This window comes from Marseilla massiliensis, from assembly GCF_016899955.1.
GTDB lineage: Bacteria > Bacteroidota > Bacteroidia > Bacteroidales > Bacteroidaceae > Prevotella > Prevotella intestinigallinarum.
On sequence record NZ_JACJJL010000003.1, the window covers coordinates 173,014 to 257,387 of the forward strand.

Genomic DNA, 84,374 nt, shown 5'->3' on the forward strand with positions numbered 1-84,374 from the left:
CTATCAGATAAAGCCCGGCGACGGCTTGCTGTTGAATTAGCCGAGTTGCGGCGGCGTGCGCCATGGGTGGCCGGCCCTGCGTCATGATGTCGGCCCGATGGTTTCGGTTGCTGTTGCTTCGCGGCGTTTTCCGGCGGTGCACCGCATGATGGTTTCTCATGCAGAGACCGTTGTGGTGCGTCGCCGTTTTTAGCTGTAAGGCCCGTCGTGCCAGCCCGTGCGTGTCGCCGCCGCCGGCCCATGGGTGCAATCCACAGCCTTGTCGTGCCTCATTATGCCCTTGTGGCAGCCAGCCTTCACAATTTGGCCGTATATACAAATGCGTCGCCGAACAGGCCTGCCAAGTCGACAGGGTTGCGGAACAGGCCGAACACGCTGCTGCCGCTGCCGCTCATCGAGGCATATACTGCGCCGAGCTCGTATAGCTTTTGCTTAATGAGGCCAATTTCCGGATGCAGGGCAAACACCCCCTCTTCAAAATCGTTTGAGAGCCTCGAGCGCCACGTTTCTATCGGTTGCATCACTATTTCCCTGCATTTCACTTCTGTCTGCCTGGGCTTTATGCGCGAAAAAGCCTCTTTCGTTGATATTGGTATGTGCGGACAGACAATGCCTATGGTCAGTCCTTCCAGGCTGAGGTCTATCGGCTCGAGCTTTTCGCCTATGCCTTCGGCGTATGCCGGCACCCCCATCAGGAAAAACGGGCAGTCGGCCCCGAGCCTTGTGGCATAGTCTTTCATTTCAGTGTCGCCCATGCCGAGGGCAAACATCCTGTCGAGCAGTTTTATCATGAATGCGCAATCGCTCGACCCGCCTCCCATGCCTGCCTGCGTAGGGATGCCTTTGTAAAGGTGGGTGTGTATGCGCGGCAGGTCGTAACGCTCTTTTATCAGGTTGTAGGCTCTCACCACCAGGTTGTCTTGTTCGTTGCCTTCGATGTTTATGTTAGTCACTTTTATGTCGCAGTCGGTGGCCGACGGGAACCCCTCGTCCATCGTTTGCACTTCCAGCGCGTCTTTCAGCGGGATGGGGTAGAATACGGTTTCCAGGTCATGGTAGCCGTCTGCACGCCGTCTGACGATGTTTAACCCCAGGTTGATTTTTGCTATCGGGAAATCTATCATGCTGCAAACTTACAAAAAAAAAGTGAAACCTGATAATGCTCCATGCCAATATTGTGGTTTGTGTGCATTGGTTTTCCACACCGGTATGCAGTGTTTCCAATGCCCGCCCGCCGCTTTGCGCTTTTGCCCGCCGCGAGTTTCCGGCTGTCGCGGTTGTTGTCATGTTTGTTTACATCGCGGTCATGGTGCGCTGCTATGGCCCGTTTCGTGTTGCCAAACGGCCAGTGTAGCATGGCGTCGGGGCCTGTTTTGCGTTGCCAAACGGCCTGTTTCGCGCGGTGGCTTGCCTCGGCTTTGCAACCATTTGGCCATTAGGAAGTTCGCTAAATTGGGCTTCGCGGAATCAATTGTTTACACAATGCTTGCTTGGGCTTGCCTGTGATGGTTTTTTATTTCGTAAATATTCACCACTTTTTGAAACTACATGTAGATATAATGATTTTATTTGTATATTTGCAAAAGATATGTTGCGCCCGTGTATATTAAAGCGAGCTCGCATTACTCACGTTTTCATTATCTTTGCAAAATCCGGGCGTCAGAATCGAGGATGTGCCATATTGCAAGGCAGTGATTGCATGCTTACGGTTTGTCGGCGGGCGCACACACTTGAAACCATAGGGTAAAGAATGCTGGTTATGGGCAATGCAGGCAATAATAGAAACAGAAACACATCGCGCAAAAAGGCGCAAAAGCCAAGCCGCCGGGCTGATTGGCTTTTGCGATTCAGTGCATTTCTTCGCTCCAAAATCGGCTTGGCGTTGTCTGTATTGTCAATTGCCGTTTTGGTGTTTGCCAACATCTTCCTTGACTCCCGCACAATGGTTTCAGTGCCTTCTTATGCTTTTTGGTTTGTCTGCCTCGCGTTTGGCATTGCGGCCTTGTTTCGGGCGTGGTTTAAAAACACTGTCGGCAATGGCTTATGGATTCTGCATCTGTTTCTCGGGGTATTGGCGGGGGTGTTGTTTTTCAGCTTTGTCTGGCTCGCGTTCCTCGGGATCAACTATGCATGGCGAAGCCCTCAAAGCCATGTTTACAAAGCCGTGGTCGTTGATATCTATATGAAGCGTGCGGGGCGAAGCGTGCAGCATATCCTGTTGTTGCGTTTTGTAGGAAATGACGTCACATATCCCTTAACCGCAACCGGCAGCGAATCCCAAACGGTAATGGTTGGCGACACTTGCAACCTGGAAATAACCAGAGGCTACTTAGGCTATTACATCATCAACGGCCATGAGTGGCAGGGGCGATATTTGGAGCCGATGGACAGTCTGCCCGATTTAAGGCATTTAATAGAATATTAACCAACATACAGCACCACAAATATGGACAATAAACTGAAACGCCTGGTAGAGCTTTGGCATGATGCAGACAACCATCACAGCATAATAGATCTGCTGGAGAAAATGCCAGAGCAAGAGCGTGATTTCGAAACAGTCAGCTTGCTTGCCCGTGCATACAACAATGTGGAACAATACCAGATGGCCTACCATCTGCTTAAGTCGGTGGCCGACGAGGGGCAGCACGATGAGAGATGGCATTTCCGTATAGGTTACGCCCTCTTCTACATGGACAGGTACGCCGAGGCATTGGAGCATTTCAAGGTGGCCGACAGGATGAGGCCCGGCGAAGGCGATACGTTGTATTTTATCAGGTTTTGCAACATACATCTGCCGCTTAGGAAGCGGGCCGACGATTTCTGGCAGTGGCTTTCTGCCAACGAAGAGCAGCTGGCTGGCATCGCCGAAAAACGTGATGCCGGAGCGGTGGCGGAAAAGGTAGACTTCATAGCATGTGGAACGCGTTTGCTGGGCGACGATGTTCTTTTCAATATCGGAGGCGACCATGAGTTCAGTTTCTCCGTGAGTGGCGCCCACGAGTTGTTTCATGTTTACCCTTATGTCATATCGCGTATGCCCGACAGCCTGAAGAACAAATGGCGGGTTGAGCCTTTCATCCAATCTGCAGGCAGCTCTTTTTCGCTGCGCATGGGTGGTAAGGAGGTGTATATGGACGATGTATGGGTTGCGGCCGATTATGACAAAGACGGCAATTGTTTCACCATATCATTCTATAATGATAGCCTTGTGGCGTTGGAGGCGGAACAGCGCATGGGCATGTTCATGCTGATGCTGGACTATATGCTCGGCGAAGGCGTCGTCTGTCTGTATATAAATGATGTGAAGCTGGCGCAGGGCATGGCCGATGGCATGGTGAGGCTGACCGAGCTGCGCCGGCTCATGGCAGAAACCGTTGAGGCGGGTGGGCGCAAGTTTGTGGAAAGTCCGGCCGATTCTTATGCCACATACATGCGAACGCCGGAACAGAGCAATGAATTGCGGTTCGACGTGACGGTTGGATCCACCTGCTTCATGCCTTTGGTTTCAGAGTATTATTCAGGCTCTACGGGCATATTCGACCGCTTGAACGGTTTCGGGGCACATGCAGCCTTCATCGCATTTCCTGCTGGAACGGATGGCGGCGACGATTCGGCCAATGAGGCTCTCAGCTTCCGCCACGACCTTGAAGACATGATAGAAAACGACGTGCTTGCCCCCGAGGGGCTGGGGCGTGTGATAGGCGGAGCCATGGGGCGCGACTATTGTTACATCGACTTGATTGTCTTCGATGTGGAAGCCTGCTTTGACAAACTTAAGGCTGTGCTCAGTCGGTATCCAGGACGCAAGTTCTACCTTTCCGATTTTCGCAAGAATGGGGAAATATACAGTTTGTCGGAGCCGGAGGAAGGCAGCGGCAACGATGGCCACGATGCTGGGCAAGCCGACGCAGCCAGCGGTCCGGCTGACGGCGCAGCCACCGGCAGACAGGCGGCAACAGCGCCCGACAAGGGTTACACCGGTGAAGAAGCCGAGGCCGTAAGAAAGCACATCGAGCGCTTTCTGGGCAAGTATGACAGTGTGTTCCTGGGGGCGCGCACCGACAGGCTCACGGTAGACATCTGCATCATCCCACCGACCGATGACAACAGTTGCTACACATTGGTGACCATGGGCATGGGGGCGCATGTCATGAATGTGCCCGACAATCTGGCCGACGAGCACCTCGAGAGGGCCGAATTGGCAATATCGTTGCCGGCAGACTGGAAACTTGATGCCGAGTCGCTTGCCGACAACGCCTGGTATTGGCCTGTCCGTATGCTCAAAGACACCGTGCGCTTCCTGCTGACCAACAATGCGTGGATAGGCTGGGGCCATACGCTGAGCTTTGACGATGGCCCTTTTGCCGCCAATACCAAGTTGGCTGCGGCCTTGGTGATACGCTTGCAGGGAGTGGGCGAGGGAGGTGGCAGCTGCAGGTTGCCGTCGGGCTCGCTGGTCAATTTCTATCAGCTGATACCTGTTTACCCTGAGGAATTAGACTATAAAGCCAAGCATGGGGCCGGAAAACTGTTGGAAGAGCTGGCCGGGTTGAGTTATCTCGTAAATCCGAATCGGGTCAATGTCTTTAACCTGCTTGGCTTGACAGACACCGCTCCTGTGACAGAAGATGCCTGGGAGGCTGTGGCCAATCCGCAAGATGGCATAAGGGCAGAAGTAGTGGAGCACATAACCCGATATTTCGGTGACCCCGTCGAATGCTTCAGCGAAGTGTCCGAACCCGACATCCCGTTGCATGTCGTGGTGGTAAAGCCCCGAAAGAAACATGACTATTACACGCTGCTGACCCTTGGCATGAGCGATTACGCATTGGGCAACACGCATGGAAGCGATGGCGAGCCTTGCCGTCAGGAACTGCTGATAAACCTGCCGCCCGACTGGGACATGAACCGCGGCGACTGGAGCGACGAGAGCCGCTACTGGCCGGTGAGGCTGTTGCTGGCTTGCGCGCGCCAGGCCATCAGGCAGCGCACGCCGTATGAATGGGGCGAGGTCAATGACCAAACACGCAGTTTCTGTGAAGGCACCAAGCTCTGTGCCGCCATCTGTCTGTCGCCAGGCGTATTCGGTGAGGAGTCTTTTATGAGGGAGCTGAATGCCGGCGGCGAGGTGGAATTCATGCAGGTGATTCCGCTGTATGCAGAAGAGTCGGCACTGGCCGCCAAGGAAGGCGTTGACCGTATGCTTGACTGTTTTCCCGACGAACTGCTCGAAGTAATCAATCCACTTAGGGCGAATGCCGTTGCCGACGCAGAGACGGTGGGCTACGACCCGTCGGAAATAGACAATGCCGACAAGCACAAGAGCATTGCTGCCGACAACAGTCTAGACATTGAGCCATTGGCCGCCTTCAACCATATCGCCATCTACCTGCGCTGGTGCATAGAGCGCGGGCTAATGAGCCGTCCGTTTCTTTTCAAGCACAACGATGTGGCCGACGCCGTAAGGCAGGGCCACAGCCCCGACTTGAGGATGTTGCTGCGCGACGACCCCGATTTCGGCGGCAGACTTACATCGTTGAGCCTTGATCACAAGGGAACCCGCTTCACCGAATGGTACAATTTTGAAAACCGTTCAACCCCATACGAGTACATAGACGACATCAAGGCATACGCCGACGGCTTGATAGAGGCTGAAGGGAATGGCGGAGCCGCTGCCTCGGAGTTTTCTTACCTGCTGTTGCCATGGTCTGAAAGGTATTATCAAGACATGGCAAAAGTAATTGACAGGCGTTTTGAAGAGTGGACAGCCCATCGTGGCGGCGATGGCGACAGCTTGCATGAAGGCCTCGTGCCGACGATTGAGATAAAGCCCTTGCTCAACGACTGGGCCGAAGCCGACATGTGCATGGCCAGCGACAGAATTGTTGTCGAAGGCATGAAGGTGGGGTATTGCTACCGTGAGCGGCCGTTGCTGTCTGACCGTGGTTGGAACAGCGGATGGGTGTTCTTCGCAAATGACAACGAAGACGATGACGAGGGCAAGTTGAGGTATTATCCGCTAAACACTGTTTGCAACTACGACCCTGACATAATCGGGCTGCTGGGAAGCCAATACGGCAAGGTGTTCTATCGTGATGAAACAGGCCGTTTCGTGGAAGACGCAGGCGACGATGCCGATGGCGGCGACCAGGGTGGTGCAAAACCGTTGGAGACAGATGCGGAACAGATGGCCGGAGACACCGTGGCGGAATCGATATTGTTTGAGGGCAAGGCCATGCTTTCTGTGCCCGGTTGGAGCCGGGAGGACTTCTTGCGTGGGTTGAGCGACAAGGGGCACATTGTAGAGCCGTGCACCGGCGACGGCGATGCCACCCACATGTTTACTGTGGATGGCATCCGTGTGGCTGTGTCGGTGTCGCATTGTCCTATTCCACAAGACGAGGCTGTTGGCATGGCCCGGCGCAATGATGAATGGCCGTTGGCGGTTGAGATGGCCAAAAGCCATGTGGCCCACGCAGTAATATCTGTTTATGGCAATGAAGAATCATTGTTGGAGTGTGGCCGGCTGTACGCCGGGCTGATGGACGTCTGTTGCCATTTGCCCAACGTGTCAGCCATTTGCCCAAACGGCGTTGCCTACGAGCCGCAACAGTATTCGGCCCTTGCCGGGGCAGTAGATGGCGATGAGCTCCCTGTTCAATGCTGGATTTGGGTAGGCACATACAAAGGCGAGGCCGGGACCTGCGCCTACACCTTGGGCATGGGTGCCTTTGGCAAAGACGAGATGGAGGTGCTTGATTCGCATCTGTCATCATCGGAAGTGCGTGATTTTCTTGTGAACATGGCGTCGTATGTGATTGAATGTGATGTAGAATTGCATGATGGCGAGACCATCGGTCGAACGAAGAACGAACAGATGACCGTGAGCAGGAGCACTGGAGTGGCGTTGCCCGACAGAATGACAATAAAGTTTGGCTACGAGAAATCGGACGATGGCATGTCGGACGCAGTTGATTCGGAAGACATTCTTATGGACGACGCTGCCCGCCATCTGGAAACTCTGCATGAAAAGAACCTGCCGGTAGAGGAAATTACGGCTTACAACCATTTGGCCATATACCTGAGATAGTGTGTTGAGAACGACCTGATGAGTGAGGCGTTTACGCGGGAATACGGCGCGATGATAAACAGCGTGAAACAAGAATTGGCGTTTGCAGATTTGCGCCCGTTTGTTCGCGACGAACTCGGGGGCTGCCTTACTGTTTCACTCTTCAATGAAGAGGGCATGGCTTTTGCAAGGTATTATTACGGGGATGTGTTTGCCCCGCATTTCCCGTCGGACATAGACGACTATGCACTGGCATATTTCGGCCTTGCACGTTACCACTCCAATGAGTTCAAGGACGAGGCATACCTTTTCATTCCTTTCTATGACGACTATTACCAGGACATGGCTTCAACCATTGAGAGGCATTTCGAGCACTGGCAGAATCAAGACTATGATGAGCATACCGTCGAGCCTTCGCCTTTGGCAAAGGCATTGATGGCATATTTGGACTGCCCGTGCCTATACTTTCCATCGTTTAAAGATGACGACCCAATTGCATCGGCATACGGTTATGAGCGACGGTTGGGCGTGCGCGAGGGATACATTCCTGTGCTTGTTGCCGTTGATGAAAAGCTGTTGGATGCACTGATATCAAACTCCGGGGCTGCGAAAGCCGGTGCTGATCGATATGAGTTCGACATTGAAAGCATAAGGCGTTACCGAGAGAAGGTGCTGTCGATGACTCCCGGCGATGGCAAGGCTTTGTTTTCAGGGCTGGCGGCCGAAAGCGGCCCATTGGAGCCCGAAGCAGGCAATATGGTTGACGGCGACGAGAATGGCCTGGGCTTTGCCATAGACGGGCAAGGTCGTCCGCCATATTGGAATGATGATACGCAGATGACTTACCCTGTGATTCTGGCCATGATACCCGTAAGAAACCCATGGGAGATATTTGCATACATTCCGTTTGGCGGGTTTGGCGGTTGTGCATCGGAAGCGAGTGTGATGGCTGTAGCCAAGTATTGGTATGATTGCCACGGCGCAGTGGCTTCGGTGGTAAGCCACGATAAACTTGAGTTTGATGTGCCGGTGCCAGTGTCGGACGATGATGCATTGGTGTTGGCCGGTGAACAACTGGGCTTTTGCAGCTCGTTGTTGCAGGACGGATGGACAGAGGTGACATTGGCGGACGCATTGCGCAAATTGAGGAAATGGCGATTCCGGTGGCATGAATGAGTGTTTTTGCCATAGGCATTTGTGGCGGGAATGTCAGTGACGCCTGTTGCAATCATACGTAGTGTAAAGCATTATGCAATAAGAATGAGCCCCCGACAGCCTGATAAAGGCTGCCGGGGGCACTGGTTAATGTGGGTAGGCAAAGCGCCGGGCACTCATTTTGCCATTGTCATTGCATGTTACTTGCCACGCAGTGCGGCCAGTGAGTCTTTCAGAGCGGCAATCTTTTCTTCACTGTCTTTTTGCTTCTTGCGCTCCATGGCAACGACTGCCTCGGGGGCATTGGCCACAAACTTCTCGTTGGAAAGCTTTTTCTTGATGCCGGCCAGGAAGCCCTCAAGGTGCTTGAGCTGTGCTTCTTGCTTTGCAATCTCGGCCTCAACGTCAATCATGTTGCCCAGAGGCACGGCAAACTCGTCGGTGCCCACCATGAAGGTTGCGGCTGTTGCGTCTTTCTCGTTTACCACGTCTATCGCACCAACGTTTGCCATCTTGGCTATGATGCAGTTGTAAGCTGCATACTTGTTGCTCCCTACAGCCTGGAGGTTGAGCTCATCTTTGGTAGGTATGTTTTTCTTGTTCCTTACCGTGCGTATGCCGCTGACAATGAGTTTCACGCTTTCTATGTCGGCAAGCAGCTTGGCGTCGGCTTCCGTCATCGGGCTTACCTCAAGTTTGTCACGCATAATCGACTCGCCGTCCTTGCGCTCGTATATGTGTTGCCACAATTCTTCGGTGATGAAAGGCATGAATGGGTGCAGCATTTTCAGCAGCGTCTCAAAGAACTTAAGCGTTGCGTCGAGTGTGGCAGAGTCTATCGGCTGTCCGTAAGCAGGCTTGATCATCTCAAGGTACCAACTGGAGAATTCATCCCAGAACAAACGGTAGACGGCCATCAATGCCTCGGATATGCGGTATTTGTTGAACAGGTCGTCAACCTCAGCGTTGGTCTGGCGGAGTTTGGCGGCAAACCAATTCACTGCAATAGCGTTGGCTTCGGGCTGTTCGCCCTCGCACACCTCCCATCCCTTGACGAGGCGGAAAGCGTTCCATATCTTGTTGTTGAAGTTGCGGCCCTGCTCGCACAGTGTCTCGTCAAACAGTATGTCATTGCCTGCAGGTGCCGAAAGCATCATGCCCATGCGCACTCCGTCGGCCCCGTATTTGTCGATAAGCATTATCGGGTCGGGGGAGTTTCCAAGGCTCTTCGACATCTTGCGGCCCAACTTGTCTCTCACAATGCCGGTGAAATACACATGCTTGAACGGCAGCTTGCCACGGTATTCGTATCCGGCCATGATCATCCTGGCCACCCAGAAGAATATGATGTCGGGGGCGGTGACCAGGTCGCTGGTGGGATAATAGTAGTTTATCTCTTCATTGTCGGGGTTGTTGATGCCGTCGAACACCGATATCGGCCATAGCCACGACGAGAACCAGGTGTCGAGGCAGTCGTCGTCCTGCACTAAGTCGGCCGGTGTCAGCGACGGGTTCTTTTGCTTTGCCATCGCAAGGGCCTTTTCCGCATTTTCCGCAACAACAAAATCTCGCTTGCCTTCGCTGTCGGTGAAATAGTATGCGGGTATGCGGTGGCCCCACCATAGCTGTCGGCTGATGCACCAGTCTTTGATGTTCTCTAACCAATGGCGGTAGATGTTCTTGTATTTCGGAGGATAGAACTGGATTTCATCGCTCATGACCGGCTCCAGCGAAAGGTCGGCAAAGTGCTTCATCGAGAGGAACCATTGGGTTGAAAGCTTTGGTTCTATAGGCACATTGGTGCGTTCGGAGAAGCCCACCTTGTTGTTGTAGTCTTCCACCTTCTCCATAAGGCCGGCTTCGGTCAGGTCTTTGGCAATCTGTTTGCGCACATCCATGCGGTCCATGCCCACGTAAAGGCCGGCAGCTTCGCTTATTGTCCCGTTGTCGTTGAATATGTCTATTGTGTCGAGATGGTGCTTCAACCCTAATGCGTGGTCGTTGATGTCGTGCGCAGGCGTCACCTTAAGGCATCCCGTACCGAAGTTGATGTCAACGTATTCATCTTCAATGACAGGTATCTCACGCCCTACCAGAGGCACGATGACGTGCTTGCCCTTGAGCCATTGGTTCTTCGGGTCGTCGGGGTTTATGCACATGGCGGTGTCACCCATGATGGTTTCCGGGCGTGTCGTTGCCACAATGGCGTAACGGCCGGGCTCTTCTACCACCATGTAGCGCAGGTAGTAAAGCTTGGAATGCTCATCCTTATATATCACTTCCTCGTCGGAGAGTGCTGTCTGGGCCTTGGGATCCCAGTTGACCATGCGCACTCCACGGTAGATGAGGCCCTTGTTGTACAGGTCGCAGAACACTTTGATAACGCCTTCAGAGCGTTTGTCGTCCATAGTGAATGCCGTTCTGTCCCAGTCGCAGCTCGCGCCAAGCTTCCTTAATTGTTTCAATATGATGCCGCCATGCTCATTCGTCCAATCCCAGGCATGCTTAAGAAACTCGTCACGAGTAAGGTCTGATTTCTTCAGGCCTTGCTCGGCCAGCTTGTTTACGACCTTGGCCTCTGTCGCAATCGACGCATGGTCGGTGCCAGGAACCCAGCAGGCATTTTTCCCTTCCATCCTGGCGCGCCTCACCAAAATGTCCTGTATGGTGTTGTTCAGCATGTGGCCCATGTGCAAAACGCCCGTAACGTTAGGTGGGGGGATGACAATGGTATACGGTTCGCGACCATCTGGCTTGCTACTGAACATCTTGTTGTCCATCCAATACTTGTACCATCTGGCCTCAACGGCTTGTGGTTCGTATTTGCTTGCTAATTCCATATCTGTATGTTTTATAAATTTCAGAATAAAAACGATGCAAAAGTAATAATTTTCCATGGATTTTTAGTACTTTTGCACATTAAATATTTGCTATGCATACAAAAGAGGAGAAGATGAACGCCTTTGGGCGTCTGCTTGACGTATTGGACACGCTGCGCGTTGAATGCCCTTGGGACAGAAAGCAAACAAACCAAAGTCTCAGGCCCAATACAATAGAAGAGGTGTACGAGTTGTGCGATGCCTTGCTCAACGAAGATGAGCCTAACATCTGTAAAGAGTTGGGCGACGTCTTGCTTCATGTGTGCTTTTATGCCAAGATTGCCGATGAGAAGGGTCAGTTTGATGTGGCTGATGTATGTAACAGGCTTGCCGACAAGTTGATTTTCCGCCATCCGCATGTCTATCACCCTTCGCAGGTTGGAGCGCCCGAACCAAAACCGTTGCCCTACGGTGAGGACGCAACAGGGCAAAAGCAGGAGTCTGCTGTGTCTACGGCGCAGCAGGTGATTGAAAACTGGGAGCAGATAAAGCTTAAGGAAAAGAACGGCAACAAGAGGGTTCTGTCCGGAATACCCGCTGCACTGCCATCGCTGATAAAGGCATATCGCATACAAGAGAAGACACGAAACGTCGGCTTTGATTGGGAAGACAAAGGTGATGTGTGGTCAAAGGTGCGCGAAGAGCTTGGCGAACTGGAGGCAGAATTGCGTAAGGAAGACAAGGCGCGGTCTATGGAAGAGCTCGGAGACTTTATCTTCAGCGTAATCAACGCGGCGCGTTTGTATCATCTCAACCCAGATACAGCCCTTGAGAATGCAAACAAGAAGTTTATCCGGCGCTTCGAATACATCGAGGATCATTCAATAAAATCAGGCAAGCCATTGACTGAGATGACCATTGCCGAGATGGATGATTTGTGGAATGAGGCAAAGAAAAACGAGAAAAAACAATAGCAAAAATTTGTTCTGGGCTTATGAGAGTATCTGTTGTGGTTAAATGCATGTTCGCTTTGGCGCTGCTGTCAGGGTGTCGGGGCGAGAAAAAAAAGAATCTGGTCATTAACCAGATTCCCAAGGCTGCAGTGAAGGTCGACTCAACCGTATATGGCGTATGCGGCTTGGGAACGGCCATGAATACTCTCGAACTGATAACAGACAATGGCGATACTGTCTCTTGCCAGTTGTCGGCAGCCGACAGCAAAGGAAATGTCGTCGGAGGATTGTCTGTCGGTGACAGGATGGCTGTTGTCGGTGTGACTGACAAAGATGAAGGTTTTGTGGCAAGCAAGGTTATAAATATCACGTCTTTGCTCGGCAAATGGGCGAACATACGTGAGTCTTTTGAGATTTGTGATGGCGGACTTGTCAAAAGCAGCGTTAAGGAACAGACACCACGCACGGAATGGAAGATATTGAATGGCAAGCTGTTGTTGTCAAAGGACACGTTTGAAATATCATTCATCGGGCCCGATTCGCTTCACTTGAAGCGCGCCGGCGTGGTTTACGGATACAGGCGATTGCCCGTGGGAACACTTCGATAGAACAGATAAGTCAAATGTATGTTGCCGTTTAGAGTTCACATATTGGGATGTGGCAGTGCTTTGCCGACATTGCGCCATCATGCATCTTCGCAAGTGGTTGAAATAAGAGACAAGCTGTTTCTGGTAGATTGCGGCGAGGGATGCCAGATGCAGTTGAGGCGTTCCAGGCTTGGATTTACCAAAATCAACAACATCTTCATATCGCATCTGCATGGTGACCATTGCTTCGGATTGATAGGCCTGATATCCACCTTGGGCATGTTGGGCCGTACGGCACCGCTAAATGTCTATGCGCCATCTGATTTCGAATCCATGCTTTATGCACAGATTAACACGTTTTGTGGCGGATTGGGTTACGAGGTAAGGTTTGTCCCGTTGGATACGGAGGTAAAAAAGATAATATACGACGACAGAAGCCTAAGCGTTGAGACGATACCATTGAACCACCGTGTGCCTTGCTGTGGCTTTTTGTTCAAGGAAAAGCCAACGCTGCCACATATCAGAAGAGACATGATTGACTATTACGGCATACCCGAAAGTCAGATTAACAACATAAAGAACGGTATGGACTGGGTGATGGAAGACGGCGACGTCATTCCGAACTCAAGGTTGGTAACCCCTGCAGATCCTGTCAGGAGCTATGCCTACTGCAGTGACACAAAGTATATGCCGCAGTTGAGCCAGGTATTGCGAGGCGTCACCACACTTTACCATGAGAGCACTTATGGAGAGGACAACAAGAAAAATGCCGAGAAGTATTACCATTCCACAGCGTCGCAGGCCGCCACGGTGGCCCGGGATGCCAATGTCGGCCAGCTGATTCTGGGGCATTTCTCAGCACGTTATAATGACGAAAGCATATTGCTGGAAGAGGCGAAAAGTATCTTTGCCAATGCCTTTTTGGCAAAAGAAATGGCCATATTCAACGTATGAATTGCCATAATATTGTGTTTTCCCGAAATAAATTTTGTAGTTTGCAAGGAAAATATTATATTTGCAAACAAAAGGCAGAGATTTATGAAAAGATATATATTGGCAATGGCATTCATCATCATGTGCGCTGTGACATGTCCGCTTACGGTCGCAGCGTGGGATTATGATCCAGACATTCAAGAGCAGATGGATGCCGACAACATAAACATTACTGTGAATGGTATGACTTTGAATGTTGCCGGGGCCAGTGGGCAGGTGCTCGAAGTCGTTTCGCTTACAGGCAGAAAAGTGGCATCAGTAAAGATAGAAAGCCAATCGCAACGTGTTGAACTTAATATTCCTAAAGGTTGTTATATCTTGAAGATAGGGAAGGTCGTACGGAAAGTGTCACTTCGTTGATACTGACATGCATAATTGCCTTTCTCTTTTCCGCGTGCAGCGACAGGCCCGAGAATACTAATAAAGATATTACCATCGAGGCGTTTTCAGGTTTGAGGACGCCTGTTTTTTCTTTGCGTAATAGTGAAATAAGGCATCAGGTGGAGAGTATGTGCTACTCCTTTAAGCCTGAATTTGCCGGAGACAGGTTTGCGAACAACTATTATTTGGCCGGAGGAGATTATCTGTGGATAGATCGCAGCGGCGTGGATGGTTGTGCAGACACCCTGCTGTCGGTGTTAAGGACAGTCGCAGATGTAGGCTTTGACGAGCGTTCCTTTTTCGTAGACGCCATAGAGTCGGACCTCGAAAAGGTACGCAACCTCGAGTTTGACGATTCTGTCAATATCATTAGCCATGTGTTCGCCCGTTTGGAATACAACCTCACCCGAGCATGCATGAGGTATTATATAGGCATGCGTTATGGTTTTGTCAACCCGACCTACCTTTTCAACCATCTTGATACGCTCGACGATTCGTCGGACTCTGCCACTCCCCGGTTCGAGAAGTTGTTTGACATAGACATCGAACACCCGGGTAAAAAAGACGTAGAGCATGTGTTGAACAGTATTAGGGGGCATGAGCTTGGAATGCTGTTTGACAAGATTGAACCCGATTCTTATTTGTATTCACAGCTCAAAAAGCAACTCGCCTTGGCCTCGGGCAGCGCCCGTAACACAGTGATTTGCAACATGGAACGTTGCAGGTGGCGCATGGCCGATGGCTTGCAGGATGTGAACAAAAGAGTGATAGTCAACATACCGGCATTCCATCTCTACGCATACGGTGACGGCAAGGCCATCGACATGCGAATAGGTTGCGGTACGCGCAAGACCAAGACGCCCCTTCTGTCGAGTTGCATTAACCGTATGGATGTCAATCCGGTGTGGAACATACCGATGAGCATTATCCGTAAGGATATAGCACCGCGCGCAACCGACACCGCTTACTTTGCCAGAAACAGGTATTATGTGGTAGAGCGGAAGACGGGCGAGCGGGTGGCGCAGAGTGATGTCACCACGTCAATGCTCGAGAGTGGCGACTACCGTGTCGTGCAGGAGGGTGGCGAAGGCAATTCGCTGGGCAGAATCATCTTCAGGTTTCCGAACGATTTCTCGGTGTTTCTGCACGACACATCGAGCAAAGGGGTGTTCACGCGCAACATCCGCAGCGTTTCCCATGGTTGCGTGAGGGTTCAGGAGCCATTTGCGCTGGCCGAGTTCTTGCTTGGCGACGTCGACGAATGGCAGCTTGACAAGTTGCGTATATCAATGGGGATTCCGCCGACAACCTTGCGGGGACAGCGTTATGTAGACGATAGCGACGGCGAAGCACCCTCGCTTGTAAGGTCGCTTAAGGTAGAGCCGTGCGTTCCGTTGTACATCGTTTACTACACAATGTTTGCTGATACCGACGGGCGCTTGTGTACATACAATGACATCTATGGGTTTGATGATGTGATTTTCAACAACATTAAACCTTTGGTTGTCCCGGGCGTCAAAAAATAAAGCAAGTGGGAACAATTGATGAGAAGCAGATCGTCAGGCTATTGTCAGCGCCCGAAACACAACGTAAGGGCTTTGAAATAGTTGTGCGCCAATACAGCGAGCAGTTGTATTGGCAGGTCAGGCGTATTGTTTTGACCCACGAAGATGCCAATGACGTGATGCAGAACACATTTGTCAAGGCCTGGAGTCACCTCGATTCGTTCCGCAACGACTCAAAGCTCTCAACGTGGCTTTACAGGATAGCAATAAACGAAAGCCTGGATTTCATGCGCAGGAAGAAAAACATGGATGCGGTAAGTGCCGACGATGCCGATACGGGAGTTGCCAACATGCTGCTTGCCGACAAGTATTTTGATGGCGATCAGACCCAGGCCATGTTGCAACAAGCCATTGCTCAGTTGCCCGACGTGCAGCGTACTGTTTTCAATCTCCGTTACTTTGAAAACATGAAATACAGCGAGATAAGCAAGATTCTGTCTACTTCCGAAGGGGCACTGAAGGCCTCATACCATATCGCAGTGAAGAAAATAACCGACTATTTTAAATTGCATGATTAAACCATCAGTGCCTTTATGCGTCAAACACATAAAGGATAAATCATGATGGAGAGAGAAGAATATATCAGAAGTAGGGCAGGCAAAGAGAACCCGTTCCGTGTTCCCGAAGGCTATTTCGAAGGATTGGCCTCGCAGGTGATGGCCAATTTGCCCGATCGCGATGCAGCTCCGGTGCGTACAGCACGGACTTACAGGCTGCGGTTGCGGGCTTGGATATGTACGGCTGCTTGTGTTTGCATCGGTATGTTTGGCGCTGTTATGTATTTTGCCGATAGTGGCAATGTTGGCGTAAGCGCGCCAGACAGCAGCGTGGCCGCCGATGCTCAGTCGGCCAGCTATGATAGTTATGATGAGGCTGTGGCCGATTACATGATGATTGACAACGCCGACATCTATGCGTATCTCACAGATTCCTCTTTTGAGTAAAGGCCATGTAAGGCCATCACATTCTATTTTATGGTTAAAGATATTTAGTAATTATGATTAGCAAGCGTAGTATATTCATATTGTTGATGGCATTTGTGGTTGCCATGCAGACACATGCGCAAGATAAGCGCCCCAAATTCTCACCCGAGAAGTTCAAGGCCGACATGGAGCAGTTTATCGTCAAGGAGGCTTGCCTGACGCCCGAGGAGTCGGCAAAGTTCTTTCCTGTCTACGACGAGATGCAGAAGAAGCAGCGCGCCGTGTTCAGCAGGATGCGCCGGATGGGGCGTGTTAAGCCGACTGACGAGGAGGGATGCCGAGAGGCAATAGAAAAGCGCGACCGCCTGGAGCTCGACTTAAAGCAAATTCAACAGACGTATCACAATAAAATGATGACCATAATACCGGCCAGCAAGCTGTTTGATGTCATTAAGGCCGAAGACAAGTTTCACAGAAGAATGATGAACAGATACAATCGTCCTCAGCGTCAGAACAAGCATAAAGACAACTAACGTTTGTTCTTTCGTCGCATAGCGAGGGCATGGTTTCATTAAAGTGTAATTATATTTTTGTAATGGCATAGCCACGGCGCCGTGGCTATGCCATTGTTTTTTTGCCTTTGTAATTATGTGGTTCCGGCGTTGCCGCCAATTGCGCTTGCATTGTAAGCGGGTCGGGGCCAGCCTGATGCCGTACGCTAATGGCCCGGTTGTCGACGGTGCTTGGGCAGGCGTGCCACCGGCACGGGCGGCAACCATAGGCTCGGCCCTGCCCACTGCCAACCTGGCGTGGCCGCCATGCCCAGCCGGTAAGCCCAGCCTGCATGGTCATGACAATCTGCACCGAAAGTATGTCTCAGCCGTGCAATCGGGCAACGAGGTCTCCTTTCACTTTATGCCCCTTTTGTTCAACGCCTCCGAATACCTGGCCGCATTCTTCAAGTGCTCTTCATACGTTTTGGCAAAGTTGTGCGTTCCCGAGAAATCCTCCTTGGCGCACATATACAGGTAGTCGTGGTCAACGTGGTTGAGCACGGCGTCTATGCCGGCTATCGAAGCCACCTTGATTGGCCCGGGGGGCAGTCCGGTATTTTTGTACGTGTTATACGGGCTGTCGATATACAGCAATTTGTGGTAAATGCGGCGCAAACCAAAGTCTTTCCATGCAAATTTGATGGTCGGGTCGGCTTGAAGGGGCATGCCCGCCTTTATGCGGTTGTAATACATGCCGGCAATCATGGGCTTCTCGGCGTTGTTGGCTGTCTCCTCGTCGATGATGCTTGCCATCGTGGCCACCTGCACGGCATTCATCCCCATGGCCTCGGCCTTCTGCCTGCGCTCTTCGTTCCAGAAGTCGCGGTGCTCCTTTTTCATGCGTTCCATAAACTTGTCCATGCTCACATTCCAGTATATGCTGTATGTGTTGGGTATGAACAGCGCAACTACAGTCGTTGTGTCGTAACCGTATTTGGCGCAGAAAGCCGAGTCTTTGAGTGATTTTGCTATCGTGGCACTGTCAATCATCAGCTTGCCAGACAGCAGCTTGGCCAGCCGTTCGGTTGTGCGTGCCTCGGGTATCGTGAGGCTTATTGGCGACTGAACGCCGTTCTTAATGTGCCTGAACACCATGAAAGCCCCTTCGCCGGGGTTTATTGCGTAGCGTCCGGTGTGTATGTTTTGTCCGTATTCGCTGTGGCGGGCCAGAGTCCTGAAGCCGGTTAGCGAATGATAGTTGGCCACGTCGGCCAGCTTGGCAAACACGGAGTCTTGTGTGTCATCATCATCGATATAAACGTATTGCACCGTTTCTTTGTTCGAGAAATCGGAAAAGAAGTAATAGTATAGCGCGCCTATTATCAATAATATGCACGCAAAGGCGGTATAAAGGTAAAGCCTTGATTTCTTTGATTTCATGTGTCTGAAGATTGATTAACGCGGCAAAGATACACCATTTTTCAAAATCGAGGAAATGTTTTGCGGTTTTTTTGCTGCCACTGCTGCCCAATATTTCCATTGCCGGCCGTGCTGTTGCACAGCGTAATAGGGCGAGTCGCGATGTGGCGGATGCTGCAAGCGCTCCTTGTCATGCTAATTTATTTGGCACAAGGTAGCCGGTTAAGCTAAAAAAGCCCATGCTATTGAGTTTTTATTTATATATGATTGCCGTTAAGTTGTTTTTTTTCGTAATTTTGCATTGACGAAACGATGATGGAGTGATGAAACTACGATTTAGTCTAAAATATCTCACAGAATGGGGTGAGAGCCTGTTTGTCGTCATAGAGTATGTCTGTTCAGACGGGCGTTCGCGTCGGAGCGAAGTCCGCATGGACACTGCCGACGGGTGCCTCTGGGCGGTAGAGACGTCTGCCATTGACTCGCGTCGCCATCCGGTCACCATGTTCAAGTATGCATATCAGTTGCGCAACAACAATGGCGATGTGCTTAGGGAGGAGTGGAATCTGATTCCGCGCATCATACCTTACCACGCATCAAACGATTACGTGATGCTTGACTCGTGGCGTGACATACCGCTGCAGCAACATCTATACACAAGCGCATATCTTGCCACTGTGCATGGAAGCATGGGCGAGAGGTTTGTGCCGCTCGACGTGGCATTGTTCCGCAAGACCATATTGTTTTCGGTGTCGGCCCCACAGTTGTCGAAAGGCCAGGCCGTGGCCTTGTGCGGCAGCCACCCCGTGCTTGGCAATTGGAGCACATCGCGCTATCTCAAGATGCAGTATTCGGGACAAACGATGTGGATGCTGCCCGTAAACGCCATTGGCATAGACAGGCAGCTCGAATACAAGTTTGTGGTTGTCAACGAAGAGACCGGCGATTTCGTGGCTTGGGAAGAAGGCAACAACAGGACTTTGGACAGCAGCCGGAGTGCCGACGGGCAAGTAACCGTGTGCGACGGCGGACTGCTCAGGGTGTGCGAGTCTATGTGGCGGGTGGCCGGCGTGGCTGTTCCCGTATTCTCGTTGCGCAGTGCCCACTCTTACGGCATAGGCGACTTTGGCGACCTGAAGCTGCTGGTAGACTGGGCCGTGGCAACGGGCATGAAGGCTATACGCACATTGCCCGTAAACGATACGGGGGCTTTCACGGGCCAGATGGCCGTTTGCCCCTACGACATAATGTCTGTAAATGCGCTCAATCCGGAATATGTTGACATCGATGCCCTGGGCGATTTGCCTGACAGGGCGGCCATGGTCACGTTTCACAAGCAGCGCATGGAGCTCAATGCCATGCGCGAGTGCAACCACCAGGCAGTGTGGCGCGTCAAGTCTTCGTTTCTTCGCATGTACTACAACGAGTTTGGCAGCGCGATAACCGGTTCCGACGGATATCGTGAGTTTGTGGATGCCAACCACCATTGGTTGGCCGACTATGCTGCTTATTGCCTGCTCTGTGAGGCCAATTCTTCTACCGACTGCAGCCGGTGGCCCGGGTTTGGTGAATACGACAAGAAGGCCGTCGACAGTTTCTGTGCCGAAAGGTGCAGCGAAGCCCGGTATATTTTCTTCGTACAGTATCTGCTCCACCGCCAGCTGAAGGCCGCATCAGACTATGCGCGGGCCAACGGTGTGTTCCTGATGTGCGACATACCCATAGGCGTGGCGCGCAACAGCGTCGAGACATGGGTGCATCCCGGGCTGTTCAACCTCGACTCGCAGGCCGGGGCCATGCCCGACGCCGAATGGCCCAACGGGCAGAACTGGGGCTTCCCCACGTTCAACTGGCAGGCAATGATGGCCGACGGATGCCGATGGTGGCGCGACCGCCTGGCCCGCATGTCGGCATATTTCGATGCCTTCAGCCTTGACCATGTGCTTGGCTTTTTCCGCATCTGGGAGATTCCCGCAGGCTCATTGTCGGGCCGCCTGGGCCATTTCTCGCCGTCGTTGCCATTTACGGCCGATGAGATAGAGCGCTTCGGACTGCGGTTCCGCAAGGTGTTGTTTACCAAGCCATTTGTCAACGACAAGGTGCTCGACCGTCTTTTCGGGCTGCATGCGCAGTATGTGCGCGACAACTTCCTCGTCGGCCGAGGGTACAACATATACGACTTGAGGCCGGAATACGACACCCAGGCCAAGGTGGCCAGGGCTTTTGAAGGCAAGTCCGACGAAAACAGCCTGTGGATTCGCGACGGGTTGATGCGCCTGCTCGAGGATGTGCTCTTTGTGGAAGACGCCCACCGCCAAGGCTGCTACCATCCCCGGATATATGCCTACCGCGAACCCGTGTTCGAGGCCCTCGGCGATGACGACCGCGAGTCGTTCATGAGATTGTATGGCAATTATTTTGTGCAGCGCCATAATGCGTTCTGGGGATGGCGCGGCATGAAGGTGCTCGCCGCCATAACGGGCGGAACCGCCATGCTGGCTTGCGCCGAGACACTCGGGGCCATCCCCGACTGCGTCGGGCCGGTGCTCGACTCACTGCGCATCCTCGACCTCGAGATTCAGTCGATGCCTAAGCAGGCCGGCATCGAGTTTGCCCATCTCAACGCCAACAAATACCGTGGTGTGGCAACGTTTTCAACCCACGACATGGCCCCGATGAGGCTGTGGTGGGAAGAAAACCCCGAGCGCACGCAGAGATATTATGCAACCATGTTGCAAAAAGACGGTCGTGCGCCGCTCAAGATGCCGGCATTCATAGCCGAGGAGGTAATAGCCCGCCATCTGTATTGCCCGTCGATGATGTGCATCATGGCCCTGCAAGACTGGCTGGCTGTCGACGCCGGGCTTCACAACCCTGACACAAGGGCAGAGCGGATAAATGTGCCCGGTAGCGCGTTTTGCGGTTGGTCATACCGCATGCACATCGACATAGAGCGGTTGGTGGGCGATGTGAAATTTAATGAAAAACTGAAATTGATGATAACACGAAGCAGACGATGAAAGAGTATCAGACATATATATTCGACCTTGACGGCACATTGCTGTCTACCTTGGCCGACCTGGCCGCCAGCACAAACCATGCGCTAAGGCTCAACGGCATGCCCGAGCACAGCCTTGACGACGTGCGCCGGTTTGTGGGCAACGGCGTGAGGGTGCTCATGGAGCGGGCTGTGCCCGGAGGGGCTGCCAACCCTAAGTTTGAAAAGGCTCTGGCCGATTTCCGGGCCCACTACATGGTTCACTCTCTTGATACCACCATGCCATACCCCGGAGTGCCCGACATGCTTGCAGAACTGAAGCGCAGGGGCAAGCGCATGGCGGTGGTAAGCAATAAGTTTTATGCAGCCACACAGGAACTGTGCCGCCATTTCTTCGGCGACAGCATCGAGGTGGCCATAGGCGAGCGTGAGGGAATACGCAAGAAGCCCGCCCCCGACACTGTAGAAGAGGCCCTCAGGCAACTGGGAGTGGGCAAGCATGGGGCTGTTTATGTCGGCGACAGCGATGTCGATGTGGCCACGGCTGCCAACAGCGGCTTGCCCTGCATCAGTGTGCTGTGGGGATTTCGCGACAGGGATTTCCTGGTGGCCCATGGTGCCGACACGTTTGTGGCCGAGCCGTCCGAGCTGTTGGATTATTGACTCTGTGGCGTTCTTGCTGCTGCCTGTGCCATTTTGTTGCGCATCTGGCCTGTGTTTTCGCGTGTCGGGTGGGGGCGTTCTGTAGCAGCGGTTGCAGGCGTCAAAGGCCAATCATCAGCAAGCCCGACCGCATTTGCCTGCCGGTGATTGTAACAATTGTATCATGTCTTTTCATTATAGTGGCCATCGGGCGTATCTTCTTGTGCTCCAGGGCGTTGCGGCCGTGGCCGTTTGACTTTGCAAAATAGCCCGTATTGTCACACAAAACAGCCTGTTTTGCAAAGCCATACGGCCTGTTTTTAAGCCCTGTATGGCAAGTATACCAAAATTATTGCGGCGAAATGTCATGATTTATAGACAGTTTTTAGTATCTTTGTCTGTAAATAAGCAGCATTCGCGATGTGGCTGCAATATTGCATGGCCACCGTCGGCATTATCCGTGCATCATCGAGTTATTGCAGCTGTAGGCTTGAGCATTGATGTCACATGCCATGCTGGGTGATAGTCTTTTGCTCATGTAGTCCGTTGGTCTCAATGTTAATTCGGTTGTGTAGATGTGCAGATTGGCTGCCGCCGTTGTCGGATGCGTTGCTGACTGCGCCGAGACAAAGCGGCCGGCAATATGCCGACAAACATGCCGAAAGCACATTTAAGCCCGGAATATCCAAAAAATCACATCCCCGGACTGCTGATGAGCTGTTGATGGTTATTGTAACATAGCATAAATGTAATGGGAGAACCCTCTCTGAGAGTACCTAGTACGGCGAATTGAATGATGATGGAACATTGGAAATAGACATGGACTTAATTTCCAAAAGATTATCTGTGGCCACATTTGAGCATGATGAATGTCTTAAATGCAAGATTCTGCCAGTATGTATGGGACCGTGTAGTCAAAAGATATTGGAAAACAACGGGAATTGTACAAAAGGCATCTGCTCTTTAGGAAGTATAGATACGAAACTCAGTGACTATCTGTTTATTGATTTTTTTGTGAAGTCGATGGTAAAAGAATGCAATGGTTTTGATGATTAGGATTGTAGTGGTGTTGATGTGCTGCCTTGCTGCCCCGGGAGCTGCGGCACAGGTGGATGCTGTCTTCGGAAAGGTAACCGATGGGCAGGACAATGGAATAGACATGGCTACGATAGCATTACTCGACAGTGGTAATAATGTCATCGCCGTATGTACAAGTGATTCTGCCGGATGTTTTTCTGTTGCTACAACTCCTTTGCCTACATCTTTATTGGTTTCATGCATAGGTTACAAGCCCTGCAAATGGATGATTGACAAGGCAAGACAGCAAGTGTTTGTCAATATTCGGTTGGAGGCCGACACCACATTGCTGGCCGGTGTGGTTGTTACGTCAGGTAAACCGATAGTAAGAAGGGAAATAGACCGCTTGACACTTGATGCGGAAAGGCTTAGTCCAACGGCAAGAAACTTTCTTGATATACTTAAGCATGCTCCGGGCGTAATAGTTCATGAAGATGCCATAAGCATGTTGAACAAAGGAAAACTTGTATTCCTGATGGATGGGCGGGAGCTGAAGATGGATATGAAGACACTGATGATGTATTTAGGTTCGCTCAACTCTGACAACCTGAAGGCGATAGAGGTGATGACGGCTCCACCGTCAAAATATTCAGCCGAGGATGACGCAGGTGTAATAAACTTCGTTACAAAGAAGATGAAAAGTGACTATTGGGGAGGTTCGCTTGCCAATTGCATTTCCATAAAAGAGCGTGTATAGGACGAGGCCAGTTTTAATTTGCAATACAAGCACGGCAAGTTTGAATCGTATGTAAGTGTGGGGGCGGGGCTTGGCACGGTGCAGACAGACAAGTCAAGCCGGGTTGTTTATCCTGCCGAGACATGGTTGTCAGACATCCGAAAGTTGAAGTCTAATGACTATGTAATAGTCACCGCCGGCATTGACTATGCGCTGTCTGGACATTCGTCGTTAGGAGCCATGCTGTCGTACAATAACATGCAACCGTCTTCCGACCAAATTTCAGTCACAAGCATCTTTGCCAATGGAGGTGATGGAGGGAAAGGCCATTATGAGACATTCACCGATTTCGACTGCAATTACAATCGGTATAATGCCAACCTGCGTTACAGTAGGCATGACATTGGCCGTGGCGGAAGTCTTGAAGTGAATGCCGACTTCCTGGACTATCATATCAGCGACAAAGTGAATCTGCATACAACACACGACGAAACGCTGGGCTTTCTGCGGCGTAACAGCCCCGACATCACTATTTGGCAGTTGAAAGCAGACATGGAATTCACATTTGGTAAGGCTCTGTTTTCATATGGGGCGGCCTGTTCCAAGTCAAATACAGACAACAGGACCGACTACGAGCACATGACCAACGGATGCAAACTTGACGACCATTTCCGGTATGGAGAAAGCATATTTGCAGCTTACGCTGACTTAAGGGGTAAGCTGAACGATAAAACGGAGGCAAAGGTTGGCATTCGTTGTGAATACGGTGTGTTGGACGGAAAGTCGATAAAGATGAGCCAACAGAGCGTAAAGCATCAGTTTGACTTGTTTCCCACCTTATATATAAAGTACAGATGCAATGACGACAACACACTTTCCCTAAGCGTGACAAGCAGAATAAACCGCCCTAACTATGTAGACCTTAATCCCTTTACTACTTATGTAGATGCGCATACCATTCAAACCGGCAACCCCAATTTACAGCCAATGAAGTCATACATGGCAGAACTTGGGTTTACACATAAAGCATTTTCAATATCTGCGAGTGCCAAGCGAATCACGAGAGTGATGTCAACCTATACAGATATAGACGAAGTTGGCAAGATGACGAGGCATACCGTAGACAACGTAATGGACAAAAGTGTCTATAACTTGAATTTATCCTATTATTTTGATTGCTTGAAATGGTTGGACTTTTATGTAGACGGCAGCGTATATATGGTGTCTTCCTAGCCACTACCAGGGTTCGGGCTGGTAAATATGAACCATGTTTCAACTTTCATATATATGAACAACAACATATATTTTAACCGTAAGAAGACGTTTGTTTTAAATCTATGGGGACAATATCAAGGCAGGGAGAAAGATGTTGGCGGCTGCAGTTCATCAAGGTATCGGATGGATATGGAGGTGCGTTGCTTGTTGTATGGCAAGCGTTTGGCAATAGGGCTATCCTGCCAAAACATGATAGCCTCGCATACAGACTATCGGGTTGATGCAGAAACGTCTTCGTATCTGTTTGACTGGAGTCCCTTTCGGGTGTTGAACTTGTCGGTATCCTATCGCTTTGGTAAGCGCATAAACATGAAGCACAACAAATTTGGCATCAATACGGAAAGGTTATAATGGAAAACGGGGGCTGAATTTGCATTTTGCAAACAGAATGATTGGATGTGGCTGCTGCATCGTGTTCGTTCGTCAATCTCCATGCCAAATCATCGCTTTGCCGCAATTTTGTTGTGATGGCACGGCTGTTACTACCAAGTAATGCCGCACTGTAAACAGCTCCTGCACGGTAGGCCCATGTCACATTCTATTTGATTCGCATAACTCAAGAACAGTCGTTTGCCTGCTGAATGCTTGTTTAGATAAGTATTAATTTAACCCGCACGCTTCAATCCCCACCGCGAAGATTGTTTGCCGTTTCGCCTCGGCGTAGCCTGATACGCCTTCGGCCAAAGCGGCAAACAATCTGCACGGCAATGGTAATTGAGTGTGTTGTGAGGCTAATTGCGGTCTGTTGTTGAAGTGCAATAGGCGTGTTGGAGTCGGTCTGTCACCCGTTTTTTAGTAACATACAACCTTGGGCGATGCCTCAAAGCACCACCTTGCATCCTTGATTCGGCTTAGCAGATAAGTTTTTTCGCCAAGTACAAGCCCGGCGTTAGCGTCACATCATGGTGTGCCGGTCCAGATATGATTGAACCTCATCCTTGTAACTGTCTGATATTGGAATGTAAGCATCACCGAACACGAGGCGGAACCTGTCGACGGCTTGCACCATGTTCATGTGCACTATGTACGATCTGTGGGTGCGCATGAATTCGGGTTTGGGCAGGTTGTCCTCCAGATTCTTCATGTTCATGAGCGACATCAGCTTGTTGCCATCCTTCAGGTATATGCGCACATAGTCCTTCAGGCCCTCTATGTACATTATGTCATCGAGGTTGACGCGAATGAGCTTGTAGTCGCTTTTTACAAATATGAAGCGGTCTTGCTTATATGCCTCTTGCCTTGTCTTGGTGGCAAACCAGTCGAACGCTTTCTTTGCTGCCGAAAGGAACGTGTCGTAGCTAACAGGCTTCATGAGGTAGTCCATGGCGTTTACCTTGTAGCCCTCGACAGCATATTGGCTGAATGCCGTCACGAAGATGATGCGCGTCTCTTGCGGCAGAATCTTGGCAAACTCAATGCCGCTTAGTTCCGGCATCTGGATGTCGAGGAAAATGAGGTCGACGGGATTCTCCCTCAAGTCCCTTATTGCCGTGCTCGCGCTGTTGTATGCGCCCGTGAGCTTTAAGAACGGGGTCTTGTTTACATAAGAGGATAGCAGTTCAACAGCCAAAGGCTCGTCGTCAATTATTGCACATTTTAGTATCATATATAGTAATTTTAGATGAATATTCCTTTCCTGTGTGGTCTACGCCTTTCTTCCATTCATACATGTTGGGGTAGATAAGGTCGAGCCTGCGCGCTACCTGGCTTAGTCCTATGCCGTGACCGCTTCTGTCCTTGTCTCCCTTGGGGAAGTTTGAGTTTACTATGTCGCATGTTATGTAATGGTCGGTGGCCTTGATTTGTATTCTGATGTAGCTTTTCTCCGTTGTGCTTACCCCGTGCTTGAATGCATTTTCTATCAAAGATATGAATATCAACGGGGCTATCATGATGTTGCAGGGGTCGGGTATGTCGGCTGTAAACTGAAGGTCGACATTCGAAGAAAGCCTTATTTTCATTAGGTTGGTGTAGTTCATGAGAAACTGCACCTCGCTTTTCAAGTCGACATACTTCTGCTGGTTGTCGTAGAGTATGTGCCTTAGCAGCTTGCTCAGCTCCAGTATGGCTTCCTTGGCTTTGTCTGGTGCCAGTTCGGTAAGGGCGTATATGTTGTTTAGTGTGTTCAGAAGGAAGTGCGGATTCACTTGCGACCGCAGGTTCTTAAGCTCGGCGTTGACCCTTGCCGACTCAGCTTCACGCCGCGCATTTTCCGACTCCTGCCATCGCATGGCCAGCTGTATCGTGGTGGCAATGGCGGCAGATATGGCCAGGTTGAACATATCCCTGAACAAGAAAAACACATACATTATGGGGCTTGGTGGCCGTTGTGGCGGCCTGTTGTCGAACATGGCATGGGTCTGGCCCATCCATAAATGAAGCGCAATCCCCATGGCCAGTATCATTGCTATGTTGGCCAGCCAGTATATTTGCTTGTTTTCGGTGGCAAAATATTTGGGCGTCAGCCAGAGGTAATTGACGTAGAAGACTATCATCAGCGACATTGGCACGGCGCTCATAAACAAAAACTGATGCCACGATGTGCCGGCACCGTGGTTCATGAACATCAGCGGCGATATGAACATTACTGTCCATACCGCTGCGTGAATGCATATTTTGTGTTTGTTATTCATACCTAAGAGCCTCTATTGGGTCTAGCTGTGCGGCTTTCTTCGCCGGATACCAGCCGAAGAACACGCCGGTAAACGTGCACACAGCGAAACTCATGATGATTGTCCACAGCTGGATGGCGATGGGCCAATGGGCAAACGCCTTTATCGAGAACGACGCTCCGATGCCCAGTGCCACGCCTATTAGCCCTCCGCTAACGCTTAGCAAGACGGCCTCGATAAGAAACTGGTTCAGTATGTCGATGCCCCTTGCTCCCACACTCATGCGCAGGCCAATCTCCCTTGTGCGTTCCGTTACGCTGACATACATGATGTTCATTATGCCTATGCCTCCCACAACCAGCGAGATGCCTGCCACGCAGCCCAGGAGAATGGTAAGCATGTCGGTCGTTGAGTTCATCATCGATGCCAGTTCTTCCTGTGACCGTATGGTGAAGTCGTCCTCGTCGGCTTCTGTTGTCTCGGTTGCGTCTTTGAGCTTATGCGTGCGCCTCAGGATGTTGCATATCTCCTCGGTGGCCTTGTCGGTGACTCCCTCGGTCACGGCTGAGCACTGTATTCCGTTGAGATAGGTCTGCGCAAGTATTCGTTTCATTACCGACGTGTACGGGGCAAGCACAAGGTCGTCTTGGTCCATGCCCATTGAGTTGTATCCTTTCTTCTTGAGCACTCCTATAACCCGGAACGGGATGGAGTTGAAACGCACCACTTTGCCTATGGGGTCGCTGCCGTCGGGGAACAGGTTGTCGACAACCGTTTGCCCCAATATGCATACTTTGGCACTTGTCTTGATTTCGGCATCGGTGAAAATCTCGCCGTCGGCCACGTCAATCTGGCGTATCTCAAGGTAGTCTTGGTTGACACCGTATATGGTCGAGGGCGTGTTTTCGTTGCCATAGATAAACTGTCCACTGCTTGACACCATTGGGCTGATGGCCTTTATGTACTGGCATTCGTCCTTGATGGCCTCATAGTCGGACATCTTGAGCGTTTCCATTGACGACGCTTCCTGCCTTACGCCCCCCCGCATGTCGGCACCCGGGCTTATCATTATCATGTTTGAGCCCATCTCTGCGATGTTTGCCTGTATGCTTTGCTTCGTGCCCTGGCCGACAGCAAGCATGGTTATCACCGACGCAATGCCGATGATTATGCCCAATGCCGTCAGGAATGAGCGCGTCTTGTTTGCTGCTATAGCTCGCAAGGCTATCTTGAAAAGGTTGGTGTAGTTCATTGTTCATTCGTCTGTGTTGGCCGGCAGGGCCGATAGTCCTTCGGCTGCCGACATTATGTTTTTGTTGTACTCGTCGCTGATTACATGCCCGTCGCGCAACATTATGTTGCGGCTTGAGTAGTTGGCAATGTCAGGGTTGTGGGTGACAAATATTATTGTCCGCCCCTGTGCATGCAGTTTTTGGAACAAAACCAGTATTTCGAACGATGTCCTGGTGTCGAGGTTGCCGGTAGCTTCGTCAGCCAGTATCACTGCAGGGTTGTTTACCAGTGCCCTTGCTATGGCCACACGCTGCATCTGTCCGCCCGACATCTGGTTGGAACGGTGGTAAAGCCTGTCGCCAAGACCTACTGCCTGCAGGGCGGCGATGGCTCTCTCGCGTCGCTCTTTGGCGCTGATGCCGGTGTTGTACATCAGTGGCAGTTCAACGTTCTCAACGCTCGTGGTCTTCGGAAGCAGGTTGTAGTTCTGGAAAATGAATCCTATCTTGCGGTTGCGGAGCACTGCGCGCTGTGGCTTTGACATCTTGCGGACAGACACGCCGTCGAGATAGTATTCTCCCTTTGTCGGTGTGTCGAGGCATCCGAGCTGGTTGAGCAGCGTCGACTTGCCCGAACCTGATTTGCCCATTATTGTGACAAACTCGCCTTCGTATATCTTAAACGATACGCCACGCAGTGCATGGACGGTCTCATCGCCAACGAGGAACTCGCGCTTTACGTCCTGCAATTCTATTACGACCTTCTTATTATCGTCAGCCATGGTTACTTCTTCTTGTCGTTCTTACGTGGTCCGGGGGCAAACGGCGACTGTTCCTGCTGTGGCTCAGCCGGGGTTTCGTCGGCGGTCTCGTTGATTACCGTAATCACATCCACACCGTTGGCTATGCCGCTGATTATTTCCGTGTGGGTGCCGTCAGACATTCCTGTCTGCACCGAGTGGGCTTTCAGGGTGTTGCCTTCCAGAGTCCACACCTTGTTTTTGCCGCTGCAGTCGGCCAGGGTGTATTTTCCGACAGTCTCTTTGGTTGGGTTGAAGCGCAGCGCTTTGCTCGGAACGCTCAGCACCCCCTGTTTTTCGGCTGTGTATACAGTGACATTTGCCGTTAGACCGGGTTTCAGCTTAAGGTCGGCATTGGGCGCGCTTATCACAACTTCGTAGGTGACAACGTTGTTCGTTGTGGTGGCTTCCTGTCTCACTTGCGTAACTTTGCCGTTGAAAGTGTCGTTAGGGTAGGCGTCGACGGTAAACGTTGCGCGCGCTCCTTCTTTCACGTCGCCAATGTCGGCTTCGTCTACATCAGCCACAACCCTCATGTCGGTGAGGTCTTGTGCGATGGTGAACAGCTCGGGGGTGCTGTAGCTTGCGGCCACCGTCTGGCCCTCTTCAACTTCCTTTGAGAGCACAATCCCGTCTATCGGCGATGTGATTGTGGCGTAGCCCAAGTCTGTTTCGGCCTTCTTCACCGTCTCTTTTGCCGTCGCCACGCTCTCTTTGGCCTGTACGAAGCTGAGCCGTGCGTTTTCATATTCATCGGCGCTGACCAGTCCTTTGTCATATAAAGCCTTGTATCTGTTGTAGTTTGATGTTTCGTAAGTGAGCTGGCTTTGTGCGCTCGACAGGTTGGCTTTGGCCGTGTTGAGCGAACTGATTAGGTTGGTCTTGTCCAATTCGGCAATCACCTGGCCCTTCTTGACCACCGTGTTGTAGTCTACGAATATTTTGCTTATTATTCCCGAAACCTGCGTTCCGACCGTTACCGAAGTCACCGGTTCGATGGTACCGGTGGCGGTCACGCTGTTTTGTATGTTAGCCGGCTCAACCTTGGCCGTTGCGAAAGTTATCTGACGCTCTTTTTTATTGCCTGACAAGAGCCAGATCACTATTGCCAACAGGATTATAACGCCTGCCCATATCCATATTTTGCTAATTTTCTTCATATATCTGTTCCTTATATGCTTAATGGTTCACCTTTGTAGAATTTAAGTAGTTGGCGGTCAAGTATAGTCATATACTTGCTTTCGAGCATGTCCTGCGTGGCGTTCATCAGGTTGGCCTTGCCGGTCATCAGTTCGACAATGTTCTTTAGCCCGAGGTTAAACTGCTCGCTGAGGAGTTCGTAGCTGGCCTGTTCGCTCTCTACACTGGCCTTGGCTGCCTTGAACTTCTGCTGGTTGGTATATGCGTCGACCCAAAAGCCTTCGATGGTGCTGTAGAGTTGCTTCTGCTTGTCCTTCAGGTCGAGCAGACTTTGCTCCCGTTGCAGCTTGGCTTTGTTAACAGCCGTCTTGGCGCTTCGGTTGTCGAGGATGGGAACGCTGAGCGTTGCTCCTACCGAGGCATCAAAGTTTGTCTGTATCTGCTTGCCCCATTTGTTTGAGTTCATTGACGTGCTGCTTGTGCCAACACTGCCAGACAGGCTGATGCTAGGAAGCCTGTCGGCCTTTGCCACGGCAATGTTCAGTTCGCTGCTTTGTATCGCCAGCTGGCTGTTTTTTATTTCCGGGCGAGTTGACAGGGCTGCCTCGTAGACAGAAGTGAGCGACGGTATCTCTTCAAGTGCATCGGCATCTGAAGCGGCAGGTATGTAGATGTCAAACTCTTCGCTGTCTGTTAGTTCTAGCAGTTGCTTTAACTGTAGTTTGTACTTTGCAATGTTGCTTTTGGCTTCCACTATGTTATAATTGTCTTGAGCAGTTTGTGATGTCAGCTGAGCGAGGTCGGCTTTCGACATTTTCCCCAGTTTTACCATTTCCCGGCCTTTGCTCTCATTTTTCAGGCTGGCTTCATAGCTCATCCTGTTGGCTTCGACGGCCTCATTCAGATAAAGTATCTGTACATACAGTTGTGCGATTTGTTCTTGGATACTGTTGGCTGTTTCAGCCAGGCTAAGTTCCGATTGTTGTGCAGCAAGCTTGTTCAGCTTCAGGTTGTTGCGGTTTTTGTTTCCGTTCCATACCGTCCAGTTGGCGTTGATGCCGTAGCTGCCGTTGTAGTATGTTTTGTTGACACTTGTGGCGACGGTACCGTTTGTGACAGTGCTTACGCCAGAGTTTACCCATGGTCTGTAGCCGACGGCATGGTTTGTAGAGAAGTTCAGCGTCGGCATTAGTTCCGACTTGGCTTGTTTAACATCTTCTTCAGCAGAGCGCTTCGACAGCTCCGATTGCTGTAGCGAGATGTTGTTGGCAATGGCGTAGTCGATGCACTCTTGCAATGTCCACTTTTTGGGTGGCCCGGCCATAGAGTAATCGGCGGCCATGACAACTGCCATGACAAACAAGATTCCTTTTTTCATATCCTTTTTCCATGTTATTTTGCGGTGCAAAAGTATGAATTATATCTCGGAGGTGAAAAAAAGATATATGTTTGTAGGCGGTTAGTAGAAATAAGCACCCGAATCTTCGATAAGATTCGGGTGCTTAACACTTATTAGAACTGATGCAGCCGGGCAATGTATTTGCCCAGTATGTCGAACTCAATGTTTACAACAGACCCTGGCTTTATGTCGCAGAAATTGGTGTGCTCAAGCGTATAAGGTATTATGGCAACCTGGAATGTGTTTGCGCCAGGGTTGCACACTGTCAGCGATACACCGTTTACTGTTACGCTGCCTTTGTCGACTGTAAAATAACCTTTGCGGGCCATCTCAGCGTTCTCGGGATACTCGAACGTGAAGTAGGTGCTGCCGTCGGCGTCTTCCATTGCGGTGCATACGGCGGTCTCGTCGACGTGGCCTTGCACGATGTGGCCGTCAAGGCGTCCGTTCATGAGCATTGAGCGCTCAACATTTACCTTGTCGCCGACTTTGAGCAGCCCGAGGTTGCTGCGCTCGAGCGTCTCTTTCATTGCCGTGACGGTATAAATGTCGCCGTCTATCTTGACTACTGTAAGGCATACGCCATTGTGAGCCACGCTTTGGTCAATCTTCAACTCATCCGTGAAGGAGCATTTCAGGGAGAAGTCTATATTCTCGCGATCCTTCTCGATTGCCACTATTGTCGCAAATTCTTCTATGATTCCGGAAAACATATAATTGATTGTGGTTATGGATGCAATAAAAATGGTCGTACCGATGATGTGATGAAAACTCCTATAACATAAGATTTGAGAGCTCTCCGCTTTTGTAATCCACCGGCATTTCTGCTACCCTGATGGGTATGTGGCCCGCCATTGGCAAGAGAAGTCATCTCGGTTTTCAATTTAATTTGATGAGTATCCCAATCTAACCGATACGACCTGTTGGATTCTCCTTTTCTTTGTGCAAAGATATGAAATTATTCTCATACTTTCATGCTTTAGGGCTGATTTTGTTTGTTAACGTTTGTAAAGGGCGTCAGGCGGCGTTGCCTTAATGCTGTGGCTTGATTGCGGCGACGGCCATCAGGTGTGTGGGCCGGCCCGTAGGCCTGGCTTTTCGCTGCGGCATTGCCTGAGTCTGTAAGGCCCTGTGTGCCAGGTGGTTTACGATATGGCTCGTTTCGCGTCGCAATATGGGCCGTTTTGCCGTGTGATATGGCATGTTTGGCAATGCAGAACCATAGTTGTCTTTCAGCGATGTGGTATGGGGCTTATCATTCAGGACTGTGCATTGTCTTGTTGCAAAGCTGTTTGTCGGCGGCAGATTGCCATGTCGTGCTGAGCCGGTATGGCTGCATTGGGCAGGATAGGGTGGGGGGTCGCTACTTTGTCTTCGTGATTCTTTTTCCATCTTTTGCATTTACAAGATGTCGGTTGCGGTTGGGATGCCCTTATTTGTTCAAGCTTCTGTTTGCCATAGCCGTGCTGGCGGCATATCCATAGGTGAGGGGCATCATTTCCCGGTTTAGGGCTGTAGCCGGCATTTGCGTCTGTGTTGCCCGGTCGAACGTTTGGAACTGGTGGGTCGGAGGTTTGGCTTAAACGTACAACGGGCGGAGCAATGCATGCTCCACCCGTTGTCTTTGTTATATGATGTCGATTAGGTGTGGTAAAGGAATTTATTCACCCTTCTCCATCTTCTCTTTCAGCTGTGCCAGCACATCGATATCGCCGAGTGTGGTAGCAGCGGGCTGGTTGTCTATCTTTATCGAATCCTCTTTGTCTTTCTTTACGCGGGCCTTCTTTGCAGCCTTCTTCTCCTCACGCTGTGCATCCTCGAATGTGCGGCTGTGAGACAAGATTATGCGCTTGCTGTCCTTGTTGAACTCGATAACCTTGAACGGAAGTTCCTCGCCGAGTGCAGCCTGTGTGCCGTCTTCCTTTACGAGGTGCTTCGGAGTTGCGAAGCCTTCAACACCCTTCTCGAGAGATATCACGTCACCCTTCTCGAGTGTCTCGATGATCTTGCCCTGGTGTATGCTGCCCACAGTGTATATTGTTTCAAACACATCCCATGGGTTGTCTTCCAGCTGTTTGTGGCCGAGGCTCAGGCGACGGTTCTCTTTGTCTATCTCAAGAACTACGACGTCGATGTCTGCACCAACCTGGGTGAACTCTGACGGATGCTTAACCTTCTTTGTCCAAGACAGGTCGCTGATGTGAATCAGGCCGTCAACACCTTCCTCAAGCTCAACAAATACGCCGAAGTTTGTGAAGTTGCGCACCTTTGCGGTGTGCTTGCTGCCGATAGGATACTTAACCTCGATGGTTTCCCATGGGTCTTCCTTGAGCTGCTTGATGCCAAGGCTCATCTTGCGCTCGTCGCGGTCGAGGGTCAGGATGACTGCCTCAACCTCGTCGCCTACCTTCAGGAACTCCTGGGCAGAGCGCAGGTGCTGGCTCCAAGACATCTCGGATACGTGGATAAGACCCTCTACACCGGGCTGTATCTCAACGAATGCACCGTAGTCGGCGATGACAACAACCTTGCCTTTCACGTGGTCGCCCACCTTCAGGTTCGGGTCGAGAGCATCCCATGGGTGCGGAGTGAGCTGCTTCAGACCGAGTGCTATGCGCTTCTTCTCGTCGTCGAAGTCAAGGATAACGACGTTGATTTTCTGGTCGAGCTCAACCACCTTGTGGGGATCGTCAACGCGGCCCCAAGACAGGTCTGTGATGTGGATGAGTCCGTCTACGCCACCAAGGTCGACGAATACGCCGTAGGTGGTGATGTTCTTGACAGTTCCCTCGAGGATCTGACCCTTCTCCAGCTTAGAGATAATCTCCTTCTTCTGGGCCTCAAGCTCTGCTTCGATGAGGGCCTTGTGGGAAACTACGACGTTGCGGAACTCCTGGTTGATTTTCACAACCTTGAATTCCATGGTCTTGCCAACGAACTGATCGTAGTCGCGTATGGGGTGAACGTCAATCTGGCTTCCAGGCAAGAATGCCTCGATACCGAACACGTCAACAATCATGCCACCCTTAGTGCGGCACTTGATGTAACCCTGAATGACTTCTTGATTGTCGAGTGCAGCGTTGACACGCTCCCAGCTCTTGCTCAGGCGGGCCTTCTTATGTGAAAGAATCAGCTGGCCTTTCTTGTCCTCCTGGTTCTCTACATACACTTCAACCTTGTCGCCTACCTTGAGATCAGGGTTGTAGCGGAATTCACTTGCGGGGATAATGCCGTCGCTCTTATAGCCGATGTTGACTATGACCTCTTTCTTGTCGATAGAGATAACGGTTCCCTCAACAACTTGGTGCTCGCTTACTTTGTTAAGTGTTTCATCGTAAGCCTTGTCAAGTTCTTCTTTGCTGACGTTGACATGTGCGCCATTTTCAAACTCCTCCCAATCGAAGTTGTCTAATGGCTTGACGTTTTTTGTTAAATCTGACATGTTAATATAAAAGTGGTAAATTAATAAAGTTAGACTTTATGTGAATTATTTTAAAATCGGATGCAAAGGTAATCTTTATTTATGAAACGTCATGATGCTTTGCCATTTACATTCCGCCGAATTATGTTTTTTTAAGGTTTGGGGGCCTCAATGGCCGGGTTTGGTCATTTCGTTTTGTCGGTTTGCTTCTTTTTCTTCTTTATATTGAATAGGTCTTTGAACCCGTCGAAGTCTTTCTTCATTATGATTCCAATTCCTTGAGTGTTGAGGCTGGACTTCGTAAAATACCTGTCGTTGGTCTGGTTGTATACCTTTATCGACAAGTTGCCGTTGGGTTTGAGCAGGTATCTTATGTCAAAGTCGCCGATGAAGCTGGTGTTTGCCGTGTTGGAATTGTCCCTGTAGCCGAACTGTCCGTTTATAAGCAGCCTGTTGTCAAGCAGTCTTCCGCTTAGCAAACCTTCGTATTCAGCGTTGTTCCAGCCTTCGTCGCCCGTAGATATGTTTGCCCCGAAGTTCCAGTTGTTGCTTTTTATTACAGAGTTGAGCACATTGTTTATTTGAGTCGAGATTGTTCCTGACAGCAGGCTTTGCATGGCCAGCGTAGTCTGGCTTTGCTGCCCTTCGTTTTGTTCGGCGGCATTGTTTTCCCGCTGTGGGTAGAAGCGTCCTATGCCAAGGAGGTAAATCACCTGCTGGTTCATTTCCTCTTCGCTGTTGATGATGCTTTTTATCATTTGCTTTTCGTCGCTGCTCACAGTCGGCATGTCGAGGTCGAACGTTATTACGGGGCGTTGCGGCTGTCCGCCGATGTTCATCTGGCAGTTGACACGGATGGTGTTGTTGGTGAAACTGTTGCCAACGTTGAGGTCGGACAGTGACACTCCGTTGACGGTATGCTCTGCCTGCAGGTTCAAGTCGGCGTGATAGGGGTTGCCTCTGAACGTGATGCTGCTGCCTTCGTTGAAGACAAAGTTCTTCTTAATTATGTCTTGGATGGTTATCCCGTATGTTCCATGCAGCACGGTATAAGTGCCGAACATGTTGAAACTGCCCTTGTTGTAGTATGACGCACGCAGGGTGCCGCTGCCGTTGAGGGTGATGTAGTCGTTGGTGCGGCTGTCCATGAGCAGCTTTATGGTCACGTCGGGAGTGCAGTTGAGCAAGAAGTTGAGGTGTGTGTCTGTGGGCGTGTCTTCCTCTTCTGCCGGTTGCGCCTCGTTGTCCTGCCCATTGTTGCCTTCGGCTTTGCCAGAGTCGTTCCATTTTATGAACCCTTGGTCGGCCACGGCGTCGGGGTTTGACACATTATAAGAGAATGTTGAGTTTTCCTTAGGGGTAATGTTGATGTCGATGTTCACCTCTCCTTTTCTGCCGTGTATGCCCACGTCGCCCGAGGCAAACACCGTTCCGCAGAACGTGTTGTCGCCAAATTCGCGGAAATCGTAGGCAAGCAGGTTGTCGGCCTTTACTCCGAGGTCGTATGACAAGTCTTTCAAGTACTTGTGGTGTAGCGCCCCGCTTACTATGCCTTTTTGGTTGTGGATGTCAAATATGGGGGCGTCGAGGAACCGGATTTCATTCGGTTCAAAAGCAATGGTGTCGTTGCGCAGGTAATACTTGCAATTGGTGGGAATCACGGTTGCCTCTCCGTTGACGGCAAGTTTACCCACGAGGTTGATTTGTTTCAGCGGGCCGATAACCCTCACGCTGCCTTGCGCCTGTCCGCTCACGTTGCCCAAGAAACTCTCTGTGAACGATTCCACAAAGTCGATGTGTGTGCCTGCGGCGCTTATGCCGAGGTCGATGTAGTTTCTTGACGGCGATACATAGCCATTGATATACGTCATTGCGTCAGGGCCGTCGTTGGCAATGGCGTTTATGTCTATTTGCTTTTCTTGGTTGTTCCAGTCGACCATGGCGTTGAGCACACCCATACGACCTTCCTCAAACTTGAAGTTGTCGACTGCGATGGTGCCTTTGGCTGCCGGGTTGCCGAACAGTCCCATTACGTAAGCGCGCCCGCTGGCCTGTCCGCTGAACTCTACGGCGTGGAAATTGACAAGGTCGAGCACATAGCCAATGTCGATGCCGCTCAGGTCGACGGCCAGTGAGTCTTGCGCGTTAGGCGTGGCCTTGCCGTTGATGATTATGTGCTGGCCGCCGTGCTTGATGGCGAAGCCGGCCACCTCGATGTTGTTTTTGGAGTAAGTGATGCTCGACGGGAGCACGTTCCACACCACGTCGTTGATGTTTATGTGTGAAGGCTGAACGTTGATTGCTGCGATTTGTTTGCCGTCCTGCGCACGGTAGAACTGTGAGACGGCATTGAACCTGCCGCTGAACTTGTCGGTTGCTGTGTCGTTCCAGGTAAACGATGTGGCCAGGTTGTTGTTGATGGCCCTGCCTTCCAGTTGCATTGCCATTTTCCCGCCCTTTCCCGAGAGCCGGGTAACGCCTACGTTGCACACCAGAGTGTCGTTTTGCGACTTGATGACAATGGCCCCGTCTGAGTACCCAGTGTCGTTGTAGCTGAACGAGCCGACGTTGCAATCAAGTGAAATGTCTCTTTTCTCATCGTCCACTTTGGCGTGCAGGTTTATGGGTTTGTTGATGTGCAGCGGTATGCCAAGCAGCTTTTCCATCCACACTGTGCTCCATACCTCGGCCCTGATGAGGAAGTCGTTGGCTGCGGTGTGCTTAGTCTTTGGTAGCCCCGGCAGCGTTGGCAGTTTCTCGCCAATGAAGTTTGTGAAGCTTTGCGCCAAGGTGCTGTATTCAAACTTGCCTGTAAGGTTGGCCCGGCCGAAGTCGCTGTCCAATGCCAGGTAGTGGGTGTCGGCATTGAATCCGGACGTCACGCTGGCCCGTTGCATGGCGAAGGTGTCGGTTGGTGACACCATTTTCAGTCCGTTTACCACAATGTTGCCTTTCGCGTCGTTTAGTCCGCTTGCCTTGAAGTCTGCGTTCACGCCTGCCATGAAGCTCGATTCGCCCCATTTGTCGGTCATGTTTAGGGCTTTGGGGCACAGCCTGTTTATTGTGGCAGATATTTTTATGTCGGTCTGCCCGGCTGTTTTGTCAAGATAGCCTTCGACGGCCAGGTTCGCATTGTCGTCGTCGATGCTCAGCAGCCCCGACAGCTTCTTTCCTACGGATGTTCCGTCTACAGATATCTTGCTGTATTCGTAGCCGTTATAGTCAAGTTTGTCTATCGTTCCTTTAATCGACAACGAAGGTGCCGCCTTGTCCTTAATGCTGCCCCTGAGGTCTACGTGAGCCGACACGTCGCCCAGTTTTTCGTTGCCGGTGGCCTGCTTTAGGTCAAACCCGTCGGTAGCTATGCTCCCTTTGACGTTTCTGTCTCTTGACATGGCGAAGAACATGTCGGCGTGGCCGGCGGCTGTCTGCATTTGGCATGTCGTGGTCAACTCGTTGTTCCTTGTGGCCGCGGCAACGCCCCTGAAGCTGATGTCACCAAGGCGGGCGGCAGGCTTTATTATCGATGAGTCTTTTATTCCGGCTATGCCCATCATGGTGGCCACGACCTCTTGCGACACTTCCAGTTCTTTTATGGCCGCGTTCCAGAGCGGGCGGGCTTCCCAATTCCTTATCCACCCGTTGGCGTTCAGCACAATGCTTCCGCCTGTCGACTTGAGCAATATGTGCGGAACGCGCAGATTGGTGCTTGTGCCGTGGAAGTTTGTGCTCAACGAAATTGACTCGTCGAGTTTCTTCAGCTGCGGAACAAAGCATGCAAAGTCGGCCGGGGTCACTTGCGACTCAACTATGCTTCCCGCATATTGCAGGGTGGCCATTTGGGGCTTTCCGTCTACGGTGCGGTAAGTGGCGGTCAGCGAGTCCATACCGAAGTTGGTGCGGGGCAGCTCGACGTGAACGTCGCTAAGCAGGCAACGGCTTTTCCCGGCTGCCAGCTTTAGCGAGAGCCTGTTCACTTTCAGGCCCGACTGTTCCTTAAGGGCAATTCGCTTTACGTTCACGTTAAGGCTGTCTTCGTTGAGGGCCTTGAGTATGATATGGGCGCTTATGTCGGTAACCCTCAGGTGGTTAGCGTTGAATTTGCCGGGTGTCGGGGCAATGTCATACCTGTCGTAAGCCACGCTGCTGTGCCGCATGATGAACGAGTTGACCCTTAGGTCGAGGCTGCTGTGCCGGGTTGTGTCCTTTGATGCGAGCGAGTCGAGGGCAAACTGGTAGTTGGGCTTGGCCCCGGCCGACGCTTTGTATAATTTCAGGTGGGTGCCGAAGGCCTGGGCCGACGATATGGATATGCGGCCTTCGGCCAGCGGGGCAATGTCGACCTTGGCTGTCAGTCGGGCTGCCTTCAGCATTTCTTTGCCACGCTGGTCAAGTATGAGCACGTCGTCGATTATAATTCGGTTGAACAATCCGAGGTCTACCCGGCCGACAGAAACGCGAGTGCCGAGCTTGTCGGAAATGGCTTGCGCCACCTGTGAGCCGAGGAACGACTGAACCCCAGACAGCTGCAGGAGCACAATTGTTGAAAAGTACAGGCCTATCAGGGCCCATACCACAAAGCGTACTATGTGTTTAAATGCTTTCAACCAATATATTCCCGTAAATAGGATGACAATGTTTGCGTTATCGCTAATTAGACACAAAGGTACACATAATTATTATATTACAAGTGATTTTGCGATGTTTTTTGGTTTTTTACGTGCTTTTGGCTTGTGTGGCGCTTGCTCCGTTAGGCATTGAGGTGGCGTAGGGCAGCATTGGGCATGACCGGGCCATTGACGTATTGGCCGTGTGCCAAATGACGTTTTTTACCATTTGTTCTTTTAGTTTATATAACACGCAATAATAGTTTGGATGACAGTGTGTTACAACGGCGTTGGCGTTTGTTTGTGAAACGGGTCGTTTTACGATGCAAAACAGCCCGTATTGCGTTGCAAAATGTGCCGTATGGCAGTGTGAAACGGCCTGTTTGGCGCAACAGCCCTGTTTTTGTGGCGGCATGCTCCCGTGGCGGCCTTGTGCAGCCGGCCCGCAGTCGGTAGGCGCGCAGTGCCTTTCAGGCCCATCGGCCTGTGCTCCGTTGGCAGCGTGTGGCAACGATTGCTTGCACTCGCCTCGGGCCCGGTATGCTGCCTCCGTCGGCATCTGTTTGCGCTTCCCGGAGGAACATTTGTGTGTCTATGAGGTTAAAAACACGTTAAACCTGTCAATTTTTCTTTATCTCGATTCAAGAATTTGGATAAAGATTGCTACCTTTGTAGCGTTTATATTAGAACTTCATGACATTGGTAATTGTACTGTTATTGCTTCTGGGCTGTCTGCTGATAGCCACGTCTCACTTGACAAAAGTGAACAAAGCTGCCATTGCCGTGTTTGTAGGAACGGTGGGGTGGGTGCTATACATTTGCTATGGCACCGACTTTGTCATGAGCCAGCATCCTCACGAGTACATGGAGTTCCTCGCAGGCGAAAGCCCTTCGAGCAAGGCTGTGAAGCATTTCATCTGCGACAACATCTTCCTTAAGTATGTGGGCAAGGCAGCTGCGATAGTGCTTTTCCTGCTCGCAACGATGTCAATCATTGAAATATTGAACAACAACGGCTGCTTTGACTTCGTGAGCGAGTGGATACGCACCCGGAACAGCAAGCGGTTGCTGTGGAGCATAACGCTGGCCACATTCATCATCTCTGCCAACCTCGACAACCTGACCACCACGACCATGATGCTTACGATAATGCACAACATCGTCCAGAGCCGGAGGCAGCGCATGGTGATAGGTTGCGCAATTGTGCTGGCGGCCAACGCCGGAGGGTGCTTCACCGTCATCGGCGACCCGGCGGGCATAATCCTGTGGGACAACGGCGCCGTGACGGCCACCAATTTCTCGGCGTTCCTTGCTCTGCCGGCCGTAGTGGCGTGGGTGGTGCCCACGCTCATGCTGGGCAGGAGCCTGCCCGAGAGGCTCGATGCAGAGTGGCCTGCAGCCCCGTATAGGGGCGACGACACCAACCTGAACCGTTGGCAGCGCATCGTGATGCTGATTGTCGGGATAGGCGGGCTGTGGTTCATCCCGACCTTCCACAACATAACCAAGCTCAGTCCTTTCCTCGGGGCGCTGTGCGTTTTGTCGGTGCTTTGGGTGGTGAACGAGATATTCAACCACAAGCTCATGAACGCCGACCAAATGATTCTGCGCAAGGTGCCGCGCACATTGCAGTATGGCAGCATACAGCTCATGCTGTTTGTCATGGGCGTGATGCTGGCCATGGGAGCTGTGCAGGAGACCGGCATACTGGGCATGGCGTCGGAATGGATAGACTACAACATACACAACATTTGGGCTCTTGGGGCATTTGCCGGCTTGCTCAGCGGAATATTTGACGCTTTCACCGTGATGATGACAGGGCTGTCGATGTATCCTATAGTCGAGACTTGGCAGTTGAACATGTGGGTCGACGCCGACTACATGGCCAATTTCGTGCAGAACGGAGCTTTCTGGAAGGTGCTGGCATTCTCTACCGCCGTGGGGGGCTGCCTGCTCTGCTTCACAAACCCCAGCGGCCTGGCGCTGATGAAGATGGAGCGAATGCGCGTGGGGTGGTACTTGAAAAACTGCACAGGGAGCGTGTTTGTGGGGTGGCTGCTCGGCCTTGCCGTGTTGTGGTTGGAATATTACTTGATATATTGAGAGATTATAACGAAAATTTAAGGTATAAAGATTATGGGTAAAATAAAGACAATTGGTGTGCTCACCTCTGGCGGTGATGCCCCGGGAATGAATGCGGCTATACGTGCCGTGACGCGTGCCGGCATCTGCAACGGCTTCAACATCAAGGGAATCTACCGCGGATTCGACGGACTGATCAACGACGAAGTGAAGCCTTTCACGACTGAAAACGTGAGCGGAATCATCATGCAGGGCGGTACGATACTGAAGACCGCGCGCAGCAAGGAGTTCATGACGCCCGAAGGGCGCCAGAAGGCTTACGAGACGCTGGTGAAGGAAGAGATAGACGCCCTTGTTGTCATAGGCGGCAACGGGTCTCTGACCGGAGCCCGCGACTTTGCATCGGAGTTTGATTTCTGCTGCATCGGCCTGCCGGGAACGATAGACAACGACCTCTACGGCACAGATTCAACCATAGGATATGACACGACAATGAACACAATCGTGGAGTGTGTCGACCGCATACGCGACACGGCGCAGAGCCACGAGCGCATTTTCTTTGTCGAGGTAATGGGGCGCGACGCCGGTTTCCTCGCCCAGAACAGTGCAATTGCTTCGGGTGCCGAGGCAGCCATAATACCAGAAGACTCAACAGACGTCGACCAGTTGGCGCGTTTCATGGAGCGTGGCATAAGGAAATCGAAGAAGAGCTGCATTGTGATTGTGTCGGAAAGCCCGAAGTGTGGAGCCTTGTATTACGCCGAGCGTGTGCGCAACGAGTTCCCCAACTACGATGTGCGTGTGTCAATCCTCGGGCACTTGCAGCGCGGAGGAAGACCTTCGGCGCACGACAGGATATTGGCAAGCCGTACGGGTGTGGGAGCCATCGAGGCCATAATGCAGGGGCAGCGGAACGTGATGATTGGTGTGCGCAACAACGAAGTGGTTTACGTACCGTTCAGCGACGCCATCAGAACCGACAAACCGCTCGACATGAAACTGATAAAAGTGCTTGACGAACTTAGTATCTAAAGAGCCTAAGAAATGTTATATATTTCTGTATTTTAGATATATTAAGGAAGAAAACGCCAAAACAGGATTCGGTTTCTGACAAATTTGTTACCTTTGCAGTATATAATTAAACGGAGAAACTTAAAATAATAAACGATTATGGCACAAATTATAGGGCGCATCTCGCAGGTAATCGGGCCGGTTATCGATGTCTATTTCGATACCAACGGCCAGGATGCTGAAAAGGTGTTGCCGAAGATTCATGAGGCATTGACCATCACCAGGCCAGACAAACGCACTCTGGTCGTTGAGGTTCAGCAGCATATCGGTGAGGACACCGTTAGATGTGTGGCTATGGACAACACTGATGGCTTGCAGAGAGGGCTTGAAGCCGTTCCCACAGGGGCGCCTATCAGGATGCCGGCCGGCGAACAGATCAAGGGGCGTATGATGAACGTAATCGGCCAGCCCATCGACGGCATGGCTCCGTTGAGCATGGAAGGGTCTTATCCCATCCACCGTGAGCCGCCTAAGTTCGAGGATTTGTCGACGCACAAGGAGATGCTTGCCACGGGCATAAAGGTGATCGACCTGCTCGAACCCTACATGAAGGGTGGCAAGATTGGCTTGTTCGGAGGTGCCGGCGTGGGCAAGACGGTGCTCATCATGGAGCTTATCAACAACATTGCCAAGGGCCATAGCGGCTATTCTGTGTTTGCCGGTGTGGGCGAGCGTACGCGTGAGGGCAATGACCTTATCCGCGATATGATTGAGTCGGGTGTTATCCGCTATGGCGACAAGTTCAGGAAAGCCATGGAGGAGGGCAAGTGGGATTTGTCACTTGTCGACCCTGAAGAACTGAAGAAGTCGCAGGCTACCCTTGTTTACGGGCAGATGAATGAGCCGCCCGGAGCACGTTCGTCGGTTGCGCTGTCGGGATTGACCGTTGCCGAGGAGTTCCGTGACCACGGAGGCAAGGACGGCGAGGCTGCAGACATAATGTTCTTCATCGACAATATCTTCCGTTTCACACAGGCAGGATCTGAGGTTTCGGCATTGCTGGGCCGTATGCCTTCGGCCGTGGGATACCAGCCTACACTTGCAAGTGAGATGGGTGCCATGCAGGAACGAATCACGTCGACAAAGAAGGGGTCTATCACTTCGGTGCAGGCTGTATACGTCCCGGCCGACGACCTTACCGACCCGGCTCCGGCAACAACGTTCACTCACCTTGACGCAACAACGGAGTTGAGCCGCAAGATTGCCGAGCTTGGCATTTATCCGGCCGTCGACCCGCTGGGAAGTACATCGCGAATACTCGACCCGCTCATTGTCGGCAAGGAGCATTATGAATGCGCCCAGCGCGTGAAGGAGATTCTCCAGAGGTATAAGGAGTTGCAGGATATCATTGCAATCCTTGGCATGGACGAGCTCTCCGACGAAGACAAGCAGACCGTTAACCGTGCGCGTAGGGTTCAGCGATTCCTGTCGCAACCGTTTGCCGTTGCCGAACAGTTCACTGGCCTTCCCGGTGTCATGGTTTCGATCGAAGATACCATAAAGGGCTTTAATGCCATACTCGATGGCGAGGTCGACGACCTGCCGGAGCAGGCTTTCCTCAATGTCGGCACAATAGATGATGCCATAGCCAAAGGAAAGCGGCTCATGGAAGCTGCAAAAGGAAATTAACGTAGTGGAGGTGACATGAGTTTGAAACTTAAGATTGTTTCTCCCGAGCGGATTGAATATAGTGGCGAGGTTACAAGCGTGCTTGTCCCTGGAACAATGGGTAGCTTCGAGATACTCAATGACCATGCACCTATAATTTCATCACTGCAGCCCGGGGTTGTGGAATATGCCACTGCCGACGGCAAAGTGCAGCTTACCATTAAGGGAGGTTTCGTTGAGGTGCAGAAAAACGAGGTGAGTCTTTGTGTGGAAATCAATTGACACAGGTTATATGGACAGGAAGTTGATAGAACAAATAGGCCGTAAATACAACAAGTTCTGTTTGTGGGTAATAGCTGGGGCGACATTGATAGCTTTGTTGGCAATCAACATCTGCAATGCAAACCAGTTTGTCAACCCGTTGGCTATCAGCGTTCTCTATGCCTTGGCCTCAAGCGTTGCCTATGGGTTTGGCTGGAGGTCGGTGGCTGGAACGTCTCCGGCTACGCTTAGCAAGTTCTACTTGGTGGCATCTGCCTTACGCATGTTGCTGGCGTTGATGGTCGCCGTGGTGTTCTGTGTCGTAAGCCGTGACAGGGAGTCCATTATCAACTTCATCATAGTTTTCGCTGCATTCTACGTAGTGATGTTGATTTTTGACGGGGTGTTTTTCGCCCGTCTGGAAAGAAAATTAAATCAAAAGATTTGAGTTTATGAGGTATTTCAGACATTTGCTTTGCGTCGTTGCTTTCATGTTTGCCTGCATATCGGCAAATGCGGTAGGGCATGGCACAGACGAAAACGGAAGCATTGATTTGCAAGGCATTCTGTTCGGGCATATCCAGGATTCGTATGAATGGCACATAACCACGGTAAATGGGCATCCGGTTGTTTTGCATCTGCCTGTCATAGTGAAGAGTTCCACCGGGTGGCATGTGTTTTCCAGTGGTGAGTTTTCCGAGGAGGCCGATGCCGCAGGCAACCGTCCGGGCCCCTATGGGCTATACATTTCGGGGAGCGAAGCCAATGCAAACAAGATTTGTGAGAAGGTGGACGGAGCTGAAGTCAGGCCTTTCGACATCTCAATCACAAAGACTGTGGCGGTGTTGTTCATCGATGCCATTTTGCTCCTGCTGTGCGTGCTCATCCCGGCCAGGTGGTGCAAGAGGCATCGTCCGGAGGATCCCGCGCCCAAAGGTTTTACCGGTCTGATGACAATGTTTATAATGTATATATATGACGAAGTAATCAAGGCGTCCTTGGGCAAGGAGGCCGACAAGTACGCGCCGTATCTGCTGACTTGCTTCTTCTTCATATTCATAGCCAATATTATGGGAGTCGTTCCGTTCCCACCGGGTGGTGGCAACCTGACGGGCAACATTACGTGTACCTTCTTTTTGGCTTTGTGTACGTTCATCATTACAAATGTTACCGGTACAAAGGCTTATTGGAAAGACATCTTCTGGCCGGAAGTGCCCACGTGGCTAAAGGTTCCTGTGCCGCTCATGCCTTTCATTGAGTTTTTCAGCATATTCACAAAGCCGTTGGCGCTGATGATTCGACTCTTTGCAAACATGATGGCGGGTCACGCAATAGCATTGTCGTTGTCATGCATCATCTTCATCATGTTTGGCATCAATGCTGTGGCAGGAGCTTCAATGACAGTTGTGAGTGTGCTCATGAGCGTGTTCATGATGCTGCTGGAGGTGTTGGTGTGTTTCATCCAGGCCTTGGTGTTCACCATGCTCAGTGCCGTGTTCTTCTCATTGGCCCACGTCCACGGCCATGCCGTTAAGGAATAAGATAGTAATTTAAACAGAATAATAAAACAACATTAAAATTTAAGATTATGATTTCATTATTATTGGCAGCAGATGCTGTAGCAAAATTAGGTGCCGCCGTTGGCGGAGGTTTGGCTGCAATCGGTGCAGGCATTGGTATTGGTAAGATTGGCGGACAGGCCATGGATGCCATGGCGCGCCAGCCGGAGAAGATGGGCGATCTGCGTTCGTCAATGATTATCGCTGCTGCCCTTGTCGAGGGTGTGGCTTTCTTTGCTGTCATCATAGCTCTGCTTGCTCTGTTTGTATAGCCAATACGGAGATTGTTTTTAAGCAATAGAAATCAGAACAGCTTATGTCATTGATAACACCTGATTTTGGTTTGTTGTTCTGGATGGCTGTTGTCTTCCTGATTGTGCTGGGCATCCTGTGGAGATTCGGGTTCCCGGTCATAGTGAAGATGGTGAACGACCGTAAGGACTATATCGACGATAGCCTGCGGAAAGCTCACGAAGCCAACGAGCGGCTGGCCAATATCAAAATCGAAAGTGAATCCATTCTGCAGGAAGCAAGGGAGAAGCAGGCCCTGATATTGAAGGAGGCTGCTACCACCCGCGATGCCATTGTGGAAAAGGCACAAGACAAAGCTCGCGAAGAAAGCAACCGGCTTATAGCTGAAGCCAAGGCAGAAATCGAGGCTCAGAAGCAGGCTGCAATAAGCGACATACGTGCCCAGGTGGCCGAGCTGTCTGTCAAAGTGGCCGAGAAAATACTCCGCAAGGAGCTCGGCGACAGCGGCAAGCAAATGGATTTGATTGACAGATTGCTGGATGAAGTTTCTTCTTCTGATAAAAAACAATAAGTTATGGATATAGGAGTAATATCGGTAAGGTATGCGCGTGCCCTGCTTAAAGGGAGCTGCGACGCAAAAATCGAAGACAAGGTATACCTTGAGATGCAGCTCTTGGCAAAGAGTTACATTGAGGTGCCACGGTTGAGGTTTACTATAGACAATCCGATGATCTCTAAAGCCAATAAGGAGTCGCTTCTTGTTGCAGCTGTCGGCGGTGCCCCATGTGAGCTGACAAAGGCATTTTTCCGCCTTGTCTTGAAGGAGGACCGCGAGAGCGTCATTCAATTCATGGCTAATTCGTATATCACTCTATATAGGAAACAGAAGAACATCATCCGTGGTAAGCTTACCACTGCGGCTGCGGTGTCGCCCGTTACGGAGCGTCGCCTGCAGCAGATGGTGGAGGATAAGACTAATGGAACTGTGGAGTTTGAGACAGAGGTGAATCCAGATATCATCGGGGGCTTTGTGCTTGAGTACGATACCTTCCGTATGGATGCAAGCGTTAAGACGAAGCTGAAGTCTATACTGTCACAGCTTAAAATGTGATTATTTTGCAAGGCGGGGGCAAATGTCTGCCGTGTCATGTCTTCACTACTGCGTGATAAGGGTTGGCTTGTTCCTTGCAATGCGTTAAGTGTAAAATGATTATGTCAGATAAAATAAAACCAAGTGAAGTGTCCCAAGTGCTCCTCGAACAGCTGGAGGGCATCAGTGGCGGCGAGCAGTTTGATGAGGTCGGTTCTGTGCTTCAGGTCAGCGATGGCGTAGCCAGAATCTACGGTCTCCGTAATGCTGAAGCCAGTGAGCTGCTGGAATTCGAGAATGGCACCATGGGCATTGTGATGAACCTGGAGGAAGACAACGTTGGTTGTGTGCTTTTGGGTACCACTTCGGGGATTAAGGAAGGCATGATTGTTAAGCGTACAAAGCGAATAGCGTCGATACGCGTTAACGACAATATGCTCGGCCGTGTCATCAACCCGCTGGGTGAGGCCATAGACGGCAAGGGCAGCATCGACCTTACCGGTGCTTTTGAGATGCCATTGGACAGAAAAGCCCCAGGAGTGATATACCGTCAGCCGGTGAAAGAGCCGCTTCAGACAGGTTTGAAGGCTGTCGACTCGATGATTCCTATCGGCCGTGGGCAGCGCGAGCTTATCATTGGCGACCGCCAGACCGGCAAGACAGCCATCGCTGTTGATACAATCATCAACCAGAAGAGCTTTTACGAGGCTGGAAAACCAGTTTATTGCATTTATGTGGCCATAGGCCAGAAGGCATCGACTGTTGCCGCTCTCGTACAGAATCTTAAGGAGCATGGTGCTCTTCCATACACCATAGTGGTTTCTGCCACGGCAGCCGATCCGGCTGCCATGCAGTATTACGCACCTTTTGCAGGTGCTGCCATCGGTGAATATTTCCGCGACAGAGGCTATTCGGCATTGGTAGTATACGACGACCTGTCAAAGCAGGCTGTGGCATATCGTGAGGTTTCATTGATTCTGCGCCGTCCGTCAGGGCGCGAGGCATATCCCGGCGACGTGTTCTATCTGCACAGCCGTCTGCTGGAGCGTGCCGCGCGAATCAACGACCAGCAAGAAGTTGCCGAGCAGATGAACGACCTGCCTGAGTGCATGAAGGGCCATGTGCGTGGTGGAGGTTCGCTTACTGCCCTTCCAATCATCGAGACACAGGCCGGTGACGTGTCTGCTTACATACCGACGAATGTGATATCCATCACAGACGGACAGATTTACCTTGAGACCGACTTGTTCAACCAAGGCTTCCGTCCCGCCATCAACGTTGGTATATCAGTGTCTCGTGTAGGTGGTTCCGCACAAATCAAGAGTATGAAGAAAGTGGCCGGTACGTTGAAGATTGACCAGGCCCAGTACCGTGAGCTCGAGAGTTTCTCTAAGTTCTCAAGCGACATGGACGCCGTTACGGCTATGACCCTTGACCGTGGGCGCAAGAACAACCAGTTGCTCATTCAGCCCCAGTACAGCCCGATGCCTGTAGGTGAGCAGGTGGCAATACTGTATTGCGGTACACACGGACTGATGCACGATGTTCCGGTAGAGAAAGTGCGTGAGTGCCAGGATGCTTTCCTTGACAAGTTGCGCTCAACCCACCCCGAGGTCATTGAAACATTGGGTAGCGGAAAGATCGACGACAGCATGACCGCAGTCATCGAGTCTGTCATGGCAGACATTGCAGGACAGTATAAAAATCAGTAGCCTATGCCTTCACTGAAAGAGATTAAGACCCGGATTGCTTCAGTCAACAGCACGCGCAAGATAACAAGTGCCATGAAGATGGTTGCTTCGTCTAAGTTGCATCATGCGCAGGTGATGATTGAGAACATGCTACCCTACGAGACTCTGTTGGAGCATATACTCAAGACATTCCTTGCCTCAGAGGCTGATGCCAACAGTGTGTTTACCGTGGAGCGTAAAGTCAAGCGGGTGGCTCTTGTGGTATACTCGTCGAACAGCAGCCTGTGTGGTGGCTTCAATGCCAATGTAATCAAGCTGATGCAGCAGGTTGTTGACGAGTATAGGCATTTAGGTTTGGACAATATAGTGGTCTATCCCATAGGGCGTAAGGTAGCGGAAAAGAGTGTCAAGCTTGGCCTGAAGACTGAGGGCGACTATTCGCTGCTTGCCGACAAGCCCAACGTGAAAGACTGCATCAAATTGTCACAAGAACTCGGAAAGAGGTTTGTTGACGGCGATATTGACAAGGTGGAATTGATTTATCACCATTTCAAGAGTGCCGGTTCACAAATACTTACCCGCAAGACATATCTTCCGATAGACCTGTCTACAGAGTTGAACCGTGATCATGAGCGCGATTTGTCATCTAATGTAGTGACAAAAAAGGCACAGGAGTATTTGCGCAAGAAAGGCAATGCTTCAGGAAGTTCTGTTTCAGAGCAAGCCAAACCGCTCAATGATAACTTCATCGTAGAGCCGGACATGGATACCATATTGACAGAATTGATTCCGAAGCTGGCTCATCTGATGCTTTATACAGCTTTGTTAGACAGCAATGCCAGTGAGCATGCAGCACGAATGGTGGCCATGCAGACGGCGACAGACAATGCTGACGAGTTGCTTCGCGAACTCAATCTGCAATATAACAAGAGCAGACAGCAAGCAATTACAAACGAATTGCTGGACATCGTCGGGGGAACGGTTAACAATTAGCATAAAAAGGGAGTCTCAAGAGAGATTCCCTTTTTGCTTTTCTATAATCCTGTGCTATTGTTTCTGAGGCCAGCCTTTTGTTTTCTTCATGTGACCATAGAATGCAAGAGCTGATTTGCCGTAGCAGGATGAATAGTCTATTTCCATGTTTATGTATTTTTATTATCATATAATCAGCAAGGGGTAACAATCGGGGCAAAATCGCTCATTATCTTGCAAAGCATTTGTTTCGACAGTTGCGTTATGCTCATGAATCTCTCACTGCCTTATCGGGACTTCTTGCTTTGCATTTAGTCTCTTTGTTGCCAGATGCGCTTTCGGTGAAGCCTACTGTCTGTCTTTGCGTCGACAAGACTTTATTGTTCTATGGCTGAGCTCTGCTGTTTCGTAAAATGTGGGTGTGCCATTGTTGTTATTGCGCATGAATTGTATGGTAAGAATATGTTACAATGTCTATTGTTGGGTTGGTTCAGGACTGTTTTAGCCTTCGATTTGGGCGTTTTGAGCCAACGAAACAGCTCGTTTGATGGGCCGGAACGATAGTTCTTGAAACCCAGTGGGCCTGCTGCCATAATTATTTGGCACACCGATAGTTATGTCTTCGAACCCGAATGGTGAAAAATTTTGATATTATCATGTTGGGTATGGTGCATTGCCATTGAATCGTCTTGTTGCGTTCAGCCTGCCTTTCTCAATGCCGTTTGTTAGTTTGTGGGCAATTTTCTCAATTGCCAATGGATATTACCGACATTTGGTAGTCGGTAATTGGTTTTGTAGCGTCATCGTAGCACTTATCAAAGACTGGTTGATTGTCTAATTGCCGTGGCAGGATGGCATGTTTGCCTTTGCATTGTCTGTATGCTTTGATATTGCGATTATAATCAAAATGGCGCGCGCATCACTGCGAACGCCACTGTTGTTTATAATAGAAATTTGGATTATAAAAGGTATGCAAATATATATTTAAAGGGTATTCATATAAATTCATCCGCCTAATGTCGGCGCTTCATTCCTATCGCAAATTTTCAGTGGGTTCGCAGTGGGCATGATTGCGCAGCATGGCTGTGAGACAACTTATTGGCATTTTCCATCCAATAAGACTCATGTGTCATTTTCAATGACAATCGATAAAGTTACTGTCTCTTGCGGAGAGAAGAGCATACATGCCAACACTCGCAGTTTAGAATAAATTGATGAGTACATTTCTTGCTGATTATCAGTTACAAAGATAGGCAATATTTTATAAATGGCAAAACATTTGTTGATTGTTTTGATAAAATCAATCATTAAAAACCAAACAATCATATTTAAAATATAGTGACACATATTGGTCATTATGCCGCATAGGCTTTAATTGTCCATTAATGTGAGATCATTTTATCTCTTGTGTGTGATTCTGAGTTACAATATGTTAAGTATAAATTATTGGGGTATCATGTTTTGGTTTCATCAATGTCATACATGTTTATTCTGCGTGGATTTGTTGCATTGCTCTTCTCTCCGCAAGAGAAATTCTTAGTGCTAGCTGATGATTATTGCCATTTAGCACATCTGTGATGAAACACAATATCTAATGATAATTCATTGATATGGGCACCTTTTAAGGCTTTTATGCTGAGTGTTGTGATGGCAATCTCGTAGTGTTTCTGATGCGAAACACCTCTTCTCGTTTTGTAAAATGCCTCTGTGGTGCTGAGTAAACCATCTCGGCCGATGTGTTTTGTTGTTCATTTGTCGTTTTTTGTTGAGTGCTATGCTATTTTCCTTTAGGCAGGCCAGTTGTCTGCTATGCAGAATAGTCGGGTCTTTTTTCATGTTTTTTGTCGACACTGCCAAACTGTTTGGCTATGTGGTTGCCTCTTTATGCTTAAAGTGAACATAAAATTTTGTAATGTGCCCGAATTAGAGTAACTTTGCGCAAATGAACGAAGATATATTAGGACAACTAAATGACAGCCAGCGCGAAGCTGCCGTGTATTGTGATGGTGCCGAGCTTGTGATAGCCGGCGCCGGTTCGGGCAAGACTCGTGTTCTGACATATAAGATAGCATATCTGTTGCAATCAGGATATCGGCCTTGGAACATTTTGGCTCTGACTTTTACAAACAAGGCTGCAACAGAGATGAAAGAACGAATCAGCAATCTTGTTGGCCATGACAAGGCGCGGTTGCTCAGCATGGGCACGTTTCACTCGATATTCTCAAGGATATTGCGTACTGAAGTGTCGCATATTGGTTATGACCATAATTTCACGATTTATGACCAAGGCGACTCGAGGTCGTTAATAAAGACGATAATCAAGGAGATGGGGCTTGACGAGAAGCAATATAACAGCTCTTCGGTAGCCGACCGGATAAGCCTGGCCAAAAACAATCTCCTTACTGCGCATGATTACTCTTCCAGCATACACGTGCGGGAGGATGTAGAGCGTAAGGTACCTGCCGTGAAAGACGTGTACATGCGCTATGCTGAGCGTTGCCGCCAAGCCAATGCCATGGATTTTGACGACCTGCTGCTTAATACGTATTTGCTGTTTGCCCGGCATGAGGATGTGAGGCAGAAGTATGTGGATCGTTTCAGGTATGTGCTTGTAGATGAGTATCAAGACACCAACTATGCACAGCAAGCCATAGTAATGCAACTCACGCGTGACCATCAGCGTATATGTGCCGTTGGCGACGATGCGCAGAGCATTTATGGGTTCAGGGGGGCCAACATTGACAATATTCTCAACTTCACTAAGGCTTACGATAACGCTAAGCTTTTCAAACTTGAGCAGAACTATCGTTCCACTCAGATGATTGTCCAGGCTGCCAACAGCCTGATCAGGCACAATGCAAGGCAGATTCCCAAGAATGTGTTCAGTGACAACGAGAGAGGTGAGAAGGTGGTGTTCAAGCAGGCTTACAGTGACCGTGAGGAGGCGGCCATTGTTTGCAAGGAAATCAAGCGGATAAAGAGCAGAGAAAAATGTGGATTCGGCGATTTTGCCATTTTGTACCGTACTAATTCGCAAAGCCGGAGCATTGAGGAAGAGTTTCGCAAGAGTAATGTGCCTTACAGGGTATTCGGTGGCTTGAGTTTCTATCAGCGCAAGGAGATTAAGGACATCATTGCATATTTTAGGCTTGTGGCCAACCCGAACGACGAAGAGGCTTTCAGGCGTATAATTAATTACCCTTCACGTGGCATTGGCGACACTACTCTGTCTAAGATTGCCACAACAGCCAACAAGCATGCTTTGAGCCTGTGGACCGTTGCGTCGCAACCGCTTGTGTTTGGGCTGGAGGCCAATCGAGGCACCTATGCCAAGCTTGAGGCTTTCTGCTCGATGATAAGCGCTTGGCAGGCTGTTATGCAGTCGGTCGACGCTTATCAGCTTGGGCAGGATATAATAAAGGGGAGCGGCATCAGCAAGGAGATATACGAGAAGCGTGAACCCGAAGATCTGGCACGGCAAGAGAATGTGTATGAGTTTCTTGCCGGCCTGCAAGACTTTGTGGAAAGCAGGAGGGAGGAAGGTGACGGGGAGCATGTTTATCTTTCAGACTTCTTGCAGGAGGTTGCTTTGCTCACCGATTTGGACAGCGACAGTGATGGCGACGACAAGGAGCGCGTTGCGCTTATGACAATACACAGTGCCAAGGGATTGGAATTTCCCAATGTATTCATTGTTGGGTTGGAAGAGAATATCTTCCCTTCGCCAATGAGTTGCTCAAGCCTTAGGGAGCTGGAGGAGGAACGCCGCTTGCTATATGTTGCCATGACACGTGCCGAAAAACGCTGTTTCCTCACTTGTGCACAGAACAGGTTCAGGTATGGCAGGGTAGAGTATGGCACTCCATCACGATTCTTGCAGGACATAAGCCCTGAATATCTGAAGAAAGATGAGATTTCAACGCCTGCTTCTCCTGCGTATTACAGGGGTGGTGGACAGGCAGATGGTGGTTATGGCTCTAAACCGAAATGGATGCAGAATCCACGCCCGGTGGCTTCACAGTTTAAGGCAGACCCGAAGCCTCGTGCTGTGCCTCCACGGCGTGAGGAAAATGCACCTTCGCCATTTTCGGAAGAGTTTGAGAAGAGGCTCAAAGTGGCTAAGTTGAGGTTGAAACCTGTTACAAAGGCAGAGATAGACGAACTGACCGCTCCGACGGTTTCTGAAGATGTCGGCATCAGCGTTGGCAATGTCATCGAGCACCAACGCTTTGGCATTGGCACTGTGATACAGTTGGAAGGACGCGGTGAGAATCTTAAGGCAACCGTACAATTCACAAACTCTGGCACCAAGCAGTTGCTTTTAAAATTTGCAAGGTATAAGATAGTGAAATAATCGATAATCATAAAGCATCATCTTCCGGGCGTTCCGGAAGATGATGCTTTATTTTTGGCAAATGCTTCTTTTTCCTGAGATAAGCCGCTTTCTTTAGTTCGTACTCTTCTCTGTGCCGTTCAAGAAAGTTGTCTGCCATGTTTCTATTTCGTTGTTCTGTTGTATATCACGCTGATTGTTATCGGGTCATGTGGATTAGCCGAACCGCCAACAAGCCTTGCGCTCTTCAACGACATCTCGTTTGACACGTTTGTTATAGAGGCTGAGGTGCTCCCAGACGAACTCGTTGTGCTTATTGACACAGGCACCAGCACAACTTTGTTCCAATTTTCAGTGGTTCCATTGTTCTGTTTTGCCTGATACATCCTGCTTATCAGGTTTGATATGTTGTTGAATGTATAAGTATTCTGGCTGCTGTTGTATGTTCCGATATACGAAGTGCTGTTGTTCGGAACGTTCTTATTCTCAAAGAAACTGTACAAACTGTCCTTGGGAAGCATCAGTACATACTCAGGTTCGCCAAAAGCGTCGTCTGATGTCTGGTTCATGCAACTGAATACTATGCGCGCCCCGCTTATGGTGTCGTTCTCATGATTGTACTTTATCTCATCGACAGGCAACGTCACTTCAGTGAAAATGCCTGCCGGAGCTTTGATGTGTGTGCATGTATTGTCTGATGCAAGCTCTCTCAAGCGTTGCCGGTCATTGTCTATGTGGGTGGTTTGCATCACCTCTTCTGTACCCGAGAGAAGCGTGCTGCCTTGATAGATTGAGTCGCCACTCATGTATTTGTAGTGGAACACAAGCTCTGTGAGGTAGACTTCCGACATCACTCCGAGCCCGTCGGTTGTCTTGATGTAGAATCCCGGGCAAACATTGTGGATGAAGTTATAAGAGTTTCTGAAATTTTCAGGATCCTCATAATACTTCTGCATGATGTATGTTCCGTAATTCTTATAGGCTTTACCCGATTTGTCACGATACGTTTCGTTAAGTGGTATGGTTACAGACTCCATGTTCGTTTTGTCTGTAATCAGGTTTCTTAGGCTGTCGCTGAGGTTTAGGTCAAGCGTCGTATACATCTTGTTCTTCCTGATCGCGTTTGCGTCGGTTCTCAGCATGCCTGCTGCCTCTGGATCGAAATTAGAGTAATACATTGTTCCCTCTTCTGCGGGCCTTTCCATTTCCAATGCTGTCAACTTCATGGAGTTTAGAGAATCGCCGATGGAAGAGTAAAAGTAAATCTGCAACCTGCAAGAGTCGGCTATCACATTACCGTCTTCCGTGCTCATTATGCTGTCTTTCTCCGGAAGGAAAGGGGTACCATCTAATGACTCCAAAATGGCAAATTGGGTGGTATAGTGGCTCGTCACATACGTCCCAGTCTCCGGGTCTTTAATGCGCCCAAGGTAGCTGTATTGGTTTCTGGATAACACAGAGTCTGCCAAAATAGACCGTGTTGAGACAAAAAACGTGTCTGTCAATATTTCAAAGTGGTCTGCTTCGTTTGTAAGTGAGTTGCCCAATGTGTCTGTTGTATCATCACATGACAGGAAAGCCAGTGTTGACATGGCTATCCCAAACAGGAACTTTGCTTTCATCTTGGTCTTCTTTCTAGATGATATTAACCCTAATAGCTGTATCGTTTTTGTGTATTTGGCTTGTTAATCCTGACAGATTCTTTCGTAGAATGCCTCATATTGGTCGGCAAACTGCTCGCCGGGGTAGTCAAGAAGGGGCACATTGCAACTTTTTGCATAGTCGACCAAACCCGGATAAACAGTTTCGCTGGCCTGTATTATGCCGTCCGAATAGTCGATGGCAAGCTTGCCCAGTTCTTCAAAACCAAAGTTGTCATCATACTTTTCCAGCAAATTGGCTTTGGCATCCCTGAACTCCAGGCACTTCTTGAAGTTCTGTCCGAGATCCTTCTTCAGTGCCTTCGAAAAGAGAGAAGTGACTATCTTGGCATTAGCAAAAGACGGCTCTTCTTTGTAAGCTGTCTTTACATAGAATGGCACAACAGCCCCCATCCATCCTTGGCAATGAATGATTTCTGGCACCCAGCGCAGTTTTTTCACTGTCTCGAGCACCCCGCGAGCAAAGAATATGGCTCTTTCACCATTGTCAGGATAATCTTCCCCCGTTTCATCGACATCCATTTGACGCTTTGTGAAATAGTCGTCATTGTCTATGAAGTAGACTTGTATGCGTGACGATTGTATGGAGGCGACTTTAATTATCAGCGGATGATCTGTGTCATTGATAATAAGATTCATTCCCGAAAGGCGGATTACCTCGTGCAACTGCCCCCGGCGCTCATTGATGTTTCCCCATTTGGGCATGAACGTCCGTATTTCATGGCCTTTCTCTTGTATGGCCTGTGGCAGCTCTCTTCCCATTAGCGAAAGCTCACTGTCAGGTACGTAAGGTGATATCTCCTGGTTTATGAATAATATTTTTCTTGCCATTGTTCATCTGTTTATCAACTGCAAAGATACAAAATTTATTTGATATTTGAGTATTAGGCAATGCCTTTTATGAAAAAAAGGCTTTTCTTGGCTATATTTTCCATGTATTCTTTTTTAGTTTGCCAAAAAAGTTGTTATTTTGCAGCGAATTTGTAGTATAGCGTTTAAAACGTTGTTAGAAATGAAAATTTTTCATAAGAATGTGGATTTGCAAAACGAACTATTCGCAGTTCGCAAGCTAGGCAAGACCGTTGGCCTTGTTCCAACAATGGGGGCTCTCCATGAAGGTCATGCTTCGCTGGTGAGACGGTGTGTTTCGGAGAATGACGTTACAGTTGTCTCTGTGTTTGTTAATCCTACACAGTTTAACGACAAGAACGATTTGCAGAGCTATCCCCGCGATTTGGATGCGGATTGCAAGTTGTTGGAGTCATGCGGGGCCGATATTGTTTTTGCCCCTTCGGTTGAAGAAATGTATCCCCAGCCCGATACGCGTCATTTTGAATTCCCGCCTATAACGACGGTGATGGAAGGTGCCCATCGTCCCGGTCACTTCAATGGCGTGTGCCAGGTGGTAAGCCGTTTGTTTTATATCGTGCGCCCCCAAAGGGCATATTTCGGTGAGAAAGACTGGCAGCAAATAGCTGTTGTCAAGGCGATGGTGAAAAGCCTCGGCCTGGATGTGGCGATTGTTGAGTGTCCGATTGTGCGTGATGCCGACGGTTTGGCCCGTTCAAGCCGCAATTCGTTGCTTTCAGCAGATGAGCGTTCGATTGCCCCGGAGATATTTAAGCAATTGAAACAGAGCATAGAGTATTCCAAGGGCCATACGGTGGATGAGACCCACAAATATGTAGTGGATGGCATAAATTCTGTCGACGGGTTGGATGTCGAGTATTTTTCGATTGTCAACGGAGACACCCTCCAAGACGTAAGTTCGTGGGATGACGCTCCTCACGTTGTTGGTTGCATTACCGTTTATTGCGGAAAGCGCCCTGTAAGGCTTATCGATCACATAAAATATAAATAGAGATGATGATAGAGGTTCTTAAGTCCAAGTTGCATTGCGTTACAGTTACCGAGGCCAATCTCAACTATATGGGGAGCATCACCATTGATGAAGACCTCATGGATGCTGCCGGCATGATAGCGGGAGAGAAGGTCCAGATTGTCGATAACAATAACGGTGAGCGGTTTGAGACATATATTATTAAAGGAGAGCGTGGTTCGGGGGCTATTTGCCTCAACGGTGCAGCTGCGCGCAAAGTCCAGGTTGGTGATGTTTGCATAATAATATCATACGCCCTGATGGATTTTGAGGAGGCGAAGTCGTATAAGCCCACGATAGTGTTTCCAAAAGAAGGTAACAGGCTTTAGCTGCCGGTGGCCTGTACGGAAAATCCCGATTGCACGACAATGCCTGCAATCGGGATTTTCGTTTGGGTAAGATAGTCAACTTATTCGATGGCTACCAATACGTCGCCTTCCATGACGCTTTGGCCGGGCTGCACCAATATGGCGCTAACTTTTCCGCCCTTCTCGGCGTCAAGGTTGTTGGCCATCTTCATGGCTTCGAGCACGACAACAGTGTCGCCTGCCTTGATTTCATCGCCCACAGCGACCTTAATCTCAGTGATGACGCCTGGCAATGGGGCTTTTACGGCATTCTGGTAATTTGCCTTAACTGCGCCGCCGCCGGCCTCCTCCTGGCTTGCAGTTGCTTGTGCAGCCACAGGTGCGACCTTTACCTTGGGCTTTTCGGGCTTGGCTTCTTCCTCCATTTCCACCTTGTACGTTTCGCCGTTGACGATGACAGTAGCCACGTTGCCTTCTATGGCATCAATGTTCACCTCGTATTTATTCCCGTTGATAGTATATTTGTATTCTTTCATGTCTTATGGCTTATGGTTTTGGCTGGCCGGTCATGGTAAGAGCATGGCCGTTCCATTCCGTGAAATGTTCAATAATCGTTATTTTTCCAGACTCTTGGTCGTGCACGTTGTTGCCCATGAACTCGTGCAACGCCAAAGAGATGGCAGCAAAAACCTCTTTGTCCTGTTTCATATCTACAATGTTTTGGCCACAGAATCCGGTCTGTTTCAGCACAGGTCTTTTCCTCGTGCACGACCGAGTCCTGTGGCCCGTTATGCTTTTTTACATTGGTATGTTGCCATGTTTCTTGGCAGGCAGGCTCTCGCGCTTGGTTGAAAGCTGTGCGAGGGCTCGGCAGATGCGGAAGCGGGTGTTGCGCGGCTCTATCACGTCGTCGATGTAGCCATACTTGGCAGCCTGGTATGGGTTGGCAAACATCTCGGTGTATTCCTCCTCTTTCTCTGCGAGGAAGGCCTGAACGTCTTCACCGGCGGCTTTCTTGTCCTTTGCCTCCTTGGCGCACAGTACGGCTACTGCGCCAGATGCGCCCATCACGGCAATTTCTGCTGACGGCCAAGCGTAGTTGATGTCTGCGCGCAGTTGCTTGCATCCCATCACGATGTGGCTGCCGCCATAGCTCTTGCGCAGGGTGACAGTAATCTTTGGAACGGTAGCCTCGCCGTAAGCATAGAGCAACTTTGCACCATGAAGTATGACGGCGTTGTACTCCTGGCCGGTGCCGGGCAGGAATCCGGGAACGTCGACGAGCGAAACGATTGGGATGTTGAATGCGTCGCAGAATCTCACGAAGCGCGCACCCTTGCGGCTGGCGTTGACGTCGAGCACGCCTGCATAGCATGACGGCTGGTTGGCAACGATGCCCACGCTTTGCCCGTTGAAGCGTGCAAAGCCCACGATGATGTTCTTGGCAAACTTTGGCTGTACCTCGAAGAATTCGCCGTCGTCGACAATTGCGCTGATAACCTTGTACATGTTGTATGCCTCGTTGGGGTTCTCGGGGATGATTTCGTTGAGCGAGTCTTCCAGTCGGTCGATGGGGTCTTCACACTTTTTGCGTGGTGCCACCTCCATGTTGTTCGACGGTATGTAGCTAAGCAGTGTGCGTATCATCTGCATGGCCTCTTCCTCGGTGGCAGCCGTGAAGTGGGTCACGCCGCTCTTTGTCGAGTGCACGCTTGCTCCTCCGAGGTGCTCCTGGTCGATGTCCTCGCCTGTTACGGTCTTTACAACCTTCGGGCCAGTAAGGAACATGTATGACGTGTTCTCCATCATAAGCGTGAAGTCGGTGAGGGCAGGCGAGTACACTGCGCCGCCGGCGCAAGGCCCGAAGATTCCGCTGATCTGCGGTATCACACCCGAAGCCAGGATGTTGCGCTCGAATATCTCGGCGTAACCTGCCAATGCGCAGATGCCTTCCTGGATGCGCGCTCCACCGGAGTCGTTGATTCCGATGACGGGGGCGCCCATCTTCATGGCCATGTCCATGATCTTGCATATCTTCTGTGCCATGGTTTCAGACAGAGAACCGCCATTGACAGTGAAGTCTTGTGCGAATACAAACACGAGCCTTCCGTCTATTGTTCCCGAGCCTGTAACCACACCGTCGCCCAGATACTGCTTCTTCTCCATTCCAAAGTTGGTGCAACGGTGGAGCTTGAACATGTCGTACTCTTCGAAGCTGCCTTCGTCCAGCAGCATATCAATGCGTTCACGGGCTGTGTACTTGCCACGGGCGTGCTGTTTCTCGATGGCTTTCTCGCCGCCACCCATGCGTGCTTTCTCGCGATTCTCGATAAGCTGCTTTATCTTCTCCAATTGTTTGCTCATTGCTCTCTATGTTTTAATGTTCACAAAGTTCGGTCAGGATTCCCACTGTTGACTTCGGGTGCAGGAACGCAATGTTAAGGTTCTCCGCTCCCTTGCGCGGCTCTTTGTCGATGAGGCGTATGCCTTTTTCATCACATTCAGCCAGCGCATTAGCCACGCCGTCTTCGATGCAGAATGCTACGTGGTGTACTCCGTGGTTGCCTTTGTCAAGCCATTTTTGTATGGTGCTGTCGGGTGACGTTGGCTCCAGCAGCTCAAGCTTCACCTCGCCGCATTTCAAGAATGCGGTCTTCACTTTCTGATCTGCCACTTCTTCGATGTTGTAGCATTTCAGACCCAATACATTTTCAAAGTAAGGCAGAGACTCCTCGATGCTTTGGACGGCTATGCCTAAATGTTCAATGTGTGAGATTTTCATTATGCTGTAATTTTGTTAGGGTTTAGTCTTCTTTTCTTTATACCATTGCAAAGATAGTTAATATAATCAAGATTGTAAAATTATAAATTAAAAAGATTGTTAAGGGAAGTGGCTGTTTTCGGGTGTTGTGTGTGCTGTGGTGCCGTGTGCTCTCAAATGCAATGGCCACATGTCAATTGGCTTTGCCCTTGCCGTGGCATTTGTGGCATTGCGGGCAGCTGTTCGGATGGTCGGAAAAGCTTTGTCGGGTGTAAGGTTTTGTTGTCGTTTCCGGATTTTTCCGCAATCCGCTGACGTACAGCCCGTTGGCGGCCAATGTCGTTTGGTGGCCTAAAACGGCCCTTGCGGGCGGTCCAAACGGGCCGTTCCGCGTTGCAACGGCGCCCGTTTTGCAATGCAGAGTCAGGGGCGTTGCTTGGCGTGAGGGGTTTGTAAATGATTTTGCCCGAAGGTGCCAGGGATTTCATGTCGCCTGTCGTCCGGCCATTTGCTGTGGCTCATGGTCAGTGGCACAGGCTGCATGACGGCTTGGCACCGTACTGGCAGCGTGGGCGGCAGGCCAGGGCAAACTGATGCTTGTGTGTTAACGATATTATGATGCTGCCATTGTCAGAACTCAAATATTACCCTTCCGTTAATTTGACGCCCTGTTAGGTAGTTGGGTACGGCATACTGCTGGTTTGTGACGTCAGTCACCCAATAGTAAGAGTTGACGTTGCTTATCCCGAAAAGGTTAAGGCAATCGACGCCGAGCCAGATGTTTTTGAATATGCTGTGCTTCTTTCTGTCGTCGTTGTCGTAGGCGCGATAGCTCAGGCCAACGTCTACGCGCTTGTATGCCGGTGCCCTGAAGTTTTGGTACTCCAGGCCCTTGTGCGGCGCTCCGAATGGCAATCCGTCGGCGAAGGCCAGGCTGAGGGTCATCTTCCAGCGCTCTGTTCCGGGGAAGTAATCAGTGAAATGCAGGTTTATAGCATACCTTTGGTCGGTTGGCATTGGCACCTGCTTGCCGTTGATCTTTTGCTTTGTGCTCATCAGTGAGAAGGTAACCCACGAGTCTGTGCCCGGCACAAACTCGCCGTAAAGCTTCAGGTCGAGCCCGGCCGCATATCCGCTGCCCATGTTTTCGCCGTAATACGTCACCTTGACGTTGTTCACGTTATAGGGTATTATGTTTGACAGTGCCTTGTAATATGCCTCTGCCGTAAACTTATACGGGCGTTCCTTGATTTTGAACCTATAGTCGAATGCTGCCACGAAATGCAGCGAGCGCTGGCTTTTTATCCTGTTGTTGAGCGTGACCACGGTCACCCCGTTGACCTTTGTCGTGTCTCTTAGCTCTTTGAAGAACGGGGCTTGGTAATAGAGGCCGGTGGCAAGGCGGAATGTCATGTTGTTGTTGAAAGCGGGGATAATGGCCAGCGATGCCCTTGGCGACACAATTGTTTCGCTGTTGAACGACCAGTTGCTGAACCGTATGCCGTAGTTGAGCGTGTAGAACGTTGAGTTTTCCTCGCCGCTTGTAAATTTGTATGTGTCTTGTATGTAACCCTCTATTCGGTGGCTGTTTAGCGTGTTGCGCGAGTTGAGCGTGTAAATCAGGTCGAGCCTGTCGCCGGTGTGCGGTATGGAATAGCCGCTTGAGTCTCTCATTTCATATTCGCGTGAGTTCTCTTCGACATGCTCTATCTTGTAGGTCAGGCCTCCTTCTATCGTGTGGCGTTTTGTTTTGTGGTTCAACATGAGCTTGAAGCTCTCGACGTTGGCTGTCAGGTAGTTGCGTGCATGCTCCATGTAGGTGCCTACACCAAGGTTTTCGCTCGTTTCGGTGTCGTCGAGCCAGTATTGCCCTTGTATGTCGTAGGTCTCCTGTTCCTTCGTGCGGAAGGCCGAAGCAATCAGTGACAGTTTGGTGTTGGCTCCAAACTGGCGCGATATAGTCAGTGCCCCGAAGAGTGTCCTGAACACGTCTTTCTCTTGACCGTCGAAGTAGACCCTGAACGATTTCACGTCTTCCATCGTGCCAAACGACGTCTCGCGGTCGGTCGGTACAAAGTTATAGTGGTTGTCAGATATGTTTCCTATGAAGTCGATGCTCCACCGTTGGTTTGGCCTGAAGCAGATATAGGTCTGGTAGTCAAGGAAGTTGGGCTTGTATTCGCCGTTGGTCTCAAGCGAGCCAAGCAGGTAACGGTTTGTCTTGTAGCGTATTCCGTGGCTCATCGAAAACTTCTTGGTGCCCACGCCTACATAGGCGCTTGCCCCGAGAAGCGAGACTGAGATGTTTGCCTCGAACTTCTTCGGTTGCTTGTACGTTATGTCCAATGCCGACGACATCTTGTCGCCATACTTTGCTTCGAACCCTCCTGTGGAGAAACCAATCGATTCCACCATGTCGGGGTTTATCACGCTCAGCCCTTCCTGCTGTCCGCTCCTTATGAGAAGCGGGCGGTAAACTTCCACATTATTTATATATACAGAGTTCTCGTCGAAGCTTCCTCCACGTACGTTGTATTGTGATGACAGCTCGTTGTGGGTCGAAACACCGGCCTGTTGCTGAATCAGGGCCTCCACGGCGTTGCCGCTTGCGGTGGCCAAGCCCTTCATGTCTTTTATGTCAAGGCGTTCGGTGCCTGTCGTCTGCCTTCGCTTCTCGGTGACGACAATCTCGCCCAGGGCGGCCATCGATGGCAAAACGATTTCTATCCTCTGCTTTCCGCGCGGGTTGCGGAACAGGCGCTTGCGCGCATTGTAGCCAATCATCGAGAACTTAACGACTACGCTGTCTGCCGAAGCCAGCGTTATGCTGAACTCGCCCTTTAGGTTGGTCATCGCGACCTTGCCTTGCTCCAGGCACGACACGGTGGCAAGTTCTATGGGGTTTTGCTCTTCGTCCACGACCCTTCCGGTCAGGGTGAAGCTCTGTGCAGAAGCGGTGAGTGTGGCCACCAGCATGAGGGTGAGCACAGCTATGATATGTTTGGCGGTCGTTGTCTTCATTTGCTAATTAAACGTACGAATCGTTGGTAATATTGTGTTGGCCATGTCACAAATACACCGTGTTCCCGCCGTTTGCTTGGCGTGTCGCGAATTATGCCTGGCAAATGTGCATTGAATGAAATTTATTCGCTATATTTGCAGGCGTTTACAGCGAAAGGCCGTTGCACATGTAGCGTTGGCGCATGTCGTAACGGACGGTAATGACATGGAATCAACTTAAAACGCATGAACGAAGATATAGTATTGAACAGCCATAACAAGGAGGAATTTCCGCCTGCGCATACCGCCGAGCATCTGTTGAACCAGACTATGGTGCGCATGTTTGGGTGTGAGAGGTCGAGCAACGCTCACATAGAGCGCAAAAAGAGCAAGATAAGCTATGTGTTAGACCACAAGCCTTCGCGCAAGGAAGAGAAGGCAATTGAAGACAGGATGAATGAATTGATAGCCGAAGACTTGCCCGTTAGCTATGAGTTTGTTAGCAAAGACAGCCTTCCAGACGATGTCAAGGCCGACAGGTTGCCTGCAGATGTGTCTGACACCATACGCCTGGTAAGGATTGGCGACTACGATGTGTGCCCATGCATAGGCAAGCACGTGCGCTCAACGTCACAGATAGGGCGTTTTGAAATGCTCGGAACCAATTGGGATGAGATGTCCAAGTCATTCCGCATCCGCTTCAAGGTGGTTCAGTGAATGCCTGCCGTTGTCGGCGGTTAGCAATGTTTCCGCTTGGCGGGCCAGCGGCACAAATGAAGAGTGGAGGCGCCTTACGGCTGCCTCCACTGTGTTCATTTGGTTTCTATTTCCTCTTTCATGTCGATGAAATTGCCCTTCTTGTCATAGAATTCATATTGCAAGAAAGCCAGTTTCTGCGACGGGATGATGCTGAGTCCAAGCCCGTATTTCATTTGCCATTTCCGTTTTAGCGAGAAAAGCCCTTGGTTTATGTAGGCCGCTACATACGGATGCACATGCAGGTTGAACTTCTTGATTCCAATCTTTGTTACCAGTCGGTCAATCTTGCTCTCCAATTGGTCTGTAAACAGGATGCTTGACTTAATCTTTCCTTTGCCGAAACAAGTGGGGCAGGTCTCTTCCACGTTGACATCCATTGCCGGGCGCACGCGCTGGCGGGTTATCTGCATAAGCCCGAATTTGCTCAATGGCAGGATGTTGTGCCTGGCCCTGTCTTTCTGCATGTTCTTGCACATACGCTCATATAGCATTTGCCTGTCTTCAGCGAGGTTCATGTCGATGAAGTCAACCACTATGATGCCTCCCATGTCGCGTAGGCGCAACTGTCTTGCCAACTCGTCGGCAGCGCCAAGGTTCACCTCCAGGGCATTGGCCTCTTGACCGTTTTCAGAGCGCGTTCTGTTTCCGCTGTTCACGTCAACCACGTGCAGTGCCTCGGTGTGCTCTATGATTAGGTATGCACCACGCTTGTAGTTGACTGTCTTTCCGAATGCCGACTTGATTTGCTTTGTGACGTTGAAATTGTCGAAAATGGGCACCTGGCCGGTATATCTCTTGACGATGTCTACCTTCTCCGGGGCAATCAGTTTCACGTAATCGCGCACCTGGTTGAACACCTCTTCGTCGTTGACGTATATACCGTCGTACGTTGGGTTGAATAAGTCGCGAAGCAATGCTACAACCCTGCCGGTCTCTTCGTAGACAACTTGCGGTCTTGTTGTGCTCTTTTGAACTTTTGTAATTGTGTCTTCCCACCGCTTGAGCAGTGTTTTCATTTCTTTGTCAAGTTCGGCCACCCTCTTGCCCTCTGCCGATGTGCGCACGATGACGCCAAAGTTCTTGGGCTTGATGCTTTGGATGAGTTGCTTCAGGCGTGTTCTTTCTTCGCCTTTTTTGATTTTGGAAGATACAGAGACTTTATCGTTGAATGGTATCAGCACCATATACCTGCCTGCGAAGCTCAGTTCGCACGTGAGTCTCGGGCCTTTGGTCGAGATGGGCTCTTTCACAATCTGCACCATCACTTCTTGCCCAACCTTAAGTGTCGTTTGCACGCTGCCGTCTTTTTTCAGCTCGGGCAGGCGGGTTGCCTTCGATATCGGATAAAGTTTCTTTCTGTCGCTTTGTACCTGTTTGAGATACTTCTCGTAAGAGCTAAATTGAGAACCCAAATCAAGATAGTGCAAAAATGCATCCCGTTCAAATCCGACGTCTACGAAACAGGCATTGAGACCGGGCATAAGCTTCTTAACCTTTGCCATGTAGATGTTGCCCACAGAGAATGAAGCCGACCGCGTCTCGTTCTGGTATTCAACGAGGCTTTTGTCTTCGAGCAGTGCTATCGATATCTCTTTGGGGTGGACGTCAATGATAACTTCGCTTGTCATTACTTTAAACGGTTTTCTTTCGTTGGTTTCACAAGGTGCACGGCCATTGGCCTTGCACCGCTGTTTCTCTCTTCGACGGAATCTGTGCTTATGTCTTTTCACAACAAAAACTACGCGATTTGCCGTAAAAATAGACAAAAGAGATGGTTAATTGTTTGTTTTTGGACAAATGCACGGATTCCCTGCTAATTTAACAGAAAGGGTGTGCCATAATCCGAATGGATTTTCTGACACACTCCTCTCATTAAAATCTTTGAACAAACCTCAGAGGCTGTATTGCTTACTTGCTCTTGTGCCTGTTCTTTCTCAGTCTTTTTTTACGCTTGTGCGTAGCCATCTTGTGGCCTTTCTTTTTCTTTCCGCTTGGCATAGCTTGATATTTTTAAATGTTATTTGTAAAATTGTTGATTATTTCATCTTTGCAATAAAGCTCTTGGCCGGCTTGAATGCAGGGTAGTCGTGTGCCTCGATGACGATGGTTGTGTTCTTTGATATGTTGCGGGCTGTCTTCTGTGCCCTGTGCTTAACGATAAAGCTACCGAATCCCCGCAGGAAAACATCTTCTTTGCGTATGGTAAGGCTCTGCCTCACTTCTTCCATAAAAGCTTCTATTGTCGTGGCTACATCCTGCTTGGCGAGACCGGTGTCCTCAACTATCTTGTTGATTATATCAGCTTTTGTCATCTTTCTTTTATGTTTAATGTTGTGATATTTTATTCGTCTCCGATTATTCGGAGTGCAAATATACTCATTTTTGGCGGTATGAGGAAATTTATAACGACTTTTTTTGTGAAAATGGCAAGAATCGGGTGGCGGCGATTTAAATTCCACATATTAAGTGGTTTACACATTAATTATAACACCGACTTTATGGCTCGGAATGTTGCTTTGCCACTTGTTTGGCTTGTAAGAAAATGCGAATCTGCCGACACTGTTGCGGCGTTTTGCCGTGCTTTATGTCACAAAATGCGCTGTTTGCACATGGCTCGGCTTTGGCAATCGCCCGGAATGGCAGTGGCTGTCGTGGCGTTTGTAAAAAATAATTTCCTTTTCGGCGTGTTTGGCGTAATGCGTTGACAGGCAACATGTTGCAATGCGGGCGTTTTTGTCGTGTCAAACGTGTTGTTTTGAGGCATGATACGGCTCGTTTTAGTGTGCAAAACGGCCTCTTTTGTAGTCTGTATGGGGTGTGGTAGTGTGTTTGGGTGGGTAAATTAGGTTGCTTGTATGAATATTTCATACGTACTTCCCGAATGCCGATTAACGATAATTTTGACTGCCAAAGACGTTGCTTGGGGTGGGGCGGCCTTGCCGTGGAGTGCACGTCGGTAGGTGCTGCCGCATCTGTGCGCATATCGTAGGCGGCTGACGTTCACGCGGCAACGGCCGTTCGCTTCGTGTTTATGTGGCGGGGGGGGGCGTGAGGCTGTTGCCGTGGCTGAGGAACATGGAGCGCAAACGTTTCTGTTATGTTTTTTTATGAAAAATAGACGGGCGCCAAATGACGTCTTATCAAAAAAAAATCGTATATTTGCAAAATACTAAAATCAATAGGTTATGGCAAAATATAATATCACAGAAAAGAAAGAAAAAGAGGCCGCTTACCGTGATTTGGTCAGCCCGCAGCTGATGGACGAGATGAAGGAAAAGATACTTAACATCATAGTGCTGCAGAAAAAGTATAAAGACAAGGACTATTCTGCCAAGAAACTAGCCGAAGACCTTGGCACAAACACTCGCTATATTTCTGCGGTCATGAACGTGAGGTTTCACATGAATTACTCTTCGTTCATCAACAAGTTCCGCATTGAGGAGGCTATGGCCATACTTGTAGACAAGCGATACCTTGACTTGAAGATGGAGGACGTGAGCGACATGGTGGGCTTTTCCAACCGTCAGTCGTTCTATGCGTCGTTCTATAAAATCATGAGGATGACCCCGCGTGCATACAGGATGCAGCACATTGCCCAGCATCCGGAGAAAGCCAAGGCCGCAAAGGCCGCAAAGGCTGCGCGAAAGAGCAAAAAAACGGAGGGGGGAAACTGAATGGCTGGCAATAGCTTCAACTACTCTGACATCCGCTTTGCGGACATCCAGATGCTGAGGTACAGGCTGCATGGCTTTGATGGATTGTCATTGCGCCAAAGGCAGTATGTCTATTGCCTTTCGCAGGCCACGCTCTATGGGCGTGACATCACATTCGACCAATTCGGCAAATACAACCTCAAGATAAGGAAAACCCTCGAGGCCATCTACACCGACGGTGCCTTAGAACATGGCGACAAGGAGTTTGCCGCCCTCGAAGAGTACCTGATGCGCGTGTGGTTTTCCAACGGCATATACCATCATTATGGCTGCGATAAGTTTGTTCCGGGCTTCAGCAAGGAGTATTTCCGTGCAGCCATGAATGCCGTGGACAAGTCGTCGTTGCCGCTCGGGGACGGAATGACTGTTGATGACCTGTGCAACGAGCTCGCGCCGGTGATGTTCGACAGGGATGTCTTGGCCAAAAGGGTAAACAAGGCTCCCGGGGTCGACATCGTGGCCAAGTCTGCTTGCAACTACTACGATGGCGTCACCCAGGCCGAGGCCGAGGAGTTCTATAGGGCAAAGAAAGCCGCTTGCGGTGACTGCGCCCCGTCGTTCGGCCTCAACACCAAGTTGGTAAAGACCGCAGAGGGGCTGCATGAGGAGGCTTGGACGGAAGGAGGACTTTATGGCCCGGCCATTGAGCGCATAACATATTGGCTCGGCCGGGCTTCGTCGGTGGCCGAAAACAAGAAGCAGGTGGATGTGATAAACAAGCTGATTGAGTATTACCGCACTGGCGATTTACATGTCTTTGACGAGTATTCCATACTTTGGGTCGAGGCGCTCGACGGTAAGATTGATTTCATAAACGGCTTTATAGAGGTATATGGCGACCCGTTGGGAATAAAAGGCTCGTGGGAAGGTATTGTGGAATACAAGGACGAAGAGGCCACCAAGCGCACCCGGACCATCAGCGAGAATGCCCAGTGGTTTGAAGACCACTCGCCTGTGGATGCCCGTTTCCGCAAGCCCGAGGTAAAGGGAGTCACTGCCAACGTTGTCTGTGCGGCAATGCTCGGGGGCGACGAATATCCGTCGACAGCCATAGGCATCAATCTGCCCAATGCCGATTGGATAAGGGCGCAGCACGGAAGCAAGAGCGTCACCATTTGCAACCTGACCGACGCTTACAACAAGGCGGCTAAAGGAAACGGCTTCTACGATGAGTTTGTCATCGACAGAGACACGCTAGGGCTGATAGACAAGTATGGCGACCTGTGCGACGACCTGCACACCGACCTGCACGAGTGCCTCGGCCACGGAAGCGGCAGGCTGCTGCCCGGCACCGACCCTGATGCGCTTAAGGCTTACGGCAACACTATTGAAGAGGCGAGGGCCGACTTGTTTGCGCTATATTACATGGCCGACAGCAAGATGGTTGACCTCGGTCTGCTGCCAGACCGTGAAGCATACAAGTCTCAGTACTACACTTACATGATGAACGGGCTGCTTACCCAGCTTGTACGCATAGAGCCCGGGGCTTGCATCGAGGAGGCCCACATGCGCAACAGGGCGCTGATTGCGAATTGGTGCGTGGCAAAAGGCGATGCCGTCAGGCTGGTTGGCAGAGGTGGCAAAACTTTTGTCGAGATACTCGACTATGACGGTCTCAGGGCCCTTGTGGCGCAATTGCTGGCCGAGGTTCAGCGTATAAAGAGCGAGGGCGACTACGAGGCCGCCAGGGATTTGGTTGAAACATATGCTGTGAAGGTTGACCCCGAGGTGCATGCCGAGGTACTCAAGCGTTACGCCGGACTGAACATTGCGCCATACAAGGGCTTTATCAACCCGGTGCTGCGGCCCGTGCGCAATGGCAATGGTGAAATCACAGACATAGAAGTCGACTACTCTGAGGGCTATGTTCACCAGATGCTGCGTTACAGCAAGGAGTATTCAACGTTGATCTGACTCTGTGCCATGGCAAGGTGCGGCTGTTGCCGCCAATAGGGGGCTGCCCCTCGGCGTGTGGCAACGGCGTGGCACTTTGCCGGATGGCGCTTTGCCAGGTTGGCCCGAAGGGATTGTCGGGCTTTTTAAAATTAAAGAATGATGGATAACAATAGCAATATTGACAGCAGACTGAAAGAGATAAAGCAATCTTTCAGGCTGCAGATGAATGGAGTGGCGGCACAGTCGATGAGAGACAAGGGCTTGGACTACCACGTTAACTGGGGTGTTTCATTGCCAGCCCTGAAGGCCAAGGCTGCCGAGATAGGCAAGGACTACGACCTTGCGCTGGCTTTATGGAAAGACAATGTCAGGGAATGCAAGATACTGGCAACGCTGATTATGCCTCCCGCTGAGATATTGCCGGAGGTTGTTGATATATGGATGGAGCAGACAGACAACGTGGAGATAGCCGAGCAGGCATCGTTGAACCTATATCAGCACCTGCCTTTTGCTGCCGAAAAGGCTTACCGCTGGATTGCCTCCGAAAGCGAGTTGTACCAAATCTGCGGCTACCATGTGCTGTCGCGACTGTTCATGCGTGGGCAGGAACCCAATGAGCGTGGTGCAAACGAGTTCATCGACCAGGCGCTGGCAGCCATCCAAGGCGACTCGGTAGTGCTTAAGAAGGCCGCCTGGTCAAGCGTCTTGAGGTTTGCCGATTTGGGAGATGGCTTCAGGCAAATGGCCCAAAAGGCCATGAAGTCTATAGGGGTCGACCTGTAGAGTTTGCCTGTCGGCATCGCGGCCTGCACGGTAGTGCTCACAAGCATAGGTGCATCGGCCGTGATTTCGGGTGATTACAGTCGGTCGGCTTCTGCGTTACTGCCAGACATCAGGCGGGCTTCAGTCGTGTGATGCCGACAATGTTGATTGCATATAACCAATTGACCGCATGCTGCTTACAGCTGTATTGCTGAAGCGGCGTGCGGTCTTTTTGTGTTGATTTTGGCATGCTTGTGTTGTAATCAAGGCAGGATTGCACAGCCATTGGCATATGCCTTTCGCTCGGTGGTCATGCGGTTGCGCTCTGAAAATCGCCCCAAGCCAGCAGTCAATCCCCCAAATGATGGCATGCCAACAGGCATTCTGATTTGTTGTCGCCTATTTCTGTTGCATTGCATACAGCTGAGATGCATGCCACCAAGCAAGAGGCCGTGCGGGGTATGCAAGCGTTTTGTTGCTCATAATATATAGGTAGACAAACATTCAGCGGCATATTGACCGGTTTGAGACGGTCTGCCCGCAGTGTTTCAGAACCTAACGCTGAGTTCTACGTCGAGCATGCTGTAATTGTGTTTGGCCAGGCTGCGGTCGTTGATGAAGGCGTATTCGGCTTGCAACTCAAGGTTTTTGCAGAACAGATAGTTCAGTCCAACCTCATATTGCGTGCGGCTGTCGGCCCACGTTCCCGATTTTCTATACATGTCATAACGCGCCTTGGCCCTCAGTTTTTGCCTGATGATTGGTGCTATGCACAGCGCATAAACACCGTCAGCCTTGTTTCCCTGGGCATAGTTGACCGTTGCGTCAGCCGCATCGTCTCCGCTTTGCTTTGTAGTCTTGAATCCGTAGCCCGTGCTGTGTATGTATTCAGAGCGTATCTGCCAGTCTTCGTCCTTGTATTCGGCGCTTATGGCATAGCGGTATTGCCCCAGGCTCACCGTACCCTGGTGCTCGTTGCCGGCGCCGTCGGTCCAGTGGCCCTTGCGTGCGTGCGAGCCGGCCCAGCCGAACGCCCCAATGCGCAGCCCTTTTGCGGGTGCCACCCATACGCCGCCTATTATATCCTTGCGGTTGTCTACATCTTTGGTGTTAATGCCCTGCCCGTTGAACACACCAACCTGATAGTGCAACAGCTTCCGTCCGTTGCCGCATGGCAGAAAATCGCCCTGCAGCTGTATGCCGATGTCGCGCCCGTTGCTTGCCTGTTCGCCCGTGCGGTCGTTGAATCCCGACAGCCGCTGCACGTTTTGCGAGTAGCCCATGAACCCTTGGTCTACAGGATGCATGGGGTTTTCAAACGTGAAAGGACGCTTAAACTGGCCTATTTTGATTCGCGCGAAGTCGTATCGTTGCCATTCCACAAACAAATCCACGATGCGCGGACTCTCGCCCAGAGTTGACGTGTTGCCGTTTATTTGCCCCTGTACTTTGTATTCAAACTCACCCAACAGATGGCCTCCCACCGAGACGCGGGCCATTCGGATGTTGAAGGTATTGCTGTTGTTTTCCTGAAAATTGGCTTGGTACTGTCCAATGATATATCCACTGAACTTTGGCTTGTCGGCTATGGGCGTAACACTTTTGCCGGCATGCGCAACCAGCGAGGCCGAAGCAAGCACAGCAACGGCCCAAAAGGTCTTTTTCATAATAATGTATTATTTAGTGATATTGAAACATTCAATGCGCAGCATGCCCGCCCCGGTGCCGCTCAACGGCGCTTGAGCAGCACCACGTTCTCTACGTGCGGTGTATGCGGAAACATGTCTACCGGCTGCACGGCAGCCACCTTGTAGCTTGCATCGAGCAACCCGAGGTCGCGTGCCTGTGTGGCAGGGTTGCAACTGACGTATACAATGCGGTCGGGGGCTGCATTGAGAATGGTGTTGACCACGTCCTGGTGCATTCCTGCGCGAGGCGGGTCGGTTATTATCACGTCGGGTTTGCCGTGGACAGATATAAAGTCGTCGGTGAGAATGTCCTTCATGTCGCCAGCATAGAACAGAGTGTTGGATATGCCGTTAAGCCCTGAGTTGACCTTGGCGTCCTCAATGGCTTCGGGCACATATTCTATTCCGATGACCTGGCGAGCACGCCCTGCAACGAAGTTGGCTATAGTTCCGGTGCCGGTATACAGGTCGTAGACCAGTTCGTTGCCTGTGAGCGAGGCAAAGTCGCGGGCCACGCAGTAAAGGTGGTAGGCCTGTTCGGTGTTGGTCTGGTAAAAGCTCTTGGGGCCAACCTTAAACCTCAGGTCTTCCATTTTCTCAATGATGTGGTCTTCGCCTTTATACACCATCACCTCCTGGTCGCCGATGGTGTCATTGCATTTCTGGTTGTTGACATATAAGAGCGACGTTATCTGCGGGAACGCGTCGCCGATTTGCTTGAGCAATGCCAGCGCGCGCTCCTCGTCACCCGGCTCATCGTAGTGGAACTGGACTATCACCATCCATTCGCCCGAGTTTGAGTTTCGGATGATGATGTCGCGCAGCAGTCCCTTCTGGGCGCGCAAGTCGAAAAACGACATGCCTGTGGCAAAGGCATAGTCGCGTATCTCATTCCTTATCTTGTTGTGGGTGTCGTCCATCAGCCAGCACTTCTCGATGGGCAGTATTTTGTCGAATGCCCCGGTGATGTGGAAGCCAATGCCGTTCATGTTGTCATACTTGAATCCGGATGCAATCTGCTCTTTGGTCAGCCAGCGCTTGTTGGAACAGCCAAACTCAAGTTTGTTGCGATACTCTGATGTCTGGGCCGAGCCGAGGATGGGGCGGAACTCGGGTAGTTCAACCTTCCCAATCCTCGACAACTGGTCGAAAACCTGCTTCTGCTTGAACCGCAACTGCTCCTCGTAAGGCAGGTTCTGCCACTTGCATCCGCCACATACGCCGAAATGCTCGCACATGGGCTTTGCGCGCAACTGACTGTATTCCACAAACCGAGCCACCTCTGCTTCGCAGTAATTGTGCTTCTTTTTCTTTATCTGGAGGTCAACAATGTCGCCCGGAACGGTGAAAGGCACGAACACGACAAGGTCGTTGACTCGGGCCATCGACTTGCCTTCGGCTGCCACATCGGTGATGGTGACATTTTCAAGTATTGGGAATGGTTTTTTCTTTCTGCTCATCTCAATTTATGTTTTGGCGTGCAAAGTTACAAATTCTGGGCCACATTTGCACCCTGTGCCGGGCAAAAAAGCAAAATATTTATGCCCCCATGCGCCGCAGCCACTGGGTTTTCCACCCGCTGGCCGGCCGGTGGCACCGGGGCGCAGTGTACGTATATTTCCGTATTGATGCCTCTGCGGGTAATCGGACTGTAAATCAGCGCCTTGCCATTTGGGCCATATTGCAGCCCGAAACGGGCCGAATTGTCGCTTAAAACGGCCCGTTTCTCACTTCAAAATGGGCCATATTGGTCCAACGGCCCGTCAAAAGGAGGCCATTGAGCCGTGGGCGACAGTATGTTGTAAGGATAATTTTCACTAGCCGATGCCAAGACATACCGGTGGGAAAAACGCTCATGCATGGCGAAAATGTTGAAATGTAAACTCCACACATCAATTTTTTCTTGCATTTTCTTGCTACATAATGATAAATCATTTATATTTGCAAAACGAATTACAAATTGTAAAATGTCAATCATAAACAAAACTAACTTATGAATGAAAAAAGAGTTTATACCTTCGGCAACGGTAAAGCCGAGGGTAGGGCAGATATGAGGAATCTGCTTGGAGGTAAGGGAGCAAACCTGGCCGAAATGAACCTCATCGGCGTACCTGTACCTCCCGGATTTACAATCACTACCGATGTGTGCAATGAATATTTTGAGAAAGGTAAGGACGATGTAGTGGCTTTGCTCAAAGACGATGTAGCCAAGGCCGTCAGCCATATCGAAAACCTCATGAACAGCAAGTTTGGCGACGTGGACAACCCGCTTCTCGTCAGCGTGCGCTCTGGCGCCCGGGCATCCATGCCTGGCATGATGGACACCATCCTTAACCTCGGTCTCAACGATAACGTTGTTGAAGGATTGGCCAAGAAGACCGGCAACGAGCGTTTCGCTTACGACAGCTACCGCCGCTTCGTGCAAATGTATGGCGACGTTGTGCTTGGCATGAAGCCGGTAAACAAGGAAGACATCGACCCGTTTGAGGCTATTATACAAAAGGTGAAGGCCCAGCGCGGCATTACGCTTGACAACGAGATGAATGTTGATGAGCTCAAGCAGCTTGTCAAGCTGTTCAAGACTGCCATAAAGGAGCAGACGGGCAAGGATTTCCCGACAGACCCGATGGAGCAGCTCTGGGGCGCCATCTGTGCAGTGTTCGACTCTTGGATGAATGAGCGCGCCATCCTTTATCGCAAGATGGAGGGTATACCCGCAGAGTGGGGTACGGCTGTTACTGTCATGGCCATGGTGTTCGGAAACATGGGCAACACCTCTGCAACCGGCGTTTGTTTCAGCCGCGATGCCGCCACTGGCGAGAACATATTCAACGGCGAGTATCTGGTCAACGCACAGGGTGAGGACGTTGTGGCAGGAATACGCACTCCGCAGCAGATTACCAAGGAGGGCTCACGCCGCTGGGCTACGCAGCAGGGCATCGATGAGTCGGTCAGGGCAAGCAAGTATCCGTCGATGGAAGAGGCCATGCCCGAGATTTTTGCACAGCTCAACGCTCTCCAGGACAAATTGGAGAAGCATTACCATGACATGCAGGACATGGAGTTCACCGTGCAGGAAGGCAAGCTGTGGTTCTTGCAGACCCGAAACGGCAAGCGCACCGGTACGGCCATGGTGAAGATTGCCATGGACTTGCTGCGCGAGGGCGAGATTGACGAGAAGACAGCATTGTTGCGTTGCGAGCCCAACAAGCTCGACGAGCTGCTCCACCCGGTGTTCGACAAGGAGGCTCAGAAGAAGGCTCGCGTGCTTACCCGCGGACTGCCTGCATCGCCGGGTGCTGCCTGCGGACAGATTGTATTCTTTGCCGACGATGCTGAAGAATGGCATGCCAACGGTCACCAGGTGGTGATGGTAAGAATCGAGACAAGCCCCGAAGACTTGGCAGGAATGTCGGCCGCCGAAGGCATCCTTACGGCACGTGGCGGCATGACGTCACATGCTGCAGTGGTGGCGCGCGGCATGGGCAAGTGCTGTGTGTCGGGTGCAGGTGCAATCAATGTTGATTACAAGGCGCGCACGGTAGAGATTGACGGCGTGGTATTGAAAGAAGGCGACTATCTTTCACTCAACGGCTCAACCGGCGAGGTATACTATGGCGAGGTGAAGACAAAGCCCGCTGAGGTTACCGGCGACTTTGCTGCACTGATGGAACTGTGCAACAAGTACACCAAGCTGGTTGTACGCACCAACGCCGATACACCCCACGACGCTGAGGTGGCACGCAACTTCGGAGCTGTCGGCATAGGTCTCTGCCGTACGGAGCACATGTTCTTTGAGAACGAGAAGATCAAGGCCATGCGTGAAATGATTTTGGCAGATACAGTGGAAGGCCGTGAAAAGGCTCTTGAGAAGCTGTTGCCATATCAGAAGCAGGATTTCTACGGCATACTGAAGGCAATGGACGGATATCCTGTAAACATACGTCTGCTTGATCCTCCTCTCCATGAGTTTGTGCCCCACGACCTTGCCGGACAGGAGGCCATGGCCAAAGAGATGGGCGTTTCCGTACAGGAAATCCAGCATCGAGTAAACAGTCTGAGCGAGCACAACCCGATGCTTGGCCACCGCGGATGCCGCCTTGGAAACACATATCCCGAGATTACGGCAATGCAGACTAAGGCAATACTTGGTGCCGCCATACAGTTGAAGAAGGAAGGCCACGACCCGCATCCTGAAATCATGGTGCCGCTGATTGGAATTGTCAATGAGTTCGATGCGCAGGAGAAGGTGATACGCGATACAGCCAAGGCCCTGTTCAAGGAAGAGGGAGTGGAGATTCCGTTCCGCGTCGGTACGATGATCGAGATACCTCGTGCGGCACTGACCGCCGACAACATTGCCAAAAAGGCCGAATACTTCAGCTTTGGAACAAACGACCTCACGCAGATGACATTCGGTTACAGCCGCGACGACATTGCAAGCTTCTTGCCCGTTTACCTCGATAAGAAGATTCTTAATGTCGATCCGTTCCAGGTGCTCGACCAGAATGGCGTTGGCCAGCTTATCAAGATGGCTGTCGACAAGGGCCGCAACACTCGTCCCAACCTCACATGTGGTATTTGCGGCGAGCATGGCGGTGAGCCTTCATCTGTCAAGTTCTGCCACAAGGTCGGCTTGAATTATGTTAGCTGCTCACCATTCCGCGTGCCCATAGCACGCTTGGCAGCGGCTCAGGCTGCAGTAGAAGATGAATAGGTAATTCTGATAAACCATTGAATTAGGCTGTAATGCTCCGATAATAAGGAGGTTACAGCCTAATCTGTTTTTAGGCGGTTCGTACACTTGACCGCAAAAAACAGGTCAAATAAACGGCATTTGCATACACTTGGACATACACCTGAAGGACATAGCGCATACACCAACGCATACACCATTTAAATCATTGATATATGGCAACTTTTAAGACAGTAGTAAGGAAGAAAAGAGCCGACGGCTTTTATCCGGTGTACATTCGCATCGTCCACCGCTCTCGGATGGGTTACATCAAGACTGACAAGCTTATCACAGGCAAGCAAATCTCTAAATCCGGAGAAATCAAGGATGCGATAGTGAATGAGTATTGTTCGCGGTTGATTTTGCATTACACGGACATGACCAACCGACAGGACATTTCAAGTTATTCGGTTATGGAGTTAATTGAATACCTGACACGTTCTGATGAGGATGTTTGTTTTAGTGATTATGCCAACTTGCATATAGAACGCATGATAAAAGAAGGTCATGCACGAAATGCGAAAAACTATCGTTTGGCAGTGAACCATCTGGAACGTTATCTGGGGACAAACCGAATTATGTTCGGTCAATTAACGTCTGCAGTGCTGCAAAGGTGGATAGAAAACCTTTCGTCTACAAATCGAGCAAAGGAAATGTATCCGACTTGTGTACGTCAGATTTTCAAGAAAGCCATAGTGGAACTAAACGATGAAGAACGCGACATTGTGCGCATCAAATTTAACCCGTGGCTGAAAATAAGCATACCCAAATCTGACAGCACGGTAAAGCGCGCCATCAGCGCAGAAGCGTGCCGCGAGTTTTTCAACCGCCCTCTACCCAAAAGCAAGATGATTTCACCCGTTCCCGAACTTGGACGGGATGTAGCCTTGCTCTCGCTCTGCATCGGCGGTATCAATACTGTTGACCTGTACGAGTTGAAGAAGAAAGACTACAACAATGGTGTCATTGGCTACAAAAGGGCAAAGACAAGGCACAGCCGCAAGGACGAGGCATATATGGAAATGAGGATTGAGCCGTTCATTCAGGACACGTTCAACAAATACCTTTCCAAAGACGAGGATGATGAGTACCTGTTTGTTTTCCACAGCCGCTACCGTGACTATGACAGTTTCAACGCCAACGTGAACATTGGCATCCGTAAAATATGCCAGGACATGGGAATGGCAAAGGAGGACTATTATTGTTTCTACACGTTCAGACATACATGGGCGACCATAGCGCAGAACGACTGCGACGCGAACCTGTATGAGGTGGCATTTGGCCTGAACCACAGCCACGGCATGAACGTGACGAGGGGATACGTCAAGATTGATTTCTCCCCTGCCTGGCGGCTCAACGCCAAAATCATCGACTTCATCTTCTTCAGCGACAAAAAGAGCAAGCAGGGAAAAGCCCGTGATTTGGAAGCTCCGGCAGACAAGATGTTCCGCATAACCAAGAAGATGATGATATACGGACGTGCCTATTTCAAGGGTAAAGTCGTAAGCGAACTTACCGACATCGGCTTCGGGACAGTTGACGACGTGATTGACGCATTGGCAAATAGATTGCCCAAGAGCATCCCTACCGGAAGTACCGTACAGTTCCGTCTGACCAACTGTGACTCGCAACGGGAAGCCGTCTATGAAAGAAGCAAGGGAAAAGGTTTTTAGGAAGAACCTCGGACTGATGAAAGCCGCATTTGCTGGAAAAAGCAAGTGTGGCTTTTCTGTTCAATATTATTGCCTGCCGCAACGTCGTGTGAACGATTTTCCTCCGATGACAAATGCAAACACAGATGCCATCAACCTGCCAAGAAGAAACAACAACTTACCGGCCAGCCAAAAGATGAGCCGGAATGTCTTCCTGACGAGCCAAACCGCCAGCCTGAAAAGTAACAAGGCAATTGCCATCAGCGGCAACAGATATATGAGCAACAACAGTTCAAACATCAGCAATATAAAACAGCAAAAATATTAGTATCCGTATGTAAAGATACTAAAAATCAGTGATATACGCAAATGTATCTCCCTTTATTTCAAGCAATTTCAGGTAAAAACATCCATTCTCTTCAAATATCATAAATTCTTGTAAGGACAGCCTCACACCCATTCCTACCATACATCCCAGAACTTCGTTACCGGCTTTTCCGTGAAGCGTGAGCGCATATGCTTGCAATCCGACGGCTCAATTTCCCTAATGTCCGATGTCATCCGCTTATTGTGATCGTATTCCCTAAGTACCCTGACTATTCTATATTCAAATACCGCCATATCCCGATGCCGAAGAAATCCCATTTGTCAAATCCAAGAACATTGTATTTTTCAATTTGGCGTAACCCTGAACGCGGGATATTCAAGTCAAGCATCCCTGCAATACCCGGAATGGATATACCGGGAGCATAAAGTCCCATAGTGTCAGGATATGCCATCCTAAGTAATGGCAAATCTTATAAATTAGACAAGACAAACCGTTGTAACCGGCTTCCAAGAAACGCGGAAAAAGAATTGTTCCGTCACCATGTTTGTGTTGCGCATTTCCATGCGAAGCCGTCTGTCAACGTAATTTTGGGCGCAAAAAAGAACCTGGGATGACATAGCCCTGCGTTGCAGGATTTTCCAAGCAAGTTGTACTTTTGTGGCCACAAAACTCCGTTTGTTCCCCCAAAAGTGACTTGCCGGATGCCCTGCACCGGAGCGGCACCACCGCTGTTTCGCCCTGCGAAATGAGGTAAGACAATCCCGGCCTACCAAGAACCGAAGTATGAAGGAACAAAGGAACAAGTACATCAAGGTAAGAATGACCCCGGAAGAAGTCCGGGCGTTCAAGGAGAAATCGGCCGATTACAAAACCGTAAGCCATTACGTGCGCAAGGCACTCGAAGAGTATTCAAACGTAAGCATCAGGCGGCAGCTTGAACTCATGCAGGAACTCGGTTCGTTCTACCGCAGATACCAGAGCGAGCTGTCACATATCGGCGGAAACCTCAACCAGGCAGTAAAGCGCGCCAACGAGCTGGCGGTTGCCGGGTTGCTGCCCCCAAGCTATATCCGGGAAGTCCTGTTGCCGCTCATCCGGGACACACAGGAAACCGTCAACGGGATAAAGCGGCAGCTTGACATACTCACACTGAAAACTGGCAAACCCTAGAACTGCATATACATTAACCCCAGATAACACCACCCCAAAATGATAGCGACCATATTACCCGGAAGCGCGGACTTCCACGCCGTGGGTTACAACGAACATAAAGTATTGAAAGGACTTGCCCGGCTCATCGAGATGCGGAACTTCGGGACAATCGGTTTAGCAGGCAAACCCACCACGGAGGAGCTGACCGGCTACCTCAAAAAATACAGTTCCGCCAACAGCCGCATCCGAAAGCCCCAGTTCCATGTGGCCGTCAGCTGCAAAGGCCATGAAATGACGGAATCCGAGCTGCTGGACTTCGCGCACCGGTACCTCAAGGAAATGGGATATGCCGAACCCGGCCAGCCGTGGCTCATCTACGCCCACCATGATACCGACAATACCCACCTGCACATCATCACTTCGCGCGTCGCCCCCGACGGCAGGAAGATTGCCCACAGTCACGAGCGCAGGCGTTCCCAAGAAGCGATAGACAGGATTCTCGGTACGGACAGGCAAAAGAAAACCGCCGACGACATAGACGCGGCCAGACAATACACCTTCTCCTCCTTAGCCCAATTCAAGGCCGTCCTGACCTCAATGGGCTACGAAGCCTACAAGAAAGACGATACCGTATTCATCAAGTATGGCGGCAAGGTACAGCGGCAAATTCCCCTATCCGAAATCGAACAGCTTTTCAAAAGCGGTTACAGGGAACGCGCCCGTTGCTGCCAGCTGCGGAGCATCCTCAAAAAATACCGGGACGTGAGCGGCAGCAAAGAAGAGTTGCAGAAAGAGCTGAAAGAAAAGTTCGGCATCAGCCTCGTGTTCTTCGGCAGGAAAGACGTTCCCTACGGCTACATGATTGTCGACCACGCCCACCGCACCGTCATCAACGGGGCGAGGGTGCTGGCCACGGAAGAACTGCTGGACTTCGCCACCCCGGAGCAACGCTTCGCACGCATAGAGGACTACATAGACCGGCTGCTCACCCTCAATCCGAAAATCACACAGGGCGAGATTTTCCAGAAGCTGAGAAAACAGCGTGCCTATATCAAGAAAGGTGTCATCCACTTCGACGGGCAGACACGCCCGTTAAAGCCGTTCATGGCGGAAGCCATCGACCGGAACAACCGCATCCGTATCATTGAGATGTTCCACCCGGTTACCGAAGCCGAGCGCGACCTGCTCTGCAAAATCTTCAAGGTGAGCCGCCCCGACCTGGTGGAATTGTCAGGCGGCAGGCCGCAATCCCACACGGATGCCGTCAGCCGCCTGCATGAAATCTTCAATGATGTGAACGTCTTTTCCGTGCGGAACGCCCTTCATGAGGAAGGCTTCATCATCCGAAAGGAAGCGGGCGCGGCATACGCCGTCAACTTCGACAGGCACATCGTGATAGACCTTGCGGCGGAAGGGCTTGACACGGAACGGTTGAAGCCCCGGCCACGAAAACAGCAGCCCCGGCAGATACATTCCACCGGAAACGGCGGAAAGAAAACCCACCTGCATGGACTGAAGGATTCCGGTGCCGGAAGCCATGCCGAAAAGCGTGAGTGGGAAGTCGGAAGCAAGGGCGGCTACGACGACATTGACGACGGGCGCAACCTCAAACGGTAGCCAAGCAGGCAAAAACGGAGATGTCCTTTTGTCACCTGTTTGGCCGCATAAGCCGTCATATCTTTTAAGTTGTCGCATAAAATACTTCAGTCAGGCTGACCTGAAGCACAAAAGTGTTGTGTATTTCGTCACCGTCCTATCCGGTGCATACTTTTGCACCGAACCAAACGACCGTGGACAAAATGATACAGACACCCGTCATCGTGACATTCGCCAACCAGAAAGGGGGAGTCGGCAAGACGACCCTCTGCGTCACCTTCGCCAACTACCTCGTGACGAAGGGCGTGCGTATCGTGGTCGTGGACTGCGATTTCCAGCATTCCATCCTGAAGTGCCGCAAGGCCGACATCAAGAAATATGGCGAGGAAGTTGTACCCTACGATGTGCTGGCCTGCGAGGCCAACGACAAGCAGGCCATGACCGTGCTCATGGAGAAGCTGCACAATGACCCCAGCATAGACGTGGTGCTCATGGACTCGCCCGGCAGCCTGAAAGCGGAGGGGCTGATACCCATGTTCGTCAACTCGGACATCATCGTCGTGCCGTTCCATTACGACCTGGTGACCGTCCCCTCCACCGCGAGCTTCCTCATGTTCATCGACCGCCTGCGCAAGGCCGTGGGCGGACGGATGAAATCCCGGCTCTTCATCGTCCCCAACCTCCATGACGGACGTGTGGGCAAATGCTCCGAGCTGGAACTGTGGGAGAACACGGGGAAGACCTTCGCCAACTACGGGCTGGTGACGGACAAGATTCCCAAGCGGGCCGACATGGAACGTTTCAGCACGGTGGCGGAACTGGATATGCAGGCCGGCATCGTCAGTCCGGTGTTCGACAAAATATACGCCGGAATTTTCGGTGACGGCACCCCCAAAGACATAAACCATCAATGACCATTGCGCAATGAATAAGGAACTACAGATAGACGACCTCACCAGAGGCATCAACGACGAAGAACACATGTTCAATGAAACGGAACGGCAGGAACAGGAAGCCCCGGCACCGGAAGCACGGGAGCATAATACCGCACATCCCGGCGACAAGTGCTGGCAGGACTTCATGGCCTACCTTGAAGTACCGGCGGACGGGGACGGCAAGGCAGGCCGCCTGGTCTGCAAGCTGGACCGCGACCTGGCCGACTCGCTCGATGACTGCGACATCCGGGGCCGCTGCCGTTCCGACCTCGTGAACGCCATCGTCCGCTCATTCTTCGAGAATCACCTTTCCCGGCTGGCGCAATACCGCCGCGAGAAGAAATCATTGTTCAACAACTATAACCCCGAATCCCATGCGTAGAATCGACTGGA

General features: G+C 50.6%; 65 protein-coding genes and 3 pseudogenes (1 of these 68 running past the window's edge). 43 read left to right on the forward strand and 25 right to left on the reverse strand.

Annotated elements, in window-relative coordinates:
* Positions 1-40: the 3' portion of a glucosaminidase domain-containing protein gene (locus H6B30_RS02885; RefSeq protein ID WP_205107722.1), read on the forward strand. Its footprint begins 869 nt before the window's first position; 40 of the gene's 909 nt are visible here — the last part of the coding sequence; the start codon falls outside the window, past its left edge; it ends in the stop codon at positions 38-40.
* Positions 41-296: 256 nt separating this feature from the next.
* Here the strand turns inward: H6B30_RS02885 and ispE are convergent, their stop codons facing one another.
* Positions 297-1,124, reverse strand: coding sequence for a 4-(cytidine 5'-diphospho)-2-C-methyl-D-erythritol kinase (ispE, locus tag H6B30_RS02890; RefSeq protein ID WP_205107724.1), 828 nt, complete (start codon positions 1,122-1,124; stop codon positions 297-299).
* 635 nt (positions 1,125-1,759) lie between these two features.
* On the opposite strand from ispE, the gene H6B30_RS02895 reads away from it, so the two are divergent.
* From H6B30_RS02895 to H6B30_RS16655, 4 genes and pseudogenes are all read left to right on the forward strand, one after another.
* Positions 1,760-2,425 carry a hypothetical protein gene (locus H6B30_RS02895; protein WP_205107726.1) on the forward strand — a complete coding sequence of 222 codons (666 nt, stop codon included), beginning with the start codon at positions 1,760-1,762 and terminating at the stop codon, positions 2,423-2,425.
* 21 nt (positions 2,426-2,446) lie between these two features.
* Complete coding sequence (locus H6B30_RS02900) at positions 2,447-7,090, forward strand: immunity protein Imm33 domain-containing protein (RefSeq protein WP_205107728.1); 4,644 nt, start codon at positions 2,447-2,449, stop codon at positions 7,088-7,090.
* 12 nt (positions 7,091-7,102) lie between these two features.
* Positions 7,103-7,327: pseudogene (locus H6B30_RS16795) on the forward strand (DUF7832 domain-containing protein); the annotation flags it as partial.
* Positions 7,328-7,411: 84 nt separating this feature from the next.
* Positions 7,412-8,245 (forward strand): DUF4253 domain-containing protein, encoded by an 834-nt coding sequence (locus H6B30_RS16655; RefSeq protein ID WP_439116952.1) that lies wholly within the window; start codon positions 7,412-7,414, stop codon positions 8,243-8,245.
* A 179-nt stretch (positions 8,246-8,424) separates the two neighbouring features.
* Here H6B30_RS16655 and H6B30_RS02910 read toward each other — a convergent pair whose 3' ends face one another.
* Positions 8,425-11,064 carry a valine--tRNA ligase gene (locus H6B30_RS02910; protein ID WP_205107732.1) on the reverse strand — a complete coding sequence of 880 codons (2,640 nt, stop codon included), beginning with the start codon at positions 11,062-11,064 and terminating at the stop codon, positions 8,425-8,427.
* A gap of 92 nt (positions 11,065-11,156) precedes the next feature.
* Between H6B30_RS02910 and mazG the strand changes: the two genes are divergently transcribed.
* The 8 genes from mazG to H6B30_RS02950 all read left to right on the forward strand — a co-directional run bounded on the left by mazG (position 11,157) and on the right by H6B30_RS02950 (position 16,978).
* Positions 11,157-12,017, forward strand: a complete 861-nt coding sequence (mazG, locus tag H6B30_RS02915) for a nucleoside triphosphate pyrophosphohydrolase (protein ID WP_205107734.1) — start codon at positions 11,157-11,159, stop codon at positions 12,015-12,017.
* Between the two features lie 20 nt (positions 12,018-12,037).
* Positions 12,038-12,604 (forward strand): lipocalin-like domain-containing protein, encoded by a 567-nt coding sequence (locus tag H6B30_RS02920; RefSeq protein WP_205107736.1) that lies wholly within the window; start codon positions 12,038-12,040, stop codon positions 12,602-12,604.
* An 18-nt stretch (positions 12,605-12,622) separates the two neighbouring features.
* Positions 12,623-13,537 carry a ribonuclease Z gene (locus tag H6B30_RS02925; RefSeq protein WP_205107738.1) on the forward strand — a complete coding sequence of 305 codons (915 nt, stop codon included), beginning with the start codon at positions 12,623-12,625 and terminating at the stop codon, positions 13,535-13,537.
* An 84-nt stretch (positions 13,538-13,621) separates the two neighbouring features.
* Positions 13,622-13,936 carry a T9SS type A sorting domain-containing protein gene (locus H6B30_RS02930; RefSeq protein ID WP_239483467.1) on the forward strand — a complete coding sequence of 105 codons (315 nt, stop codon included), beginning with the start codon at positions 13,622-13,624 and terminating at the stop codon, positions 13,934-13,936.
* 149 nt (positions 13,937-14,085) lie between these two features.
* Complete coding sequence (locus H6B30_RS02935; protein WP_239483490.1) at positions 14,086-15,483, forward strand: L,D-transpeptidase family protein; 1,398 nt, start codon at positions 14,086-14,088, stop codon at positions 15,481-15,483.
* Positions 15,484-15,488: 5 nt separating this feature from the next.
* Complete coding sequence (locus H6B30_RS02940) at positions 15,489-16,040, forward strand: sigma-70 family RNA polymerase sigma factor (protein WP_205107742.1); 552 nt, start codon at positions 15,489-15,491, stop codon at positions 16,038-16,040.
* Between the two features lie 42 nt (positions 16,041-16,082).
* Positions 16,083-16,466: a hypothetical protein gene (locus tag H6B30_RS02945; protein ID WP_205107744.1), complete on the forward strand. Its 384-nt coding sequence runs from the start codon at positions 16,083-16,085 to the stop codon at positions 16,464-16,466.
* Positions 16,467-16,519: 53 nt separating this feature from the next.
* Entirely contained in the window at positions 16,520-16,978 is a 459-nt protein-coding gene (locus H6B30_RS02950) for a hypothetical protein (RefSeq protein WP_239483469.1), read from the forward strand.
* A 375-nt stretch (positions 16,979-17,353) separates the two neighbouring features.
* Here H6B30_RS02950 and mltG read toward each other — a convergent pair whose 3' ends face one another.
* A complete protein-coding gene (gene mltG / locus H6B30_RS02955) occupies positions 17,354-18,379 on the reverse strand; it encodes an endolytic transglycosylase MltG (protein WP_205107746.1) in 1,026 nt (341 codons plus the stop codon).
* 302 nt (positions 18,380-18,681) lie between these two features.
* On the opposite strand from mltG, the gene H6B30_RS02960 reads away from it, so the two are divergent.
* The 5 genes and pseudogenes from H6B30_RS02960 (at position 18,682) to H6B30_RS02980 (ending at position 25,377) form a co-directional block, all read left to right on the forward strand.
* Positions 18,682-21,378 (forward strand): 4-alpha-glucanotransferase, encoded by a 2,697-nt coding sequence (locus H6B30_RS02960; RefSeq protein WP_205107748.1) that lies wholly within the window; start codon positions 18,682-18,684, stop codon positions 21,376-21,378.
* Positions 21,375-22,019, forward strand: coding sequence for an HAD family hydrolase (locus tag H6B30_RS02965; RefSeq protein ID WP_205107749.1), 645 nt, complete (start codon positions 21,375-21,377; stop codon positions 22,017-22,019). Before H6B30_RS02960 ends, H6B30_RS02965 begins: the two co-directional genes overlap by 4 nt.
* 798 nt (positions 22,020-22,817) lie before the next feature.
* Positions 22,818-23,054 (forward strand): hypothetical protein, encoded by a 237-nt coding sequence (locus tag H6B30_RS02970; RefSeq protein WP_205107752.1) that lies wholly within the window; start codon positions 22,818-22,820, stop codon positions 23,052-23,054.
* Positions 23,047-23,772, forward strand: coding sequence for a carboxypeptidase-like regulatory domain-containing protein (locus H6B30_RS02975; protein WP_205107753.1), 726 nt, complete (start codon positions 23,047-23,049; stop codon positions 23,770-23,772). Before H6B30_RS02970 ends, H6B30_RS02975 begins: the two co-directional genes overlap by 8 nt.
* Positions 23,773-24,009: 237 nt before the next feature.
* Positions 24,010-25,377 (forward strand): annotated as a pseudogene (locus H6B30_RS02980) (outer membrane beta-barrel family protein).
* A 544-nt stretch (positions 25,378-25,921) separates the two neighbouring features.
* Here H6B30_RS02980 and H6B30_RS02990 read toward each other — a convergent pair.
* The 9 genes from H6B30_RS02990 to H6B30_RS03030 form a co-directional block, all read right to left on the reverse strand.
* Positions 25,922-26,632 carry a LytR/AlgR family response regulator transcription factor gene (locus tag H6B30_RS02990; RefSeq protein WP_205107759.1) on the reverse strand — a complete coding sequence of 237 codons (711 nt, stop codon included), beginning with the start codon at positions 26,630-26,632 and terminating at the stop codon, positions 25,922-25,924.
* Positions 26,607-27,659, reverse strand: a complete 1,053-nt coding sequence (locus H6B30_RS02995; protein ID WP_205107761.1) for a sensor histidine kinase — start codon at positions 27,657-27,659, stop codon at positions 26,607-26,609. The genes H6B30_RS02990 and H6B30_RS02995 overlap by 26 nt, the downstream gene beginning before the upstream one ends.
* Positions 27,652-28,890, reverse strand: a complete 1,239-nt coding sequence (locus H6B30_RS03000; protein WP_205107762.1) for an ABC transporter permease — start codon at positions 28,888-28,890, stop codon at positions 27,652-27,654. The genes H6B30_RS02995 and H6B30_RS03000 overlap by 8 nt, the downstream gene beginning before the upstream one ends.
* Positions 28,891-28,893: 3 nt before the next feature.
* Positions 28,894-29,652, reverse strand: coding sequence for an ABC transporter ATP-binding protein (locus H6B30_RS03005; RefSeq protein ID WP_205107765.1), 759 nt, complete (start codon positions 29,650-29,652; stop codon positions 28,894-28,896).
* 2 nt (positions 29,653-29,654) lie between these two features.
* Entirely contained in the window at positions 29,655-30,830 is a 1,176-nt protein-coding gene (locus H6B30_RS03010) for an efflux RND transporter periplasmic adaptor subunit (RefSeq protein WP_205107767.1), read from the reverse strand.
* Positions 30,831-30,841: 11 nt separating this feature from the next.
* Positions 30,842-32,188, reverse strand: coding sequence for a TolC family protein (locus H6B30_RS03015; RefSeq protein ID WP_205107769.1), 1,347 nt, complete (start codon positions 32,186-32,188; stop codon positions 30,842-30,844).
* A gap of 134 nt (positions 32,189-32,322) precedes the next feature.
* Positions 32,323-32,922, reverse strand: coding sequence for a riboflavin synthase (locus tag H6B30_RS03020; protein WP_205107771.1), 600 nt, complete (start codon positions 32,920-32,922; stop codon positions 32,323-32,325).
* Positions 32,923-33,869: 947 nt separating this feature from the next.
* Complete coding sequence (rpsA, locus tag H6B30_RS03025) at positions 33,870-35,651, reverse strand: 30S ribosomal protein S1 (RefSeq protein ID WP_205107773.1); 1,782 nt, start codon at positions 35,649-35,651, stop codon at positions 33,870-33,872.
* 164 nt (positions 35,652-35,815) lie between these two features.
* Positions 35,816-40,237 (reverse strand): translocation/assembly module TamB domain-containing protein, encoded by a 4,422-nt coding sequence (locus tag H6B30_RS03030; RefSeq protein ID WP_205107775.1) that lies wholly within the window; start codon positions 40,235-40,237, stop codon positions 35,816-35,818.
* A 693-nt stretch (positions 40,238-40,930) separates the two neighbouring features.
* On the opposite strand from H6B30_RS03030, the gene H6B30_RS03035 reads away from it, so the two are divergent.
* From H6B30_RS03035 to H6B30_RS03090, 12 genes are all read left to right on the forward strand, one after another.
* On the forward strand, positions 40,931-42,340 hold the full coding sequence (locus H6B30_RS03035; protein WP_205107777.1) for an SLC13 family permease: 1,410 nt from the start codon (positions 40,931-40,933) through the stop codon (positions 42,338-42,340).
* Between the two features lie 33 nt (positions 42,341-42,373).
* Positions 42,374-43,351: a 6-phosphofructokinase gene (pfkA, locus tag H6B30_RS03040; RefSeq protein WP_205107779.1), complete on the forward strand. Its 978-nt coding sequence runs from the start codon at positions 42,374-42,376 to the stop codon at positions 43,349-43,351.
* Positions 43,352-43,489: 138 nt separating this feature from the next.
* Entirely contained in the window at positions 43,490-45,019 is a 1,530-nt protein-coding gene (gene atpD, locus H6B30_RS03045) for a F0F1 ATP synthase subunit beta (protein ID WP_205107781.1), read from the forward strand.
* A 15-nt stretch (positions 45,020-45,034) separates the two neighbouring features.
* Positions 45,035-45,280, forward strand: coding sequence for an ATP synthase F1 subunit epsilon (gene atpC / locus H6B30_RS03050; protein WP_205107783.1), 246 nt, complete (start codon positions 45,035-45,037; stop codon positions 45,278-45,280).
* A gap of 10 nt (positions 45,281-45,290) precedes the next feature.
* Positions 45,291-45,707 carry a hypothetical protein gene (locus H6B30_RS03055; protein ID WP_205107785.1) on the forward strand — a complete coding sequence of 139 codons (417 nt, stop codon included), beginning with the start codon at positions 45,291-45,293 and terminating at the stop codon, positions 45,705-45,707.
* Between the two features lie 4 nt (positions 45,708-45,711).
* A complete protein-coding gene (atpB, locus tag H6B30_RS03060; RefSeq protein WP_205107787.1) occupies positions 45,712-46,800 on the forward strand; it encodes a F0F1 ATP synthase subunit A in 1,089 nt (362 codons plus the stop codon).
* Positions 46,801-46,847: 47 nt separating this feature from the next.
* Positions 46,848-47,090, forward strand: a complete 243-nt coding sequence (atpE, locus tag H6B30_RS03065; RefSeq protein ID WP_205107789.1) for an ATP synthase F0 subunit C — start codon at positions 46,848-46,850, stop codon at positions 47,088-47,090.
* 44 nt (positions 47,091-47,134) lie between these two features.
* A complete protein-coding gene (gene atpF / locus H6B30_RS03070; protein WP_205107791.1) occupies positions 47,135-47,641 on the forward strand; it encodes a F0F1 ATP synthase subunit B in 507 nt (168 codons plus the stop codon).
* 3 nt (positions 47,642-47,644) lie between these two features.
* Positions 47,645-48,181, forward strand: a complete 537-nt coding sequence (locus H6B30_RS03075) for a F0F1 ATP synthase subunit delta (protein WP_205107793.1) — start codon at positions 47,645-47,647, stop codon at positions 48,179-48,181.
* A 101-nt stretch (positions 48,182-48,282) separates the two neighbouring features.
* Complete coding sequence (gene atpA, locus H6B30_RS03080) at positions 48,283-49,872, forward strand: F0F1 ATP synthase subunit alpha (RefSeq protein WP_205107795.1); 1,590 nt, start codon at positions 48,283-48,285, stop codon at positions 49,870-49,872.
* A 3-nt stretch (positions 49,873-49,875) separates the two neighbouring features.
* The gene (locus H6B30_RS03085; protein ID WP_205107797.1) at positions 49,876-50,844 is read left to right on the forward strand and encodes a F0F1 ATP synthase subunit gamma; all 969 of its coding nucleotides are present in this window, start codon (positions 49,876-49,878) and stop codon (positions 50,842-50,844) included.
* A gap of 1,921 nt (positions 50,845-52,765) precedes the next feature.
* Positions 52,766-55,177 (forward strand): ATP-dependent helicase, encoded by a 2,412-nt coding sequence (locus tag H6B30_RS03090; protein WP_205107799.1) that lies wholly within the window; start codon positions 52,766-52,768, stop codon positions 55,175-55,177.
* Between the two features lie 7 nt (positions 55,178-55,184).
* On the opposite strand, the gene H6B30_RS03095 is transcribed toward H6B30_RS03090, so the two are convergent.
* The 3 genes from H6B30_RS03095 to H6B30_RS03105 all read right to left on the reverse strand — a co-directional run bounded on the left by H6B30_RS03095 (position 55,185) and on the right by H6B30_RS03105 (position 57,648).
* Positions 55,185-55,316: a dehydrogenase gene (locus tag H6B30_RS03095; RefSeq protein ID WP_205107801.1), complete on the reverse strand. Its 132-nt coding sequence runs from the start codon at positions 55,314-55,316 to the stop codon at positions 55,185-55,187.
* Positions 55,317-55,320: 4 nt separating this feature from the next.
* On the reverse strand, positions 55,321-56,778 hold the full coding sequence (locus H6B30_RS03100; RefSeq protein ID WP_205107804.1) for a DUF4270 domain-containing protein: 1,458 nt from the start codon (positions 56,776-56,778) through the stop codon (positions 55,321-55,323).
* A 63-nt stretch (positions 56,779-56,841) separates the two neighbouring features.
* On the reverse strand, positions 56,842-57,648 hold the full coding sequence (locus tag H6B30_RS03105) for a glycogen/starch synthase (protein ID WP_205107806.1): 807 nt from the start codon (positions 57,646-57,648) through the stop codon (positions 56,842-56,844).
* 181 nt (positions 57,649-57,829) lie between these two features.
* Between H6B30_RS03105 and panC the strand changes: the two genes are divergently transcribed.
* Positions 57,830-58,678 carry a pantoate--beta-alanine ligase gene (gene panC, locus H6B30_RS03110; protein ID WP_205107808.1) on the forward strand — a complete coding sequence of 283 codons (849 nt, stop codon included), beginning with the start codon at positions 57,830-57,832 and terminating at the stop codon, positions 58,676-58,678.
* A 2-nt stretch (positions 58,679-58,680) separates the two neighbouring features.
* The gene (gene panD, locus H6B30_RS03115) at positions 58,681-59,025 is read left to right on the forward strand and encodes an aspartate 1-decarboxylase (RefSeq protein ID WP_205107810.1); all 345 of its coding nucleotides are present in this window, start codon (positions 58,681-58,683) and stop codon (positions 59,023-59,025) included.
* Between the two features lie 80 nt (positions 59,026-59,105).
* Here the strand turns inward: panD and H6B30_RS03120 are convergent, their stop codons facing one another.
* The 5 genes from H6B30_RS03120 to H6B30_RS03140 form a co-directional block, all read right to left on the reverse strand.
* Complete coding sequence (locus H6B30_RS03120; RefSeq protein WP_205107812.1) at positions 59,106-59,540, reverse strand: biotin/lipoyl-containing protein; 435 nt, start codon at positions 59,538-59,540, stop codon at positions 59,106-59,108.
* Positions 59,541-59,550: 10 nt separating this feature from the next.
* The gene (locus H6B30_RS03125) at positions 59,551-59,712 is read right to left on the reverse strand and encodes a hypothetical protein (RefSeq protein ID WP_205107814.1); all 162 of its coding nucleotides are present in this window, start codon (positions 59,710-59,712) and stop codon (positions 59,551-59,553) included.
* Positions 59,713-59,802: 90 nt separating this feature from the next.
* The gene (locus tag H6B30_RS03130) at positions 59,803-61,368 is read right to left on the reverse strand and encodes an acyl-CoA carboxylase subunit beta (RefSeq protein ID WP_205107815.1); all 1,566 of its coding nucleotides are present in this window, start codon (positions 61,366-61,368) and stop codon (positions 59,803-59,805) included.
* A gap of 13 nt (positions 61,369-61,381) precedes the next feature.
* Positions 61,382-61,786, reverse strand: coding sequence for a methylmalonyl-CoA epimerase (gene mce / locus H6B30_RS03135; protein ID WP_205107817.1), 405 nt, complete (start codon positions 61,784-61,786; stop codon positions 61,382-61,384).
* Positions 61,787-62,395: 609 nt separating this feature from the next.
* Entirely contained in the window at positions 62,396-64,741 is a 2,346-nt protein-coding gene (locus H6B30_RS03140; RefSeq protein ID WP_439116953.1) for a TonB-dependent receptor, read from the reverse strand.
* A gap of 279 nt (positions 64,742-65,020) precedes the next feature.
* Here H6B30_RS03140 and H6B30_RS03145 point away from each other — a divergent pair.
* Positions 65,021-65,482 (forward strand): annotated as a pseudogene (locus H6B30_RS03145) (alanyl-tRNA editing protein); the annotation flags it as partial.
* 95 nt (positions 65,483-65,577) lie between these two features.
* On the opposite strand, the gene H6B30_RS03150 reads toward H6B30_RS03145, so the two are convergent.
* Together H6B30_RS03150 and H6B30_RS03155 are read right to left on the reverse strand one after the other, a co-directional pair.
* Positions 65,578-67,152: an Rne/Rng family ribonuclease gene (locus H6B30_RS03150; protein ID WP_205107823.1), complete on the reverse strand. Its 1,575-nt coding sequence runs from the start codon at positions 67,150-67,152 to the stop codon at positions 65,578-65,580.
* A 408-nt stretch (positions 67,153-67,560) separates the two neighbouring features.
* The gene (locus H6B30_RS03155; RefSeq protein WP_205107825.1) at positions 67,561-67,836 is read right to left on the reverse strand and encodes an HU family DNA-binding protein; all 276 of its coding nucleotides are present in this window, start codon (positions 67,834-67,836) and stop codon (positions 67,561-67,563) included.
* 873 nt (positions 67,837-68,709) lie between these two features.
* Here H6B30_RS03155 and H6B30_RS03160 point away from each other — a divergent pair.
* The 3 genes from H6B30_RS03160 (at position 68,710) to H6B30_RS03170 (ending at position 71,916) form a co-directional block, all read left to right on the forward strand.
* On the forward strand, positions 68,710-69,198 hold the full coding sequence (locus H6B30_RS03160) for a helix-turn-helix domain-containing protein (RefSeq protein ID WP_205107827.1): 489 nt from the start codon (positions 68,710-68,712) through the stop codon (positions 69,196-69,198).
* Positions 69,199-71,151: a dipeptidyl-peptidase 3 family protein gene (locus H6B30_RS03165; RefSeq protein WP_205107829.1), complete on the forward strand. Its 1,953-nt coding sequence runs from the start codon at positions 69,199-69,201 to the stop codon at positions 71,149-71,151.
* Between the two features lie 138 nt (positions 71,152-71,289).
* Positions 71,290-71,916: a DNA alkylation repair protein gene (locus H6B30_RS03170; protein ID WP_239483471.1), complete on the forward strand. Its 627-nt coding sequence runs from the start codon at positions 71,290-71,292 to the stop codon at positions 71,914-71,916.
* A 527-nt stretch (positions 71,917-72,443) separates the two neighbouring features.
* Here the strand turns inward: H6B30_RS03170 and H6B30_RS03175 are convergent.
* From H6B30_RS03175 to H6B30_RS03185, 3 genes are all read right to left on the reverse strand, one after another.
* Positions 72,444-73,562: a porin gene (locus tag H6B30_RS03175; RefSeq protein ID WP_205107830.1), complete on the reverse strand. Its 1,119-nt coding sequence runs from the start codon at positions 73,560-73,562 to the stop codon at positions 72,444-72,446.
* Positions 73,563-73,624: 62 nt separating this feature from the next.
* The gene (rlmD, locus tag H6B30_RS03180) at positions 73,625-75,043 is read right to left on the reverse strand and encodes a 23S rRNA (uracil(1939)-C(5))-methyltransferase RlmD (protein WP_205107832.1); all 1,419 of its coding nucleotides are present in this window, start codon (positions 75,041-75,043) and stop codon (positions 73,625-73,627) included.
* A gap of 272 nt (positions 75,044-75,315) precedes the next feature.
* The gene (locus tag H6B30_RS03185; protein ID WP_205107834.1) at positions 75,316-75,561 is read right to left on the reverse strand and encodes a hypothetical protein; all 246 of its coding nucleotides are present in this window, start codon (positions 75,559-75,561) and stop codon (positions 75,316-75,318) included.
* Positions 75,562-75,576: 15 nt separating this feature from the next.
* On the opposite strand from H6B30_RS03185, the gene ppdK reads away from it, so the two are divergent.
* From ppdK to H6B30_RS03220, 7 genes are all read left to right on the forward strand, one after another.
* The gene (gene ppdK / locus H6B30_RS03190; RefSeq protein WP_205107836.1) at positions 75,577-78,300 is read left to right on the forward strand and encodes a pyruvate, phosphate dikinase; all 2,724 of its coding nucleotides are present in this window, start codon (positions 75,577-75,579) and stop codon (positions 78,298-78,300) included.
* A gap of 194 nt (positions 78,301-78,494) precedes the next feature.
* Complete coding sequence (locus tag H6B30_RS03195; RefSeq protein ID WP_205107838.1) at positions 78,495-79,991, forward strand: tyrosine-type recombinase/integrase; 1,497 nt, start codon at positions 78,495-78,497, stop codon at positions 79,989-79,991.
* A complete protein-coding gene (locus H6B30_RS03200; RefSeq protein ID WP_205107840.1) occupies positions 79,963-80,298 on the forward strand; it encodes a hypothetical protein in 336 nt (111 codons plus the stop codon). The genes H6B30_RS03195 and H6B30_RS03200 overlap by 29 nt, the downstream gene beginning before the upstream one ends.
* Before the next feature lie 783 nt (positions 80,299-81,081).
* Positions 81,082-81,468: a plasmid mobilization protein gene (locus tag H6B30_RS03205; RefSeq protein WP_205107841.1), complete on the forward strand. Its 387-nt coding sequence runs from the start codon at positions 81,082-81,084 to the stop codon at positions 81,466-81,468.
* Between the two features lie 39 nt (positions 81,469-81,507).
* The gene (locus H6B30_RS03210) at positions 81,508-83,067 is read left to right on the forward strand and encodes a relaxase/mobilization nuclease domain-containing protein (RefSeq protein ID WP_205107843.1); all 1,560 of its coding nucleotides are present in this window, start codon (positions 81,508-81,510) and stop codon (positions 83,065-83,067) included.
* A 182-nt stretch (positions 83,068-83,249) separates the two neighbouring features.
* Complete coding sequence (locus H6B30_RS03215; protein WP_205107866.1) at positions 83,250-83,960, forward strand: ParA family protein; 711 nt, start codon at positions 83,250-83,252, stop codon at positions 83,958-83,960.
* A 10-nt stretch (positions 83,961-83,970) separates the two neighbouring features.
* Positions 83,971-84,363 (forward strand): hypothetical protein, encoded by a 393-nt coding sequence (locus H6B30_RS03220; RefSeq protein WP_205107845.1) that lies wholly within the window; start codon positions 83,971-83,973, stop codon positions 84,361-84,363.
* Positions 84,364-84,374 lie beyond the last annotated feature (11 nt).

Coding starts and splice junctions, on each gene's coding strand:
- ispE (WP_205107724.1), bottom strand. CDS start 1,124: ATGATAGATTTCCCGATAGCAAAAATCAACCTGGGGTTAAACATCGTC.
- H6B30_RS02895 (WP_205107726.1), top strand. CDS start 1,760: ATGGGCAATGCAGGCAATAATAGAAACAGAAACACATCGCGCAAAAAG.
- H6B30_RS02900 (WP_205107728.1), top strand. CDS start 2,447: ATGGACAATAAACTGAAACGCCTGGTAGAGCTTTGGCATGATGCAGAC.
- H6B30_RS16655 (WP_439116952.1), top strand. CDS start 7,412: ATGGCTTCAACCATTGAGAGGCATTTCGAGCACTGGCAGAATCAAGAC.
- H6B30_RS02910 (WP_205107732.1), bottom strand. CDS start 11,064: ATGGAATTAGCAAGCAAATACGAACCACAAGCCGTTGAGGCCAGATGG.
- mazG (WP_205107734.1), top strand. CDS start 11,157: ATGCATACAAAAGAGGAGAAGATGAACGCCTTTGGGCGTCTGCTTGAC.
- H6B30_RS02920 (WP_205107736.1), top strand. CDS start 12,038: ATGAGAGTATCTGTTGTGGTTAAATGCATGTTCGCTTTGGCGCTGCTG.
- H6B30_RS02925 (WP_205107738.1), top strand. CDS start 12,623: ATGTTGCCGTTTAGAGTTCACATATTGGGATGTGGCAGTGCTTTGCCG.
- H6B30_RS02930 (WP_239483467.1), top strand. CDS start 13,622: ATGAAAAGATATATATTGGCAATGGCATTCATCATCATGTGCGCTGTG.
- H6B30_RS02935 (WP_239483490.1), top strand. CDS start 14,086: ATGTGCTACTCCTTTAAGCCTGAATTTGCCGGAGACAGGTTTGCGAAC.
- H6B30_RS02945 (WP_205107744.1), top strand. CDS start 16,083: ATGATGGAGAGAGAAGAATATATCAGAAGTAGGGCAGGCAAAGAGAAC.
- H6B30_RS02950 (WP_239483469.1), top strand. CDS start 16,520: ATGATTAGCAAGCGTAGTATATTCATATTGTTGATGGCATTTGTGGTT.
- mltG (WP_205107746.1), bottom strand. CDS start 18,379: ATGAAATCAAAGAAATCAAGGCTTTACCTTTATACCGCCTTTGCGTGC.
- H6B30_RS02960 (WP_205107748.1), top strand. CDS start 18,682: ATGAAACTACGATTTAGTCTAAAATATCTCACAGAATGGGGTGAGAGC.
- H6B30_RS02965 (WP_205107749.1), top strand. CDS start 21,375: ATGAAAGAGTATCAGACATATATATTCGACCTTGACGGCACATTGCTG.
- H6B30_RS02970 (WP_205107752.1), top strand. CDS start 22,818: ATGGACTTAATTTCCAAAAGATTATCTGTGGCCACATTTGAGCATGAT.
- H6B30_RS02975 (WP_205107753.1), top strand. CDS start 23,047: ATGATTAGGATTGTAGTGGTGTTGATGTGCTGCCTTGCTGCCCCGGGA.
- H6B30_RS02990 (WP_205107759.1), bottom strand. CDS start 26,632: ATGATACTAAAATGTGCAATAATTGACGACGAGCCTTTGGCTGTTGAA.
- H6B30_RS02995 (WP_205107761.1), bottom strand. CDS start 27,659: ATGAATAACAAACACAAAATATGCATTCACGCAGCGGTATGGACAGTA.
- H6B30_RS03000 (WP_205107762.1), bottom strand. CDS start 28,890: ATGAACTACACCAACCTTTTCAAGATAGCCTTGCGAGCTATAGCAGCA.
- H6B30_RS03005 (WP_205107765.1), bottom strand. CDS start 29,652: ATGGCTGACGATAATAAGAAGGTCGTAATAGAATTGCAGGACGTAAAG.
- H6B30_RS03010 (WP_205107767.1), bottom strand. CDS start 30,830: ATGAAGAAAATTAGCAAAATATGGATATGGGCAGGCGTTATAATCCTG.
- H6B30_RS03015 (WP_205107769.1), bottom strand. CDS start 32,188: ATGAAAAAAGGAATCTTGTTTGTCATGGCAGTTGTCATGGCCGCCGAT.
- H6B30_RS03020 (WP_205107771.1), bottom strand. CDS start 32,922: ATGTTTTCCGGAATCATAGAAGAATTTGCGACAATAGTGGCAATCGAG.
- rpsA (WP_205107773.1), bottom strand. CDS start 35,651: ATGTCAGATTTAACAAAAAACGTCAAGCCATTAGACAACTTCGATTGG.
- H6B30_RS03035 (WP_205107777.1), top strand. CDS start 40,931: ATGACATTGGTAATTGTACTGTTATTGCTTCTGGGCTGTCTGCTGATA.
- pfkA (WP_205107779.1), top strand. CDS start 42,374: ATGGGTAAAATAAAGACAATTGGTGTGCTCACCTCTGGCGGTGATGCC.
- atpD (WP_205107781.1), top strand. CDS start 43,490: ATGGCACAAATTATAGGGCGCATCTCGCAGGTAATCGGGCCGGTTATC.
- atpC (WP_205107783.1), top strand. CDS start 45,035: ATGAGTTTGAAACTTAAGATTGTTTCTCCCGAGCGGATTGAATATAGT.
- H6B30_RS03055 (WP_205107785.1), top strand. CDS start 45,291: ATGGACAGGAAGTTGATAGAACAAATAGGCCGTAAATACAACAAGTTC.
- atpB (WP_205107787.1), top strand. CDS start 45,712: ATGAGGTATTTCAGACATTTGCTTTGCGTCGTTGCTTTCATGTTTGCC.
- atpE (WP_205107789.1), top strand. CDS start 46,848: ATGATTTCATTATTATTGGCAGCAGATGCTGTAGCAAAATTAGGTGCC.
- atpF (WP_205107791.1), top strand. CDS start 47,135: ATGTCATTGATAACACCTGATTTTGGTTTGTTGTTCTGGATGGCTGTT.
- H6B30_RS03075 (WP_205107793.1), top strand. CDS start 47,645: ATGGATATAGGAGTAATATCGGTAAGGTATGCGCGTGCCCTGCTTAAA.
- atpA (WP_205107795.1), top strand. CDS start 48,283: ATGTCAGATAAAATAAAACCAAGTGAAGTGTCCCAAGTGCTCCTCGAA.
- H6B30_RS03085 (WP_205107797.1), top strand. CDS start 49,876: ATGCCTTCACTGAAAGAGATTAAGACCCGGATTGCTTCAGTCAACAGC.
- H6B30_RS03090 (WP_205107799.1), top strand. CDS start 52,766: ATGAACGAAGATATATTAGGACAACTAAATGACAGCCAGCGCGAAGCT.
- H6B30_RS03095 (WP_205107801.1), bottom strand. CDS start 55,316: ATGGCAGACAACTTTCTTGAACGGCACAGAGAAGAGTACGAACTAAAG.
- H6B30_RS03100 (WP_205107804.1), bottom strand. CDS start 56,778: ATGAAAGCAAAGTTCCTGTTTGGGATAGCCATGTCAACACTGGCTTTC.
- H6B30_RS03105 (WP_205107806.1), bottom strand. CDS start 57,648: ATGGCAAGAAAAATATTATTCATAAACCAGGAGATATCACCTTACGTA.
- panC (WP_205107808.1), top strand. CDS start 57,830: ATGAAAATTTTTCATAAGAATGTGGATTTGCAAAACGAACTATTCGCA.
- panD (WP_205107810.1), top strand. CDS start 58,681: ATGATGATAGAGGTTCTTAAGTCCAAGTTGCATTGCGTTACAGTTACC.
- H6B30_RS03120 (WP_205107812.1), bottom strand. CDS start 59,540: ATGAAAGAATACAAATATACTATCAACGGGAATAAATACGAGGTGAAC.
- H6B30_RS03125 (WP_205107814.1), bottom strand. CDS start 59,712: ATGAAACAGGACAAAGAGGTTTTTGCTGCCATCTCTTTGGCGTTGCAC.
- H6B30_RS03130 (WP_205107815.1), bottom strand. CDS start 61,368: ATGAGCAAACAATTGGAGAAGATAAAGCAGCTTATCGAGAATCGCGAG.
- mce (WP_205107817.1), bottom strand. CDS start 61,786: ATGAAAATCTCACACATTGAACATTTAGGCATAGCCGTCCAAAGCATC.
- H6B30_RS03140 (WP_439116953.1), bottom strand. CDS start 64,741: ATGCTGGTGGCCACACTCACCGCTTCTGCACAGAGCTTCACCCTGACC.
- H6B30_RS03150 (WP_205107823.1), bottom strand. CDS start 67,152: ATGACAAGCGAAGTTATCATTGACGTCCACCCCAAAGAGATATCGATA.
- H6B30_RS03155 (WP_205107825.1), bottom strand. CDS start 67,836: ATGACAAAAGCTGATATAATCAACAAGATAGTTGAGGACACCGGTCTC.
- H6B30_RS03160 (WP_205107827.1), top strand. CDS start 68,710: ATGGCAAAATATAATATCACAGAAAAGAAAGAAAAAGAGGCCGCTTAC.
- H6B30_RS03165 (WP_205107829.1), top strand. CDS start 69,199: ATGGCTGGCAATAGCTTCAACTACTCTGACATCCGCTTTGCGGACATC.
- H6B30_RS03170 (WP_239483471.1), top strand. CDS start 71,290: ATGATGGATAACAATAGCAATATTGACAGCAGACTGAAAGAGATAAAG.
- H6B30_RS03175 (WP_205107830.1), bottom strand. CDS start 73,562: ATGAAAAAGACCTTTTGGGCCGTTGCTGTGCTTGCTTCGGCCTCGCTG.
- rlmD (WP_205107832.1), bottom strand. CDS start 75,043: ATGAGCAGAAAGAAAAAACCATTCCCAATACTTGAAAATGTCACCATC.
- H6B30_RS03185 (WP_205107834.1), bottom strand. CDS start 75,561: ATGATTGACATTTTACAATTTGTAATTCGTTTTGCAAATATAAATGAT.
- ppdK (WP_205107836.1), top strand. CDS start 75,577: ATGAATGAAAAAAGAGTTTATACCTTCGGCAACGGTAAAGCCGAGGGT.
- H6B30_RS03195 (WP_205107838.1), top strand. CDS start 78,495: ATGGCAACTTTTAAGACAGTAGTAAGGAAGAAAAGAGCCGACGGCTTT.
- H6B30_RS03200 (WP_205107840.1), top strand. CDS start 79,963: ATGAAAGAAGCAAGGGAAAAGGTTTTTAGGAAGAACCTCGGACTGATG.
- H6B30_RS03205 (WP_205107841.1), top strand. CDS start 81,082: ATGAAGGAACAAAGGAACAAGTACATCAAGGTAAGAATGACCCCGGAA.
- H6B30_RS03210 (WP_205107843.1), top strand. CDS start 81,508: ATGATAGCGACCATATTACCCGGAAGCGCGGACTTCCACGCCGTGGGT.
- H6B30_RS03215 (WP_205107866.1), top strand. CDS start 83,250: ATGATACAGACACCCGTCATCGTGACATTCGCCAACCAGAAAGGGGGA.
- H6B30_RS03220 (WP_205107845.1), top strand. CDS start 83,971: ATGAATAAGGAACTACAGATAGACGACCTCACCAGAGGCATCAACGAC.